At 69.5% G+C, this 113,547-nt stretch carries 104 protein-coding genes and 5 pseudogenes (1 of these 109 only partly in view); 53 read left to right on the forward strand and 56 right to left on the reverse strand.

From position 1 onward, the window contains the following. The 8 genes and pseudogenes from QE388_RS05270 to iolC all read right to left on the reverse strand — a co-directional run. Window positions 1-267, reverse strand: the start of a protein-coding gene (locus QE388_RS05270; protein WP_307383615.1) for a TIM barrel protein. It extends 558 nt beyond the left edge of the window; the window shows 267 of its 825 coding nt (coding positions 1-267); it begins with the start codon at window positions 265-267; its stop codon lies off the left edge, out of view. Then, entirely contained in the window at window positions 267-1,277 is a 1,011-nt protein-coding gene (gene iolG, locus QE388_RS05275) for an inositol 2-dehydrogenase (RefSeq protein WP_307383617.1), read from the reverse strand. Before iolG ends, QE388_RS05270 begins: the two co-directional genes overlap by 1 nt. Before the next feature lie 43 nt (window positions 1,278-1,320). Continuing rightward, complete coding sequence (locus QE388_RS05280) at window positions 1,321-2,238, reverse strand: sugar phosphate isomerase/epimerase (protein WP_307383618.1); 918 nt, start codon at window positions 2,236-2,238, stop codon at window positions 1,321-1,323. Continuing rightward, a complete protein-coding gene (gene iolD, locus QE388_RS05285) occupies window positions 2,235-4,151 on the reverse strand; it encodes a 3D-(3,5/4)-trihydroxycyclohexane-1,2-dione acylhydrolase (decyclizing) (protein ID WP_307383620.1) in 1,917 nt (638 codons plus the stop codon). The genes QE388_RS05280 and iolD overlap by 4 nt, the downstream gene beginning before the upstream one ends. A gap of 17 nt (window positions 4,152-4,168) precedes the next feature. Continuing rightward, window positions 4,169-5,071 carry a 5-deoxy-glucuronate isomerase gene (gene iolB, locus QE388_RS05290; RefSeq protein ID WP_307383622.1) on the reverse strand — a complete coding sequence of 301 codons (903 nt, stop codon included), beginning with the start codon at window positions 5,069-5,071 and terminating at the stop codon, window positions 4,169-4,171. Between the two features lie 75 nt (window positions 5,072-5,146). Next, complete coding sequence (locus QE388_RS05295; protein ID WP_275800937.1) at window positions 5,147-6,706, reverse strand: CoA-acylating methylmalonate-semialdehyde dehydrogenase; 1,560 nt, start codon at window positions 6,704-6,706, stop codon at window positions 5,147-5,149. An 18-nt stretch (window positions 6,707-6,724) separates the two neighbouring features. Beyond that, window positions 6,725-7,621 carry a class I fructose-bisphosphate aldolase gene (locus QE388_RS05300; protein WP_307383624.1) on the reverse strand — a complete coding sequence of 299 codons (897 nt, stop codon included), beginning with the start codon at window positions 7,619-7,621 and terminating at the stop codon, window positions 6,725-6,727. After that, a pseudogene (iolC, locus tag QE388_RS05305) lies at window positions 7,618-8,578 on the reverse strand (5-dehydro-2-deoxygluconokinase). Before iolC ends, QE388_RS05300 begins: the two are co-directional and overlap by 4 nt. A 131-nt stretch (window positions 8,579-8,709) precedes the next feature. On the opposite strand from iolC, the gene QE388_RS05310 reads away from it, so the two are divergent. After that, a complete protein-coding gene (locus tag QE388_RS05310; protein WP_307383627.1) occupies window positions 8,710-9,468 on the forward strand; it encodes a GntR family transcriptional regulator in 759 nt (252 codons plus the stop codon). A 52-nt stretch (window positions 9,469-9,520) separates the two neighbouring features. Here QE388_RS05310 and QE388_RS05315 read toward each other — a convergent pair whose 3' ends face one another. The 3 genes from QE388_RS05315 to QE388_RS05325 all read right to left on the reverse strand — a co-directional run bounded on the left by QE388_RS05315 (window position 9,521) and on the right by QE388_RS05325 (window position 14,785). Continuing rightward, on the reverse strand, window positions 9,521-12,595 hold the full coding sequence (locus QE388_RS05315) for a glycoside hydrolase family 38 C-terminal domain-containing protein (protein WP_307383630.1): 3,075 nt from the start codon (window positions 12,593-12,595) through the stop codon (window positions 9,521-9,523). 106 nt (window positions 12,596-12,701) lie between these two features. Next, window positions 12,702-14,042: a 6-phospho-beta-glucosidase gene (locus QE388_RS05320; RefSeq protein WP_307383632.1), complete on the reverse strand. Its 1,341-nt coding sequence runs from the start codon at window positions 14,040-14,042 to the stop codon at window positions 12,702-12,704. Continuing rightward, entirely contained in the window at window positions 14,039-14,785 is a 747-nt protein-coding gene (locus QE388_RS05325; RefSeq protein ID WP_275801102.1) for a DeoR/GlpR family DNA-binding transcription regulator, read from the reverse strand. The genes QE388_RS05320 and QE388_RS05325 overlap by 4 nt, the downstream gene beginning before the upstream one ends. Window positions 14,786-14,915: 130 nt before the next feature. Between QE388_RS05325 and QE388_RS05330 the strand changes: the two genes are divergently transcribed. From QE388_RS05330 to QE388_RS05360, 7 genes and pseudogenes are all read left to right on the forward strand, one after another. Then, complete coding sequence (locus QE388_RS05330) at window positions 14,916-15,923, forward strand: carbohydrate kinase family protein (protein WP_307383636.1); 1,008 nt, start codon at window positions 14,916-14,918, stop codon at window positions 15,921-15,923. Window positions 15,924-15,965: 42 nt separating this feature from the next. Further along, window positions 15,966-17,240, forward strand: a complete 1,275-nt coding sequence (locus QE388_RS05335) for an ABC transporter substrate-binding protein (RefSeq protein ID WP_307383638.1) — start codon at window positions 15,966-15,968, stop codon at window positions 17,238-17,240. Next, window positions 17,237-18,205 (forward strand): carbohydrate ABC transporter permease, encoded by a 969-nt coding sequence (locus tag QE388_RS05340; RefSeq protein ID WP_307383641.1) that lies wholly within the window; start codon window positions 17,237-17,239, stop codon window positions 18,203-18,205. Before QE388_RS05335 ends, QE388_RS05340 begins: the two co-directional genes overlap by 4 nt. After that, the gene (locus QE388_RS05345; protein ID WP_275801110.1) at window positions 18,202-19,098 is read left to right on the forward strand and encodes a carbohydrate ABC transporter permease; all 897 of its coding nucleotides are present in this window, start codon (window positions 18,202-18,204) and stop codon (window positions 19,096-19,098) included. The genes QE388_RS05340 and QE388_RS05345 overlap by 4 nt, the downstream gene beginning before the upstream one ends. Beyond that, complete coding sequence (locus QE388_RS05350) at window positions 19,095-19,925, forward strand: glucosamine-6-phosphate deaminase (protein WP_275801112.1); 831 nt, start codon at window positions 19,095-19,097, stop codon at window positions 19,923-19,925. The genes QE388_RS05345 and QE388_RS05350 overlap by 4 nt, the downstream gene beginning before the upstream one ends. Continuing rightward, a pseudogene (locus QE388_RS05355) lies at window positions 19,922-21,907 on the forward strand (glycoside hydrolase family 2 TIM barrel-domain containing protein); the annotation flags it as partial. The gene QE388_RS05350 and the pseudogene QE388_RS05355, both read left to right, overlap by 4 nt. A gap of 400 nt (window positions 21,908-22,307) precedes the next feature. Then, complete coding sequence (locus QE388_RS05360; protein ID WP_307387062.1) at window positions 22,308-22,874, forward strand: hypothetical protein; 567 nt, start codon at window positions 22,308-22,310, stop codon at window positions 22,872-22,874. Between the two features lie 301 nt (window positions 22,875-23,175). On the opposite strand, the gene QE388_RS05365 is transcribed toward QE388_RS05360, so the two are convergent. Then, entirely contained in the window at window positions 23,176-24,264 is a 1,089-nt protein-coding gene (locus QE388_RS05365) for a citrate/2-methylcitrate synthase (RefSeq protein ID WP_307383644.1), read from the reverse strand. 52 nt (window positions 24,265-24,316) lie between these two features. On the opposite strand from QE388_RS05365, the gene QE388_RS05370 reads away from it, so the two are divergent. The 3 genes from QE388_RS05370 (at window position 24,317) to QE388_RS05380 (ending at window position 26,232) form a co-directional block, all read left to right on the forward strand. Further along, entirely contained in the window at window positions 24,317-25,495 is a 1,179-nt protein-coding gene (locus QE388_RS05370) for a citrate synthase (protein WP_307383646.1), read from the forward strand. A 93-nt stretch (window positions 25,496-25,588) separates the two neighbouring features. Then, window positions 25,589-25,840, forward strand: coding sequence for a type II toxin-antitoxin system Phd/YefM family antitoxin (locus QE388_RS05375; RefSeq protein ID WP_307383649.1), 252 nt, complete (start codon window positions 25,589-25,591; stop codon window positions 25,838-25,840). After that, window positions 25,837-26,232 (forward strand): type II toxin-antitoxin system VapC family toxin, encoded by a 396-nt coding sequence (locus QE388_RS05380; protein ID WP_307383652.1) that lies wholly within the window; start codon window positions 25,837-25,839, stop codon window positions 26,230-26,232. Before QE388_RS05375 ends, QE388_RS05380 begins: the two co-directional genes overlap by 4 nt. A 4-nt stretch (window positions 26,233-26,236) precedes the next feature. Here the strand turns inward: QE388_RS05380 and QE388_RS05385 are convergent, their stop codons facing one another. The 3 genes from QE388_RS05385 to QE388_RS05395 form a co-directional block, all read right to left on the reverse strand. Beyond that, a complete protein-coding gene (locus QE388_RS05385; protein WP_307383654.1) occupies window positions 26,237-27,064 on the reverse strand; it encodes a DUF6457 domain-containing protein in 828 nt (275 codons plus the stop codon). 206 nt (window positions 27,065-27,270) lie between these two features. Next, complete coding sequence (gene glp / locus QE388_RS05390) at window positions 27,271-28,458, reverse strand: gephyrin-like molybdotransferase Glp (RefSeq protein WP_307383657.1); 1,188 nt, start codon at window positions 28,456-28,458, stop codon at window positions 27,271-27,273. Window positions 28,459-28,507: 49 nt separating this feature from the next. Next, window positions 28,508-28,966, reverse strand: a complete 459-nt coding sequence (locus QE388_RS05395) for a GNAT family N-acetyltransferase (RefSeq protein ID WP_307383659.1) — start codon at window positions 28,964-28,966, stop codon at window positions 28,508-28,510. 484 nt (window positions 28,967-29,450) lie between these two features. Between QE388_RS05395 and QE388_RS05400 the strand changes: the two genes are divergently transcribed. From QE388_RS05400 to QE388_RS05415, 4 genes are all read left to right on the forward strand, one after another. Next, window positions 29,451-29,945, forward strand: coding sequence for a DUF1990 family protein (locus QE388_RS05400; RefSeq protein ID WP_307383661.1), 495 nt, complete (start codon window positions 29,451-29,453; stop codon window positions 29,943-29,945). A gap of 260 nt (window positions 29,946-30,205) precedes the next feature. After that, window positions 30,206-31,159: a carbohydrate ABC transporter permease gene (locus QE388_RS05405; RefSeq protein ID WP_275797981.1), complete on the forward strand. Its 954-nt coding sequence runs from the start codon at window positions 30,206-30,208 to the stop codon at window positions 31,157-31,159. Further along, window positions 31,159-32,094 (forward strand): carbohydrate ABC transporter permease, encoded by a 936-nt coding sequence (locus QE388_RS05410; RefSeq protein ID WP_307383664.1) that lies wholly within the window; start codon window positions 31,159-31,161, stop codon window positions 32,092-32,094. Before QE388_RS05405 ends, QE388_RS05410 begins: the two co-directional genes overlap by 1 nt. A 30-nt stretch (window positions 32,095-32,124) precedes the next feature. Then, the gene (locus QE388_RS05415) at window positions 32,125-33,486 is read left to right on the forward strand and encodes an ABC transporter substrate-binding protein (RefSeq protein WP_307383665.1); all 1,362 of its coding nucleotides are present in this window, start codon (window positions 32,125-32,127) and stop codon (window positions 33,484-33,486) included. Window positions 33,487-33,652: 166 nt separating this feature from the next. Here QE388_RS05415 and QE388_RS05420 read toward each other — a convergent pair whose 3' ends face one another. Genes QE388_RS05420 through QE388_RS05445 form a run of 6 tightly spaced genes read right to left on the reverse strand, consistent with a single transcriptional unit; the run spans window position 33,653 to window position 36,791 of the window. Further along, complete coding sequence (locus QE388_RS05420) at window positions 33,653-34,552, reverse strand: Asp23/Gls24 family envelope stress response protein (protein ID WP_307383667.1); 900 nt, start codon at window positions 34,550-34,552, stop codon at window positions 33,653-33,655. A 17-nt stretch (window positions 34,553-34,569) separates the two neighbouring features. Next, window positions 34,570-35,157 carry a hypothetical protein gene (locus QE388_RS05425; protein ID WP_275797989.1) on the reverse strand — a complete coding sequence of 196 codons (588 nt, stop codon included), beginning with the start codon at window positions 35,155-35,157 and terminating at the stop codon, window positions 34,570-34,572. Then, entirely contained in the window at window positions 35,157-35,735 is a 579-nt protein-coding gene (locus QE388_RS05430) for a DUF6286 domain-containing protein (RefSeq protein WP_307383669.1), read from the reverse strand. The genes QE388_RS05425 and QE388_RS05430 overlap by 1 nt, the downstream gene beginning before the upstream one ends. Then, on the reverse strand, window positions 35,735-36,127 hold the full coding sequence (locus QE388_RS05435) for a hypothetical protein (RefSeq protein WP_307383672.1): 393 nt from the start codon (window positions 36,125-36,127) through the stop codon (window positions 35,735-35,737). The genes QE388_RS05430 and QE388_RS05435 overlap by 1 nt, the downstream gene beginning before the upstream one ends. Beyond that, window positions 36,124-36,312: a DUF2273 domain-containing protein gene (locus QE388_RS05440; RefSeq protein ID WP_307383675.1), complete on the reverse strand. Its 189-nt coding sequence runs from the start codon at window positions 36,310-36,312 to the stop codon at window positions 36,124-36,126. Before QE388_RS05440 ends, QE388_RS05435 begins: the two co-directional genes overlap by 4 nt. Further along, window positions 36,309-36,791 (reverse strand): Asp23/Gls24 family envelope stress response protein, encoded by a 483-nt coding sequence (locus tag QE388_RS05445; protein ID WP_307383677.1) that lies wholly within the window; start codon window positions 36,789-36,791, stop codon window positions 36,309-36,311. Before QE388_RS05445 ends, QE388_RS05440 begins: the two co-directional genes overlap by 4 nt. 471 nt (window positions 36,792-37,262) lie before the next feature. On the opposite strand from QE388_RS05445, the gene fdhD reads away from it, so the two are divergent. The 5 genes from fdhD to QE388_RS05470 all read left to right on the forward strand — a co-directional run bounded on the left by fdhD (window position 37,263) and on the right by QE388_RS05470 (window position 42,565). After that, window positions 37,263-38,153: a formate dehydrogenase accessory sulfurtransferase FdhD gene (gene fdhD, locus QE388_RS05450; protein WP_275797999.1), complete on the forward strand. Its 891-nt coding sequence runs from the start codon at window positions 37,263-37,265 to the stop codon at window positions 38,151-38,153. 60 nt (window positions 38,154-38,213) lie between these two features. Further along, window positions 38,214-40,538, forward strand: a complete 2,325-nt coding sequence (locus QE388_RS05455) for an FdhF/YdeP family oxidoreductase (RefSeq protein ID WP_275798001.1) — start codon at window positions 38,214-38,216, stop codon at window positions 40,536-40,538. A gap of 199 nt (window positions 40,539-40,737) precedes the next feature. Continuing rightward, on the forward strand, window positions 40,738-41,196 hold the full coding sequence (locus tag QE388_RS05460; protein WP_275798003.1) for a hypothetical protein: 459 nt from the start codon (window positions 40,738-40,740) through the stop codon (window positions 41,194-41,196). Next, window positions 41,193-42,011, forward strand: coding sequence for an AAA family ATPase (locus tag QE388_RS05465; RefSeq protein ID WP_275798005.1), 819 nt, complete (start codon window positions 41,193-41,195; stop codon window positions 42,009-42,011). Before QE388_RS05460 ends, QE388_RS05465 begins: the two co-directional genes overlap by 4 nt. Window positions 42,012-42,187: 176 nt before the next feature. Continuing rightward, window positions 42,188-42,565, forward strand: a complete 378-nt coding sequence (locus QE388_RS05470; protein WP_307383681.1) for a hypothetical protein — start codon at window positions 42,188-42,190, stop codon at window positions 42,563-42,565. Window positions 42,566-42,630: 65 nt separating this feature from the next. Here the strand turns inward: QE388_RS05470 and QE388_RS05475 are convergent, their stop codons facing one another. The 4 genes from QE388_RS05475 to QE388_RS05490 all read right to left on the reverse strand — a co-directional run bounded on the left by QE388_RS05475 (window position 42,631) and on the right by QE388_RS05490 (window position 44,302). After that, window positions 42,631-42,885 (reverse strand): hypothetical protein, encoded by a 255-nt coding sequence (locus QE388_RS05475; RefSeq protein WP_275798009.1) that lies wholly within the window; start codon window positions 42,883-42,885, stop codon window positions 42,631-42,633. 282 nt (window positions 42,886-43,167) lie between these two features. After that, a complete protein-coding gene (locus QE388_RS05480) occupies window positions 43,168-43,266 on the reverse strand; it encodes an FAD-dependent monooxygenase (RefSeq protein WP_275798010.1) in 99 nt (32 codons plus the stop codon). Between the two features lie 157 nt (window positions 43,267-43,423). Continuing rightward, entirely contained in the window at window positions 43,424-43,804 is a 381-nt protein-coding gene (locus QE388_RS05485) for a hypothetical protein (RefSeq protein WP_307383684.1), read from the reverse strand. Between the two features lie 228 nt (window positions 43,805-44,032). Next, entirely contained in the window at window positions 44,033-44,302 is a 270-nt protein-coding gene (locus tag QE388_RS05490) for a hypothetical protein (protein WP_275798014.1), read from the reverse strand. Between the two features lie 460 nt (window positions 44,303-44,762). Between QE388_RS05490 and purL the strand changes: the two genes are divergently transcribed. The 4 genes from purL to QE388_RS05510 all read left to right on the forward strand — a co-directional run bounded on the left by purL (window position 44,763) and on the right by QE388_RS05510 (window position 49,487). Further along, window positions 44,763-47,141, forward strand: a complete 2,379-nt coding sequence (gene purL, locus QE388_RS05495; RefSeq protein WP_307383686.1) for a phosphoribosylformylglycinamidine synthase subunit PurL — start codon at window positions 44,763-44,765, stop codon at window positions 47,139-47,141. A 68-nt stretch (window positions 47,142-47,209) separates the two neighbouring features. Beyond that, on the forward strand, window positions 47,210-47,344 hold the full coding sequence (locus QE388_RS05500) for a hypothetical protein (protein WP_275044580.1): 135 nt from the start codon (window positions 47,210-47,212) through the stop codon (window positions 47,342-47,344). Window positions 47,345-47,797: 453 nt separating this feature from the next. Next, window positions 47,798-48,724 (forward strand): hypothetical protein, encoded by a 927-nt coding sequence (locus QE388_RS05505; RefSeq protein WP_307383691.1) that lies wholly within the window; start codon window positions 47,798-47,800, stop codon window positions 48,722-48,724. 34 nt (window positions 48,725-48,758) lie between these two features. Next, window positions 48,759-49,487, forward strand: coding sequence for a hypothetical protein (locus QE388_RS05510; protein ID WP_307383693.1), 729 nt, complete (start codon window positions 48,759-48,761; stop codon window positions 49,485-49,487). Between the two features lie 182 nt (window positions 49,488-49,669). Here QE388_RS05510 and QE388_RS05515 read toward each other — a convergent pair whose 3' ends face one another. Further along, window positions 49,670-49,897: a DUF3253 domain-containing protein gene (locus QE388_RS05515; RefSeq protein WP_307383695.1), complete on the reverse strand. Its 228-nt coding sequence runs from the start codon at window positions 49,895-49,897 to the stop codon at window positions 49,670-49,672. A gap of 80 nt (window positions 49,898-49,977) precedes the next feature. On the opposite strand from QE388_RS05515, the gene QE388_RS05520 reads away from it, so the two are divergent. Continuing rightward, window positions 49,978-50,709, forward strand: a complete 732-nt coding sequence (locus QE388_RS05520) for a YqjF family protein (RefSeq protein ID WP_307383698.1) — start codon at window positions 49,978-49,980, stop codon at window positions 50,707-50,709. Between the two features lie 82 nt (window positions 50,710-50,791). On the opposite strand, the gene QE388_RS05525 is transcribed toward QE388_RS05520, so the two are convergent. From QE388_RS05525 to QE388_RS05540, 4 genes and pseudogenes are all read right to left on the reverse strand, one after another. Beyond that, window positions 50,792-51,691, reverse strand: coding sequence for a glycine betaine ABC transporter substrate-binding protein (locus QE388_RS05525; protein WP_307383701.1), 900 nt, complete (start codon window positions 51,689-51,691; stop codon window positions 50,792-50,794). Between the two features lie 100 nt (window positions 51,692-51,791). Continuing rightward, window positions 51,792-52,761 (reverse strand): annotated as a pseudogene (locus QE388_RS05530) (ABC transporter permease). Beyond that, window positions 52,761-54,080: a glycine betaine/L-proline ABC transporter ATP-binding protein gene (locus QE388_RS05535; RefSeq protein ID WP_307383704.1), complete on the reverse strand. Its 1,320-nt coding sequence runs from the start codon at window positions 54,078-54,080 to the stop codon at window positions 52,761-52,763. The pseudogene QE388_RS05530 and the gene QE388_RS05535 overlap by 1 nt, the downstream one beginning before the upstream one ends. Before the next feature lie 410 nt (window positions 54,081-54,490). Further along, on the reverse strand, window positions 54,491-54,793 hold the full coding sequence (locus QE388_RS05540; RefSeq protein ID WP_058623337.1) for a chorismate mutase: 303 nt from the start codon (window positions 54,791-54,793) through the stop codon (window positions 54,491-54,493). A gap of 81 nt (window positions 54,794-54,874) precedes the next feature. On the opposite strand from QE388_RS05540, the gene QE388_RS05545 reads away from it, so the two are divergent. After that, a complete protein-coding gene (locus QE388_RS05545; protein WP_275798491.1) occupies window positions 54,875-55,999 on the forward strand; it encodes an AI-2E family transporter in 1,125 nt (374 codons plus the stop codon). Window positions 56,000-56,002: 3 nt separating this feature from the next. Here the strand turns inward: QE388_RS05545 and QE388_RS05550 are convergent, their stop codons facing one another. From QE388_RS05550 to QE388_RS05560, 3 genes are read right to left on the reverse strand one after another with little or no spacing between them, the layout of a single operon-like run. Then, window positions 56,003-56,872 (reverse strand): N-acetylglucosamine-6-phosphate deacetylase, encoded by an 870-nt coding sequence (locus tag QE388_RS05550; protein ID WP_307383705.1) that lies wholly within the window; start codon window positions 56,870-56,872, stop codon window positions 56,003-56,005. A 22-nt stretch (window positions 56,873-56,894) separates the two neighbouring features. Beyond that, complete coding sequence (locus QE388_RS05555; protein WP_307383707.1) at window positions 56,895-58,094, reverse strand: beta-propeller fold lactonase family protein; 1,200 nt, start codon at window positions 58,092-58,094, stop codon at window positions 56,895-56,897. Window position 58,095: 1 nt separating this feature from the next. Next, entirely contained in the window at window positions 58,096-59,382 is a 1,287-nt protein-coding gene (locus QE388_RS05560; protein ID WP_307383709.1) for an adenylosuccinate synthase, read from the reverse strand. A 119-nt stretch (window positions 59,383-59,501) separates the two neighbouring features. Here QE388_RS05560 and QE388_RS05565 point away from each other — a divergent pair, with 119 nt between their 5' ends. Both QE388_RS05565 and argG read left to right on the forward strand, forming a co-directional pair. Beyond that, complete coding sequence (locus QE388_RS05565) at window positions 59,502-60,164, forward strand: peptidylprolyl isomerase (RefSeq protein ID WP_307383712.1); 663 nt, start codon at window positions 59,502-59,504, stop codon at window positions 60,162-60,164. 84 nt (window positions 60,165-60,248) lie between these two features. Further along, complete coding sequence (argG, locus tag QE388_RS05570; protein WP_307383715.1) at window positions 60,249-61,691, forward strand: argininosuccinate synthase; 1,443 nt, start codon at window positions 60,249-60,251, stop codon at window positions 61,689-61,691. 146 nt (window positions 61,692-61,837) lie between these two features. Here argG and QE388_RS05575 read toward each other — a convergent pair whose 3' ends face one another. The 4 genes from QE388_RS05575 to QE388_RS05590 are packed head-to-tail and all read right to left on the reverse strand — an operon-like array spanning window position 61,838 to window position 66,312. Further along, the gene (locus QE388_RS05575) at window positions 61,838-63,187 is read right to left on the reverse strand and encodes an alpha-L-fucosidase (RefSeq protein WP_307383717.1); all 1,350 of its coding nucleotides are present in this window, start codon (window positions 63,185-63,187) and stop codon (window positions 61,838-61,840) included. A gap of 38 nt (window positions 63,188-63,225) precedes the next feature. Beyond that, window positions 63,226-64,131, reverse strand: coding sequence for a carbohydrate ABC transporter permease (locus tag QE388_RS05580; RefSeq protein WP_275801167.1), 906 nt, complete (start codon window positions 64,129-64,131; stop codon window positions 63,226-63,228). Continuing rightward, complete coding sequence (locus tag QE388_RS05585) at window positions 64,124-65,056, reverse strand: carbohydrate ABC transporter permease (RefSeq protein WP_307383721.1); 933 nt, start codon at window positions 65,054-65,056, stop codon at window positions 64,124-64,126. The genes QE388_RS05580 and QE388_RS05585 overlap by 8 nt, the downstream gene beginning before the upstream one ends. A gap of 35 nt (window positions 65,057-65,091) precedes the next feature. Then, the gene (locus tag QE388_RS05590; RefSeq protein WP_275798072.1) at window positions 65,092-66,312 is read right to left on the reverse strand and encodes a sugar ABC transporter substrate-binding protein; all 1,221 of its coding nucleotides are present in this window, start codon (window positions 66,310-66,312) and stop codon (window positions 65,092-65,094) included. 285 nt (window positions 66,313-66,597) lie between these two features. Between QE388_RS05590 and QE388_RS05595 the strand changes: the two are divergent. After that, window positions 66,598-66,777, forward strand: a pseudogene (locus QE388_RS05595) (fuconate dehydratase); the annotation flags it as partial. A 105-nt stretch (window positions 66,778-66,882) separates the two neighbouring features. On the opposite strand, the gene QE388_RS05600 reads toward QE388_RS05595, so the two are convergent. Next, on the reverse strand, window positions 66,883-67,554 hold the full coding sequence (locus tag QE388_RS05600; RefSeq protein WP_275798074.1) for a FadR/GntR family transcriptional regulator: 672 nt from the start codon (window positions 67,552-67,554) through the stop codon (window positions 66,883-66,885). Window positions 67,555-67,681: 127 nt separating this feature from the next. Here QE388_RS05600 and QE388_RS05605 point away from each other — a divergent pair, with 127 nt between their 5' ends. Genes QE388_RS05605 through QE388_RS05615 form a run of 3 tightly spaced genes read left to right on the forward strand, consistent with a single transcriptional unit; the run spans window position 67,682 to window position 70,847 of the window. Further along, window positions 67,682-68,287 (forward strand): TetR/AcrR family transcriptional regulator, encoded by a 606-nt coding sequence (locus tag QE388_RS05605; protein ID WP_307383723.1) that lies wholly within the window; start codon window positions 67,682-67,684, stop codon window positions 68,285-68,287. Continuing rightward, entirely contained in the window at window positions 68,284-68,913 is a 630-nt protein-coding gene (locus QE388_RS05610; protein ID WP_307383726.1) for a hypothetical protein, read from the forward strand. Before QE388_RS05605 ends, QE388_RS05610 begins: the two co-directional genes overlap by 4 nt. Continuing rightward, on the forward strand, window positions 68,910-70,847 hold the full coding sequence (locus QE388_RS05615) for a YhgE/Pip domain-containing protein (RefSeq protein ID WP_307383730.1): 1,938 nt from the start codon (window positions 68,910-68,912) through the stop codon (window positions 70,845-70,847). The genes QE388_RS05610 and QE388_RS05615 overlap by 4 nt, the downstream gene beginning before the upstream one ends. 2 nt (window positions 70,848-70,849) lie before the next feature. Here QE388_RS05615 and QE388_RS05620 read toward each other — a convergent pair whose 3' ends face one another. From QE388_RS05620 to QE388_RS05640, 5 genes are all read right to left on the reverse strand, one after another. Beyond that, window positions 70,850-71,329, reverse strand: a complete 480-nt coding sequence (locus tag QE388_RS05620) for a hypothetical protein (protein WP_307383732.1) — start codon at window positions 71,327-71,329, stop codon at window positions 70,850-70,852. Then, entirely contained in the window at window positions 71,316-72,830 is a 1,515-nt protein-coding gene (locus QE388_RS05625) for a GMC family oxidoreductase (RefSeq protein WP_307383735.1), read from the reverse strand. The genes QE388_RS05620 and QE388_RS05625 overlap by 14 nt, the downstream gene beginning before the upstream one ends. After that, the gene (locus QE388_RS05630; RefSeq protein ID WP_275798091.1) at window positions 72,823-73,590 is read right to left on the reverse strand and encodes an ABC transporter ATP-binding protein; all 768 of its coding nucleotides are present in this window, start codon (window positions 73,588-73,590) and stop codon (window positions 72,823-72,825) included. Before QE388_RS05630 ends, QE388_RS05625 begins: the two co-directional genes overlap by 8 nt. Beyond that, complete coding sequence (locus QE388_RS05635; protein WP_307383738.1) at window positions 73,590-74,357, reverse strand: ABC transporter permease; 768 nt, start codon at window positions 74,355-74,357, stop codon at window positions 73,590-73,592. Before QE388_RS05635 ends, QE388_RS05630 begins: the two co-directional genes overlap by 1 nt. 103 nt (window positions 74,358-74,460) lie before the next feature. Continuing rightward, entirely contained in the window at window positions 74,461-75,471 is a 1,011-nt protein-coding gene (locus tag QE388_RS05640; protein WP_275798087.1) for an ABC transporter substrate-binding protein, read from the reverse strand. Window positions 75,472-75,659: 188 nt separating this feature from the next. Here QE388_RS05640 and QE388_RS05645 point away from each other — a divergent pair, with 188 nt between their 5' ends. Then, window positions 75,660-77,309, forward strand: a complete 1,650-nt coding sequence (locus QE388_RS05645; RefSeq protein ID WP_307383742.1) for an amidohydrolase — start codon at window positions 75,660-75,662, stop codon at window positions 77,307-77,309. Here the strand turns inward: QE388_RS05645 and QE388_RS05650 are convergent. Then, window positions 77,279-78,220, reverse strand: coding sequence for a LysR family transcriptional regulator (locus QE388_RS05650; protein WP_275799660.1), 942 nt, complete (start codon window positions 78,218-78,220; stop codon window positions 77,279-77,281). The genes QE388_RS05645 and QE388_RS05650 overlap by 31 nt on opposite strands. 149 nt (window positions 78,221-78,369) lie before the next feature. On the opposite strand from QE388_RS05650, the gene QE388_RS05655 reads away from it, so the two are divergent. The 7 genes from QE388_RS05655 (at window position 78,370) to QE388_RS05685 (ending at window position 86,168) form a co-directional block, all read left to right on the forward strand. Next, complete coding sequence (locus tag QE388_RS05655; RefSeq protein WP_275799658.1) at window positions 78,370-79,695, forward strand: NAD(P)/FAD-dependent oxidoreductase; 1,326 nt, start codon at window positions 78,370-78,372, stop codon at window positions 79,693-79,695. After that, window positions 79,692-80,132: a RidA family protein gene (locus tag QE388_RS05660; protein WP_275799657.1), complete on the forward strand. Its 441-nt coding sequence runs from the start codon at window positions 79,692-79,694 to the stop codon at window positions 80,130-80,132. Before QE388_RS05655 ends, QE388_RS05660 begins: the two co-directional genes overlap by 4 nt. Further along, window positions 80,129-80,794 carry a DUF1028 domain-containing protein gene (locus tag QE388_RS05665; protein WP_275799655.1) on the forward strand — a complete coding sequence of 222 codons (666 nt, stop codon included), beginning with the start codon at window positions 80,129-80,131 and terminating at the stop codon, window positions 80,792-80,794. Before QE388_RS05660 ends, QE388_RS05665 begins: the two co-directional genes overlap by 4 nt. Then, window positions 80,787-81,965 carry an amidohydrolase gene (locus QE388_RS05670; protein ID WP_275799654.1) on the forward strand — a complete coding sequence of 393 codons (1,179 nt, stop codon included), beginning with the start codon at window positions 80,787-80,789 and terminating at the stop codon, window positions 81,963-81,965. Before QE388_RS05665 ends, QE388_RS05670 begins: the two co-directional genes overlap by 8 nt. Further along, the gene (locus tag QE388_RS05675) at window positions 81,949-83,433 is read left to right on the forward strand and encodes an aldehyde dehydrogenase family protein (RefSeq protein WP_307383751.1); all 1,485 of its coding nucleotides are present in this window, start codon (window positions 81,949-81,951) and stop codon (window positions 83,431-83,433) included. The genes QE388_RS05670 and QE388_RS05675 overlap by 17 nt, the downstream gene beginning before the upstream one ends. Before the next feature lie 25 nt (window positions 83,434-83,458). Continuing rightward, window positions 83,459-85,411, forward strand: a complete 1,953-nt coding sequence (locus tag QE388_RS05680) for a primary-amine oxidase (protein WP_275799650.1) — start codon at window positions 83,459-83,461, stop codon at window positions 85,409-85,411. A 214-nt stretch (window positions 85,412-85,625) separates the two neighbouring features. Continuing rightward, window positions 85,626-86,168 carry an SRPBCC family protein gene (locus QE388_RS05685; RefSeq protein WP_307383753.1) on the forward strand — a complete coding sequence of 181 codons (543 nt, stop codon included), beginning with the start codon at window positions 85,626-85,628 and terminating at the stop codon, window positions 86,166-86,168. 126 nt (window positions 86,169-86,294) lie between these two features. On the opposite strand, the gene mnhG is transcribed toward QE388_RS05685, so the two are convergent. The 7 genes from mnhG to QE388_RS05720 form a co-directional block, all read right to left on the reverse strand. Next, window positions 86,295-86,675, reverse strand: a complete 381-nt coding sequence (mnhG, locus tag QE388_RS05690) for a monovalent cation/H(+) antiporter subunit G (protein WP_275799646.1) — start codon at window positions 86,673-86,675, stop codon at window positions 86,295-86,297. Continuing rightward, complete coding sequence (locus tag QE388_RS05695) at window positions 86,672-86,941, reverse strand: monovalent cation/H+ antiporter complex subunit F (RefSeq protein ID WP_275799644.1); 270 nt, start codon at window positions 86,939-86,941, stop codon at window positions 86,672-86,674. The genes mnhG and QE388_RS05695 overlap by 4 nt, the downstream gene beginning before the upstream one ends. Next, entirely contained in the window at window positions 86,938-87,552 is a 615-nt protein-coding gene (locus tag QE388_RS05700; protein ID WP_275799642.1) for a Na+/H+ antiporter subunit E, read from the reverse strand. Before QE388_RS05700 ends, QE388_RS05695 begins: the two co-directional genes overlap by 4 nt. Continuing rightward, complete coding sequence (locus QE388_RS05705; protein WP_307383758.1) at window positions 87,549-89,105, reverse strand: Na+/H+ antiporter subunit D; 1,557 nt, start codon at window positions 89,103-89,105, stop codon at window positions 87,549-87,551. Before QE388_RS05705 ends, QE388_RS05700 begins: the two co-directional genes overlap by 4 nt. After that, window positions 89,102-89,671, reverse strand: coding sequence for a Na(+)/H(+) antiporter subunit C (locus QE388_RS05710; protein WP_307383760.1), 570 nt, complete (start codon window positions 89,669-89,671; stop codon window positions 89,102-89,104). Before QE388_RS05710 ends, QE388_RS05705 begins: the two co-directional genes overlap by 4 nt. Next, window positions 89,668-92,595: a Na+/H+ antiporter subunit A gene (locus QE388_RS05715; protein ID WP_307383761.1), complete on the reverse strand. Its 2,928-nt coding sequence runs from the start codon at window positions 92,593-92,595 to the stop codon at window positions 89,668-89,670. Before QE388_RS05715 ends, QE388_RS05710 begins: the two co-directional genes overlap by 4 nt. Window positions 92,596-92,690: 95 nt before the next feature. Next, window positions 92,691-93,740, reverse strand: a complete 1,050-nt coding sequence (locus QE388_RS05720) for a LacI family DNA-binding transcriptional regulator (RefSeq protein ID WP_307383764.1) — start codon at window positions 93,738-93,740, stop codon at window positions 92,691-92,693. A gap of 78 nt (window positions 93,741-93,818) precedes the next feature. On the opposite strand from QE388_RS05720, the gene QE388_RS05725 reads away from it, so the two are divergent. Continuing rightward, entirely contained in the window at window positions 93,819-95,057 is a 1,239-nt protein-coding gene (locus tag QE388_RS05725; RefSeq protein ID WP_307383766.1) for a sugar MFS transporter, read from the forward strand. Here the strand turns inward: QE388_RS05725 and QE388_RS05730 are convergent. Then, window positions 95,054-96,517, reverse strand: coding sequence for a hypothetical protein (locus tag QE388_RS05730; RefSeq protein ID WP_307383768.1), 1,464 nt, complete (start codon window positions 96,515-96,517; stop codon window positions 95,054-95,056). The genes QE388_RS05725 and QE388_RS05730 overlap by 4 nt on opposite strands. 148 nt (window positions 96,518-96,665) lie before the next feature. Here QE388_RS05730 and nucS point away from each other — a divergent pair, with 148 nt between their 5' ends. The 5 genes from nucS to QE388_RS05755 all read left to right on the forward strand — a co-directional run bounded on the left by nucS (window position 96,666) and on the right by QE388_RS05755 (window position 101,844). Further along, the gene (gene nucS / locus QE388_RS05735) at window positions 96,666-97,361 is read left to right on the forward strand and encodes an endonuclease NucS (RefSeq protein WP_058595572.1); all 696 of its coding nucleotides are present in this window, start codon (window positions 96,666-96,668) and stop codon (window positions 97,359-97,361) included. An 11-nt stretch (window positions 97,362-97,372) separates the two neighbouring features. After that, window positions 97,373-97,747 carry a hypothetical protein gene (locus QE388_RS05740; RefSeq protein WP_275799629.1) on the forward strand — a complete coding sequence of 125 codons (375 nt, stop codon included), beginning with the start codon at window positions 97,373-97,375 and terminating at the stop codon, window positions 97,745-97,747. An 87-nt stretch (window positions 97,748-97,834) separates the two neighbouring features. Next, window positions 97,835-98,554: an HAD hydrolase-like protein gene (locus tag QE388_RS05745; protein ID WP_275799628.1), complete on the forward strand. Its 720-nt coding sequence runs from the start codon at window positions 97,835-97,837 to the stop codon at window positions 98,552-98,554. Further along, window positions 98,547-99,746: a hypothetical protein gene (locus QE388_RS05750; protein WP_275799626.1), complete on the forward strand. Its 1,200-nt coding sequence runs from the start codon at window positions 98,547-98,549 to the stop codon at window positions 99,744-99,746. Before QE388_RS05745 ends, QE388_RS05750 begins: the two co-directional genes overlap by 8 nt. Window positions 99,747-99,780: 34 nt before the next feature. Continuing rightward, window positions 99,781-101,844: a bifunctional lysylphosphatidylglycerol flippase/synthetase MprF gene (locus QE388_RS05755; protein WP_307383771.1), complete on the forward strand. Its 2,064-nt coding sequence runs from the start codon at window positions 99,781-99,783 to the stop codon at window positions 101,842-101,844. A gap of 83 nt (window positions 101,845-101,927) precedes the next feature. On the opposite strand, the gene QE388_RS05760 is transcribed toward QE388_RS05755, so the two are convergent. Beyond that, complete coding sequence (locus QE388_RS05760; protein ID WP_058595582.1) at window positions 101,928-102,134, reverse strand: cold-shock protein; 207 nt, start codon at window positions 102,132-102,134, stop codon at window positions 101,928-101,930. A gap of 308 nt (window positions 102,135-102,442) precedes the next feature. Here QE388_RS05760 and QE388_RS05765 point away from each other — a divergent pair, with 308 nt between their 5' ends. From QE388_RS05765 to QE388_RS05775, 3 genes are read left to right on the forward strand one after another with little or no spacing between them, the layout of a single operon-like run. Next, the gene (locus tag QE388_RS05765; RefSeq protein ID WP_307383773.1) at window positions 102,443-103,051 is read left to right on the forward strand and encodes a GntR family transcriptional regulator; all 609 of its coding nucleotides are present in this window, start codon (window positions 102,443-102,445) and stop codon (window positions 103,049-103,051) included. 49 nt (window positions 103,052-103,100) lie between these two features. Next, on the forward strand, window positions 103,101-103,529 hold the full coding sequence (locus tag QE388_RS05770; protein ID WP_307383775.1) for a GNAT family N-acetyltransferase: 429 nt from the start codon (window positions 103,101-103,103) through the stop codon (window positions 103,527-103,529). 7 nt (window positions 103,530-103,536) lie between these two features. Further along, on the forward strand, window positions 103,537-103,875 hold the full coding sequence (locus tag QE388_RS05775) for a hypothetical protein (RefSeq protein ID WP_275799619.1): 339 nt from the start codon (window positions 103,537-103,539) through the stop codon (window positions 103,873-103,875). Here QE388_RS05775 and QE388_RS05780 read toward each other — a convergent pair. Then, a complete protein-coding gene (locus tag QE388_RS05780; RefSeq protein ID WP_193751243.1) occupies window positions 103,872-104,009 on the reverse strand; it encodes a hypothetical protein in 138 nt (45 codons plus the stop codon). The two genes, QE388_RS05775 and QE388_RS05780, sit on opposite strands and share 4 nt — an antisense overlap. A 38-nt stretch (window positions 104,010-104,047) precedes the next feature. After that, window positions 104,048-105,046, reverse strand: a complete 999-nt coding sequence (locus QE388_RS05785; protein WP_307383779.1) for an endonuclease/exonuclease/phosphatase family protein — start codon at window positions 105,044-105,046, stop codon at window positions 104,048-104,050. 92 nt (window positions 105,047-105,138) lie between these two features. On the opposite strand from QE388_RS05785, the gene QE388_RS05790 reads away from it, so the two are divergent. The 4 genes and pseudogenes from QE388_RS05790 (at window position 105,139) to QE388_RS05805 (ending at window position 112,012) form a co-directional block, all read left to right on the forward strand. Further along, window positions 105,139-106,056 carry a DUF368 domain-containing protein gene (locus QE388_RS05790; protein ID WP_307383783.1) on the forward strand — a complete coding sequence of 306 codons (918 nt, stop codon included), beginning with the start codon at window positions 105,139-105,141 and terminating at the stop codon, window positions 106,054-106,056. Window positions 106,057-107,095: 1,039 nt separating this feature from the next. After that, window positions 107,096-107,542 (forward strand): annotated as a pseudogene (locus QE388_RS05795) (Gfo/Idh/MocA family oxidoreductase); the annotation flags it as partial. Between the two features lie 139 nt (window positions 107,543-107,681). Next, on the forward strand, window positions 107,682-111,488 hold the full coding sequence (locus QE388_RS05800) for a P-loop NTPase fold protein (protein ID WP_307383786.1): 3,807 nt from the start codon (window positions 107,682-107,684) through the stop codon (window positions 111,486-111,488). Between the two features lie 149 nt (window positions 111,489-111,637). Next, window positions 111,638-112,012 (forward strand): hypothetical protein, encoded by a 375-nt coding sequence (locus tag QE388_RS05805; RefSeq protein WP_307383788.1) that lies wholly within the window; start codon window positions 111,638-111,640, stop codon window positions 112,010-112,012. Here the strand turns inward: QE388_RS05805 and QE388_RS05810 are convergent. Continuing rightward, window positions 112,009-113,256 carry a hypothetical protein gene (locus QE388_RS05810; protein ID WP_307383790.1) on the reverse strand — a complete coding sequence of 416 codons (1,248 nt, stop codon included), beginning with the start codon at window positions 113,254-113,256 and terminating at the stop codon, window positions 112,009-112,011. The two genes, QE388_RS05805 and QE388_RS05810, sit on opposite strands and share 4 nt — an antisense overlap. Window positions 113,257-113,547 lie beyond the last annotated feature (291 nt).

The raw sequence follows: 113,547 nt of genomic DNA on the forward strand, positions 1-113,547 counted from the left end.
CAGCAGCTCGGCGATGCCGTCGTCGGTGACGAGGTCGCCGCGCAGGTACCCGGTCATCGACGAGAACACGGCGCCCGTCGCCGCGAGGGCGGGGAGGTGCTTCGTGCTCCAGTCCCAGATCTCGACCTCGAACCCGCGTTCGTGCAGACGCGCCACGCGCTCCACGAACGGCAGGTCGACGAAGAGCATCTCCGCGGATGCCGCGAGGCGGTACCCCGCCGGCGATGCCGGAACCCCGACGGTGGCCGTCGGGCGCGGCCCGCCCATCAGCTCAGATCGACCGCGACGACGACGCGCTCTTCGGCGGAGCGCTGCGCGGCGTCGGCGAGCAGCAGTGCCGCACGGCCGTCATCGAAGGTGGGGCTGGTCGACGCCCCGCCGCGGGCGAGCGCGATGAACTCGCGCAGCTCGGCGCGGTACGAGGGCGTGTAGCGCGTGACCATCGCCGACTCGAAGGGGCGGTGCGTGTCGACGCCCGCGGTGTTCGAGACCCGCACGAGGCTCGTGCCCTGGTTGCCGACGTCGAGCGTGCCCGTGCTGCCGAAGACCTCGATGCGCTGGTCGTAGCCGACCGTGCTGTGCCGGGAATTGATGATCGTGGCGACCGCGCCGCCCGCCGCCCGCAGGACCGTCACGGCCGTGTCGAAGTCGCCGTGCTCGCGGGCACCGGGGTCGAAAGTGGTGGAGCCGGTGGCCTGCACCTCGACGATGTCGCCGAGGAAGAAGCGGGCCATGTCGAAGTCGTGGATCGTCATGTCGCGGAAGATCCCGCCCGACACCGCGATGTACGACGCGGGGGGCGCAGCCGGGTCGCGGCTGATGATGGTCAGCTGCTCGAGCTCGCCGATCTCGCCCGCGGCGAGCCGCGCCCGCGCCTCGGCGAACGCCGGGTCGAAGCGCCGGTTGAAGCCCAGGGCCACGGGGACGCCCGACGCCGCGACGGTCGAGCGCAGCGCCTCGACGCGCGCGATGTCGAGGTCGATCGGCTTCTCGCACAGCACGGGCAGCCCCGCCTCGACGGAGCGCGCGATGAGGTCGACGTGCGTGGGGGTGGGCGAGGCGACGAGGATCGCGTCGACACGTCCGGGCACGAACAGGTCGTCGGCGGTGTCGGTGGCCTCACCGCCGAACTGCGCGGCGATGCTGCGCGCGCCCTCGACGAAGGGGTCGGCCACCCACGCGAGGGTCGCATCGGGGTCGGCGGCGATGCTGGCGGCGTGCACCTGGCCGATGCGGCCGGTACCGATGAGTCCGAAGCGGAGGGGCGAAGAGGTCACGGAAGAGGTCCTGTCTGTGGAGAGGGGAAGCGGGGCGGACCGGTCACGCCCAGGGGCGCAGGGCCTCGCGGTTGAGGGTCTGGTCGCGGGTGCGATCGGCGCGGAAGGCGTCGATCGAGACGTCGGGGGCGTTGAGCACATCCTGCTCCACGACGATCCACCCGTCGAAGCCGCGGCGGTCGACGGCATCCATCACCGCCGCCAGGTCGATGTCGCCCCGGCCGAACGCGACGAACGAGCCCGACGACCACACCTCGGCCATGCCCCCGCCCGCGGCGAGCACGCGACGGAGCTCGGCGAGGTCGACGTCCTTGAGGTGGAGGTGGTTGATGCGCCCGCCCCAGCGATCGACGGCGGCGACGGGGTCTCCCCCGGCGATGAAGAGGTGGCCGGTGTCGAGGGTGAGATCGACGTCGGTGCCGGCGAGGAACGCGTCGATCTCGACGGGCGACTCCACGAAGGTGCCCGCGTGATGGTGGAACGTCGGCTCGAACCCGGCGGCGCGCACGATGGTCGCCGCGCGTCCCACGTTCTCGTGCAGTCGGTGCGCGCGATCGGCATCGACGGGGTCGACCTCCGCCCCGCGGCCCGGGTTGCCCGCTCGCTCGGGAGATCCCGCGTCGGCGAGCGTGGGCAGCGGCAGGCGGTCGGGGCCGAGCTCGGCGGCATCCGCGAAGAGTCGGAGAGCCTCGTGCAGATCGGGAAGGGATGCCGTGAACGCCTCGTCGTCGGAGAAGGGCAGCTGCACCCATCCCCCGGCGAGCTGCAGGTCGAAGCGGGCCAGGCGCGCGCGCAGCTCGGCGCCCCGGCCGAGGAACCCCACCGGACCGAGATCGATGCCGCGGTATCCCGCGGCCTGCAACGCCTCGCCCATCTCGTCGGCGCTCACCGTGGCCGCGCCCTCGGGCGTCAGCTCGAACACTCCGAAGCTCACGGGAGCCCCCGCGACGGTCGCCTTCATTCGTCGTCTCCGATCCGGTCGCCCAGCAGCGGTCGCTGCGCCGTGACCTGTCTGTCGTAGGTGTCGCGCGCGGCGCGCGTGCTGTCGATGCTCGACACGGCCGCGACCGGCACGTCCCACCACCCGTCGTTGTCGGGGGCGTAGATGTGCGGGTCGCTGTTGATGTGGATGAAGGTCGACCGCTCCGACGCCTTCGCCGTGGCGATCGCCTCCGAGAGCGCGGTGATCGCGTCGGCGCCCGGGTCGATCTCGATGACGTCCATGCCGTAGCTGCGGGCGTTCAGGGCGAGGTCGACGGGCAGCACCGTCTCGCCCTGGAAGTTGCGCTCGGCGTCGTCGTACACGCGGTACTTCGTGCCGAAGCGCTCGGAGCCGACCGTCTCGGAGAGGTGCCCGATCGAGGCGTAGCCGTGGTTCTGGATGAGGATGACGATGATCTTCAGCCCCTCGGCGACCGCGGTGAGCAGCTCGGTGTGGAGCATGAGATAGGAACCGTCGCCGACCATGACGATCACGTCGCGGTCGTCGCCGTCGGCGAGCAGCCCGCGCTTGACGCCCAGGCCCCCGGCGATCTCGTACCCCATGCACGAGAACGCGTACTCGACGTGGTACCCGAGCGCGTCGCGCACGCGCCACAGCTTGTGCAGGTCGCCCGGGAGCGAACCCGCGGCCTGCACGATCACGTCGCGCGGCGCGCTGGCGGCCTGCACCGCGCCGATGATCTCGGGCTGGCCGGGGAGAGTCAGCCCCGACGGGGCGAAGGCCTCGTCGACGACGGCATCCCATTCGCCCTTCTCGCGCGCGATGGTCCGGGCGTACGCCTCGTCGACCCGGTGTCCGGCGAGGGCGTCGGCCAGGGCGACCAGGGCCTCGCGGGCGTCGGCGATCACGGGCAGCTGAGAGCCGTGCTTGTACGCGTCGAAGGCTGCGACGTTGACGTTGACGAACGACACGTCGGGATTCTGGAACGCCGTGCGCGAGGCGGTGGTGAAGTCGCTGTAGCGCGTACCGATGCCGATGACGAGGTCGGCCTCGGCCGCACGGCGGTTGGCGGCGAGGCTCCCGGTGGCCCCGACGCCGCCGAGGTACTGGGGGTGGTCCCAGGGCAGCGAGCCGCCGCCGGCCTGCGTGGTGCCGACGGGGATGCCGGTGGCCTCGACGAACGCGCGCAGGGCGTCTTCGGCGGTGGAGTAGATCACGCCGCCGCCGGCGACGATGAGTGGCTTCTTCGCGCGGCGGATCGCGGCGACGGCGCGCTCGAGCGGACCGCGCTCGGGCAGGGGCCGACGCACGTGCCACTCGCGGTCCTGCAGGAACTCCACGGGCACGTCGAGCGCCTCGGCCTGCACGTCCTCGGGGAGGGCGATCGTGACGGCCCCGGTCTCGGCGGGGTCGGTGAGCACCCGCATCGCCGCGAGGGCGATCGAGTACAGCTGCTCGGGCCGCTGCACGCGGTCGAAGAAGCGCGACAGCGGACGGAACGCGTCGTTGACCGTGAGCCCGATGTCCCACGGCTGCTCCAACTGCTGCAGCACGGGGTCGGCCACGCGCGTGGCGAAGGTGTCGCTGGGCAGCAGCAGGGCGGGCAGGCGGTTGGCCGTCGCCAGGGCCGCGCCCGTGAGCATGTTCGCCGCCCCCGGACCCACGGATGCCGCGGAGGCGTAGGTGCCGCGACGGCGGTGCACGCGCGCGTACCCGACCGCCTGGTGCACCATGGCCTGCTCGTTGCGCGCCTGGTAGTAGGGCATGAGGTCGGGCTCGTCGACGTTGAGCTGCTTGAGCGCCTGGCCCACGCCCGCGACGTTGCCGTGCCCGAAGATGCCGAAGACACCGGGGATCGTGCGTTCGCGGATGTCGCCGTCCACGGTCCACTGGTGGGCGAGGAACTCCACGAGCGCCTGGCTGACCGTCATCCGTCTCGTTGCACCCATCAGGAGGAGCCCTTCTCGTCGTCGGTGTACGGGAGCCGGTCGTCGAACGACTGCCCCGTCCAGGTGTCGCGCACCCAGGCGTGCGCGGGATCGTCGCTGATGAGCCACGCCCGTTCGGGGTCGGGACCCGCCATGACGTTCAGGTAGTAGAGGTCGTAGCCGGGGGCGGCGACGGCCGGACCGTGGTAGCCGTAGGGCACGAGGGCGATGTCGCCGGTGCGCACCATCGCGTTGATGTCGATCTCGCCCGCGGGCGAGGAGTAGGTGCTGAACATGCCGAACGCGCCGTCGGCGGCGGCATCCGCTCCGCGCACGGGGGCGGTCTCGAAGTAGTAGATCTCCTCGAGACGCGACTCGTGGCCGGGGTGCTGCTCGTCGTGCTTGTGCGGAGGGTACGACGACCAGTTCTCGGCGGGCGTGATGACCTCGCACACGATGAGCCGGGCGGCGTCGAGGGCGTCGGGGGTGCCGAAGTTGTGCACCTGACGGCTGGAGCGTCCGGCTCCGCGCAGCTCCACGGGGATGCTCGCTGCGGGGATGTGCACGGTGGGCTTGTCGACGTCGGTCGGCGACGATGCGATCGCCACGCGACCGACGCCCGAGAGGCGCGCGGTCTCGGCGACCGAGACGTAGAGCACGTCGGTCGGACCGGCGAACACCGACGCGCGTCCGGCGAGGCGCGTCTCGGTCGTGTGTCCGTCGCGCGTGTGCGCGACCGTGAACGACCCCGCGAGCGGGACGACGATGCTCTCGACCCCCGCGGGCAGATCGAGGGCGTCCGTCGCGGTCAGCTCCGCGATCCGGATGCCGGTGTGCGCCCACCCGGGCGTCTGCGCGTCGACGACGCTCTGCCACCCGGGCCGGGCGAGGTCGCCGCGGCGGTGGAACCACCGTTGGTTCATCGTGCTCGTGTCCTTATCAGGAAGGGGGCGGGAGGGATGCCACGTCATCCGGCGCGTGGCATCCCTGCCGGGGTGTCAGTCGTTCTGCGGGAAGCCGAGGTTGATGCCGCCGTGGGTGGCGGGGTCGAGCCAGCGGCTGGTGACGGCCTTCTCGCGGGTGAAGAAGTCGAAGCCGTGGACACCGTAGGCCTTGGCGTCGCCGAAGAGGCTCTTCTTCCAACCGCCGAAGGAGTGGTACGCCACGGGCACCGGGATCGGCACGTTGATGCCGATCATGCCCACCTGGACCTCGTTCTGGAACCGGCGCGCGGCTCCCCCGTCGTTGGTGAAGATGGCGGTGCCGTTGCCGAACTCGCCGCTGTTGATGAGGGCGAGGCCCTCGTCGTAGGTCTTCACGCGGACGACGGAGAGGACGGGGCCGAAGATCTCCTCGGTGTAGGCGCGGGAGGTCGTGGGCACCTCGTCGAGGAGGGTGGGGCCGAAGAAGAAGCCGTCCTCGTGTCCGTCGACGGTGTAGCCGCGGCCGTCGACGACGATGGTCGCGCCATCGGCCTCGGCGATGTCGACGTAGGACGACACCTTGTCGCGGTGCTGCGCGGAGATGAGCGGGCCCATGTCGGGCTCGGTGCCGCCGGTGATCGCGGCCGCACCGTTGCCGATGCGCAGCTTCGCGATGCGGTCGGTGATCTTGCCGATCAGAGCGTCGGCGACGGGTTCGACGGCGAGGACGACGCTGATGGCCATGCACCGTTCGCCGGCGGCGCCGTAGCCGGCGTTGACGGCGGAGTCGGCGACGAGGTCGAGGTCGGCGTCGGGGAGGACGAGCATGTGGTTCTTCGCCCCGCCCAGGGCCTGCACGCGCTTGCCGTTCTTCGACGCGGTCTCGTAGATGTACTGGGCGATGGGGGTCGAGCCGACGAAGCTGATCGACTGCACCGCGGGAGCGTTGAGCAGTCCGTCGACGGCGAGCTTGTCGCCCTGCAGCACCGTGAACGCGCCGTCGGGAAGGCCCGCTTCCTTCCAGAGGCGCGCCATCCACAGGGAGGCGGAGGGGTCCTTCTCGCTGGGCTTGACGATGACGGCGTTACCGGCGGCCAGGGCGATGGGGAAGAACCACATCGGCACCATCGCGGGGAAGTTGAACGGGGAGATGATCCCCACCACTCCGAGGGGCTGCTTCAGGGAGTACACGTCCACCCCGGTGGAGGCGTTCTCGGAGTACGCGCCCTTGATCAGGTGCGGGAATCCGGTGGCGAGTTCCACGACCTCCTGGCCGCGGAGGATCTCGCCCATCGCGTCGGAGACGACCTTGCCGTGCTCGGCGGTGATGATCTCGGCCAGCTCGCGCTTGCGGGAGTTCAACAGCTCACGGAAGGCGAACAGCACCGTCTGGCGCTTCGCGATCGAGAACCCGCTCCACACCTGGAACCCGCGCTCGGCGGAGGCGATCGCGGCCTCCACGTCGGCGTCATCGGCGAGGGCGACGTGCGCGCGCACGGCACCGGTGGCGGGGTTGTACACGGGGGCGGTGCGCCCGCTCGCCGAGGGCGCCTCGGCCCCGTCGAACCAGTGCGCGATCGTCGGCGTCGAAGCGTCGTCCCGCGCGGATGCGTCGCTGATCTGTGTCGTGCTCATGGGAATCCTTCGTGGGTGTCAGAGGTCGCGGTGAACGAGGGCGGCCGCGGTGTCGACGGCAGACTCCACGTCACCGTCGGGCGGATAGAGCAGAGTGCGTCCGACGGTCAGGCCGCGCACGCCCGGCAGAGCCAGGGCGCTCTCCCAGGCGGTGAACGTCTCGTCGGGATCGGCGCCGGAGTCGCCGCCGAGCAGCAGGGTCGGCATGGTGGTCGCCGCCATCACCCGCTCCATGTCGTCGACGACCGGCAGCTTCATCCAGGTGTAGGCGCTACTCGCACCGAGTCCCGAGGCGATCGCGACCGAGAGGATCACGGCATCCGTCGACAGGTCGTTGACGACACGGCCGTCGACCTGGCGGCTCATGAAGGGCTCGAGCATGAGGGGGAGGCCCGCCTGGGCCGCCTGCGTCACGGCGTGCGCCATCGCGACCAGCGTCGACACCGTCGCGGGGTCGTCGAGATCGATCCGCACGAGCGTCTTGGCGAAGTCGACGCCGTGCGCGGCCATGGTCGGCACGTCGTAGGCGGTCATGCGGTCGTCCATCTCGAACGATGCACCCCGCAGGCCCCCGCGGTTCATCGACCCGACGATGATCTTGTCGTCGAGCAGGCCGAGGACGGCGAGGTCGTCGATGATGTCGGGGGTCGCCAGCACGCCGTCGACGCCGGGGCGGCTGAGGGCGAGGGCGAGCCGGTCGAGCAGCTCGTAGCGGTCGGCCATGGCGGTGGCGTTCTCGCCCACCGAGAGCGCGCCGCGCGCGGGGTGGTCGGCCGCGACGATGAACAGGCGACCGTCGGGACCGAGGATGTCGCGGCGCGAGCGGTCGCGCAGGATCGCGCCGATGGAAGCGGGCGCGGTGGCGCGGATGTCGCGCAGGCGGGCGAACTGCTCGTCGGCGATCGCCTGGTTCATCGCCGGGCTCCCGCCGCGAGGATCTGCTCGACCTCGGCGGAGGTGGGCATGGCGGTCGAGCACTCCAGACGCGAGGCGACGATGGCTCCCGCGATGTTGGCGAAGCGCAGGATGCGCTCGAGGTCCCACCCTTGCAGGAGTCCGTGGCAGAGGGAGCCGCCGAACGCGTCGCCGGCGCCGAGACCGTTGACGACGTCGACGGGGTACGGCGGCACGACCACCGACTCCTCGCGCGTCTTGGCCAGCACGCCCTCGGGTCCCTGCTTCACGATGGCGAGCTCGACGCCGCGTTCCAACAGCGCGTCGGCCGCGCGCTGCGGGTCGGTCTCGCCGACGGCGACGTCGCACTCCTCGCGGTTGCCGACGGCGACGGTGGCGTGGGCGAGGGCGCGTTCCATCTGCGCGTGAGCCTCGTCGCGGTCGCTCCAGAACATGGGGCGGTAGTCGAGATCGAAGACGGTGCGACCCGAGGTGCGCGCGGCGAGCGCGGCGTGGTGGGTGGAGCGGCTGGGCTCGACCGAGAGTCCGGTCGCCGTGAACCAGAGGATCTCGGCCTGCCGGACGGCGTCGAGGTCGAGCTCGGCCTCGGCGATGTTGAGGTCGGGTGCCTTTGGGGTCGCGGTAGAAGTACAGCGGGAAGTCGTCGGGCGGGAAGACCTCGCAGAACGTCACGGGTGTCTTCAGCGACTCATCGACGCGGACGTCACGGTTGTCGACGCCGAGACGGGCGAGCTCGTCGAGCAGGTAGCGGCCGAACGGGTCGTCGCCGACGCGAGAAACGAGGCGCACGTCGTGGCCGAGGCGGGCTGCGGCGACGGCGACGTTGGCGGCACTGCCTCCGAGGAATTTGCCGAAGGTCTCGACGGATGCCAGGCCGACACCGGTCTGCAGCGGATAGATGTCCACGCCGAGTCGGCCCATGGCCAGCACCTCGGGGGCGGAAGCGTTGCTCGTCATCGTTGCCGTTCACTTCTCGAAGCGGATACCATTTGTCCTGACAATAGCACAACCGAACTTCCAGACGGAAGAGTCACCCGGTGGCTACGATGATCGTCAGGTTGTCGCGACAAATCCGAGGGGGTGGCCACATGGCCGAGGACGTGGTGCTCGTCGGCGACCTGCTGAGCGGTCTCGACCGCACCGGCCCGATCCCCCTCTACTTCCAGGTCTCGCGCGAGCTCGAGGCAGCGATCCGCTCGGGGCGCATCGCCCCCGGAGCGCGTCTGCAGAACGAGATCGCGATCGCCGAGAGCCTGGGACTCTCGCGTCCCACCATCCGCCGCGCCATGGAGTCGCTGGTGGACAAGGGGCTGCTCGTGCGCCGCCGCGGCATCGGCACCCAGGTCGTGCAAGGACAGGTGACCCGACAGGTCGAGCTGACGAGCCTCTACGAAGACCTGAAGAGCTCGCACCACGAGCCGGGGACACGAGTGCTCGAGCACGGCCTGCGGCCCGCCGACGCGAGTGTGGCCGAGGCGCTGAGCGTCGTCGAAGGATCCGAGGTGGTCTTCCTCCGCCGCCAGCGCTCGACCGACGGTGTGCCCGTCGCGATCCTGACCAACTACCTCCCGCTCGAGCTCTTCGACATCACGACGGAGCAGCTGCAGGAGCGGGGTCTGTACGAGATCCTGCGCGGTCGCGGCGTCACGATCCGCGTCGCCAACCAGAAGATCGGCGCGCGCAGAGCACACGGCGATGAGAGCGGCCTGCTCGACATCGATCGCGGCGGCCCCGTATTGACGATGGAGCGCGTGGCGTACGACGCCTCGGGCCGCCCCGTCGAGTTCGGACACCACTGCTACCGCCCCGACATGTACAGCTTCGAGACGACGCTCGTCGCGAAGTAGCCCGCCCGTCCGGCGGGCGCGGCCTCCTCGTCGAGGCCGCGCCGCCGGGCGCTCATGCGCGGGTGAGCCGCAGCGTCACGACCTGGAACGGCCGCAGCTCGAGCGCGATGCCGTCGCCCTCGTGGGCGAGGTGGCGCGCACGGGCCATGTCATCGCCGAGCGGACGCTCGAGCAGGTCGACCTCGTCGACGGATGCCACGGCGAACCCCGGGACGAGGATCGTCGTCGCGCGCCGCCCGAGGGCTTCGTACACGCGCACGATCACATCTCCCGAGCGGTCGTCGGCGAGCTTGACCGCCTCGATGCGCACGCCCTCGTCCGTCGAGCGGAGCACGCTCCACGGCTCCACGGTTCCGTCGATGGCGGGACGGCGCAGCGGAAGATTCTGCTCGTAGCCCGATGCCACGACCGCGGCGATGTCCGCACCGGGGTGCACCGCGTACGCGAACGTGTGGTGCCCGGCATCCTGGATCGGGTCGGGCGAGTTCGCGGCGCGCACGAGGCTCAGGCGCACCTCGGTCTCGACCTCGCCCGAGGCGCCCACCGTGCGGGTGATGTCGTGGCCGTAGGTCGCGTCGTTGGTGACACCGATGCCGTAACCGGGCTCCTCGACGTGCACCCAACGGTGGGCCATGACCTCGAACTTCGCGTCTTCCCATGACGTGTTCTGGTGGGTGGCGCGGCGCACGTGGCCGTACTGGATCTCGGCGCTGTGGTGGTGGGCGTGCACGACGAAAGGCAGCGAGGCCTTCAGCAGCTTCTCGCGCTCGTTCCAGTCGAGGTCGACGCCGAAGTGCACGCGCACGTCGTCGGCGTGCACCGCGATGGTCTGCGTCAGGTGCGACGTGCCGAACGAGCGCGTCACGACGACCCGGGCCCGCAGGTCACCGTCGACGATCAGCTCGACCGCGTCCGCGGCATCCAGGTCGTCGTAGGTGTGACGGTAGTGGGCGTCGATGTCCCAGGCGTCCCACGCGTTCGGCAGATCCTGATGCAGCCGGAGCATGTTGGCCACACGGCCTTCCGGCACGAGCTCGCGGTTCTCGGCGAGGTCGACGATCGATGTGACGAGGCCGCAGGTGTCGACCGTGACGCGCACCAGCCCGTTCTCGAGCACGATGTCGTCGCCCTCGCGCCGCGCGGTCACCGGGTGAGTCGGAGCGACGGGAACGAGGGATGCCACGCCCAGCGCCGGCGTCTCGACCAGCGCGAGCGGGGTGCCGTCGGCATCCATCGCCAAGGACCGACGCGCGTGGTCGGCGGAGTTCACGACCGCGGCCGACAGGCCCGCGGCCTCCAGAGCCTCGGCGATCGAGTGGTCGAGCTCGGCGAGAGCTGCGGCGTAGTCCTCTTCGTTCTGCTCGTGCACCCACTGGATCGACGAGCCGGGCAGGATGTCGTGGAACTGCTGCAGCAGCACCCCCTGCCAGAGCCGGTCGAGCGCGTCGTAGGGGTACTCGGCGCCCTTCAGCGCGGCGGCGGTCCACCACAGCTCGGCCTCGCGCAGGCGGTGCTCGGCCTCGCGGTTGCCGCGCTTCTCGCGAGCGTGCGAGGTGAAGGTGCCGCGGTGCAGCTCCAGGTACAGCTCGCCCACCCACACGGGGGCGTCGGGGTACTCGGCCTGCGCCTGCGCGAAGAAGTCGTCGGGGTGCTCGATCTCCACGCGGGGCGAGCCCTCGAGCGACTCGACGCGGCGCTGGCGCTCCATCATCTCGCGGATGGGTCCGCCGCCGCCGTCGCCGTAGCCGAAGGGCACGAGCGAGGTGGTCGCACGGCCCTTGTCGCGGAACTGGCGCACGGCGTGGTGCAGCTCCTCGCCCTCGAGGGTGGAGTTGTACGTGTCGATCGGGGGGAAGTGCGTGAAGATGCGCGAGCCGTCGATGCCCTCCCACCAGAAGGTGTGGTGGGGGAACTTGTTGGTCTGGCTCCACGAGATCTTCTGCGTGAGGAACCAGTCGAGCCCCGCGAGCTTCGCGATCTGCGGGAACGCGGCGGTGTAGCCGAACGAGTCGGGCAGCCAGATGCCGTGCGTCTCGACGTCGAGCTCGTCGCGGAAGAACCGCATGCCCTGCGTGATCTGGCGGACCATCGCCTCACCGCCGGGCAGGTTGCCGTCGGGCTCGACCCACTGCGAGCCGACGACGATCCACTGACCCTTGGCGATCGCGGCCTTGATGCCCTCCCACACGTGCGGGTAGCGCTCCTTGACCCACGCGTACTGCTGGGCCGACGAGGCGGCGAAGCGGAAGTCGGGGTACTGCTCGGCGAGCGCGAGCACGTTCGAGAAGGTGCGCGCGGTCTTGCGCTTGGTCTCGCGGATGGGCCAGAGCCACGCGGTGTCGATGTGGGCGTGACCGATGCCAGACAGGCGGTGGGCGGATGCCGACGCGGGGCGCGAGAGGACGTCGACGAGCTCGGCGCGGGCGGCCGCTGCGGTGCCGACGATGTCGTCGAGGCGCAACACGTTCAGCGCCCGCTCGAGCGCGCGGAGTACCTCGTGCCGGCGCGGCTCGGTCTCGGGCAGCTCCTTGAGCAGCTGGTACAGCACCTCGACGTCGAACTGCAACGCCCACACCTCGGGTTCGAACACGGCGAGCTCGGCGGTGCGGAAGGTGTAGATCGGCGTCTCGGGAGCGGTCTTCTTGGAGCCGTAGACGGTCGGCACGAAGTCGTTCTTCAGGATGTCGGGGTTCGCGGCCGCCTCGACGAAGAAGTGGACGGGCTCCCCACCGGCGGCCTCGTCGGCCAGGCGCACGTAGTGGTTGCGCGGGTGGATGCCCTTGACCTGCACACCGTCGGGGGTGTGCACGAGCGCCTCGGCCTGGTTGCCGGGCCAGTCGCCCTGGAAGCCGGGGTCGAGCAGCAGCTCGACCGTGCGGCCGGCCCAGTCGGTGGGGATCTGACCGGTGACCTCGAACCACCACGTCGACCAGGCGCGACCCCAGCTGTCGCCGACGGCGAACGGCGTGTAGTCGGCGGCGAGGGCCTCGGATGCCGGGACGGGCTCGTCCGGGACCATCCAGGCGGCGAGGGTCACGGGCACGCGGGCCGAGTAGACGGCGGGAACGATGCGCTCGGTGAGAACGCGGTGGATGCGCTCTTCGACGAGCGTGAGGTTCTGGTGCACGGTGTCTCCGGTTTCGGGCTACGCGGGGTGAGGGTCGCGGGGTGGGAACCGCGCGAGGAGTGGTGCGGAGGTGCGGCACGATTCGGGCGGTGCCGCACCCCCGGGTTCAGCGGAGGTACGAGAGGTCGGCGAAGCTGGAGCTGGCATCTTCCAGCAACGCCCGCGCGACGCGCACCGAGTCGATCAGGGGGTGGTGCGCCAGTGCGCGCAGCGCCGCGGCGCGCGAGCCGCTCAGGGCCGCCTCGATCGTCTGGCGCTCGACGTACTTCACCGTCGTGATCAGGCCCTGCCCAAAGGCGGGGACCGTCGCGCTCTCGACCGGGCGCGGCCCCTCCGCGCCGACGATGCAGGGCACCTCGACGACGGCCTCGCCGTCGAGGCCCGCGAGCACTCCGCCGCCGGGGACATTGAGGATGAGCCGGGCCGACTGGTCGTACGCGATCGCGCGCATGAGCGCGATCGCGACGTTCTCGTAGCCGCCCGAGACGAGGTCTTCCTCGTCTCGGTCGCCCATGCCCGCGGAGTCGCGGTTGGTCGCCATGTAGGTGACCTCGCGCTCGTGGCGGCAGGCCTCCCACGCGGCGTGCGGACGCGGGGCGGTCGCCGCCTCGTCCCAGAACCCTGCCTGCTGGTCGAGCAGGTAGCGCCCGCGCGTGGTCGCGGCGTACTGATCGGCCTGCAGCACGTCACGGCGGTAGGAGTAGTAGTGCAGGTACTCGTTGGGCAGGGCCCCGAGCGTGCGGATCCAGTCGGCGCCGAACAACGCCCCCTCTTCGAACGACTCGATGCGCTCGGGGGAGGCGAGGAGCTCCGGCAGCAGGTCGACGCCATCGCGACGGAGCGCGGTGAGCCAGCCGAGGTGGTTGAGACCGGCGTACTCGATCTCGACATCGGCGGAGTCTCGGATGCCGAGGGCCCCGAGCGCGCGGCGGGCGAGGCCGATCGGCGAGTCGCAGATACCGATGACGCGCTTCCCCAGCACACGGCCCATCGCTTCGGTGACGACACCCGCGGGGTTGGTGAAGTTGATGACCCAGGCGTCGGGTGCGACCCGCTGGATGAGCTCGGCGAGCTGCATCGCGACCGGGAGTGTGCGAAGCGCATAGGAGATCCCGCCGAAGCCGACGGTCTCCTGCCCGATGACCCCGTGCGACAGACCGATACGCTCGTCGGTCGCTCGACCGGCCATGCCGCCGACGCGGATTGCGGAGAACACGAAGTCGGCCCCGCGCAGACCCTCCTCGGCATCCGTGTGCACGCTCACGCGCGGCGCGTCGGGAAACTCCCGCGCCTGGTCCTCGAGGATGCGGGCCATCGTGCGCAGGCGCACTCCGTCGGTGTCGATGAGAGCGACCTCGTCGACACGACCCGGGTCGCGGTCGAGCAGGAGGGCGCGGTACACGAGGGGGGTGCGGAAGCCTCCGCCACCGATCATCGCAAGCTTCATGCAGTCACAATCTCGACATTCCGTCGGCCCAGGGACTCGACGATCGGGCCCTCGAGCGGCGCATCGGTGATGAGCCGCCGCAGGGCGAGGGGGAGGGCGATACGCCCGGCACCGCTGCCGGGGAACTTGCTGTGGTCGGCGAGCACCGTCGCCGCGTCGCACGCGGCGAGCATGGCCTGCTTGATCGGCACCTGAGCGAGGGTGGTGTCGCGCAGGTCTCCCTCGGGCGACATGCCACTGACGCCGAGGAAGGCGTGGTCAGCGCGGATGAGGCGCAGCGACTCCGTCGTCAGGTGGCCGGCGACGCTGCGGTACACCGGGTCGTAGTCGCCGGGCAGCAGCACGAGGTGCGTCTCTCGCTCGTCGCGCAGCACATCGTAGATCGCAAGGTTGTTCGTGATCACCGTGACCGCGCGGCCTCGGAGGAGGCGCGCGAGCTGGAGTGTGGTCGTACCGACGTCGAGGATCACCGCCTGCCCGTCGCGCACCGTGTCGGCTGCGGCACGCGCGATGCGCTCCTTGCCGTCGCGGTTGACCGGCTCCACCGTGGCGAAAGGCGCATCGCCCTCCCCCATCACGGCGCCGCCGTGCGTGCGGCGTAGGAGCCCCGCGTCGTCGAGGCGCTGCAGATCGCGGCGGATCGTGGCGATGCTCGAACCGGTGGCCTCGGCGAGCTCCGCCACCGTCGCCGCGCGGGCGGAACGGAGGTGCTGGAGGATCTCGCGGTCTCTGACGTCTTTCATGATGCGATCACCTTATCGCTCAAAATCGCTCAGTAACAAAATATTTACACGCAAAAGTTTGCGCGTTCCTGAGCGACGAATGCTATAAACGGTGAAACGCCCCGGTCGTCGCCGAAGAGAGGAGGGGCCGATGAGCTCACATCTCGGTTCCCCTGCGCCCCGCCTGTTGGCCGCCGGTCAGCTGTTCCTCGACGTCGTCTTCGCCGAGCTCGACCGCGCTCCGCGCCTGGGCGAAGAGCACTGGACACCCGCTTTCGGCTGGGGTCCCGGCGGCATCGCGAACTACGCGATCGCCGCCGCGCGCCTGGGCGTGTCCACCGCGATCTCGGCCGACGTCGGCACCGACGCCTTCTCCCGCCTCGTGCGCGACCGCCTCGCCGACGAGGGCATCGTCGCCGCCCTGCGCGAGCGCGACGACTGGAACCTCCCCGTCACGGCGGCCCTCGGGTACCGCGGTGACCGCGCCCTCGTCACCGGCGGACACCCGGCGGCACCCCTGGCATCCCTCTTGCGTACCGCCCCCGTCACGCCCGTCGCCGCCGTGCACATCGATGCGTCGGTCGCCGAATGGGTACGGGGTCGCGCGAACGAGGGTACGAAGGTCTTCGCCGACATCGGCTGGGACGCCGACGAGAACTGGGACGCCTCGGTGCTCTCGGTGCTCGACGGATGCCACGCCTTCCTCCCCAACGAGGGAGAGGCCCGTGCTTACACGCGTCACGACGACGCCCGCGCAGCGGCTCGCGCTCTCGCCGAGCGCGTCCCGCTCTGCGTGGTCACTCGCGGCGGTCACGGCGCGATCGCCGTGGACTCCGCCGCCGGCGAAGAAGTCGAGGTCGGCGCCGTCGTCATCGATTTCGTCGATGCGACCGGCGCCGGTGACGTCTTCGGTGGTGCCATCGCCGCGGCCGAGCTGACCGGCTGGTCGCTGCGCGAACGCGTCGACTTCGCGACCCTGGTCGCCGCGGTGACCGTGTCGCGCCCCGGCGGCGCTGCGGCCGCCCCGCGACTCGACGAACTGGTCCCCTGGCTCGACAGGAACCCCGGAGCCGCCGACCCTGCGCGCTTCGCCTACCTCCGCGAAGCGCTGCACAACGGCGCCTCCCCCTTCGACGCCGTCTCGGCGTCCCGCCCCTGAACCTGCACCTCCACCGCACCCGAATCAAGGAGTGAACCACCCATGATGACCCTCACCCCGCGCCACCGACGCGCGCTCGGCACCGTCGCCGTCGCCGTCACCGCCGCCGTCTCCCTCTCCGCCTGCTCCGGCGGCACCAGCGGATCGTCCGACGGCCCGATGACACTCTGGACCTGGCCCGGCGGTCTCGGCGAGAGCGTCGTCGACGCCGCCAAGACGCAGTTCCCCGACGCGAAGCTCGAGGTCACCACGATCGGCGACGACGTCAAGCAGAAGCTCGTCACCGTCTTCACCGGCCGGAGCGGCATCCCCTCGATCACGGGGATCAAGGGCGAGGACATGCCCTACTTCCTGCAGCAGGCCGACCTCTTCACTGACCTGAAGACCCTCGGCATCGACGACAAGCTCGCCGACTTCCCCGCTTGGAAGCTCGCCGAGGCGACCACCGCCGACGGCAAGCTGATCGGCCTCCCCACCGACATCGGTCCGACCGCGCTCTATTACCGCACCGACGTGCTCGCCGCGGCGGGCCTGCCGACCGACCCGGCCGAGGTCGCCGCCGCGACGAAGACGTGGGACGACTACTTCGCCTTCGGCGAGAAGCTCAAGGCCGCGACCGGCGCCTACCTCGAGGTGTCGATGGAGGATGTCTTCACCAAGGTCATGGGTCAGGGTGAGACGCACTTCGTCTCGCAGGACGGCGAGTTCCTCGGCGAGAGCGCCCAGGTCAAGAAGGCGTGGGACACCGCGGTCGAAGCGAACCAGCGGGGCCTCGTCGCCGGCATCCAGGACGGCAGCCCCGACTGGGCTGCCGCGGTCAACAACGGCTCGCTGCCGACCCTGCTCGGTGCGGCCTGGTACCAGGGCGATCTGAAGAGCAACGCCCCCGACACCTCGGGGAAGTGGAACGTCACCGCGATGCCCGGCGGTCCCGCCAACATCGGCGGCTCGTTCCTGACCATCCCTGCCTCCACCGGCAACAAGGAGGAGGCGCTGAAGATCGTCGACTTCCTCCTGAGCCCTGAGAACCAGGCCACCACCTACACCGAGGTGGGCAACTTCCCGTCCTCCACGGCCGCCCTCTCACAGCCCGCCCTGCAGGAGCCGGATGCGTTCTTCGGCGGTCAGGTCACCACCGACGTCTTCAGGTCGGCCTCGGAGAACATGCCGATCAGCTACACCAGCCCCATCGACAACGAGGTGGCGGCTCCCTTCATCACGGAGCTGACCAACGTGCAGTCGCAGGGCAAGGACCCGAAGCAGGCCTGGACCGACGCCCTCGCCGCTGCCAAGCAGGTGTGGGAGCGCTCTAAGTGACATCCGCCACGCGCGTCATGACGGCCTCGGGGGTGCGCCCCAGCGCGCGCCCCCGGGGCCGGGGCCTCATCCGGCACTGGCCGATGTACGTGGCCATCGCGCCCTTCTTCCTGCTGTTCCTCGGCTTCGGCCTCTTCCCGACCGCGTACTCGCTCGTGCTGTCGTTCCAGGACTGGAACGGCCTGGGGGCGGCCAAGTGGACGGGCATCGACAACTACACGCGCCTGTTCACCGACCCCACATTCTGGCTCTCGGTGCGCAACACGTTCGTCATCTTCGTTCTGTCGACCTTCCCGATGCTCGCCATCGCGATCGCCGTCGCCGCCATGCTGAACAACGCCGTGCGTTTCAGCACGGCCTTCCGCATCGCCTACTTCGTGCCGAACATCACCTCGGTCGTGGCGATGGCCGTGTTGTTCGGCTCGATCTTCGGCGAGAACTTCGGCCTCGCCAACTCCTTCCTGCACGCCTTGGGGCTCCCCGGGGTGCAATGGTTGTCGACGCCCTTCGGCATCCAACTCACGATCTCGATCCTGATCACGTACCAGTGGACCGGGTACAACGCGATCATCTTCCTCGCCGGCATGCAGTCGATCGGCGGCGAGGTGTACGAGGCCGCCAAGCTCGACGGCGCCGGCCCCATCCGCAGCTTCTTCTCGATCACGCTGCCGCTGTTGCGACCCACGATCATCTTCGTGCTCGTCGTCTCGACCGTCACGGGCATGCAGAGCTTCACCGAGGCGCAGGTGCTCACCGCGAGCTCCAGCACGACGAACCCGAACAGCGGCGGAGCGGGCCAGGGCGGTCTGACCATGGTCCTGTACTTCTACCAGCAGGCCTTCAGCTACAACCGCTTCGGCTACGGCGCCGCGATCGCGTGGGGCGTGTTCCTCATCGTCGTGATCTTCACCATCATCAGCTGGCGCTTCACCGCCGGTAAGAAGGAAGACCAGGCCCGCGCATGACCGTCACCACGCCTCCGCCCGCCACGATCACCGAACACATCACCACCTCCGGTGTGCCGCTGCGTCGTCGCCGCAAGGTGACCCCCGGCCGGGTGCTGCTGTACGGCGTGCTCAGCGCGGGCGCCTTCATCTCGCTCTTCCCGCTGTACTGGCTGGTCGTCATGGCCAGCAACTCCACGAGCGACATCTACACGACCCCGCCGACCTTCGTCCCGGGGCCCCGGCTGTTCGACAACATCGGCGCGGTGTTCTCGCGCATCGACTTCGCGGGGTCACTGCTCAACACGGTGATCGTCGCGTGCAGCGTGACCTTCCTCGTGCTGGTGTTCGACTCGCTCGCCGCCTTCGCGTTCGCGAAGTTCGAGTTCCCGCTGCGCCGCACGCTCTTCACGATCACGCTCGTGACGTTCATGCTCCCGATGCAGCTCGCGGTCATCCCGCAGTTCATCACCATGACCAACCTCGGCTGGGTCGGCCAGCTGCAGGCGTTGGTCGTCCCCGCCGCGGCCAACGCGTTCGGTATCTTCTGGCTGCGCCAATACATGGTGTCGTCGATCCCGGATGAGCTGATGGATGCCAGCGTGCTCGACGGCGCGGGCTTCTTCCGCCAGTGGTTCACGGTGTGCCTGCCCCTCATCCGTCCCGGTCTCGGCTTCCTGGGGATCTTCACCTTCATCGCCGCGTGGAACGACTACCTGTGGCCGCTCGTCGTGCTCACGAACCCCAACCAGGTCACGCTGCAGGTCGCGATGGCCCAGCTGAACACCGCCTTCGGCCAGGACTACGGCATGGTCATGGCCGGCGCCCTGCTCGCGGTGCTGCCGCTGCTGATCGTCTTCCTCATCGGTGCGCGTCAGTTCATCGGCGACATCGCGAAGGGCGCCATCAAGTGAGCGCACAGACACTGGCCCTCGCGCCGGTCTCGCCGACCACGCGCGTCATCTCCTGCGCGACCGACGAGATCGGCGAGGTCGCCGCCGACCTCGTCGCGACCGTCGCGCCCGACGGCGTGCTGGGGGTGGCCACCGGCTCCTCCCCGCTCGCGCTGTACGCCGCGCTCATCCGTCGCCGAGAGAGGTCCCTGAGCCTGTCGAACGCCCCAGACCTCGGTCCGCACGAGAGGTCCCTGAGCCTGTCGAAGGGACCGGCCGCCACCGAGGGCTTCGCCACCGAACACCTCCGCCTGTTCGCCCTCGACGAGTACGTCGGCCTCGACGCCGCCGACCCCCGCTCGTACGCGGCCTACGTGCGCTCGGTCATCGCCGAACCCCTCGGCATCCCATCCCAGAACGTCCGGGTGCCCAGCGGCGCCACCGCCGCCGACGCCGACGCGTACGAACGCGCCATCGCCGAGGCGGGCGGCGTCGACCTGCAGATCGTCGGCATCGGCCGCAACGGTCACATCGGCTTCAACGAGCCCGGTTCGGATGCCGAGACCCGCACGCGCGTGGTCGCGCTCGACGAGAGCACGCGACGCGCCAATGCCGAGCACTTCGGCGGCGATCTCTCCCTCGTGCCGACGCACGCGATGACCCAGGGTGTGGCGACGATCCTGTCGGCCCGCCGTATCGTGCTGGTGGCCTCCGGCCGCGCGAAGGCCCGCGCCCTCCGCGCGGCCCTCACCGGCCCCGTCAGCGCCGACAACCCCGCCTCCTTCCTGCAACGGCATCCCGACGTCACCGTCGTGGCCGACCCCGACGCTCTCTCAGAGGATCGATGACCCACCTCGGCGACCCCTCCCCCGGTTCCGCTTCCCGCCTGGCCCCTCGCGCATGGCTGCGCACCGACGCCCCCGCACAGAGCCTCGACGGTGACTGGGCGTTCCGCCTGCACCCCGAAGACCCCGCTGACGACATCGACGGTCCACCGCCGTTCGCCGCGGTCGACGCCGACGTGTCGTCGTGGGCGAGCATTCCCGTTCCCTCGCACTGGGGTCTGCACGGCCATGGCCACCCCACCTACACGAACATCCGGTACCCGTTCCCGCTCGACCCGCCGCACGTGCCCGACGCCAACCCCACCGGAGATCACCGGCGCGTGTTCGAGTGGCATCCGTCGTTCTGCCCGGGCGGGCGCACGCTGCTGCGGTTCGAGGGCGTCGAGTCGCTCGCGACCGTGTGGCTGAACGGCACCGAGATCGGGTGGTTCACCGGCAGCCGCCTGATGACCGAGTTCGACATCACCGACCATCTCGTCGACGGCGAGAACGTGCTCGCCGTGCGCGTGCACCAGTGGTCGGCTGCGAGCTATCTCGAAGATCAGGATCAGTGGTGGCTCCCGGGCATCTTCCGCAGCGTGTCGCTGCAGGGGCGTCCCGCGAACGGACTCGACGACGTGTTCGTGCGGGGCGACCGCGACCCCGCGACGGGAGCCGGCGTTCTCGACGTGCAGCCCCGCGGCGGCTTCCCCGTGACCGTGCGCGTGCCCGAGCTCGGCATCGACGAGACGTGGGCCTCGGCGGGCGAAGTGGTCCCCCTCGCAATCGACGCGGTCGACGCCTGGACGGCCGAGACACCCCGCCTCTACGACGTGGAGGTGTCGACGGATGCCGAGACCGTTCGGCTGCGCGTCGGCTTCCGCCGCGTCGAGGTCGTCGGCGATCGCTTGCTCGCTGACGGTCGTCCCCTCGTCTTCCGCGGGGTGAACCGGCACGAGACCGACCCCGACCGCGGCCGTGTCTTCGATGAGGACTACGTACGGGGCGAGCTCGCGCTCATGCGCCGGCACAACATCACCGCCATCCGCACCGCCCACCAGCCCCCGCACCCGCGCGTGCTCGAGCTGGCCGACGAGATGGGCTTCTGGGTCGTCCTGGAGTGCGACCTCGAGACGCACGGCTTCTGGGACGTCGAGTGGAGGGGCAACCCCGCAGAGGATCCCGCCTGGCGCGCGGCGTGCCTCGACCGCGCCCGCCGCACGATCGAGCGCGACAAGAACCACGCGAGCGTGGTGATGTGGTCGCTCGGCAATGAGTCGGGCACCGGTCGCAACCTCGCCGAGATGGCCGGGTGGATCCGCGAGCGCGACGACTCCCGCCCGATCCACTACGAGGGCGACACCGGCGGGGCGTACACCGACGTGTACTCGCGCATGTATCCGACGATGGAGGAGATCGCCTCGATCTGCGGCGAGCAGACCATGCCCGTGCACGAGGTCGGCGCCGCCGAGGGTGCCCGCCAGCGCGCGAAGCCTTTCGTGCTGTGCGAGTTCGGGCACGCGATGGGCAACGGCCCGGGCTCCCTCGCCGACTACGACGCGCTCGTGGAGAAGTACCCGCGGCTGCACGGCGGCTTCGTGTGGGAGTGGCGGGATCACGGCATCCGCGCCCGCACGGACGACGGCACCGAGTTCTTCGCCTACGGCGGCGACTTCGGCGAGCCCGTGCACGACGGGGTCTACCTGATGGACGGCCTCGTGCTCTCGGACGGCACCCCCTCGCCGGGCCTCGGCGAGCTGGCCGCGGTCTGGGCGCCCGTCGTGCTGGAGCACCTCGACGGCGACACCTGGCGGGTGCGCAACCGCCAGCACACGCTCGGCACCGACCACCTCGAGCTGCGCTGGCGCGTCGAAGACGACGGCATCCGCGTCGCCTCGGGCGCGCTCGACCTGCCGACCCTCGCCCCGGGTGCCGAGGGCATCGTCGAACTGCCCGAGATCCCGGATGCCACGACCGAGCGCTGGGTGACCCTCGAGGTCGCGCTGCGCGAGGGGTCGCCGTGGGCGCCGGCGGGTCACGTCGTCTCGCGAGCCCAGGCTCAGCTGCATATCGCCACCCCTCGACCGGCCCGCCCCGCCGGAGGCGGCTGGAGCGGCGATGCTCTGGGCGACGCGGTGTTCGACCGACGCGGGGGGCTCGTCCGCTGGCGCGACCTCGAGGTCTCGGGTCCGCTGCCCGAGCTGTGGCGCGCGCCGACCGAGAACGATCAACTCGACGGTCAGGGCTCGTACGAGACGGCCGACCCGGCCCTGACCCACGGACGCGGCGACGAAGACACGCCGGCATCATCGGTCCGCTGGCTCGAGCGCGGGCCTCGACCGTCTGCAGCACCGGGTGTTGTCGGTGGAGCGCACGGAGGCCGGGCTCGTGCAGCGCGTGCGGTCGATGGCCGCGCACAGCGCGCAGGGCATCGAGACCACGTTCTCGTGGCGACTCGACGGCGAGGGTCTGCGGCTGCACACCGACATCCGCCCCTTCGGTCCGTGGGACTGCACGTGGCCGCGCGTCGGTGCGCGCTTCGGATTGCCGGGCGCCCTCGCCGACGAGCGGGTGGAATGGTTCGGCACCGGGCCCGCGGAGTCGTACGCCGACAGCGCCGAGGCCGCGTACGTCGGCCGCTTCTCCTCTGCCGTAGACGACCTCGGCGTCTCGTACGGCCGGCCGCAGGAGACCGGCCATCGTCCAGGCCTGCGCGCCCTCGACCTCGGCCCGCTGCACCTGCGCGCGGTCGCGTCGGGCTCGACCGGCCTGCCCGGCTTCCAGCTCGATCGCCACACGGCGCAGGAGCGCACCGGCGTCGCCCACCCGCACGAGCTGCCGCCCTCGAGCGGCCTCTGGCTGTATCTCGATGCGGCGCAGCACGGCCTCGGCTCGCGCGCGTGCGGTCCCGACGTGCTCCCCCGCTACGCGCTCTGGCCACGGGCGGTGTCGTGGACGGTGGTGTTCGAGTAGGGGTTCGTGCGCCTCGGTTCCCCGTGCCTGCTGAGCCGAAACCCCGCCCGACCCGAGACCCCGGCCCCCGCCCGAGGTCCCTGTCCCGCTGGAGGCCCCTGTCCCGCCCGAGGTCCCTGTCCCGCCCGAGGTCCCCGTCCCGCCCGAGGTCCCTGAGCTCGTCGAAGGGACCGGGACCAGCCGCGAGGCCCCGTACCGTCCCGCGGACTCCGTCGCCGACACGCCGCCCCGGGCCCGTGCCCACCGGCGTGTCGCCCACCGACTCCGCCTGACGGCACACCCGCCGGCACCGCCGCCCGGATCACACCGCCCGCACCGCGGGCCCCACGTACCGCGCCGACGGCCGGATGATCTTCCTGTCGCGCGCCTGCTCCAGCACGTGCGCCGTCCAGCCGATCGTGCGCGCGAGCGCGAAAGTGGGCGTGAACAGGTCGCGCGGGATCCCGCACTGCTCCATCACGACCGCCGCGTAGAACTCGACGTTCGCGTGCAGGGGGCGGTCAGGGCGATGCGCCGCCAGCTGCCGTTCGGCCTCTTCCTGAAAGGCCAGGGCCTGCGCGACGCGGTCGCCACCCAATCCGCGCGCGACCTCGCGCAGGAGCTCCGAGCGCGGATCGGCCGTGCGATAGACCGCGTGCCCGAACCCCATGAGCCGACGCCCCGCGGCGAGTTCCCCCGCGATCCAGCTCGCCGGATCGCCGCCCGCGCGGTCGAGGCTGTCGAGTGCCCGGGCGGGCGCGCCCCCGTGCAGCGGCCCCGACAGCGCGCCGACGGCACCGGTGAGGCAGGATGCCATGTCTGCCCCGGTCGACGCGATGACCCGGGCCGTGAACGTCGAGGCGTTGAAGCCGTGGTCCATCGCCGTGATGAGGTACGCCGACAGCGCGCGCTCGTGCGCGGCGTCGGGCGCGACGCCCGTGACCCGTTCGAGGTAGTCGGCGACCACGCCTCCCCCGCCCCCGGATCCCTCGCCGACGAGAGCGACCGGTGCCATCGCCGCGAAGGCGATCGCCTCGCCGAGCCGGTCCTCCTCCCCGAGGTCGTACAGGGCAGCCGAACGACGGACGGATGCCGCGAGCGTCCAGGCCGCGCGCAGGCGCGCGAGCGGCTGGTCGGTCTGGTCCGCGACCGCGGCAAGGAGTTCCGGCATCCGAGGATCCGTGAGGGTGTCCGCGATGCGTTCGGCGAAGGCGGCAGCTGCCGCGGCGTCGGGGAGGTCACCCACGACGAGCAGATGCCAGACGTCTTCGAAGGATCGCTCGCGGGCGAGCTCGACGGCCGAGTGACCGCGGTACTGGTAGTACCCGGCTTCGCCGTTGACGTCACTGATGGCGGTCTCGGCGGCGACGACGCCGTTGAGTCCGCGGGGCACATCGATCAGGTCGCTCATGCGCTCAGTGTGCGAACATGACGCGGACAGCGTCAACGTTGATCGGATCAATATGGCATCCTCGCTCCCCCGTCTCACCGCCGCTCAGGTGGCCGCCCGCCTCGGCGTCAAGTCGCAGACCGTGTACGCGTACGTGTCGCGGGGTCTGCTCCGCCGCGAGCGCGACGCGCACGGCTCCACCTTCGACGCGCTCGAGGTCGAGGCCTTCGCCGGAGCGCGACGTCGCTCGGCACCGGCGGTCGTTCACCCGACCACCGGGATGCCGCTCGCCGTCGTGCACACCGACATCGCCGACATCGAAGACGGTGAGCTGCTCTACCGCGGCCGCCGCGCCCGAGATCTCACCGACCGTCCGTTCGCCGAGATCGTGGAGTGGCTGTGGGACGCCGAGCGGGTGGACGCCCCCGATCCCGCGATCGGCAGCGCGCGCGAGATGGTCGCGGCCCTTCCCCCTCACGCCGGCGCAATGGACCGTCTTCGCGCGGCCCTCACCGGCTTCGCCGCCGACGACCCCCTGCGCCACGATGCCTCGTCGGCCACGCTGCACCGTATCGGCTGGACGCTTCTGACAGGCCTGCCGGTCGCCCTCGGCGGCGACCCGCACGGCGATATCGCGCGGTCGCTCGTGAGCGCGTGGCGTCCGGGGGCCGACGAGGCGACCGTCGCCGCCGTGAATGCGGCGCTGATCCTCCTGATCGACCACGACCTCGCCGTGTCCACCTTCGCCGCGCGCGTCGCCGCGTCGGCGCGCGCCGACGGGTACGCCGCGGTGAGCGCCGCGCTCGGCGCCGCGGATTCCCCGCTGCACATCTCCGCGGCGGCGCGGACCGCGCGCCTCTTCGCGCGCGTGCGGCGGGGCCTCGAACCCGAGCGGGCACTGACCGAAGCGCTGCAGGACGGCAACGGCATCCCGGGCTTCGGCCACCCCCTCTATCCCGGGATCGACGATCGGGCCGACGCCCTGTTCTCGTTCGTCGAGCGCCTTCCCGACGGAGAGGCGACGATGGATGCCGTGCGCCGCCTCAGCGACGTCGTCGCCGACCGCACCCGCCTGCGCCCGAACGTCGATCTGGCGCTGGCGGCGTTGGCATCCGGAGCCCGCCTTCCCGACGACGCGGCGAGCACGTTCTTCGTCGTGGGGCGCCTCGCGGGCTGGATCGCGCACATCCGGGCCGAGTACGCCGAGCAGGCGATGCGGTTGCGCCCGCGGGGCGAGTACGTGGGGCGTTGAGTCGCGCCGGTTCGGACGAATTCACTCGAGCGGAGAGGTGAAAGTCGCCCCTCGCCGCCTCGACCTCGCCATCTGCCTGGCTAGGTTGCCAGCATGATGTACAACGTCCTCGAAGCGCGGAACAGTCTGTCGAAGCTGATCGCCGACGTCGAATCAGGGATCGAGGTGACGATCGCTCGCCGCGGGGTTCCGGTCGCGCGACTCGTTCCGGTCGATGCCGCGCCGCAGCGTCCGCGAAACGCCTTCGCGACGTGGCTCCAGGAGCACCCGCTCACGCCCGAGCGGGCTCGTCCCGCCGACGAGATCGAGGCGATCATCGCCGAGAACCGGGCCGCGGGGGCGTGATCTACGTCGACAGCTGTCTGGTCATCTACGCCGTGGAGCGCGACGACCACATCGGTGATCGGGCGCGCAGCGCGCTCGCCACCGCGGAGGCGAGCGTCGCGACGAGTCCTCTCGCGGTGCTCGAATCTCTGGTCAAGCCGATGAGAGACGGCGATGCCGACGCGCAACTGCGCATGTGGAGCGCGTTCGATGCCTTCGAGTTGTTGCTCGCGGAGCCGGACGCCTACCTCGATGCGGCGTTGCTTCGCGCCCGTTACCCCGGTCTCTCGACGGCGGATGCGCTTCATCTCGGGATCGCTCGGCAGTCGGGCTGCACGGCGTTCTGGACGAACGACGCGCGGCTGCAAGCGGCATCCGGTGGCCTGGCAGTCGACGTGATCGGGCGAGGCTAGTGGCTCACCGGTTCTCCCAGCCGCGCGCCATCTCGACCACCGCGGCCACGGCAGCCTCGGTATCGGCGGGCGACCCACCGGCGCGACCGGCGACGAGCCCCGCGACGAACGCACTCAGCGGAGCAGCCGGGCGAGCCACACCGTTCGCGACGTCGCGCGCGAGGTCGAGGACCAGCGAGATGGGGATGTCGCCCTCGCTCAGGCCGAAGCGTTCCGCGAGAGCGGCACTCCAGTCGTTCAGCGCCTCGGGCGGCAGGGTACGGGATTCGGTCATGGCTCCTCCTCGGGCTGCTCGAAGATCGTCCCACGTGTCGACGTCGCGCGTCAGGGCCGGGTCGACGGCGATCGGCTCGACGCGGAGTCCGCCGAGCAGCGCCCGCATGGAGGCATCCCGTCCTCGATCGAGGAGACCGGATGCCGCCGCCCGCAGCGCGGCGGTCCGGTAGCGGCCGATGAGCCACTGGCGTCGACCGTCATCGAGGCACGCCCCGTCGACGCCCGTCGGGAGCGGGTCGGGCAGCGCGGCGACGGCCGGGATCGCGGTCGGCAGGTCGCAGGCGAGCACGAACACGTCGGCGGCGTCGACGAGCGGGAGAGCAGCCACGATCGCGGCGACCGGTCCACCGAAGGGCGGGTCTTCGCGCGTCCACGTGACGGCGAGGTCATCGTCGAGTCGTGGGCCGGCGACCACGACGTTGCTCGCGCCGCCCGCGCGGACCGCGTCGTATCCCGCGCGCAGCAGCGTCCGGCCGTCGACCTCGAAGAGCGGCTTGGCGGCGCCGTCCACGCGCGATGCGCGGCCCCCGGCCAGCAGGATCGCGTCGACGCTCACCACCGGGTCCGCCCGCGCAGGGCCCGTCTCCGCAGGGTCCGTCTCCGCAGGGCCCGTCACCACCAAGTCCGTCACGGCAGGGCCCGCCACCCCAGGGGCCGTTACCTCAGGGGCCGTTACCTCAGGGGCCGTCACCGCAGGGCCCGCCCCCGCAAGGCCCGTCGCCCCAGGGCCCGTCACCGCAGGGCCCGTCACCCCAGGGCCCATCACCACCGGGTCACCGTCACGAGGTCGCCGGCCACGAGGTCGCGGTCGCTCGGCGGGATGATCGCAAGGCCCTCGGCCTCGCCGAGGCCGCGGGTTCCGTGCGCCGTCGGCAGAGCCGTCCACCGGGCGGGGTCGGAGCGGTCGAGGCGCACCGGCACGTACTGAACGCGCTCCGGTCGGGCGCGACGATCCGCGGCGAGCGCGACGCACAGCGTCTCGCGGCCGAGGTCGGCATCACCCTCGAGGGCGCGCAGCGCCGGTCGCACGAACAGCTCGAACGACACCGCGGCGCTCACGGGGTTCCCGGGCAGACCGAACAACAGGGTGCCCGAGGGCGTGCTCCCGAAGCCCTGCGGTTTCCCCGGCTGCATCCGCACGCGGTCGAAGCGCATCAGATCGCCGAGCGTGTTCTTCACGACCTCGTAGGCGCCCGCGCTGACCCCGCCGGAGAAGACGACGACCTCGGCGCCCGCAGCTTCGGCGGCGGCGATGGCCTCGCGCGGCCCGTCGCCCTCGTCGCCGACACTCGTGCGCAGCACGATCTCGGCCCCGGCCTCTTCCGCGAGACCGGCGAGGAGCACGCTGTTCGACTCGGGGATCTGCCCGCGGCGCAGCGGTTCACCGGCCGGCCGCAGCTCGGAGCCGGTCGAGACCACGGCCACGCGCGGCGCGCGCGACACCGAGACCGTCCCGACACCCGCTGCGGCGATCGCACCGAGCCGAGCGGCGGTCAGTCGCACGCCCTCCGCGACGACGAGGTCGCCCTCTCGGACATCCGAGCCGCGGCGGCGAATATGCGCTCCGGGGCCGCGCGGAGCGGCGAGGACCGTGACGTCCCCGAGTCCACCGGCGAGCCCGCGTTCGGTGTCTTCGAACGGGACGACCGCGGTGGCGTCGGTCGGCACGGGCGCGCCCGTCATGATGCGCGCGGCTTCGCCGGCATCCATCCTCGGATCGTCCTGCGTGCCCGCGGGGAGGTCGGCGATCACCCGCAGCGTGGCCGGGCCGGTGATCTCGCGCACCGCGAAGCCGTCCATCGCGGAGCTGTCGAATCCGGGGACGTCGACCTCGGCGAGAACAGGATGCCGCAGCACCCGGCCGCGCGCCTCCGCCACACCACGCGGCTCGGGCTCGAGGGGTCGCACGGCCGAGAGGATCGCCGCGAGGTGTTCGGTGACGTCGATCACGCGATCGATCCGAGGCGAGCGAGGGGCATGGACTCAGCGTAGGCGCGGGTCAGAGGTCGAAGCGATGCGGGATCGCGCCGTCGCCGTCGCGATAGGGCGCGAACCCCATCGCCGTGTAGTAGGCGAGCCCGGGAGCATTGTCAGCCCGGATCGTGGCATCGATGTGGCGCAAGCCCGCGGCTTCGGCGGCGGCCAGCGATCGCGCGAACAGGCTGCGTCCGATGCCGCTGCGGCCGACCTCGGGATGGATGTGCGTTCCGATGATGCCCCAGCCCGTCTCGACCCCGTAGGGGTTGCCCGGCCACGCCCGCTTGAGCGATTGAAAGCCCACCACGACGCCGTCGCGGTCGGCGACGGTGCACGAGATCGTGTGCTCGGCGTCGAAGTAGCGCTCCTCGACGAGGGCGGCGTCGACCGGCGACGGCCGGAGGCCCGCGCGATGGATCGCATTCTGCACCTCGACCATCGCGTCGATGTCGGCGGGTCGCGCTTCGCGAAACTCGATCATGCCGCCATCCTCGCAGCCCGCTCCGACATCGGCGGCGCCCGCGGGGGCCTCTGGTGCGTGCAGAATCTGGGCCGCGCCGCGAACCGTGGCTCCCACCGCCTGTCCCCACCACGATGCCGAGCGGAGGGAATCTGGCGAGCGGAGGACCCGGGACCGATCCCACGTCCTCCCTCCCCCAGATCTCTTCCCCTCACCACCGCCGGCGGCACGGCGCCCACCCACCGCCGACCCCAGCCCGGGTGCTCAGCGGAGGAAATGGGGCGAGCGGAGGACCCGGGACCGATCCCACGTCCTCCCTCGCCCAGTTCTCCTCCCCCCGCCACCGCCGCACCCGCGACGCGCCCCCGCCCCGCGCCGACCCCAGCCACCGCCGCAGCGGCGCGGCGCCCCGGCCACAACCCCAGCCACCGCCGCACCCGCAACCCGCTCCGGACCCGCCGCAATCCCCCGCACCCCACGCCGGCGTCCCGGATACCGTGGCCCCATGGACGACCTGACCTATGCCGAGGTCGGCGCGACCGCCGGAGAGATGCCGCCCGGATACCACCACGTCCGCGCCCGCCGCGTCATCGGTCGCGGCCCCGAGGTGTTGGCTCGAGCCGCCGACGCCCTTCTCGCGGGTGAGGCGCAGCGCCGGGCCGGGGCGCGGGTCGAGATGCCGCACACGCCGCTGCGCGAGGGCGACCGTGTGACGATGCGCCTGGGGCTCGGCATCCTGAGCTTTCGGATCCCGTGCCTCATCGTGTGGGCCGAGCGCACCGAGACGCTTGCGGGCTTCGCGTACGGCACGCTGCCCGGGCACCCCGAACGCGGCGAGGAACGCTTCGCGCTCACGCTGCTGCCCTCGGGCGACGTGGCGTTCGAGATTGCCGCGTTCTCGAAGCCGGGTCGCTGGTTCACCCGGGTCGCCGCTCCGCTCGGTCGCGCCGTGCAGGCCTGGATGACACGGCGGTACCTTCGCGCGCTCGACGAGCGCTGACGCGGGCGAAACTCCTGAGAATCGGGCCCGCCCGGCCGCGATTCCCGCACCGGAGGGCGCGGCATCCGACCTCCCCGAAGAATCTCAGGAGTTTCGCCCGCGCGCAGAAGCGCTTATCCCACTCCGCGATCGCTTTGGCAACGCCCTGGACCTCTTCTCGGCGCTTCTCGACCCTGGCGAGGCGCTTCTCGACGCCGAGGGCGCGTGCGAGAGGAGACACCCATGAACGACGACACCACGGCCCCCGACCGGGCGCACCGGTGACCCTCTCGACCGCCCCGACCACCGACGACTCGAAGAAGCCCCGCCGCCACAAGGTCAAGTACAACCGCCGCGAAGCGATCGCGGGGTACCTCTTCATCTCGCCGTGGATCCTCGGGTTCCTGATCTTCACGGCCGGGGCGATGATCTACAGCCTCGTCATCTCGTTCTCGAGCTACAACCTCGCCACCGGCGCCGCCCGACCGGTCGGGGCGACCAACTACGCGCAGTTGTTCGAGGACCCGCGGGTCGCCGTCTCCCTCGGCAACACGCTCTTCTATGCCGTCATGGCCGTCCCGCTCGAGATCGCCTTCGCGCTGTTCCTCGCTCTGCTGCTGAGCCGAGTCGGGCGGGGCGCCGGGATCTTCCGCACGCTCTACTACCTGCCCAAGATGACTCCGGCCGTGGCCACCGCCGCGGTGTTCTTCCTCCTCCTCAACGGCAACTCCGGTGCGATCAACCAGGCGCTCGGGGCCGTCGGCATCCAGGGTCCGCAGTGGCTGGTCGACCCGGCGTGGGTGAAGCCGAGCATCGTGATCATGGCGCTCTGGACGGTCAGCGGCACGATGGTGATCTTCCTCGCGGCGATCAAGAACGTGCCCGTCGATCTGTACGAGGTCGCGCAGATCGACGGCGCGGGTCCCATCCGCCGATTCTTCTCGATCACGCTGCCGATGATCTCCGGGGCGATGTTCTTCAACGTCATCGTGCTGACGATCGCGGCGTTCCAGGTGTTCGACCAGGCCTACCTGCTGTTCTGGCGCGACCAGAGCAACGCCTCCCCCGAGGCATCCCTCTTCTACGCGATCTACCTCTTCCAGCAGGCGTTCCGGCAATTCAACTTCGGCTTCGCGGCGGCGATGGCGTGGCTGCTGTTCGTCATCATCCTGCTGATCACGCTCGTGCAGGTGCGGCTCGGCAACCGGTTCGTCTACTACGAGGGGGACCGCTGATGGCCACCACCCTGGAGACCCCCGGCGTCGCACAGGCGCGCCCCGAACTCGTCGTCCCTCCGCGCAGGCGCTGGCGCCGCGCGCTCAGCCAACCGAAGACCCTTGGCGGCCGGGTGGTCCTCGCGGCGGTGCTGGTGCTGTTCGCGCTGCTGTTCCTCTACCCCTTCGCGTGGCTGCTCGCGGCCAGCCTCAAGCCGCGCGGGGAGGTGTTCGACAACGCCCTCATCCCGAAGACTTTCCTGCCGGGCAATTACGCCGAGGTCTGGAACCAGCTGCCGCTGCTCAACTGGATGTTCAACAGCGTCGCGATCGCGCTCCTCGCCGCGACCACTGTCGCGATCATGAGCTCGATCGTCGCCTTCGGGTTCGCGTACTTCCGCTTCCCCGGCCGCGGGTTCCTGTTCGGCCTCGTGCTCGCGACGATGATGCTGCCGGGCGCGGTCACGATGATCCCGATCTACCTCATCTGGAAAGAGACCGGACTGCTCGGCACGTGGGTACCGCTGTGGGGCATGAACCTGTTCGGCAGCGCCTTCTACATCTTCCTGCAGCGGCAATTCTTCCTCGGCGTTCCCCGCGAGCTGTTCGAGGCCGCGCGCCTCGACGGCTGCAGTGCCTGGGGACTGTTCTGGCGGATCGCGATGCCCCTGTCGATCCCCTCGTTCGTGATCGTGTTCCTCTTCGAGTTCCAGGCCAGCTGGAACAACCTGCAGGCGGCACTCATCTACCTCAACGCCGGCAGCGTCGAGGACTTCACCGCCCCGCTCGGCATCGCCTACGCGATGACGAAGTACAGCCCGAGCGCCGGCGGTCAGGGCGACTACCAGTACGTGATGGTCGCCTCGCTCCTCGTGACCCTCCCGATGCTCATCCTCTTCGCCTTCGGCCAGCGGTACTTCATCGAGGGCGTCGCCACCCAGGGCCGCAAAGGCTGACCATCCCCCCTGTCCGGAAAGGACCCCCTCATGCGAAAGCGTTCCCTCGCCGGTGTCGCCGCGTTCGCGGCATCCGCTCTTCTGCTCGCCTCGTGCAGCACCACGGTCAACGACCCGCCGGCCGATGTCGACTTCTCCTCCACACCGTCAGGCACCCTCGCCGCGTGGGGCTTCGAGAATGCCGACGACGTCGGTCAGTCGCGTCTCGATTACGCGGCCGAGAAGCTCGGTGATGTCGAGGTGACCCTGGATGCCACGGCCTTCGACGCCCAGAAGTTCACGACGCGCATCGCCGGCGGCAACGTCCCCGACGTCGTACAGATGGACCGCCGGTACGTCACGACGTATGCCGCTCAAGGACTCCTCATGCCGCTCGACGCATGCTTCGAGGCGAAGGGCGTCGTCCCCACCGACCGCTGGTACCAGAACGTGGTCGACGACGTCACGTATCAGGATGCCGTCTACGCGGTGTCGCAGTTCTACCAGCCGCCCGCGATCCTGCTGAACATGAACGTGCTGAACGAAGCGGGCGTGACGCCCGAGGAGTTCGACACCTCGAACATGGACGGCCTGCTCGCCGCCGTCGAGAAGATGTACCAGGGCTCGGGGAACACACCGACACGACTCGGCTTCGACCCGGTCGCGACCGGCCAGGGCGGCCTCTGGGTGCTGGGCATGGGCGGACAGCTCACGGATGCCGAGGGCAAGCCGACGCTGGACGATCCGGCGAACGCGGCCGGCATCGACGCCCTCAAGCGCATCACCGACGCTCAGGGCGGCTACGCCGCGGTGAAGAGCTTCACCGACGCGTTCGACACCTTCGGCGACGCGAACCAGTTCGTGACGAACAAGGTCGGCGCGCAGGTCGCGAACCAGTGGTATCCGAACGTCCTCAGCGCCTACCGCGACCAGATCTCGTTGCAGGCCGTTCCGTTCCGGGATGCCGACGGCCAACCGTTCTCGGTCGCGTCCGGCACCGCGTTCGTCATTCCCGCCGGGGCGAAGAACCCCGCCGCTGCCTGCCAGTGGATGACCGACCTCACCTCGACCGACGCCTGGATGGCGGCCGGGGCGGCCCGCGCGGAGACCATCGAAAGCAAGGGCGGACTCAACACGGGCCTGTTCACCGGCTCCCCCGGGGCCGACGAGATGATCCGCTCGCAGTACGTCACGCCGACCGGCGATGCCGGCTTCGACGAGGTCATCTCGACGTACTACGACGTGGTCGCCTCTGGCCGCTCGTTCGGATCCTCGCCCGCCGGGCAGGACATCCAGAACGAGCTGAACAACGCGATCACCGCCGCACTGCTGGGCGACAAGACGACCGAGCAGGCCCTGGCCGACGCGCAGCAGGCCGCGCAGCGCGCGTACGACAACGCGACGGCGGGCTGACGCCGAGAGCACCCGTGCGAAACTCCTGACTTCCGCTCGGCGAGCGGCGGGACGAACCGGAAGTCTGCTCCCGAGAGGGATCGGGGCTCGCGATTCTCAGGAGTTTCGCACGGGTGCCCGCGAGCCTGCATCGAGGCGGTGGATGGCCGCGACCCGCCTCAGAACCTCAGGGTCGCGGCTTCTCGTCCTCCACGAGCGACTGGACCTCGTCCGTCGCTGACGTCTTGTCGTCGCCCCGAACCTCGTCGGCGGCGATCGCGATGTCGATCGCGGCGTCTTCCAGGGCCTCAGCGACGACGTCGCTCACGTCGGCGCGGTCGGCGGCGGGCGCGTTCGCGGACTCGGCAGAGGCGGTGGACGAAGCGGTTGCGCGGGCGTCCACGACGGCGTGATCGAGCTCGACACCCTCTGCCCGCGCGTCGTCCACCGCCACCCGCTCCCGGGCGGCCTTCACCGTCTCGTTCACGGCGGCAGCGGCACCGGCCGCGACGTCCTTGGTCTTGGCCACCGCGGCGTCGACGGTCTCGGCGGCGCTGGCAGCGATGTCCTTCGACGCGGCCACCGCGCTGTCGGTCGCCGCCGAGGCGCGGGCTCTCGCGTCGTCGACCACCTCGGAGACCCGGGTCACGGCGGCATCCGTCCGCTCCCGCACGGTGGCGGCCGTCTCCCGCGCGCGGGCGGCGACGGCATCCGCCTTCTCCTCCGCCTCGGCGACGACGTCACGGTCGAACGGGCCGAAGACACCGGTCACGATGACATCGACGTCGACCCGACCCCGCCCGAGCGGCTCGAGAGCCGTCCGCACGGCCGAGCGCACCGCGCCCGAGACCTCGCGCAGCTTGTGGGGGTAGTCCACGACGAGCGAGATGGTCGCCGTGACCGAGTCAGCGCGGTCGGTGTCGATCTTGACTCCGGGAACCGTGCTCGCGAGGCCGACGCGTTCACGCACGGCATCCGAGGCCCGTCCGAGCAGGCTGCCGAGGGCGTGCACGCCGTCGACCGTCGCGGCGGCGGTGGCCGCGCGTTCGGCCGCCGCGTCGAGGGTGGGGGTGTCGATGGTGGTCATGACGTCTCCTCGTGGGATCAGTGCACGCGGGTGCTGTCGCGCGCGAGCTTGGCGCGCAGACCCGAGTGGATGGAGATGTAGGCGCGCAGGTTCTGCCCGGTGAGGGCGGCCAGGTTGGTCACGAGCGTGTCGATGTGCTCGGCCACCTGACGCGGCGACGTGTTCTGTCGCGGAGTGACCGCGACGTGCAGCACCGACTCGCGCTGGATCTCGCCGGCGCTGATGCGCGACGAGAGGATCTCGTCACGCTCGGCGAGCGCGTTCTTGAGTGCCTCGGCAGCGAATCCGTCGGTGACGGTGATGCGTCCCTCGGCGCTGTCGCTGCCGGTCGACTGCAGGGGGGCCTGGCGACGACCCCGGACGGCGGCGGAGGCGATCACGATGAGCACGAGAGCCAGCACCACGAAGGCGGCGACGGCGCCCCACCCGGCGGACTCACGACCGAGCGACTCGAGCCAGCCCTGGAAGCCGCCCATGACGGTGGTCCAGGTGTCGGCTCCGCCGGGGAGCAGCGCCACGGCGAGCGCGAGGGCGCCTGCCGCCAACAGGACGACGCCGACGAGGAAGAGGACGAAGCGGTTGAGACCGCGGCGCGTGGCGTTCATCAGGACTCCTTGGTGTCGGGGCGCTGCACGCGCACGTGGGTGCGCACGGCGGGCGAAAGCTTGTAGGTCGCGATCTCGTCTTCGACGATCCGGCGCATCTGCGCCTCATCGACAGGGATGCCGACGGGCGGGCGCACGGTGACGTCGACGGTGCGATGGGCGACACCCACGACGATGTCGTCACGAGCGATACCGGATTCGTTGCTGAGGTGCTGCGCGAGAGCGGAGGCCACGACGCCGTTGTCGACGACGACGGCCCGCTCTCCCCATGCCATCTCGTGACGCGACAGGCGTCCGGGCTTGAGGGCGAGCACGAGCACGATGAGCCCGACGAGGGCGAGCACGATGCCGCCGACGATGAAGGCGACCGGCAGGAGGGCGGTCGGTGCCGCGACGACCGCGTTCAGAGCGGCGCCGGGACTGACGAGCAGCGGCGGCTGCCCGAGGAGGGCGAGGACGATCTCGACCGCGGCGTACGCCAGCGCGAGCAGCGCGAGGACGACCACGACGAGCATCGCCACGGTGCGCGGGGAGTGCGTCTCGCGACGCACGACGGTGCGGAGCACGGTATCGGTCATCACAGCACTCGCTTTCGCTGGGGGACGCTGGCGCCCGAGATGGTCAGGTCGACCCGCGAGACGTCGCGTCCGAAGAGGTGTGTCAGACGAGACCGCAGGGCGGTCTGCGCGGTGCGCGCCGCCTCGAGGACGGGCGTGGCCGCGCCGACCGCGGCGGTGTCGTCGAGGCGCGGCACGGGGAACGGCGTGGTGACGCGCACCACGGCGGTGTCGCGGGCCGAGACGATCTCGACGCGGACGTTCTTGGCATCCACCCCGATGATCTCGGCTGCGGCGCGCTCCGCCGTCTTCTGCAGGACACGGTCGGCGACGTTCACGCGGCCCGCGGGGAGGCCGGGGCCGGCAACCGTGGTGCGGCTGCCGACCCCGGGGGAAGCGGTGACGGTGGTCACGATGTGCTCCGACCCTTGAAGGCGTTGACGATGTTGCCGAAATCGATCTCGCCGGCGGTGATGCGCGCGACGACGATTCCGATGGCCATGAACAGGGCGACGAGGATGAATCCCCAGAAGCCGAAGATCAGGGCGCTGAGAGCGAGGACGAGCCCGACGAGCGCGCCCTTCGTGGTGGGGCTCACTGGACGCGCTTTTCGTTGCTGTCGTCGTCGTTGTTGTCGTCGCCCGGGATGTGGACGTCGTTCACGTCGACGTTGACCTCGACGACCTCGAGACCGACGAGACGGTTGATGGCGCCGGCCACGCGACCACGGACCTGGTCGGCGACCTCCTGGATCGGGGCGCCGTACTCGACGACGATCGTGATGTCGGCGGCGGCCTGCGTCTCGCCGACCTCGACCTTGACGCCCTGCGTCAGGTCGGTGGCGTTGATCGCGTCGCGGATGGCGCCGAGGGCACGTGCTCCGCCGCCACCCAGGGCGTACACGCCGGCGACCTCACGCGCGGCGATGCCGGCGACCTTGGCGACGACGCCGTCGGCGATCGTCGTCTTGCCCTCGGTGGGGGTCTCCGAGCCGCGGGCGTTGAGGGGGCGGTTGACGCGCGACGCCGCCTGGGGGACGTTCTGCGCGGCGGGGGTGGTGGGGGCCTCGGTAGCCATGTCGGTGCCTTTCACGTGTGGTGCCCGGCGGGGCCGGGGTAAGCGATTTGGCCTACGTGGATAAGACGTACCGGGTGCGGGAAACGTCACGCGGGGATTGAAAAAAGTTCGGGATTCTGTATTCGCATGAATGCGAAAGCCTGAAATCCGCGTCATCTCGTCGGTGTGCGCGCTCCCACGCACCGTGCTTCAGCCCGGTTGCATGACCCGTATGCGACGCCCTCTCTCGCCTGCCCGAGCCGTTCACACGCGCCCCGCCGATCATGCAGATGGACCGCATCGCCACTCCCGCACCGCGCTTCAGCCCGGTTGCATGACCCGTATGCGACGCCCTCTCTCGCCTGCCCGAGCCGTTCACACGCGCCCCGCCGATCATGCAGATGGACCGCATCGACGCTCCGGCGACCCGTGCGATGAGACCCCGGGCGTACGCTCGACGCATGTCCCCCTCTCCCGCGCGGCAGCCCTGACGTGGGTCGCCTGACCGCCTCGCGTCGCGTGACGCGCATCACCCTCGACGGGGTGAATCGACAGAGACCGGATGCCATCGCCGTCGAGGAACCACTCGAGATCCGCGTCGCGGGCTCACCGCTCGCCGTGACCATGCGCACCCCCGGACACGACATCGAACTGGCGGCCGGCTTCCTGGTGTCGGAGGGGGTGATCAGCCGCGGCGACCAGTTCGCCCGCGCGATCCACTGCGGCGGACCCGGCACGGGCGGCGCGGACGGCAACACCTACAACGTGCTCGACCTCACCCTCGCCCCCGGGGTCGCGCTCCCCTCGCCCGATATCGCCCGCTCGTTCTATACGACGAGCTCGTGCGGTGTGTGCGGAACGGCGTCGATCGAGGCGGTGGAGAAGGTGTCGACGTACGACGTCTCGACCGACGAGGTGCGCGTGGAGGCACGGGATGTCGCGGCCTTCCCCGACCGCCTCCGCGCGGGGCAGAAGGTGTTCGACAAGACCGGCGGGCTGCACGGCGCTGCTCTTTTCGACATCGAGACGGGCGAGATGCTCGTCGTCCGCGAAGACGTCGGTCGGCACAACGCGGTCGACAAGGTCGTCGGGTGGGCGCTGCTCAACGACCGACTCCCCCTGCGGGGCACCGTGCTGCAGGTGTCGGGGCGCGTGAGCTTCGAGCTCGTACAGAAGGCCGTGATGGCCGGCATCCCGATGCTGTCGGCGGTGTCGGCGCCGTCGTCGCTCGCGATCGAGCTGGCCGAGCGCGCGGGGCTCACCCTCGCCGCCTTCGTGCGCGGGGGCAGCATGAACCTGTACTCCCGCGCCGACCGGATCGCGGTTCCCTCCACCGACGCGCCCACAACCCCCTCTGCCGCAGAGCCGTCGAGCGTACGCTGACGAAGAGCGCGGGACGGGTGGATGCCACCGGCCCGGCACCGAAATCCACGGAGGGTGAGCATGGGTGAATCGTTCGGCCTGATGACCGAGAAGCCCCGCCAGGGCGGCCTCGGACCGGCCGTGACGGGCGACTGGTCGAGCACCGGCGAGTACGAGCACCCCGCCGCCGGGTGGGGCGCCGCGCTCACCGTCGGCAAGGTGCTGCTCGAACAACGCCAGCCGATCGCGGGCACCAGGGCGATGTTCACGATGAACCACCCGAAGAGCGGTTTCGACTGCCCCGGGTGCGCGTGGCCCGACGACAAGGGTGTCGCGCTCGACATCTGCGAGAACGGCATCAAGCACGTCACCTGGGAGATGACGCACAAGCGCGTCGGCAAGGAGTTCTTCGCCGAGCACTCGGTGACAGAGCTGTCGCAGTGGACCGATTTCGCTCTCGAAGACGCCGGTCGCCTCGTCGGTCCGATGGTCTACGACGCCGCCAGCGACCACTACGTGCCGATCTCGTGGAACGACGCCTTCCGCCTCATCGCCGAGCAGATCACCGCTCTCGACTCCCCCGACCAGGCGGCGTTCTACACCTCGGGGCGACTCAGCAACGAAGCGTCGTTCCTCTACCAGCTGTTCGCGCGCGAGCTCGGCACGAACAACCTCCCCGACTGCTCGAACATGTGCCACGAGGGCTCGGGGCGCGGGCTCACGGCATCCCTCGCCACCCCCAAGGGCACCGCCGACCTCGAAGACTGGGAGACCTGCGACGCCCTCTTCGTGCTCGGTGTGAACGCGGCTTCCAACGCTCCGCGCATGCTCACGAGCCTTGCCGAGGCGATCGACCGCGGCGCACAGGTGGTGCACGTCAACACGCTGCGCGAGGTCGCCGGCACGCGCACGATCGTGCCGCACGAGATCGTCGACATGGCGACGTTCCACAGCACGCCGACCAGCACGATGAACCTGCAGGTTCGCCCGGGCGGCGACCTCGCTCTCGTGCGCGGCATGGCGAAGGTCGTGTTCGAGGCGTCCGAGACCGACCCGAGCGCCCTCGACCAGGCCTTCCTCGATCAGTACACGACCGGGCTCGATGAGTACCGCGCTCTGGTCGAAGCGACCCCGTGGGACCAGCTCGTCGAACAGGCGGGGCTCACCGAAGCCGAGATCCGCGGGGCGGCCGACGTCTATCTCAGCGCCGACCGGACGGTCATCAGCTGGTGTCTGGGTGTGAGCCAGCACCAGCACGGCGTCGACACCGTGCGCGAGATCGTCAACCTGCTCCTGCTGCGCGGCAACGTGGGACGAAAGGGCACCGGACCCTCGCCGGTGCGCGGCCACAGCAACGTGCAGGGCAACCGCACGTGCGGCATCAACCACAAGCCCACCGAGCAGTGGCTCGCGAAGCTCGACGAGGTGTGCGGCATCACCTCGCCGCGAGAGCCCGGCCTCGACACCGTGCACACGGTGGCTGCGCTGCACCGGGGCGATCTGAAGGTGTTCGTCGGCATGGGCGGCAACTTCGTCCGGGCTGCTCCCGACACGAAGCTCACCGCCGAGGGCATGGGCCGCTGCGAGCTGACCGTCCACGTGAGCACCAAGCTCAACCGCAGCCACCTCACCCACGGCAAGCAGGCCCTCATCCTCCCGTGCCTCGGCCGCACCGAGCGTGACGTGCAAGAGGCAGGCCCCCAGTCGATCTCGACCGAGGATGCCATGAGCTCCGTCATGCTCTCGCTCGGCTCCCGCAAGCCCGCGTCTCCGCACCTGCTGAGCGAGCCCGAGATCATCGCGCGCATCGCTCGCGCCACCATGCCCCACTCGGCGACGCCGTGGGAGTGGTACGTGGGCGACTACGACCGTATCCGCGACACCATGGCGAAGGTGCTGCCCGGGTTCGAGGGCTTCAACGAGCTCGTGCGCCAGCAGTACGGCTTCCGCATCCCGCAGCCGGCCCGCGAGCGCGACTTCCGGACGCCGTCGGGCAAGGCGGAGTTCTCGGATGCCGAGCTGCCGAACGTCATCCCCGAAGAGGCCGACGTGCTGGTGCTGCAGACCATGCGCTCCCACGACCAGTGGAACACCACGATCTACTCGGCCGACGACCGGTACCGGGGCGTCCGCAACATCCGCGAGCTGGTGTTCATGCACCGCCGAGACATGAAGGACCGCGGCATCGCCGAGGGCGACCTCGTCGACATCGTCGCGACCTCGCGCGACGGCTCGGTGCGCAGCGTCACGGGCTTCCGCGCGCTCGAGTACGACACCCCGCGCGGCAGCGCCGCCGGGTACTTCCCCGAGCTCAACGTGCTGCTCGGCCCCGACGACTACAGCCGCCAGAGCGACCAGCCGCTGATGAAAGACATCCGGGTCCGCATCGCGAAGACCGCGAGTTGAGGGTCTGAGCTCATCCGGCCGTCATCCCCGCTGTCGACAACAGCAAGGGGCGGACGGAGACATCGTCGATGCGGGCCGCGTCAACACCCCGCAGTCTCACCCCGCAGTTCAAGGCGAGAGGGTGAAGGTCGTGGCATCACAGGGTGGACCACAGCCAGCAACGACTACACGAACGTTCTCCATCGCCAGAATGGCGACCATGATCGAACCGACGGGCACCCCATCCGGCCTGCTGACAACCCCGATCGGCATCGCGCGAGACATTCTCCGGCACTGGCTCGACGGCAAGGAACGCAAACTCCGCATCCGCAAGCTGGAACTCGAGATCGAGCGCCTCACTGCTTCACATGGGTCGCCGGATCCGAACGCGGTGATCGACGCGGTCACCCGATTGGTGGAAGGCATAGCGGGTCTGAGGATCTCCCCGTCCCTTCAAGGCCCCATCATCATCCGAGACGGCACGCCGATTGAAATTCCCGACATGCCTCCGATCGCACCGCCTCCCGGACCCGCCCTGTCCGCGACCGGGTCGCCCGCGAACGGTGGCCACGACGAAGTGACGTGGATGGCACGCGCCATTTCTTCATCACCTTCGAAGAACTCTCTCGAGTTGCTGGCGGAACGCGTACGGAAGCGCCGAGAGGCGGATGCGCGATGACGTCCCCGGTGCCACACCGCCTGCGTGAGCGGATCGAGCTGCATCTTTTCCGCAACCTCGCCGCCGCCGCGCTGCGACACATCCCACTCATCCTCTGCATCGAGGGCGAGCCGGGAAGCGGCAAGACCTTCGCGGTCGACGCGGTCGCCGGCGACTCTGGGGTGAAAGTCTTCTCGATCGCGGGGGACCAACTTGAGAGCCCGAATGCCGGGTACCCCGCTCAACTCATTCGGGACACGTACCGAGAGGCGGGCGAAGCGCTCAGGGGCGGAGCACTCGGTGCCGCCCTGGTCATCCACGACATCGACACCGCGCTCGGGAGCTGGGGCGCCAACGTCCAGTACACGATGAACCGACAGATGGTCAACAACGCCCTCATGAACCTGTCGGACTCTCCGACCATCGTGGAGGGTTTTGACACCCGCCGGGTCCCCATCATCCTCACCGGCAACGACTTCTCGCTTCTCCACGCGCCCGTCATGCGCACGGGTCGCTCCGACCTCTTCCGCTGGGAACCGACTGTCGCGGAGAGAACGTTCGTCGTGGCGGACATCCTCCCGGCAGGGCTCGAAGGCCTCGCCGAGGTGCTCGTCACGAACCACCCCACGCAGCCCGTTTCCTTCTTCGCGGATGCCGTCGCCTTCGCGCAGAACACGTCGTTGTCGGATGCGATAGCAAAGCGCTCCCTCACGGAACTCCTCGCGCTCATCCGAGATGGACACGATCCGATCGTTCCACCGCCGACGGTCGAATCGATTCTTCGCAGCGCCGAGGTGCTCGCTTCGAGTCGACGAGACAGCAAGGAGGCCCTGTGATGACCGGCTCCCACTCGCGATCCTCCTCGAACTCGTCATCCCACGCTCGACTGTCGCTCTTGGTGCACCAGGTTCGAGTCGCTTTGCGCCGAGCGATATCAGCGAGCCCACGATCACTCGACCACGCGACGAAACTGGTCACGCGTCGCTGGGTCTCGCACTTCCTCCTTCGCGGGATGGATGCGGAGTCCAAGTGCTGGATCCAAGTGACGCTGCGTATCGATTGGGCAGCTCACGCGTTGGCGATCGAACGCGGAGCCACGACTGTGACCATAGGTTCGTCGTGGATCGATTCCACGGCACCGGAGGTCACCGAAGCCATCGATCTCTTCTGCTCTGAGGTCTCCGAGCACGGGTTGACCCCGCTTCTCGCCTGGCAATGGAGCGACAATGTCGATGTGAAAGCTGCTCGTGCGGAATTGGGTTCGTCCCCCACTCCGCCGATCGAGTGGGCGGGCGAGGTGATCTCTCTCACCCAAACCGTGCGCGAGATCCCCGAGTTCCAGGTCCGCATCGAACAGGTCGCCAGTTCGGATGACGAGGAAGACGACTGAAGCTCCTCGTTCGCCCACCCAGTGAGCGGCACAGTCAATCCTTCGGCGATCGCGCTGCTCGGGTATCAGAACGACGACAACGCGCGGGTCATGAACGATGCCCAGATGACGATGAACACGACATTTGCCGCTGTTCCGAGCGCCCCGATGATCATGGCCCACCGCGCGAACCCGACGCCCGCTTCGACGTTGTCCGGCCGCGCGAGCTGATTCCGCGCGACGATGCCGATCACGAGACCGGCGATCGGCACGATGAACGCCGCGATGAAGCCGATCACCGCGAGAGTGCTCGTCCGCACCGGCGCCACGGGAGAGGTCATGGCGCGATGGTAGCGGCACCCGCCCAGGCCGTGCGCGCCGGATCCGGATCACGAACGCAGATCCGGATCGAACTCACGATTCCGTCCGGATCTGGCGTGTGTCTCCGGATCCAGCGCATCTCGGGAACCGGCACCGCGCGCGTTCCGCCCGGATCGCCCCCGCGGGCCCCTCGGCCCCAGACGCCCGCCATCCCCCACGTGGCCCCGCTCAGTCGCTCTCGGGCCGCGCCCAGCTCGGCGCCCGTTCCGGCCGCGGGCCGACCCCGATGACGAACGCCGGAATCACGCTTGAACCGTGACCCGGATGCCACTCCGCGCGAGCAGAAGTCCGAGCACCAGCCCCGCGGGTCCGCCGCCGACGATGGCGCACGTCGACGTCATGTCGCCCTCCTTCTCATGCGATGCTTCTGCGCGGTGGCGTCGGGCATGACGCCCCGGACCGTCACGCGGAGATCATCGCCGACACGCCGTGCCGCGGCATCCTGAACCGGCGCGTCGCGCCCGGACTCCGCCTGACGGAACGTCGCGGCCGCCCGCCTCAGATCTTGCTGCTGACCAGGATGCCGCGGCCCTCGAGGTCGGCGGCGACCTTGCCGACCGCCTCTTTATAGGCGTCGTAGAGCCTCACCTGGACGAGACCGTCGTCGTTGCCGCCGCCCGGCTGGAAGATCGGGCGGTGCAGGTCGACCTGGACCGTGCCGCCGAGGTCGGTGAACTTCACATCGAGCACCTCGCGGAGCGAGTCCTCACTCGTGATGAATCCCTGGAACATCGTCCGGGCGATGCTGCCGTGCGCGGCCTTCCAGTGGTCCCCCTTGTCGGTCACGGTGAAGTCCGCTGCCTCGAGGGCCGACCGCGTGGCGTCCTGCGCCGCGGCGAGGTCGCCCGAGACGACGAGCTGGAAATTGAGGATGGCCATGGCACGCCTTTCGGTCCGGTGCCGCTCAGCCTGTCGCCTTCCCCTTCCGGGCACAACCCGGGGCCGAGGCCCCCGACGTGCCGTCGCGCGGAGTTCTCCCCAGACACGCCGCCCCGCGGCATCCCGAACCGGCGCGTCGCTGCCGAACTCCGCACGACGGTGCAGGCGGAAGAGGCCGGATGCCGGGAACCGGCCACCGCAACACGCGACGACCGGTTCCCGGCGCCGTCACGACGTCGACACGGCCTTTCGACGCCCGCGGAGCCACTTCACGCAGCCGTACAGGCTGATCAGAAGCCAGAAGCCCTCGATGATGGCCGAGGAGAGGTTCCAGTGGGCAGCGAGCGAGATCAGCACGAGGATCGAGGCAATCGCGTTGACGAGCGAGTACCTCAGTTGTTCGACGCGAAGCTTGCCGATCTGCAGCAGAAAGTAGCTGACGACGACGAGCGTGACGCCGGCGAGGCCGACGACGTTGGCGAAATCGGATGAAGACATGGCAGTAGTCCTGTTCGGTCATCCCACCCGACCGTCCGAAGGTCGGTGGGAACGCTGAAGAGGCGAGCGCCGGTCGGCGGTCGCGCGGGGGCCGAGGCCCGATCAGCGTCCGAAGTCGTCGTACATGCGACGCACGCTACCGCCGGTATGTCTCGAGCACGTTTCGGCGACGCCGTCACCCGCCGCGCGGTCCGGCGGCGCCCGCGGATCGCGACGGAACGGCAGCTGCCCCCTGTTCCGTCACGCGGAGTTGTCTCCAGACACGCCGCCCCACGGCATCCGGAACCGGTGTGTCGCCATCGAACTCCGCACGACGGCGCGGGCACCGACGGCGGCCCGCGCCGGCAGCCGCACCCGGGCCCACAGAACGGATGCCACACCCCACTGCTCCTCCCCAGCGGGGCCGAGGCCGCGACCTGTCCACGTCGGCGGCTCAGGATCGGCGGCCCCAACTAGACTGATGCCCGTCCGGCCCCTGCGATTCTTGGAGCTCAGCCGCGTGACCACCCCGAACCCCGCCGCCCGCACAGCTCTTGCTGACACCGTCGAGAACGCCATCGCGACGCCCGAGAAGGATCAGCCGTACGGCGCCCTGGGCCTCAAGAGCGACGAATACGCGAAGATCCGCGAAATCCTGGGCCGCCGCCCCACCAGCGGCGAGCTGGCGATGTACTCGGTCATGTGGAGCGAGCACTGCTCCTACAAGTCGAGCAAGATCTACCTCCGTCAGTTCGGCCAGAAGGTCAGCGACGAGATGAAGACCCGGCTCATGGTCGGCATGGGGCAGAACGCCGGCGTCGTCGACGTGGGCGACGGCTGGGCGGTCACCTTCAAGGTCGAGTCGCACAACCACCCGAGCTACATCGAGCCCTTCCAGGGCGCGGCCACCGGCGTCGGCGGCATCGTGCGCGACATCATCTCGATGGGCGCGCGCCCGGTCGCGGTCATGGACCAGCTGCGCTTCGGCGCGATCGACCACCCCGACACCCCGCGCGTGGTCCACGGCGTCACCAGCGGCATCTCGTTCTACGGCAACTGCCTGGGCCTGCCGAACATCGGCGGCGAGACGGTGTTCGACGCCGTCTACCAGGGCAACCCGCTCGTCAACGCCCTCGCTGTGGGCGTCATGCGCCACGAAGACATCAAGCTCGCCAACGCCACCGGTGTGGGAAACAAAGTCGTGCTGTTCGGTGCCCGCACGGGCGGCGACGGCATCGGTGGCGCGAGCATCCTGGCATCCGACACCTTCGCCGACGGCGGCCCCACCAAGCGTCCCGCGGTGCAGGTGGGCGACCCGTTCGCCGAGAAGGTGCTCATCGAGTGCTGCCTCGAGCTCTACAAGGGCGACCTCGTCGAGGCCATCCAAGACCTCGGGGCCGCGGGCATCTCGTGCGCCACGAGCGAGCTCGCCGCCAACGGCAACAGCGGCATGAGGGTCGAACTCTCGAAGGTGCTGCTGCGCGACCCGTCGCTCACGCCCGAAGAGATCCTCATGTCGGAGTCGCAGGAGCGGATGATGGCGATCGTGGCTCCCGAGAAGCTCGACGCCTTCCTCGCGGTCGTCGGCAAGTGGGACGTCGAGACGAGCGTGCTCGGCGAGGTCACGGGCGACGGCCGCCTCGTCATCGACTGGTACGGCGAGCGCATCGTCGACGTCGACCCCTCGACGGTCGCCGTCGACGGCCCCGTCTATGAGCGTCCCGTCGCCTACCCGACGTGGATCGACGCGCTGAACGACGACACCGCCGCGACACTTCCCCGGGCGTCGGATGCCGAGACCCTCCGCGAGCAGTTCACGACGCTGGTGGCGAGCCCCAACCTCGCCGACACCTCGTGGATCACGAACCAGTACGACTACTACGTGCTCGGCAACACCGCGCTGAGCTTCCCCGACGACGCCGGCATGATCCGCGTCGACGAGGAGACGGGTCTCGGCTTCGCGATCGCGACCGACTGCAACGGCCGCTACAACCAGCTCGACCCCTACAACGGCGCGAAGCTGGCGCTGGCCGAGGCGTACCGCAACGTCGCCGTCACAGGTGCCGTGCCTACCGCGGTGACCGACTGCCTGAACTTCGGCAGCCCCGAGAACCCCGAGGTCATGTGGCAGTTCAGCCAGGCCGTCGAGGGTCTGAGCGATGGATGCCTCGAGCTCGGCATCCCCGTCACGGGCGGCAACGTCTCGTTCTACAACCAGACCGGCGACCAGCCGATCCACCCGACCCCGGTGGTCGGTGTGCTCGGCATCATCGACGACGTCGCAGCCCGCATCCCGAGCGGATGGCAGGATGCCGGCGAGAACCTCTACCTGCTCGGCGTCACCGCCGACGAGCTCGACGGCTCGCAGTGGGCGGGCACCATCCACGACCACCTCGGCGGTCGCCCGCCGAAGGTCGACCTCGCGCAGGAGCGCAAGCTCGCCGAGCTGCTCCAGGCCGCGGGGTCGCAGTCACTCGTCTCGAGCGCTCACGACCTGTCGTCGGGTGGTCTCGCCCAGGCCCTCGCCGAGGGCGTCATGCGCTTCGGCGTCGGCGCGCGCGTGTGGCTCACCGAACTCATGGAGCGTGACGGAGTGGATGCCACGGCCGCACTGTTCAGCGAGTCCACCGGGCGCGTGCTGGTGAGCGTTCCCCGCGAGGAAGACGTGAAGTTCCGCGGCCTCTGCGATGGCCGCGGATACCCGGTGCTCCGCATCGGCGTGACCGACGTCGAGCCCGGCACCGAGGCATCCCTGGAGATCCAGGATGTCTTCACGGTGCCCGTCGCGGAGCTGCGTCGCCTGTCGACCGAGACGCTCCCCGCGGTCTTCGGTCCGACGGTCGCCGAGCCGGTGGCCTGAGGCTCGGCCCGCCGGACCCGAACCACTCGCCCGCCCCAAACCGCCCGCCCACACCGAGAGGAGACGCGGTGACGAACGACGACGACATGTCCGTGTTCGACGAGAAACGACAGCGCCGCGTGAAGGTGACCGCGTGGGTGGTGATCGCAGCCCTCGTTCTCACGGGCGGCGGCGCGACTGTGCTGACGCTGATCTTCGGCTGACGCGAGGCGGGACGCCCGGCGCGCGCGGCTCCGGTGCGCGCTGCTCCGGTGCGCGCTGCTCCGGTGCGCGCTGCTTCCGCGCGCGTGACTCCCGCGCTGCCCGCGCGCGCACGACCGCCCGCGCAGAATCGGACCGAGGCAGCAGATCCGGACGAAAACTCCGATCTCATCCGAATCCGCTGCACTGATCCGAATCTGCGACCACGGATCGATGGGGTCCGCGTCTCCTGGCCCCGGCCCCGGCCCCGGCCCCGGCCCCGGTCCTGCCCCAGCCCCAGCCCCAGCCCCAGCCCCAGCCCCAGCCCCGGCCCCCACCCCGGCCACGGTCCCAGCCCCTGCCCCCGCCCCGGTCCTGCCCCCGCCCCGGCCCCTGCCCCTGCCCCAGCCCCAGCCCCTGCGCGAATCCGGCCCGACGGCAAGCGACGCGTCGCATGCCCGACGTAGCATGGGAGCGTGGAGCCGCTGATGGTCTTGTTGGCCGAGTGGTGGTGGATCGGGCCCGCGGCGGCCGGTGCCGGCACACTCGGCTGGATCGGCGTGCGCCGCTCGCGCCAGCAGCGCGCCCTCCCCGCCGGCACTACCACGACGGGGGACCGCGCGGCTCGCGCCTGGGCGTCCCGCCCGATGAGCAAGAACGCGGCCCGTCGACTCGAACTCGACGCGGCGCAGCTCGACCTCCTCACCGCACGGCAGGCCATCACCCGCGGGCGAGCCGAGGTCAAGATCGCCGATGCCGAGGTGGTTCGCGCACAGGCGGAGCGGGCGGCATCCCGAGGCTCTTCCGAAGCCGTGTCGGCGGCGCGAGCGCGCCTCGTCGCGGCCCAGCACTCTCTGCGCGCCGCGACGGCCGATCTGCGGGCGCGACGAGCCGCAGTCAAGGCCGCGCAGGCGATGCTCCCGGCCATCCGTGGCGGGAGCGCGCCCCTGCCGGTCGACCGTCTGCTCGCTGAACACGACGCCGTTCTGGCGCGCTGGATGGCCTACGAGACCGATCCGGCGCTCGCGATCGACTTCCCGGGGATGTCGGATTCTCGGTCGCCTCTGCTCGCCGAGTTCCTCCGGGCACACGAGAAGGCGCAGTGGCTTCGCCCCGCATCGGCACAGACGCGCCTCGAACCCGCGGACTTCCTCGCGTACCGCGACGCGGTCCGCCGCACGGTGAACGCGTTCGACCACGCGGAGCGCATCGCCCGACACGGTGACAAGAATCCGCCCCCGGCGTTCGACGGTTCCGACGCCTGGGGACGCATGGCATCCGATCTCGCCGAGTCCGCCCAGCGCGCCCTCGCCCGGTCGATGGAGTCCATGGGGCGGGCCGCCGCGCGCAGCTGGAACGAACGGAACACGAAGCGCGGCCGGAAGAGCGCCGACCCCGAGTGATCCCGGCGAGGTCGTCATCGCGGACCGGCGTAGCATGACGGGGGTGCACGACTTCTGGACATTCGCGGGCAGCTACTGGTGGCTCGTGTTTCCGCTCTTCGGGATGACGATGGGGGCGGTGAACGGCGTGATCAAGCGCCGCGAAGTGCAGGCCCGCCGTCGGCACCGGGAGCAGATCGAGTTGATCCGCGCGCAGGGCGGAGCCCCCGCGGCTCCCCTCGCGGCAGCCCCCGTCGGCATCGACGACCAGCAGCGCATCATCGCCGCGCAGGACGCCGTGACGCACCGCTGGCTGGAGTACGAGCTCGACGCCGACAAGCTCATCACCTACCCGGCGATGAGCGACGGCCGCCAGCCGCTGACCGCCGCGTTCTTGCGCGCGAAGAAGGTCGCGGACAACCTCCGGCCCCGCGACGGTGAGACGCTCTCCCCCGAGCGGCTCAAGGAGTACCGCGACGCCGTCACCGACTACGAGGTCGCGTTCGAGGTGGCTGAACGCGATGCCCGCCGAGTGAAGGACGCTGCCTTCTCGCCCGATGAGCGCAAGCGTCTCGACACCGCGAAGCAGTTGCTCACGGTCGCGACCGACCAAGCCGCGACGCCGAACGAGCGCCAGCTCGCGTACAAGCGCGTGCGCGAGGAGCTCGACGGCCTGATCTGGCTCTCGGACGACGCGGTCGAGGAGCTCGAGAAGAAGGTCGCGCTCGAGCTGCCGCGCGGCGCTGAGCCCGCACCGCGGACGCCGCCCGAGCCCGCGGTCTGACCCCGCTCCGAGCCGCGCGGCCGCGCCTCACCGCGCCGGAGTCGGGGCACCGCACCAGAATCGGACGCGCGGCCCGGCGGCATCCGATTCCGGTTCACCTATCCGATTCCGCTCCATCCGCGCCCGCGGTCTGACCCCGCGGCAGTCCCGCCTGCGCTGCCGCACGGGAACCGCCGCGTAGCTCAGCGCTTCCGGCGGATCCGCACCGGACCCCGTGCCGTCATCACGTCGACGACCTCGCCCTTCTGCGTCACCTCGACCTCGCCGAGACCGACCAGCTCGTGCGCCGCGTCCCGCGCGGGCTGCATGAGGTCGCGCCAGTCGTCGCCGCCCACCGCGCGGGCGGCCTCCGACGGACAGATCGTCTTATCGGCATCCCGAGCCGCGAGCAGTTCGCGAATGGATGCCACGAGCCGAGGGTCCGCACCTGATGAGGGGGCCATCTGTCCAGTCTCCCTCCGCGCGGCGACGCCGTGGCCAGAATGAGCCGGTGGACACCGAACGACACGCCCCCGACCTGCCCGGCCGCGCGGTCATCGCGCAGCGGTGGAATCGCGCGGTGTTCGTGCACTGGCGGGTCGACCCGGCCGAGGTCGCGCCGCTCCTGCCGGCCGGAACCCGCCCCGACGTTCACGACGGTTCCGCGTGGGTGGGTCTCGTGCCGTTCGCGCTGAGCGAGTTCCGCTTCCTGCCGCTTCCGCCGGTGCCCCTCCTCGGCACCTTCACCGAGATCAACGTCCGCACCTACGCCGTCGACGACGAGGGACGCCGCGGGGTCGTGTTCCGCACCCTCGAGGCCGAGCATCTCGCGCCGGTCCTCGCCGCCCGCGCGCTGTTCGGCCTGCCGTATCGGTGGGCGCGAGCGGGGGTACGCACCGACGGCGCGCGAATCGAGTTCCGGTCGCGGCGCCACGGGGGTCGGCATCCCGGAACCCGCGTGCGCGCGACACGGGGCACCGACACCGTCGACACTCCGCTGTCGCGCTTCCTGACCGCCCGATGGGGCTTCCACGAGCGCCACCTGGGCCGCACGATCTGGGCCGCGAACGCCCACGAGCCGTGGCCGCTCGTCGAGGCCCGGCTCGACGCGCTCGACGATGACCTCGTCGCGGATGCCGGGTTCCCTCAGCTCGCCGGTCGCGCGCCCGACTCGATGCTGGCGATGCCGGCCGGGCACCCGGGTTTCGTCACCAGGTTCACGGCCGCGCGCGCGATCCGCTGACCTCCGGCGGCGCGGAGGGCGGCGCGCAACGAGTGGCGCGCGGCGGCGACCCCCTCACAGGGGGCCGCCGCGGCGCGTCACGTCAGCGCTGCGTCGAGAACGCGCCGGGGTTCTGCTCGAGCCAGGCCTGCACGGCCTCGGGCTCCTTGCCCTCGCCGTACTCGTTGACCACGAGGTCTTCGAGGGATCCGTACTGCTCGTCGTCGAGCTGGATGCCGGCGATGAGCTCGGCGGCATCCGGGTACTTCTCTTTGAAGCCCGAGGTGGCGAGGAAGTGCAGGGCCTCGGGCTTGCCCATCAGGCCCTGGGGGTCCTCGAGGTCCTTCACGTCGTACGCGTCGTTCGCCCAGAAGGGACGCCACAGGGTGACGGCGATGTCCTTCTGCGCCGCGATGGCGTTGTCGAGCTCGGTGAGCATCGCCGCGGTCGACGAGGTCACGAGCTCGAGGCCGTCGAGACCGTAACCGGGCATCGCGACCTCCTGCGTCTGCTTGGTCAGACCCGCTCCCGGCTCGATGCCGTAGATCTTGCCGTCGAAGCGCGCCGCGTTGTCTTTGAGCTGGTCGATCGAGTCGATGTCGACGTAGCTGGGCACCGCGATCGTGAGCTTGGCGTTGTCGTAGTAGGCGCCGAGGTCTTCGATGCTGTCGCCGTACTTCTTCATGTACTCGGCGTGCGTGAGCTCGGGCCATGCCGACGGGTAGATGTCGACGTCACCCTGCGCGAGGCCGGCGTACAGCGGACCCGCCTCCGTGAGGGTCTGCATCTCGACGGTGTAGCCGAGCTTGCCGAGCTGGTCCTCGAGCAGGTAGGCGGTGCTGAGGCCGTCGGTCCACGAGGGCAGGAAGCCGAGCGTGATGGTGCCCTTGCTGTCGTCGCCGCCCGAGCCGCCTTCGGCCTGGTTGCCGCTGGCGCAGCCGGCGAGAGCGAGGGCGCTGACGGCACCGAGGGCGAGGGCACTGGTGAGGTGTCGCTTGTTCATTGCTGTGTTCTCTTCCTTTTCGTCCGTGATTCCGTTGGTTCTTCCGCGTGAGGGGCCGGTGCACCCGACCCCTCACGAGGGAGAGAGGGATGCCGCTGACTCAGGCGCCGGTCGAGACCGGGGTGCGCGATTCCGACGCCTCGGCAGCCGGCTCCGGTGCCGGAGCGGCGGGGCGAGCCGTGGCATCCGTCGATCCGGCGGCCCGACGACGGCCCAGGATCGCCAGCAGCGACGAGCGGTTGTCGGCGCGGTTGCCGAGGGCGGCGGTGAGGCGGTCGAGGTAGACGGCGAGGATGACGACGCTCAGACCGGCCTCGACGCCCTTGGGCAGGTTGACGGTCGAGATCGACTGCACGACCTCTTTGCCCAGGCCGTCGGCACCGACGATGCCGGCGACGACCGCCATCGACAGAGCGAGCATGATGACCTGGTTGACGCCGGCCATGATCGTGGGCATCGCGAGCGGGAGCTGGATGCCGCGGAGGATCTGTCCCGGCGTCGCGCCGAACGCCTGCCCCGCCTCGACGGTCTCGGAGTCGACTACCGCGGATGCCGAGCTCGGTCAGACGCACCCCCGGGGGCAGCGCGAAGATGACGGTCGAGACGACACCCGGCACGACGCCGATGCTGAAGAACGTGATCGCGGGGATCAGGTAGACGAAGGCGGGCATCGTCTGCATGAAGTCGAGGATCGGCTTGAGCACCGCGCGAACGGTCGCGTTCCGGGCCGACCAGATCCCCAGGGGAACCGAGATCGCCACCGCGACGACGGTCGCGACGAGCACGAGGGCGAGCGTCTGCATCGCGGTGACCCACTGCCCCATCGCGAGGATGAGCGCGAAGCCGATCACCGTGCCGAGGGCGAGCTTCCACGAGCGCAGGAGCCACGCGAGCAGGGCCGCGACGACGATCACGACGACGATCGGCGCGGCGAGCAGCACGTCGCTCAGCCCGCCGACCAGGAAGCGAACGGTCACGGCGATGACGTCGAAGAATCCGGAGAGGTTGTCGCGGAGCCAGTCCACGCCGGCGTCGACCCACGAGCCGACCGGGATACGGAAGCCGTCCATCAGCGCACCCCCTCGGTCTCGGAGGCCGCGACCGGGGCCTCGAGCACCGCGTCGATCTCGGCGGAGGGCAGGGGCTGCGGGAGCACGGTGATCTCCTCCGTGGAGCTGGGGCCGGGGCCGAGGGCGGCGAGCAGCGTGACACGCGGGATGACGCCGGCCAGGCGTCCCTCCGCGTCGAGCACGGCGAGTGGCAGGGGCGATTCGACCGAGGGGACGAACAGGTTCATCAGCACGTCGTCCTCGCGGACGCTCTGCGGCAGCGGACGCAGCTTCGACGCGAGCGAGCTCTCGCCCGCGCGGACCAGCTTCATGGCATCCCGATCCGTGATGATGCCGAGCGGCTTGCGGTCGCGGTCGGTGACGTACACGGCCGACATGTAGGCGTCGCGCATCTGCCGCAGCGCGGTGCGCGGACCGGCCGAGGCGTCGACGCGCGGACGCGGACGCTCCATGACGTTGCCGGCGGTGAGCACCCGGGCACGGTCGACGTCCTGCACGAACTGCTCGACGTAGTCGTTGGCGGGGTCGGTGAGGATGTCTTCGGGCGTGCCGATCTGCACGATGCGTCCGTCGCGCATGACGGCGATGCGGTCGCCGAGGAACATCGCCTCGTTGAGGTCGTGGGTGATGAAGACGATGGTCTTCTTCAGCGTGCGCTGCAGCTCGATGAGCTGTTCCTGCATCTCGCGGCGGATGAGCGGATCGAGGGCGCTGAACGCCTCATCCATCAGCAAAATGTCGGTGTCGGCGGCGAGCGCGCGGGCGATGCCGACGCGCTGCTGCATGCCGCCCGACAGGGCCGAGGGGAGCTTGTCGCCCCATCCTTCGAGTCCCACAAGGGAGAGGATCTCGTCGGCCTTCGCGAGGCGCTCGGTCTTGCCGACGCCGCGGAGCTCGAGCGGGTAGGCGACGTTCGCGGCCACCGTGCGGTGCGGGAGGAGCGCGAAGTGCTGGAACACCATGGCGAGGCGCTCGCGGCGCAGAGACCGCAGACGCGAGGGGCCGACGCCGGTGAGGGCGTCGCCCTTCACCTCGACGGTGCCGGCGGTCGCCTCGTGCAGGCCGTTCAGCATGCGGATGATCGTGGACTTGCCGGAGCCGGAGAGCCCCATGATGACGAAGATCTCGCCGGGTTGGACCTCGAAGCTCGCGTCGATGACGGCGGCGGTCCCGTGGTCGGCGATCTCCTCGCGACGCGCGCCGGAGCGGAGCTTCTCGACGGCGGCCTGGGGAGAGCGGCCGAAGATCTTGAACAGGTTCTTCGCGGCTAGAGCCGGCGTCGCGGGAGTCTGCGGCGCGAGGGCAGGCGGATGTGTCACTGGTGCACCTCGGCGGCCTCGGGTGGCCGCATCGGTCACGCCCGGGTGGCAGTCGCCGGCGCTCAGGGGGGGTGGAGCGCGTTGGCGCGGGATGTCGGATCCCGCGGCCCCGACTGCCGACCGTACGCTCGCGGTGTCGACTCCCCCGAGTCGTCACCACGACCGCGGACTGGTCGAGTGGGCGGCCCAAAACCGGGCCGTCACTACGTTTTCATGCTGATGGATCGACTGGCAAGTTCGCGTACCGTCTTGCGATTCCGGATGCCGCGTGGCAGACGCGCGCGCGTGCGTCACCCTCTCAGCGGGTGCCGACACCGCCGACACCGCGGTTGTCCCGGGCGTGTCGCATCGCCCTGCGCGCGTCGCCCGAGCGTCCCGACGACGCGTCCCGTCGACGCGCGGACGGGTCGTCAGTCCGCGGGGTGCGCGGCGGCCGAGCGGTGGTGACGGATGACCTCCGCCACGACGAAGTTGAACCACTTCTCGGCGAAGGCCGGGTCGAGATCGGCGTCCTCGGCGAGTCGCATGAGGCGCGCGATCTGCTGCTCCTCGCGAGCGGGGTCGGATGCCGGCATCCCGTGCTTCGCCTTGAGCACGCCGACCTGCTTGGTGCACCGGAAGCGTTCGGCAAGCAGGAAGATGAGCGCGGCGTCGATGTTGTCGATGCTGCCCCGCAGGTTCTGCAGGATCGTCGTGGGGTCGGCGTCCGTCATGTGTCCTCCCGAGTCGATCCGAGACTATCGCGCGGGCGCGCGCACGGTCGTCAGCTCTCAGCCGACCCCTACAGTGTGACCATGAGCCGATCGACGCGTCCCGACCCGACTGCCGAAGGCGCCGACGCCGGCGAATCCACCTCGCGCGACCGTCCCGTCTGGTCCGCGATCTCACGGCCCTACGCGGCGGGCTTCTTCCTGACCCTCGGCGGCCTCACCGCGATCCTTCTCGGGCTCGCGCTCTCGAGTCTGTCGACCGTGCTCATCTACATCGCGATCGCGCTTTTCGTGGCTCTCGCGCTCGATCCCCTGGTGCGCATGCTCGTGCGCCGCGGGATCTCCCGCGCGTGGTCGATCGTCATCGTGTTCGGCGGCCTCGCCGTCATCCTGGCCGCGGCGCTGTGGTTGCTGATCCCACCGGTCGTCCGGCAGGTCGAGCAGTTCGTCGGCGACATCCCGACCTTCGTCAACGATCTCATCAGCAGCGACGCCGTCCGCTGGGTCGAGGCGAATTTCGGCGACAGCCTGGGCGACGTGCTCAAAGAGGTGCAGAGTTTCGTCACCAACCCGACGAACATCGCGGCCATCGGCGGCGGCCTTCTGCAGGTCGGCATCACGATCGGCACCTTCGTCTCGGGAGCGATCATCGTGCTCGTGCTGAGCCTGTACTTCTTGGCAGCCCTGCCGAAGATGAAGAACAGCCTCGTTCGGCTGACTCCCGCCCGCAGCCGCGCGACGGTCTCCGACATGACCGGACAGATCACCGACTCGGTCGGTGGCTACCTGGCCGGCATGGTGGTCCTCGCCCTGTGCAACGCCGTGTTCGCGTTCATCGTGCTGACGATCCTGCAGCAGCCCTTCGCGGCCCTGCTCGCCGCGCTCGCGTTCGGCATCACGCTCATCCCGCTCGTCGGCTCGGTGCTGTTCTGGGCGGTCGCGACGGTCTTCACGTTGATCGTGAGCCCGACCTCCGGACTCATCTTCGCGATCGTCTACCTCGTCTACATGCAGGTCGAGGCATATCTCCTCACGCCCCGCGTGATGAACCGGACGATCTCGGTGCCCGGCTCGCTCGTGGTGATCGGCGCGCTCGTCGGCGGAACGCTCCTCGGCCTGCTCGGTGCCCTGGTCGCGATCCCCGTGACGGCCTCGGTCCTGCTGATCATCAAGCAGATCGTCATCCCGCGACAGGATGCTAAGAAGTAGCGCTCACGACAGCACTCCAGCCGGGACCGTCGAGGCCGCCGCTCGCGCCACGGCCTCCGGCACTCCCGCGGAGACGGCCGCGGCGACGGCCCGGTCCATCGTCAGGGTCGAGCCGGCAAGGGTGTCCGTTCCCGCGATCACGGGTTGCGCGGCGCGGACCTCGACGTCCAGTCCGCCCAGCCGGTAGAAGCCGTCCCCCAACCCCGTCGCCGACATCGCGTCGGTGACGAGCGCGACGCGGTCGGGAGCCGCGTCGAAGAGCGTCCGCATGACGACGGGGTGCACGTGGACACCGTCGGCGATCACCTCGAGCACGACGTGATCGCGCGCGAGAGCGGCTCCCACCGGCCCGGGCGCTCGGTGACCGAGGCCCGGCATGGCGTTGAACGCGTGCGTGAGGAGGCTCGCGCCGCGATCGAACGCGGCGGCCGCAGTGTCGTAGTCGGCCTCGGTGTGGCCGACCGCGACGACGACCCCGGCGGCGACGAACCGCTCGATCGCCTCGCCCGCGCCGGGAAGTTCGGGAGCGATCGTCACCGAGCGCACGATGCCGTCCCCCGCCTCGATCAGACGCTCAGCGGCCTCCGACGAGGGAACGGTCAGAGCCGCCGGGTCGTGCGCGCCGCGACGGCCGGGGGCGAGGAAAGGTCCCTCGAGATGCACGCCCGCGACTCCGGGAAGCAGGGGGAGCATCTCGGCCAACTCGCTGAGACGGCGCGCGACGCGGTCGACGCGGGCGCTGACGAGGCTCAGGAGCAGGGCCTGTGTCCCGTGCGCGCGATGGTGGTCCACCGCGGCGCGCACGCCGTCGAGGTCGGCGTCGTCGAAGCCGTGGCCGAGTGCTCCGTGGCAGTGCAGGTCGACGAACGGCATCCAGGTCTCCTCGCGTGCCACCTCAGCGCATCGGCAGCAGCCGCGTCGGCGAGGGCGACGCGGTGCGGTGACGAACGCGACCGGGCACGCCGGTGCGGGCATCGAGGGGGAGCGAGACGATCTCGTCGGCGAGCTGCCCGGCGACCAGGAGTGTGTCGTTCACGACCACGTGGTGCCGCGGCCAGTGGGTTCCCGCGTCGGCGAGAGCGGTGAACTGCAGCGCCTCGCCGGCCCCGCGCACGGCCAGCACGCCGATCGTGTCGCTGCCGCGCACCCCCGCGTACAGCGTGCTGCCGTCGCGGCTCGCGCACAGCTCGGCCGCGGTGTCGGTGTCGAGGCTGCCGAGGAGCGGCTGCCCCGAAACGACGCGCCAGCGGGTCTCGGCATCCGGAGCCAGGACGAACACCTCGCGACTGAGCTCGGTCACGACGTAGAGGTGACCGGACGGATGCCACAGCCCGTGCCGCGGGCCGCTGCCCTTCGGCAGCGCGACCTGCTGAACGAATCTCAGGCCGTCGCTGCTCGAGCGCCAGAACCGGACGAGGTCGAGGCCCATGTCGGTCGTCACGACGAGACCGCCGGGGAGGAAGATCGCCTGGTGCGTGCGCGACACGCGGGGGCCGATCGCGGCCTCCTCGGACTCGGCGTCGGTCTCGGGCACGGCGTCGTAGGCCGGCACGAGGTCGCCGTACTCGTCGCCGGCTGCCTCGCGCAGGGCGCGCGCGGCGGCGGCGAGGTCGGGGACCACGGCACCGGAGACGCGCGCGCCGGTCGAGACGCCGGTCTCCGGGGAGTCGGAGCCCCAGGGATCGATGGCCTCGGCGGCGATCCGGGGCCGCGACGGGCGGCCCGTGGCATCCAGGTCGATCCGGACGACCCGTCCGTCGCTCCAGCAGCTCGCGACGAGGAAACTCGCGTCGGGCGATACCGCGACGTGGCAGACCGACTCCCCCGCCTCGATCGCGGGGCCGACCGGGGTCAGGCGCGTCTCGCTCGTGCGACGGTAGGCCTGCACCGTGCCGTCGGATTCGAGCGCGGCATAGAGCAGGTCGTGCGTCGGGTGGGCGGCGAGCCACGACGCCGAGCCGGGCGCGGGCACGGCGGTGCCGACCATGCCGAGAGGACCCGATGCCCAGACCGAATCGGCGTCTCCGGCTTGCAGGATGCCGATGCCCTCGGCCGATCCCGCATCGCCCGCGTACGCCCCCACCCAGAAGCGCATGTCAGTCGATCAGGTTGTGTCGCACGATCACCTGGTCGCGCGCCGGACCGACGCCGATAACCGAGATGCGCGTGCCGCTCATCTTCTCGAGCGCGAGGACGTAGTCCTGCGCGTTCTGCGGCAGGTCGTCGAAGGTGCGCGCGGTGGAGATGTCTTCACTCCAGCCCGGGTAGTACTCGAGGATCGGCTTCGCGTGGTGGAAGTCCGTCTGGTTCACCGGCAGGTCGTCGAAGCGCACGCCGTCGACGTCGTAGGCGACGCAGACGGGAATCTGCTCGAGACCACCGAGGATGTCGAGCTTCGTCAGCACGAGGTCGGTGATGCCGTTGATGCGCGTCGCGTAGCGCGTGATCGGGGCGTCGTACCAGCCGACGCGGCGAGGACGACCCGTGGTCGTGCCGAACTCGAAGCCGCGCGAGCGCAGCCAGTCGCCGCTCTCGTCGAACAGCTCGGTCGGGAAGGGGCCTGATCCGACGCGCGTCGTGTACGCCTTCACGATGCCGACGATCCGGTCGAGGCGGTTCGGTCCGACGCCCGAGCCGGTCGAGGCGCCGCCCGCCGTCGCGGACGACGACGTGACGAAGGGGTAGGTGCCGTGGTCGACGTCGAGCATGGTGGCCTGGCCACCCTCGAAGACGACGACGTCGCCGGCATCCAGAGCCTCGTTCAGCAGCAGCGACGTGTCGGCGACCATCGGGCGCACGCGCTCGGCGTAGGAGAGCAGGTCTTCGACGACCTCGTCGACCGTGATGGAACGACGGTTGAAGACCTTGACCAGCAGGTGGTTCTTCTGGTCGAGGGCGCCCTCGACCTTCTGACGCAGGATGTTCTCGTCGAAGAGGTCTTGCACGCGGATGCCGACGCGGTTGATCTTGTCGGCGTAGGCCGGACCGATGCCGCGGCCGGTGGTGCCGATCATGCGCTTGCCGAGGAAGCGCTCGGTGACCTTGTCGAGCGTGCGGTGGTACTGCGTGATGATGTGCGCGTTGGCGCTGATCTTCAGGCGCGTGGTGTCGAGACCGCGCGCGTTCAGCGCCTCGAGCTCGTTGAACAGCACCTCGAGATCGACGACGACGCCGTTGCCGATGACGGGGGTGACCCCGGGAGACAGGATGCCGCTGGGCAGCAGGTGCAGCGCGTACTTCTCGTCGCCGATGACGACGGTGTGGCCGGCGTTGTTGCCGCCGTTGAACTTCACCACCCAGTCGGTGCGCTCACCGAGCAGATCGGTGGCCTTGCCCTTGCCCTCGTCGCCCCACTGGACGCCGACGATCACGATTCCGGGCATGAGTGCTCCTCGCATGTTGTCCGGCGGTACACCCCATCCTATCGAGAGGGTCCGACACCGCCCCCGCAGGCCTGCACAGCGAGTGGATGCCACGCCCCGGGCGCTCTACCCTGGAGCGCGTGCGCACGCGACTGATCTCGGCTGTTCTCTCCGCCTCCGCCCTGCTCCTGCTCGCCGGGTGCGCGGGTTCCACTCCTTCCGCACCGCCCGCGAGCGAACCGAGCGCGGCCGGCGCGTGCGCGTACCCCACGTCGGGGAAGCCGTCGGTCGACGTCACCCCTCCGGCCGAGGGGACCGAGCGGCCCGCCGGGGACGTCGCGGTGACGCTCGAGACCTCGGCGGGGCAGATCCCGATGACCCTCACGGGCGCGCGCACGCCGTGCACGGTCGAGAGCTTCGTGTCGCTCGCGCAGCAGCAGTACTTCACCAACACGCAGTGCCACCGCCTCACGACGCAGGGCATCTTCGTTCTTCAGTGCGGCGACCCCACGGGGTCGGGTCGCGGCGGCCCCGGGTACACCTTCGCGGACGAGCTCGACGGCGGCGAGACGTATCCGGCCGGAACGGTCGCCATGGCCAACGCGGGCCCCGGGACGAACGGCTCGCAGTTCTTCCTCGTCTACGAGGACACGGAGCTGCCCCCGAAGTACACGGTCTTCGGGAAGATGTCGCCCGAGGGCCTCGCCGTGGTCGAGAAGATCGGCCAAGCCGGGGTCTCGGGCGGAGGAGCCGACGGCGCGCCCGCGACTCCCGTGGAGATCACCGCCGTCACGGTCGGCTGACACTCCTCCTCCCTAGCCCGGGAACGGGGCGTGAGCCCTCCACACGGGTCGGGTCGCGGCATCCTCCCCCGATAGAATCGGCGTATGTCCAAGGTCCTGCAGTCCCTTCCCGTCGGCGAGCGCGTCGGCATCGCCTTCTCGGGTGGTCTCGACACCTCGGTGGCCGTCGCCTGGATGCGCGACAAGGGCGCCATCCCCTGCACGTACACCGGTGACCTCGGGCAGTACGACGAAGACGACATCGAGTCGATCCCGGGCCGCGCCACGCAGTACGGCGCCGAGGTCTCGCGCCTGGTCGACTGCAAGACCGCGCTCGTCGAAGAGGGCTTCGTCGCCCTGGCGTGCGGCGCCTTCCACATCCGCTCGGGCGGTCGCACGTACTTCAACACGACGCCGCTGGGCCGCGCCGTCACCGGCACGCTGCTCGTGCGCGCGATGAAAGAAGACGGCGTCGACATCTGGGGCGACGGCTCCACCTACAAGGGCAACGACATCGAGCGGTTCTACCGCTACGGCCTGCTCGCGAACCCCGCCCTGCGCATCTACAAGCCGTGGCTCGACGCCGACTTCGTCACCGAGCTCGGCGGCCGCAAAGAGATGAGCGAGTGGCTCGTCGCCCACGACTTCCCCTACCGCGACAGCGCCGAGAAGGCGTACTCGACGGATGCCAACATCTGGGGCGCCACGCACGAGGCGAAGACGCTCGAGCACCTCGACGTGTCGCTCGAGATCGTGGAGCCCATCATGGGCGTGCGCTTCTGGGACCCCGCGGTCGAGATCGAGACCGAAGACGTGACCGTCGAGTTCGAGGCCGGCCGCCCGGTCGCGATCAACGGCACGCGCTACGACGACCCGGTGGCGCTGGTCCGCGAGGCCAACACGATCGGCGGGCGTCACGGCCTGGGCATGAGCGACCAGATCGAGAACCGCATCATCGAGGCCAAGTCGCGCGGCATCTACGAGGCACCGGGCATGGCGCTGCTGTTCCTCACGTACGAGCGCCTGGTCAACAGCATCCTGAACGAAGACACCCTCGCCACGTACCACGAACAGGGTCGTCGCCTCGGCCGCCTCATGTACGAGGGCCGCTGGCTCGAACCGCAGTCGCTCATGCTGCGCGAGTCGATCCAGAAGTGGGTCGGCTCGACCATCACCGGCTCGGTCACCGTGCGCCTGCGCCGCGGCGAGGACTACACGATCCTCGACACCGTGGCATCCGGGATGTCGTACTCGCCCGAGAAGCTGTCGATGGAGCGCGTCGGCGACGCCGCGTTCGGCCCCGTCGACCGCATCGGCCAGCTCACGATGCGTAACCTCGACATCGCCGACTCGCGCGCGCGCCTCGAGCAGTACGCGGCCCAGGGCCTCATCGGCGGTCCGACCGGCGAACTCGTCGGCGACGTCGCGGTCGGTGGGGCTCAGGAGATCATCGAGCCCGCCGCTCCCCTGAGCGCCGACGGCGAGCGCCTCGCCGAGGCGACGGATGCCGCGGGCGAGTCCGCCGCGTTCGACGCCGGCACCGACTGACGAAACGACTCGACGAGAGCCCGCAGCGCTTCGGCGTCGCGGGCTCTCGTGCGTTCGCACCCCTGGTCACGCCCGCGCTTCGTCCGCCCTCGTCCCTCGACCGCTCATGATCCGTGAGAGCTCTCCCGCCATGACGGGGATACCGGTCAGCCGGCATCCAGGGGAACGTCGATGCGGATGGGGCCGGGCACAGCATCGACCGCGGCGGTGACGACGATCACACCGTCTTCTACGGCGAGCCGCTCCACACCGGGACCCGCCGCCGCGTCACGAAGGAGCAGTTCCCTCGACGGGGCCGCGATGCGAGCGGTGCGCCCGGCGGGAACCTCCACGAACAGGTGCGCCGTGTCGTCCGACTGCGTCCAGCGGGTCCACGGCTCGTCGGTGGGTGCGACGTCGGCCCGCAGCGGACGCGACCCGAAGATCGCGTCGCCGTGCACGGCGTTCCAGGCTCCCAGTGCATCCAAGGTGCGCGCCTGCAGCTCGGGGATCTCGCCCTCGGCGGTGAGACCGATGTTCAACAGCAGGTTGCCGCCGCGCGAGACCGTGTCGACGAACAGGCGGATGGCATCCGTCCCACTCAGCGAATGAGACGCGTCTTCGAGTCGGTTGTGTCCGAACGAGAAGCCGATGCCGCGGGTGTGCTCCCAGGCGCCCTCGTGGGCGGCGCTGCCCGCCTCGTACTCGGTGGTGCGGAAGTCCCAGTGCGTCATTCCCCACCGGTCGTTCACCACGCCGTCGGGCACCTCGGCGTAGTAGAGGTCGAGCATCTGGACCAGGCTGCGCTCGCCCTCGGGCTTGCCCGCATCGGGCCACTCGATGTCGCCCCACAGCACAGCGGGGTGGTACCGACGAATGAGGTCGGCCACGTGCTCGTAGGCGTAGTCGGCGTACGCCTTGTCGTTAGGACGATGCTCGTCACCGAGGTCGCCGCAGATCGGCGGGTTACCGCCGAAATGCCAGTCGAGCCCGCCCGAATAGTAGACGCCGAACCGCACGTCGTGCGCCACGGCGGCATCGTGGATCTCGCCGATCAGGTCACGGTGCGGTCCGCGGCGGACGGTGTTGCGCTCACCGGTGCCGGGGGCGTCCCACAGCGTCACGCCGTCGTGATGCTTCGAGGTCGGCACCACGTACCGCGCGCCGGTGCGGGCGATGGCATCCATCACCTTCGACGCGTCGAAGCGCTCGGCGGTCCACGTGTCGAGGAAATCGTCGTACGGGGCTCCGCCGTAGACCTCCTGCTGGTGGGCGTGGGCCGGGCTGCCCTCGATGCGCATGGTGTTGTAGTACCACTCGGCGTAGGGATTGTGCGTGTCCCAGTACACCTTGTCGAAGGTGCCGTGAGCACCGATCGGCTCCGCCCACGCGGGCACGGAGTAGGGGCCCCAATGGATGAAGATGCCGAGCTTGGCGTCTTGGAACCACTCCGGCGTCTCGTGCTCGAACCGCTGATACGGCTCGGGGCGGACGGGATTGTCAGCGAACATCGCCATGACTCAGGACCTTTCGAGAAGACAGGGGAAGGAGCGGGTCAGCGTCCGCCGAGGCCGGACGTGACGATGCCGCGGATCAGGTAACGCTGGAGCACGATCAGCAGCACGGTGGTCGGCAGCATCGAGATGACGGATGCCGCCATGATCAAGTGCCATTGCGTGCCCTGCTGGCCGACGAACAACTGCAGACCGAGCGGGATCGTGCCGAGCTGGGTGACGTCGTTCACGACGATGAGCGGCCACAGGAACGAGTTCCAGTAGGTGATGAAGGTGAACACCGCGAGCACCGCGAGGGTCGGACGCGCCAGCGGCAGCATGATGCGAAGGAACGTGGTGACCGTGCCGGCACCGTCGATACGCGCGGCGTCCTCGAGCTCCTGCGGCACCGTCATGAAGAACTGCCGCAGCAGGAAGGCGCCGAGAGCCGTGAAGGCCCACGGCACGATGAGGGCCTGGTACGAGTTAACCCAGCCGAGTTCGCGCATCAACACGAAGGCGGGGACGATGATGACCTCCTGCGGCAGCATCATCGTGGCCAGGAACACGGCGAAGGTGGCTCCACGCCCGCGGAAGCGCAGCCTCGCGAAGGCATATCCGGACAATGCCGAGACGACCAGCGTGAGAAGTGTTCCACCGATCGCCACGATCATGCCGTTGACGAGGTACCGGCCGAACGGGGCGTAGTCGAACACGTCGGCGTAGTTCGACCACTGAATGACCGAGCCGACGAGCGTCGGCGGCGAGGTGAACACCTCTGCCGGCGGCTTGAGCGAGGTGGCCACCATGAAGATGAGCGGCGAGAGGAACAGCAGCGCGACCAGGATCAGCAGCGCGTAGCCGATCGACGAGCGCACGCGAGACACGCTGCGGGATGCGACACGCGGCGCGTCTGTCGAGGCGGAGCGGCGCTGGGAGCCGCGCGTGCGGAGAGCGAGCTCAGTCATAGTGCACCCACTTCTTCTGGCCGAGGAACTGCACCGCGGTGACCCCCAGGATGACGACGAACAGGATGAAGGCGGCCGCGGCGGCGAGACCGAGCTTCTGGAAAGTGAAGCCCTGGTTGTAGATGAACTGCACCAGCGTGATGGTCGACTCGCCGGGGCCGCCCTTGGTCATGATGTAGGGCTGGATGAACACCTGGAACGAGGTGATCAGCGTCATGACGGTGGCGAAGAACAGCGACGGAGAGATCAACGGCAGCTTGATGCGCCAGAACGTCGTCCACGGGCTCGCGCCGTCGAGCGCCGCCGCCTCGAGCTGGTTCTCGGGCACGGCATCCAGCGCCGATGAGAAGACGATCATGTTGTAGCCGAAGCCCTGCCAGACGCTCATGACGACGATGGCGATCATGGCCCAGTGCGGGTCGGCGAGGAAGTCGGGGGCCCGCAGCCCGAACAGGGTCTGCGAGGTCGCGTCGATGGCACCGCCGGGCTGATACAGCATGCGCCAGACCACCGCGTTCGCAACGATCGGCGTCACGGTGGGCAGGAAGAAAAGCACGCGGAAGATCTGACGGTGCTTGATCTTGGGAGTCAGCCACGCCGCCATTCCGAGCGAAACGATCACGTTCAGGGGCAGGTACAGCACGACGAACAGCAGGGTGTTCAGCATCGCGGTGCGGAACGTTCTGCTGCCCAGCAGGTCGGTGAAGTTGTCGAGCCCGACGAACGTCGGCGATCCGATCATCGGCCAGTCATTGAGGCTCATCACGAGGGCGATGCCGATCGGGACGAGCGTGAACAGCGCCAGGCCGATCGCGTGGGGCGCGACGAAGATCGCGCCCCACGCGCCCCCGGTCCGCGACCGACGAGGACGGGCCCCGCCGGTAGGCGGTTTCGTCGTCGGCTGCGGCGCGAGGAGAGTAGTCATCGAGAAGTCACTCCTGTGTTCAGAGGGGGGCTATGTCAGTTGCCGAGCTGGGACGTGATCTCGTCGAGCACGTCCTGTGCGGGCTCCGTGCCGTTCACGGCCTGCGGACCGTACTGCGCGAGCAGTTGGTTGAACTGGTCGCTCTTGGTGCTACCGGGGAGGGCGACCGCGCTCTTGAGGGCGCTGGCGAAGGTGTCCTCGATGCCCTCGACTCCGGTGTTGTCGAACCACACCTTCTGAGCCGCTGTACGCGCCGGGAAAGCACGACCGTCAGCGGCGAGGGTGGACAGCGTCTCCTCCGAGGTCATCGCGGTGATGGCCTTGAAGGCGGCGTCGGGGTTGTTGCAGTTCTTCGAGATGCCGAAGCCGCTGCCGGCTGAGTACGTCTTCTGCTCGCCGGCGGCCGAAGGCACCGTCGTCACGCCGAGGGTGAAGGGCGCGCGGCTCTTCAGGTCGAGGACGAGCCACGGGCCGCCGACCATCGAGGCGACGGTGCCGCCCAGGAACGCGTTGTCTTCGGCGGTCGGGTCAGGGCCGTTGGCGGGGGCCGCGGTGCCGTCCTCGACCATGCCCGCAAGCCACTCCACGCCCTTCACGAACGAGGGATTGCTGACGTCGATCGTGCCGTCGGTGGAAACCGCCTCGCCGCCGTTGTAGGCCAGGATGCTGCTCTCCAGGTAGAGGTCTTCGACGGTGGTGCCGAAGGCGACCGTGCCCGCCGACTTCAGCTTGGCCGCGGCCGCCTCGAAGTCGTCGACCGTCCAGCCGGCTTCGGGCTTCACTCCCGCCTTGTCGAACAGGTCGCGGTTGTAGAACAGCACCATGGGACCGGTGTCGTACGGCAGGGCGTACTGCTGGTCGCCGACCGCCAGGGCCTTGAGGGCACCGGCGTCGAAGCCCGAGACGTCGGTGTCGGTCGACGAGATCAGGTCGTTCAGGGGCAGCAGCGAGTCGGCGTACTGGCTGACGCGCAGGCTCTGCATCGACACGATGCAGGGTGCGCTCGACGTACCCAGCTGCGTGCTGAGGCGGGTCCAGTAATCGGCGAACGGTGCGCCCTGCAGGGTGACCGTCGCGCCCGCCGCCTCGCCGCCGGCGTTACCGACGGCCTGCCACGCCTCCTGGTCTGCGGACGAGCCGACCCACATCGACCACACCAGGTCCTTGCTGTCGGAACCGCTCTGGCCGGAGCAACCGGACAGGGCGAGCAGTCCTACCGTGGTGACGGCGATTGCCGACGCCGTACGTGCTCTCATGACATCTCCTTTGATATTGAGGCCTTGCGGCTTCCACGCGCCTTCGGGGAGCGCTGAACTGATTGAACCATCCGATGTTTAGGGTGTCAAACTGCAAATATCGCGCTTTCAGGGGAAGAAGTCGGCGAATTTGTAGGATGACTTGACCGACTCGATACGCGCCCCCTGCGCGCGCGCTCTCCGCGCAGGGTCGGGTTCGCGGTCGACGACGGCAGATGGCTCGATTTCGACCTCAGGGGATCCGGGCAAAGTGGCGCGGAACAGAAGAACGCCGACTGTTCGACAAACGGGTCGGATGCGATGAACCCCGACCCCGACTCCTCCGCGGCTTACGTGGCGCTCGGCATCGACGCCGCCGACAGGCTCGAGGGCCACGCGTTCGCGTTCCCCATCGGCCGAGGTAACGACGTACAGGTCGCCGCCATCGAGTTGTTGCGCGGGCACATCGTGGGGCGCGACGTCGAACCGCCTCGACATGCCCGCACCCGTACCGGTGAGACCGACGGACGCGGTCTCATCGATTCGGTGCAACCGCGTCCGAGCCGAACGCGCGGGGCCGGCCGACTCGCGTCACGACGCAGCGCGCAGCCAGTGCTCGACACCCGAGACATGCGCGAGCATGAGGGCCTCGGCGAGTTCGGCATCCCGAGCTCGGAGGGCGTCGAGGATGCGGCGGTGCTCGTCGATCGTGCGGTCGACCGAACCACCCTCGGTGATGCCGCGCCAGATGCGCGCGCGCACGGTCTGCCCCGAGAGCGTCTCGAGCAGACTCGCAAGGTAGGTGTTACCGGTGGACTCGGCGATGCGGCCGTGGAACTCGACGTCGTGGGCGACGAGCTGATCGATCAGCGTGTCGCCCCGCACACCCTCGATCATGTCGGTCAGTTCGGCGATCTGCGCGTCGGTGATCGCGCGGGCCGCCAGCGCCACCGCGCGAGGCTCGAGGAGACGGCGCACCGCGAGGACCTCCAGAATCGAGTCGTTCTGGTGGAGGTCGACGACGAAAGACATGGCCTCCAAGAGAAGGTCGGGCTGCAAGCTCGTCACATATGTGCCGTCGCCGCGGCGCACATCGAGCACCTTGATGACCTCGAGAGCTTTGACGGCTTCGCGCAGCGAGTTTCGGGACAGACCCAATCTCTCGCTCAGATCCTTCTCCGGAGGGAGGCGGCCACCCGGCCCCACCTCGCCCGACACGATCATGTCCTTGATCTTGAGGATCGCCTCGTCCGTGACAGCCATCGGTGCCCCCTCTGCTTTCGCCCCTGAATGCGTCAGGATACATCGGATGTCTATCGAGCCCGAGCCGCCGAAACGCATGCCTTGAAGTTGCACACACTCGTGCACTTTCGATGTACAGTGGACGCTCGTGAGCACACCCACCCGCCGCGACGCCGTCGAGAACCGCGCCGGCATCCTCGACGCGGCGACCGCCGCGATCGGCCACGACCCCCGCGTCTCGATCGACGCGATCGCGCGCCGCGCCGGCCTCTCGCGCCGCGCCCTGTACGGCCACTTCGACGACCGCAACGCCATCATCCGCGAGGTCATCGCCGCAGGAGCCGTCCGCTTCAACGCGATTGCCGACCGCGTTGACGACACCGACTCCCGCGTGGCGCTCGCGCGCCTGGCATCCGAGCTCTGGGCCGAAGCCGCCTACGTGCAGGCCGCCGCCGCCCTCGCCCTCGACGACGCGCACCTCCCCGAAACCTCCGCGGCCCTCGCGCCGCTGCGCCGCCGGATCGACCAGATCGTCCGCCGCGGGCAGGAAGCCGGGGAGCTCCGCACCGACCTGCCCGCACCGACCCTGTCACGCCTGCTCGAAGAGACGGGCCGCACGGTCGTCAGCCGCGTGGACGCCGGCGCATCCACGGCACGCTCGATCGCCGTGCGCGCCGTGCTGGGCATCGCCGGGCTTTCCTGGACCGAGGCGCAGGCGATCCTCGCCGAGCACCCCGAACTGGAGAAGCAGTGAGAATCGTCCTGTCCGAGGTTGCGAAGGGCCGGGCCGAACGCGTCCTCCCCCCGACCTCCACCTCGTTCGAGACCGGCCGGGCGACCCTGGCCCTCGCCGAGACCGAGCAGCGCCCCACGGTGCTGGGCCTCGTGGCATCCGGTCGCATGAAGATCGACAGCGGCGAGGTCATGATCGACGGACGGACGGATGCGAAGGCCATCCGCCGCCGCGTCGCCTTGGTCGACGCCCCCGTCGTGTCCGAGCCCGAACCGAACGTCACCGTCACGGGCGTCGTCGCCGAGGAGCTGATGTTCGCCGGACACGCGCCCACGCCCTTCGCTGCGGCGCGGTGGCTCGAGGGGATCGGCCTCGACACGCTCGCCGGTCTGCCGATCGGCAACGTCGAGCCGACCGATCGCATCCGCCTCCTGCTCGAACTCGCCGCGCTGCGCAAAGACGTCGACGGCCTCGTGCTCGTGGCGCCCGACAGGCACGGCGGCGAGCCGGCCGCGTGGTGGCGCATCGCTCGCGAGTTCGCCGAGCGCGGGTACGCCGTGCTCGTCATCGCGGGCCAGGCATCGCAGTCGGCGCTCGAAGCCGCCGACGCACTCGACACCACCCCCGCCGAGGAGGAGGCGCGATGAAGATCCCGCAGATGATCACCGCCGAGCTGCGTCGCCTCACTTCGACGCGCATGTCGGTGATCGCGCTCATCGCCCTGCTGTGCGTCCCCATCCTCTACGGCGGGCTGTACCTCTGGGCGAACCAGGACCCGTACGGCAACCTCTCGAGCGTCCCCGTCGCCCTCGTCGTCGACGATCAGGGCGCCCAGGTCAACGGCCAGCAGCGCAATCTCGGCGACGAAGCAGCCGAGCAGCTTCTCGACAGCGACACCTTCGAGTGGCATCGGGTGTCCTCCGACGCGGCCGACGCCGGCCTCTCGGCGGGCGACTTCGACTTCATCGTGACGCTCCCGGCGGACTTCACCGAGGCGGTGGCATCCCTCTCGAGCGATTCTCCGCGTCAGGCCGATATCGAGCTGCGTACGAACGACGCGAACAACTACCTCGCATCCACGATCGGTACGCAGGCCGTGGCGCGCATCCAGGCGTCGGTGGCGAAGAAGGTCGTCGACGAGGCGGGGCTGTCGCTTCTCGACGCCCTGCACACGATCCGGGTCAGCCTGGTGGATGCCACGAACGGGGCGACGCAGCTCGTCGACGGTCTCGGCACCGCGAAGAACGGGTCGTCCCAGCTCGCGAGCGGTTCGGCGACCCTCGCCGACGGCTCGGCGCAGCTGGCGGACGGTACGGCGCAGCTGTCGAGCGGCGCGAATCAGCTGCGCGACGGCAGCGCCCAGCTGCGCGACGGCTCCGCCCGCGTGGCCGACGGCGCCCAGCAGGTCGCCGGCGGAGTGGACCGTATCGACTCCGCGGCCCGGGAGGTCGGGTCGATCGCCCAGGATGCGGCAGCGCGCCTGCCCGAGGCCCGCGCCGACATCGTCTCGGCTCTCGAGGCTGCACATGTGAGTCCGGAGCGTCAAGCCGAGATCCTCGCGCGCCTCGACACCGTCGGAGACCGCCTCACCGCAGCGAACGAGAAGGTCCAGAGCACGGTCGGCCAGATCAACCAGCTCGACGACGGCGCACGCCAGGTCGCCGACGGCAGCGCCTCGGTGGCCAGCGGTGCGGACACCCTGGCAAACGGAGCCTCGACTCTGGCCGACGGCGCCGCGACGGCGGCATCCGGAGCCGCGCAAGTGCGAGACGGCTCGGCGCAGCTCCGCGACGGGGCGAGCCAGCTCGACAGCGGCATCGGCCAGCTCCAGACCGGCGCGACGCAGCTGCGCGACGGCCTCGCGTCGGGCGTGCAGCAGATCCCCGACTCCGACGACGCGACACGCAAGGCGCAGGCCGCGGCCATCAGCGATCCCGTCGCGGTCGGGACGAGCGCTGTCACCAAGGCGCAGAACTACGGCGCCGGCCTGGCCCCCTTCTTCGCCGCCCTCGCCGGCTGGATCGGGATCTACGCGCTGTTCCTCATCGTGAAGCCCGTGTCCAAGCGCGCGATCACGGCGCTGCGCTCGCCCGTCCGGGTGACGCTGGCGGGCTGGCTGACCCCCGCGGGACTCGGAGCCCTCCAGATGGTGGGGCTGTTCACGGTGCTCGCCATCGCGCTGCAGTTCTCGTTCGCGAATCCGTGGGCGGCCCTCGGCATCCTGTTGTTCGCCTCGGCGACGTACGCGGCGATCGTGTTGGCCCTGAACGTCTGGCTCGGCTCGGTGGGACAGTTCCTCGGACTCGTCCTGATGGTGCTGCAGCTCGTGACGGCCGGCGGAACCTTCCCGTGGCAGACGCTGCCCGCACCTCTCGCGGCCCTGCACCACGTGCTGCCGATGGGATACGTGGTGGATGCCATGCGCCAGGTCATGTACGGCGGAGACGTCTCACGCGTCGGGCCCGACCTGCTGGTGCTGGGCGCGTGGATGCTCGGCGGGGTGGCGCTGGCCGCCCTGGGGGTGACGCGGATGACGCACCACCGCACCCTGCGCGACCTGCAGCCGAGCCTGATCGGCTGACGTCACCCTCGCGCCGGAGCGGTGGCGACGACGATCATGAGGACGACCATGACGGTCGCCGCCGCCACCGAACGTCGGGCTCCCTCGATCTTCGCGGTGGAACGCCAGCACGCGAGGCGCAGAGCGACCCACCCGACGACGGCGACGGCCGTCATGACGTCCGGACCAGGCCCGTGAGACCCGGCACCATGCCCGGGGACGGCACCTGCGTCGTGGGCGGTGAGCGATGCGAGGGTCAGGACCACCATGACGCACGTATCGAAGAGCAGACCCAGCCGCGTCGGGTGACGACGCGCGGACCGCGCGTGCCATCCGCTCAGTCCGAGGAGAACGAGAAGTGCAACAAGGTGCAGGCCCCGGGAAGGGGCCGGCAGGAGGCACGGGACCATCGCCCCGCCCATCACGCCGTGATGCACAGCGACTCCGAGGATCGCCGCGCGATGACGCCCGACCGGACGAAGACGACCCTCAGAACCTGTCATCGCGCGACGTCGCACGCAGCACATCGACAGCATGCTCCGCGATCGCCATGACCGTTCCCACGGGGTTGAGCGCGGTGACCGTGGGGAGGACCGAAGCGTCGACGACGCGCAATCCGTCTACGCCTCGAACGCGAAGCTGACTGTCGACCACGGCGAAGGGATCGTCGCGAGCTCCCATCCGGCATGTGCACGACACGTGGTACACCGTCTGGTGAGTCGCCCGCAGAATCGCTCCGAGGTCGTCCTCGCTCGTCACCTGCGGGCCGGGGAACACTTCTCGGAGCACATGCGACGCGAAGGGCTCCTGCTGGGCGACAGCGCGCGCACGCCGGACACCTTCGATCAGCATCCGTTCATCTCTCCCCTCCGCATCGGTGAAGGCCCGGTAGTCGATCATCGGAGCGGCCTCCGGGTCGGGGGAGGTGATCCACACCCTCCCGCGACTTCGGGGCTTGGCGACGTTGGGCGCGAAGGAGACGTTGTTCGGGGGAATGACCGCGCCGTGATCCTCGGCGTGGACGGTCCACGACTCGACCGGGATGTGGGTCGAGATGTCAGGGACGGTGCTGTCTGCGTCAACGCGGCACACGTAGCCGGCGTCCCACCCCGTCGCACAGACCCCGCTTCGCGGACGTTTCGTCTCCCAGACGATGAGCCCCTCGGCGTGGTCCTGCAGATTCTCCCCCACACCGGGAAGGTCCACTCTCACCGCGATACCGGCCTCTTCGAGGACCGCGGCCGGACCGATCCCCGAGCGCATGAGAAGCGCAGGGGTGTCGATCGCGCCGCAACTGAGGATGATGTCGCGACGAGCGCCGACACGGCGTACTCCGACGACGACGCCCACCGCGCGACCGCCGTCGAAGAGCACTCGATCGGCCGCGCCGTTCAGCATCAGCGTCAGGTTCGGCCGCTCCACCCCGTGGAGGTAGCTCCTCGAGGTGGATGAGCGCAGATTCGTCTCGGGGTCGTAGCCGATCTCGAAGAATCCTGCGCCCTCCGTGAACTCGCTGTCGTTCCACGTCTCGCGCCGCGTCAGCCCGAGTGCGGATGCCGCCGCCTCCACGGCGTCTGCGACGTCGGCGTTTCGATCGGCAGCCGCCACGGGAGTGATGGGACCGACGATGCGGTCGTAGGCGGACGAGAGCGTGTCGTAATCCCATCCCTCGACGCCCATCGCGGCCCACTCCTCGACGTCACCGCGCAAGGGTCGCCACGTGATCATCGTGTTTCCCGTCGAGCATCCACCGAGAATGCGCAGCCGCGCCTGCCGGATCGCCGAATTGCCGCGCTCTTGGGGCACGCTGCGATAGTCGCGGTCGTACTCCCCCTCCAGCATTTCGGCCCATCTCCGGATCGCGCCCGCGCGCGGCTCGTGCTCATCGCTCGGCCCGGCTTCGATCAGACACACCGAGACGGACAAGTCCTCGCTGAGGCGGGCGGCGAGAATGCACCCGGCGGTGCCGCCTCCGACGACCACGTAGTCGTAAACGTCATCCATGGTGGATGAGACCGAGGATGTCCGTGTAGTAGCGATGGAACTCGGGGCTGCCGATCACGTCGGGGGTGCGCGGGCGCGGGAGCTCGATGTCGAACTCCGCACGCACACGACCGGGGCGTGGAGTCATCGCTACGACACGATCGGACAGGAAGACCGCCTCCTCGATGTCGTGGGTGATGAGCATCACGGTCATGCGGTTGCGCTCCCACACCGTGGTCAGCAGTTCCTGCATGGTGCGACGCGTGAGGGCATCGAGCGCTCCGAACGGCTCGTCCATGAGGAGGACCTCCGGGCCGTAGGCGAGCGAGCGAGCCAGGGCGACGCGCTGCTGCATCCCTCCGGAGAGCTGGGCGGGATACGCGTCCTCGAAACCCGAAAGGCCCACCTGCGAGAGGACATCGCGCGCGCGGTCGAAGCGCTCCCGGCGGCCCATACCCCGCTCGCCCCGGAGGGCGAACACGACATTGTCGATGGCCGTGAGCCAGGGCAGAAGGGTCGCCGATTGGAAGACGACTCCACGATCACGGCCCGGTCCGGAGATCGGGACGTCCTGAATGGACGCCTCGCCGCTGGTCGCCGCCTCGAGACCGGCGATGATCGACAGGAGAGTGCTCTTGCCGCATCCGGACGCCCCGACGACCGAGACGAACTCCCGATCTCCCAGTGTCAACGACACGTCGCTGAGGGCGTGGACGTCACCGAAACTCTTGTCGACGTGCTCGAGACGGACTTTCGGAGAGAGAACGGCGGAGACGGACATCACGAACGACCCTTCAGATAACGGAAGAAACGACGGCCGAGTGTGCGCATGATCTGGTCGAAGACGAGACCGAGCAGGCCGAGGATGATGACGTAACCGATGATGAGGTCGGTCTCGAGGAACCGCTGCGCCTGCGTGATGCGATAGCCCATCCCCGAGGTCGCGGCCACGAGCTCCGCGACCACGAGCCAGGTCCACGCCCACCCCAGGCTGATTCGCAGGGCGTCCCAGATCCGTGGAAGGGCGGAGGGCAACACGATTCGGACGAGGATCTGCGCACGCGTCAATCCGAGCGTCGCCCCGAGGTTTCGATACGACACCGGGACCCGACGGACCGCATCGGAGAAGAGCAGCACCTGCTGGAAGAACGTGCCGAGGAAGATGATGAGGAACTTCTGCGAGTCATCGGTTCCCACCCAGAGGATCGTCAGCGGCACGAAGGCCACCACCGGCATGTAGCGGATGAAGTCGATGATGGGTTCGACCGCCGCTTCCACACGCACGAACGACCCGCAGAGCAGACCGATCGGCACGGCCAAGACCGTGCTGGCGAGGAAGCCCAGCATGACCCGGTAGGTGCTCACGCCGATGTCGGACCACAGTTCGCCGTTGGCGGACTGCTCGATGAGTCGATCGACCACAGCGACCGGCGAGGGCAGGAAGAGAGCGCTCACGATCCCGGACATGGACACAGCGGTCCACAGCGCGAGCAGGGTGGCGAAGCCGATGACGGCGGTGATGAGGTACTGACGGCGTGAGAGTGGCACGCCTCCGACGGACCGGGCGGACTTCGTCGCAGGCGGACGACGCGCGACGGAGGTCGCGGAGGAGAGGGTCGTCATGGGAGTCGACTCCACGCGGATTCCCGCGTCACGGCGCATTCTCGACGAAGGTGGAGTCGATGAGCTCCGCGAGATCGGTGTCACCCTTCAACAGGCCGATCTGCATCGCGATGTCCTGCACGGTGGGCAGAACCGACGTCGCGTAGTCGCCCACCAGTCGCGTCTTGTTGTCGTCGAGGGGGAAGAACTCGACGCCGTCGAACGCACTCGTGAGGGCCTCGACGTCGCTGCCCACGTTCGTCGCGATGATGGAGCGGGCGTCGGCGGCATTGCTCTCGTAGTAGCTCACCGCCGGACCCCAGGCATTCACGACCTTCTGGACAGCGTCGGGATGGTCTTTGAGGTAGCCGTTGTCCACGACGAGGACATCGCTGATGAGGCCCGGCTTCTCGCCGGCTGTGAAGATCTTCTCGAGGGCCCCGCTGGCCTGCTGCGCTTCGGAGATGTAGGGCTCGTAGGTGACGGCGACCGGAACACTGCCGCCCACGAGGGCGGTGGCCGCTTCCGACGGATCCATCGGGACGGGCGTGATGTCGGAGAGACTCAGGCCCGACTGATCGAGCGCGTAGCCGAGAAGGAGGTTGCTCACCGAGCCCTCCTCGAATGCAACGCGCTGGCCTGCGAGATCGGCGACCTTGGTGATTCCCCCGTCGGAGAGGATCGCATCGGCGGTCAGAGAGGCATCCAGCAGCAGCACGATGGAGATGTCGAGACCCTGCTCCTTCAGCTTCAGGGCACTGTGGCTCGCGACATTGGCGACCTGCACCCGATGGGATGCGAAGGCGGCGCTCATGTCGGCGTCGTTCGAGAAGTTCGTGATCTTGACGTCGACGCCCTGATCCCGGAAGTAGCCCTTCTCTTGGGCGATGTACCAGGGTCCGTAGCCGAGCCACGGCTGAATGGCCATTCCGACGGTCTCGTCGGACGTGCCGTCGGATGAGGCAGAAGTGGGGCCGGAGCAGGCGGCGAGTGCGACCGCGGCGGCCGCGGCGAACCCGACGGCGGCGAGTGCGCGCGGGAAACGAGTGGAGCGGAACATGGGTGTCCTTCCAAAGACGGTGTCGGGCGTTTCGACCAGCATCGGGAGCGGAAACCGGTCTTCGCAAATAGCAGAACGTGTCCTCGTTCATCAAAAAAAGAGATGCAATTCGAAGGAAATATCTCCGTTACAAATGTGAAATGTGCACCCCAAACAGTGAGGGGTCCCGATACGACCGGAGTGTCACCATGACCACCACGCTGTACACGAATGGCTTGCTCTATCTCGGAGGAGGAGTCGCCCGAGCGGGACACCTCCTCGTCGACGGCGAGCGCATCCGCCGCGTTCTCGCGGCCGAAGCGCCTGCACCCTCCGCCGACGAAGTGGTGGACCTCGAGGGAGGCACCCTCCTGCCGGGGTTCCAGGATGCCCACGTGCACCCGGTCCTGGCCGGGCTGCAGCTTCTCGGGATCGACCTGACGCCGGCCCACTCCCGTCAGGAATACCTCCACCTGGTGGAGCAGTTCGCCCGCGCCCATCCCGACACCGCGGTCCTGCGCGGTGGCGGGTGGTTCGGAGATGTCTTCCCCGGCGGCTTCCCCTCCGTGGCCGACCTCGACGCCGTCGTCGCCGATCGCCCCGTGGTCCTCTACAGTCACGACGCGCACGGCGTGTGGGTCAACAGCGCCGCCCTCGCTGCCGCCGGTATCGACGCCCGAACGCCTGACCCCGACGGCGGACGGATCTTCCGTGACTCGGGCGGAGCACCCACCGGCATGCTGGTGGAGGCGGCCGTGGGACTGGTGACCCCCCTCCTGCCCGAACCGGATGCCGAGACCCTCGTCGCCGCCCTGCTCGCCGCTCAGCGGCGTCTGCACTCCGTCGGCGTCACCACCTGGCAAGATGCGGCCGTCGGCGCTTCGGACATCGGGCCCGACGCGCTGCCCGCATACGAGGAGGCCGCTTCACGCGGCCTCCTGACCGCCCGGGTCATCGCCGCCCTCTGGTGGGATCGCGAACGGGGCCTCGAGCAGATCGAGGACCTGTGTGCGACGCGCGACCGCCTCGCACGTGGCGGTCGCATCGACGGTGGAACCGTGAAGGTGATGGTCGACGGCATGGTCGAGAATCGGACGGCCGCCATGCTGGACCCGTTCGAGGGACACTCCCACGATCGCGGAGTGCAGTTCATCCCTCAGGAGGATCTCGACGAACTGAGCGTGGCTCTGGACGCGGCCGGCTTCCAGATCCACTTCCACGCGGTCGGCGACGGTGCCGTCCGCAGTTGCCTGGACGCCCTCGCGATCGTCCGGCAGCGCCGTGGCGCGTCCCCGCACCGGCATCACATCGCTCACCTCGACATCGTGGACGACGCCGACATCCCCCGGTTCGCCGAACTCGACGCGAGCGCGAACGTGACGGCCATCTGGGCCCGCAGGGATGAGGAGATCGTGACCCGCAAGCTGGCCCTCCTCGGCAGGCATCGCGAGCATCGGCACTTCCCCTTCGCCGCGATCGCGGGCGCCGGTGGCCGTATCGTCGGCGGGAGCGACTGGCCGGTCACCGATCCCAATCCCTTGTGGTCGGTACGCACCGCCGTCACCCGCACCGGCGTACCGGAGGATCCGCATGCGATCGGCGATGACGTGTTCACGACACCTCTTCTCGCCGAGCAGGCTCTCTCGCTCGGCACGGCACTGGACGCCTATCTGTCCGCGGCGGCATGGATCAATCGGTGCGAGCACGTGACGGGTGCCCTCCGCGAGGGGCTCCTCGCCGACCTGGTGTGGATCGACCGCGACGTGCGGGACGTAGCCGGTCTCGGTGCCGCGCGCGTGCGCCGTACGGTCGTGTCCGGACACGTCGTCTATGAAGCCGGCTCCGTGACGCGGCCGTGAAGGACGGAGTCCACGGCGCGGCGCGCCTCCGCGGCGAACAGACTCGCCTTGCGCGTGAGAGGGACCGAAGAACGTCGGGCCAGCACGATGTCGAGGGGCCTCGTCGGCTCCACGATGGCGAGCCGATGCAGCTCGCCGCCGGAGTAGGTGTAGCTCAACTTGGGCTGCTGATTGAGCAGCGTGAAGCCGTGACCGCTCGCCACCATCGCACGGACACCCTCGAAGTTCGCGAAGCGATAGCGCACGGACGGTCGCAGACCCTGGTCGGTGAACGCCTTCAAGAAGTAGTCCCGGCTCACCGGCAGGTCCAGCAGCACCATGGGTTCGTCCACGAGTTCGGCCAAACGTACGTGAGAGCGCGAGGCCAGCGGATGCTGCGCGCCCACCGCGACGTACAAGGGCACCGAGGACAACACCGTCCGGTCCACGTCGGCGGCCAGCCCCAGATCGTACGTGAGCGCGATCTCGATGGACTGCTCCCGGAGCGCGTCGTTCACCCCGTCGGCCAGCAGCTCGATGACGTCGAGCTGAAGTTCGGGATGGCTGGCTTCGAGGGCACTGACGATATCGGGCAGATAGAACGGTGCCATTGTGCGGAAGCACCCGACGCTCACCCGCCCCGACGTGTTCTCGGGGCGCAACGCCTGGACGGCGTCGTCGACGGCCGCCAGGATGCCACGGCTGCGCTGGAGCAGTTCGATCCCCGCGGGCGTCAGCTGAAGACCTTTCGCCCGGCGACGGATCAGTAGCTGGGCACCGAGCGTCTTCTCGAGGTTGGCGATCGCGGTCGAGATCGCGGATTGTGCGATGAAGAGCTCGTCGGCGGCCCACGTCATACTCCCCTGCTCCGCGGCGACCACGAAGTAGCGAAGTTGGGCCAGTGAGATATCGGGCTTGGCGGGAGGACGCATGTTTCACATTTCCGATGTGTTTCACAGAAGTTTCTCTGCGGCTTGCATCTCAATTTTAGATGATGACCACCGTCGTCCACTATTTGCATGGACATCGCGTGTCTTCACAGACTCGGGGGGACTTCTCTCCCGAACGAAAGCGCCGCGCCATGTCATCCATCCCGCAGACGAGCACCGTTCCCGACGACCGTGACGTGGAGGTGATCGTCGTCGGAGCCGGTCAAGCGGGTGTCGCGATGAGCGAGCACCTCACGCGCGCCGGTCTGCGTCATCTCGTGCTCGAGCGAGGTCGCATCGCCGAACGCTGGCGGTCGGAACGCTGGGACTCCCTCGTCGCGAACGGACCGGCCTGGCACGACCGATTCCCGGGTATGGAGTTCTCCGACGTCGCGCCGGACGAGTTCGCCACCAAGGATCAGGTCGCCGAGTACATGCGCGCGTACGCCGAGAAGTTCGCCGCGCCCGTGCGGTGCGGCGTCGAGGTGCACTCCGTTCGACGTATCGCCGGCGAGCCCGGTTTTCTTCTCGACACGTCGGACGGGGTGTACCGAGCGCGATACGTCGTGGCGGCGACCGGAGCGTTCCAGACCCCGGTCATCCCGCCCGTGCTTCCCGCGGACGCCGACGTCGTGCAGGTGCATTCCTCGGGATACCGCCGGCCGGACCTCCTCCCCGCTGGCGCGACGCTCGTGGTGGGCGCGGGCAGCTCGGGCGTGCAGATCGCCGCCGAACTGCAGAGATCGGGCCGGCAGGTGTACCTCTCAGTCGGCCCCCACGACCGGCCCCCCCGTCGCTACCGGGGGCGTGATTTCGTCTGGTGGCTGGGCGTGCTGGACAAATGGGATGCCGCTACCCCTCCGCGCGGAGCGGACCACGTCACCATCGCCGTCAGCGGCGCCGACGGCGGGCACACCGTGGACTTCCGCTCGCTGGCCGCGGCAGGAGTGACCCTCGTCGGCCGGACGAACGCGTATCAGGACGGAATCGTGCAGTTCGGTGACGATCTGGCGCGCAACATCGCAGCGGGCGACGCGAACTACCTCGATCTGCTCGACGAAGCCGACGCCTACGCCGAGCGGATCGGACTCGATCTGCCAGAGGAGCCCGACGCACGCCAGTTCGGTCCCGACCCGGACGAGATGCGTCACCCCCTGCGCACCCTCGACCTGCGAGAAGCGGGCGTCACCTCGGTCGTGTGGGCGACGGGCTTCGCCTCGGACTACCGATGGCTGCCCGACGGAGCGGTCGACGACGACGGTCGGCCCGCGCACCGGCGCGGTGTCTCCGCCGAGCCGGGCATCTACTACCTCGGCCTGCCGTGGCAGTCTCGGCGCGGTTCGAGCTTCATCTGGGGCGTCTGGCACGACGCCAAGCACGTGAGCGACCACATCGCCGTTCAACGGATGTACGCCGACTACCGACCCACCGACGAGACCGCCTTCACCCCTTCCTTCGACTCGGAGATCGCCCGATGACCGCGCACACTCGCATCCGGCCGTTCAACACACGGCTGACCTACCCCGAGCAGCACCTCGACAACGACCTCTGCCAAGCTGTCGTCGCCGGGGGTGTCGTGTACCTTCGAGGCCAGATCGGACAAGACCTCGACTCGCGCGAAAGCATCGGCATCGGCGACGTCGAGGCCCAGACGGAGCAGGCGATGGCGAACATCGACATGCTGCTGCGCGAGGCCGGCTCTCGTCTCGACGACATCGTGAAGGTCGTCGTCTACCTCACCGACATCCGCTATCGCGAACCGGTCTACCGGGTCATGGGGCGTTGGATGAAGGGCGTCTACCCCGTATCGACCGGGCTCGTCGTCGATGCCCTGGCCCGCCCGGAGTGGCTCGTAGAAATCGACGCCACCGCCGTCATCAGCGATCCCGCCGACGATCACGAGGTGACGCTGTGACGTTGTCGTTGGCGGCGCATCTCGACGGTGCGTTCGGTCTGGTCATCTCCTCGTCGAGCCCCGCCGTGGCCTCCCGATGCTCCCACCTGCGCGCCGGAGTCGGTGCGGTCGCGTCGCAGAACGTGACGAATCCTGCGCTCGGGAGTGCGGTCCTCGACCTTCTCGCGAAAGAGCGAACCCCGGATGCCGCAGTCGCTGATGCCCTGTCCGCCGACCCGTTCGCGGCCTATCGGCAAGTCACCGCGGTCGACCGCCACGGCCGCGTCGCCGTTCATTCCGGTCCGCTCGCGCTCGGCATCCACGGAGCGCAGACGGGTGACGGGTGCGTCGCCGCGGGAAACCTCCTCGCGAGCGACGCGGTGCTGAACGAGATGGTCATCGCTTTCACCACGGCCGCGGGCACGCTGGAGGAACGTCTCATGACGGCGCTCGAAGCCGCCGCCGCGGCGGGGGGCGAAGCGGGTCCACTCCGATCCGCCGGTCTTGCCGTCGTCGAAGGCGCATCCTGGCGCGTGAGCGACCTCCGTGTCGACGACCACGACGATCCCGTCCGCGAACTGCGTCGTCTTCTCTCCCTGTGGATGCCGCAGAAGAACGATTACCTGACACGGGCCGTCGCCCCCGCTTCGGCTCCCTCGTATGGGGTTCCCGGCGATGAGTGAGGAACTCGCGCAGCTCGCGGCGCAGACCGTGCTGCGTCACCGCGATCTCATCCTCGAGGTCAGTCACGCGCTGCATGCGGACCCCGAGACAGCGTGGCACGAGCACCGCTCCGTCGCTCTGCTCATCGAACGCCTGTATGGCCTCGCCATGAGCGTCGAACGCGGGGCAGGTGGCCTCGACACCGCCTTCGTCGCGCGCGCGGGGCGTGGCTCGCGGACCGTCGCCCTGATCGCCGAGTACGACGCGCTGCCCGGACTGGGGCACGCATGCGGGCACAACATCATCGCCGCCGCCGCCGTCGGAGCCGCCGCAGCCCTCATCCCGCTCGCGGACGAGCTCGACGCAACGATCATGGTGATCGGAACGCCCGCCGAGGAGGGCGGCGGCGGCAAGATCCACCTCCTCGATGCCGGCATCTTCGACGGGGTCGACCTCGCCGTGATGATCCACCCCGGACCCGCCGATGCCCTGTGGGCTCGCCCCCTCGCCGTCGCGCACTTCGACGTCGTCTTCACCGGCCGGGAATCGCATGCGTCGGCGTACCCCACGCTCGGGATCAACGCGGCCGACGCCTTCACGGTGGCGCAGGTCGCCATCGGGCTGCTGCGCCAGCAACTTCCCACCTCGGTCCGTGTGCACGGCATCGTGCGCACGGCAGGAACCGCACCGAACGCCATCCCGGGGTCGGCACGCGGCAACTGGTACGTCCGCGCTGAAACGCTCGAGGAACTCGACGCGGCCTTTCGTCGCGTGACTGCGTGCTTCGAAGCGGGCGCGCTCGCCACCGGATGCACGCTCGACATCGACGAGACGAGCCCGCGGTACTCGGAGTTCCGCAACGACACCGAGCTCGCGCGGCTCTTCGCGGCCCGCGCTGCGCAACGAGGGCGGGACATGGATGCCGAAGAGCTGCGTCCCGCGGGGATGAACATGGCGTCCACCGACATGGGCAACGTCTCCCTGCGCGTCCGCTCGATCCACCCTTACCTGAGCATCGGATCCGCCCCGGCGGTCAACCACCAGGCGGCGTTCGCCGCCGCGACGATCAGCCCCGCCGGAGATCGCGCGGCGATCGACGGCGCGACACTGCTGGCGCAGACCGTCGTCGACGCCCTTGTCTCCCACCCCACGCCGCACACACCCGAGGAGCCTGATGCGCACGCACGATGACTGGATCCGTCTGGCCTCGACGATCGAGCCGCGCACGCGAGCATGGATCGACGGCGAGTTCGTCGACGCCGCCGACGGCGCCACCTTCGAAACCGTCAATCCCGCCACGGGCGCGGTGCTGGCGCACGTCGCCCGTTGCGGTCCACGAGAGGTCGATCGAGCCGTCCTCGCCGCCCGACGCGCCTTCGACGCCGGGAGCTGGTCGCGCGCAGCACCGCGGGAACGCAAGCGGATCCTGTTCGCCGTCGCCGACGCGATCGAGGGCGCCACCGACGAACTCGCCCTGCTCGACTCGCTCGACGGCGGGAAGCGCATCGCCGATACGTCGACCATCGACGCACCCGGCAGCGCCGCCATCCTCCGGTGGTACGCCGAGGCCATCGACAAGGTCTACGGCGAGGTCGCGCCGACTGCGGGGACGGATCTCGCGATCGTCACGCGCGAGCCGGTCGGGGTCGTGGGGGCCGTCGTCCCCTGGAACTATCCGCTCGAAACCGCGATCTGGAAGATCGCTCCGGCCTTGGCAGCGGGAAACAGCGTGGTGCTCAAGCCCGCCGAGGACACACCGCTGTCGGCGCTGCGTCTCGCGGAGCTCGCCGCCGCCGCCGGCCTCCCCTCGGGAGTGCTCAACGTCGTTCCGGGCTTCGGCCACGAGGCGGGCCAGGCCCTGGGAATGCACGACGACGTCGACGTGATCGCCTTCACCGGTTCGACCGAGGTCGGCAAGAAGTTCCTGGAATACGCGGGCCGTTCCAACGGCAAGGCCGTGTGGTTGGAGTGCGGCGGCAAGAGCGCGAACATCGTCTTCGCCGACGCAACCGATCTCGACGCCGTGGCCGACTTCGCCGCCGCCGGAATCTTCACATGCAGCGGCCAAGTCTGCTCGGCCACCTCACGCCTCCTCGTCGAGCGGCCGGTGGTTGCAGAGCTCTCCGACCGCATCGCCGCTCGTGCGCGAGCGTTGACCGTCGGGGACCCTCTCGATCCGCGCACCGGAATGGGGCCTCTCGTAAGCGGGCGTCATCTCGACCGCGTCCGCGGATTCGTCGACCGCGCCCGAGCGACGGCGCACCTGATCGCAGGAGGCGACGTCGTCGCGGGGGCAGCCGGTGCCTTCCTGGAACCCACGGTGTTCGCCGACGTGCCCACCGACTCCGAGCTCTGGCGCGAGGAGGTGTTCGGGCCTGTCCTGGCGATCGTGCCGTTCGACGACGAGGCCCAGGCCGTGCGCCTGGCCAATGACAGTCCCTACGGGCTGGCGGCATCCGTGTTCACCGACAGCGTCCATCGTGCCCTGCGCGTCGCACGAGCGCTCCAGGTCGGCACGGTCTCGGTCAACACCGTCGACGCACTCGATGTGACGACGCCTTTCGGCGGGCGTAAACGGTCCGGCTTCGGTCGAGACCTCTCGCTCCACGCCTTCGACAACTACACCACCCTGAAGACGACCTGGTTCGCCGGGCGCTGACTTCCCGAGTGACAGGAACCTGACCATGACGCACCCCCTCGACCGTCTGAGCGCGGCAGAGATCGAGATCAATCGCTCCGTCCTGCTGGACACGGGATTCGACCATGAAGCGACAGCGTTCATGCTCGTGAACCTCATCGAGCCCGACAAGGCGGCCGTTCTCGACGGCACTGTCTGCGAACGTCTCGTGGGCAGTGTGCTGATGGATCGCCGCGACGGTACCGTCACCGAGGTGGTCGTGGATGTCACGGCCGGGCGGATCGTCTCGCGACGGACAGTCGACGTCGTCACGGAGGGACAACCACCCATCGTGCTCGAAGAGTTCGATCGCATCGAGGAGCTGTTGCGTCGTCACGACGGGTGGGTGGCCGCGATGGCGCGGCGCGAGATCGATGACGTCTCGCTCGTGCGCATCTCGGCACTGTCCGCGGGACGTTTCGGTTTCGCCGATGAGGACGGACGCCGTATCGTCCGCTGCCTGTCTTTTCTTCAGCTCGAACAGGACGACAACGCCTGGGCGCACCCCATCGACGGCGTGGTGGCCTACGTCGATCTCGTGACCGGCGAGGTGCTGAAGCTCATCGACGATCGCGTGTTCGAGGTGCCGAGAACTCCGTACAACTTCCATCGCGCCGACGGCCTCCCCGCACCGCGGACGACGCAGAAGCCGATCGTCATCACACAGCCCGAGGGCCCGAGCTTTCACGTCGACGGCGACGTCGTGGAGTGGGAGAAGTGGCGCTTTCGCATCGGCTTCAACCAGGTCGAGGGCCTCACGCTGCACGAGATCGGGTTCACCGACGGCGAGCGCCATCGATCGATCATGTACCGCGCGTCGATCGCGGAGATGGTGGTTCCGTACGGCGATCCGAGTCCGGTGCGCTTCTGGCAGAACTACTTCGACGCGGGCGAGTATTCACTCGGCAAGTCGGCGAACTCGCTGGCGCTGGGATGCGACTGCCTCGGTGAGATCCACTACTTCGACGCGACGATCGCGGCGACAGACGGGCGAGCGCAGACCATCCGCAACGCCATCTGCCTGCACGAGGAGGATGCGTCGATCCTCTGGAAGCACACCGACGAGTACTACCACTCGACCGACACCCGCCGCAATCGCCGGCTGGTCGTTTCCTTCTTCATCACCGTCGGCAACTACGACTACGGCTTCTCCTGGTACCTGTACCTCGACGGGCGCATAGAACTGGAATGCAAGGCCACCGGCGTCGTCTTCGCTTCCGCGTACCCGGGCGCGCAGCCCGACGGAAGCGACTACCCCTGGGCATCGCAGATCGCCCCGGGTATCGGCGCTCCCTACCACCAGCACCTCTTCTCGGCGCGTCTCGACGTGACTCTCGACGGCACGCGCAACGCGGTCGACGAGCTCGAGGCGCAGCGGGTGCCCGTGTCGGCGGAGAACCCGCACGGTAACGGCTTCACGCTCTCCACCCGCAGGCTGCGGAGCGAGAAGGAGGGGGTGAGGGATGCCGACGGCAAGCGCGGTCGCGTCTGGCACGTCGTGAATCCCGACGTGACGAACATCGTCGGTAAGCCGGTCGGGTACACGCTGCGCCCCGAGGGCCAGCCGAGTCTGCTCGCCGATGCGGGGTCGTCCATCGCCCGGCGCGCCGCGTTCACGACACACGATCTCTGGGTGACCCGGTACTCCCCTCGCGAGCGATTCCCCTCCGGGGAACTGGTCAACCAGAACGACGGGTACGGCGCAATCGACCGGTGGATCGAACGGGATGCCGATATCGATGGGCACGACATCGTGCTCTGGCACACTTTCGGGTTGACCCACTTTCCGCGCACGGAGGACTGGCCCATCATGCCGGTGGACAGCACAGGCTTCTCCCTCGTGCCTCACGGATTCTTCGACCAGAACCCCACTCTCGACGTTCCCGCACCTGCCGCGGCATCCGCGTGCTCGACCTCCGCACCAGCCTGCGGCTGCGGTCACACGAAGGAGTGCTGCTGAGAGAACCGCGCCCACGCGGCTGACGCCTCAGGTGATCTCACCGGCGGTGACGAGCTGAGGGTCGGGGACGAGCGGAGGGCCGACACGCGGCATCCCTCCTCCGCTCGTCCCTCGCCCTCCCTCCGTCGCGCCGCTCCGCGCCCCGCGCGTCAAGGCCCGAGACCCCCTCCCCACCCGCCCTCTAGAGTCGAGACACGCCGACCGGAGGGATGCCATGGCCGCCCGCAACACCCGCCTCATGCGCTGTACGCCCGACGACCTCTTCGCGGTGCTGTCGGACGGCTGGCTCTATCCCGTGTGGGTCGTCGGCGCGGCACGGATGCGCGGCGTCGACGAGGAGTGGCCGAAGGAGGGCTCGCGCATCCACCACTCGCTCGGCGTGTGGCCCGTCATGATCCACGACCAGACCGAGCTCGTGGAGTGGGATCCTCCCCGACGCCTGCGTCTTCGTCCGGAGGCCGGCATCCTGGGCCGCGGAGTGATCCGTATCGACGTGCGCCCGCACGCAGACGGCATCGCGGTCACGATCGCCGAGGAGCCCGTGACCGGTGCCGCGTCGATTCTGCCGTCGGTGTTGTGGAAGCCGCTGCTCGTGGCACGCAATCACGAGTGCCTCAATCGCCTGGCCTTCCTCGCCGAGGGTCGCCGCGAGGAGCGCGAGGCGCGCGAGCTCGACCACCGCACCGAGACCCCCGATCCGGAGGAGGGCACGCCTTCTCCCCAGGCTCAGGAGGACGTGCGCCGGTCCGGCGTCTGAGCGCCCCCACTGATAAACGCTGATCCTGCCGAGAAACACCGTGCCGCCGCGTGTCTGGGCAGAGATAGCGTTTCTCACGCCATCGCCGTGGGGCGGTCCTGAGCTGTCGTCGCCGCGGGGCGGCTCTCAGCTCTCGGGCCGCGACTCGGTGTGCGTCGTCTGCGGTGACTCCGTGCTGTGGTTCAGCTCGTCGACGTAAAGGTTCTCTTCGTCGGTCGTCCGGTTGCGGTACGCGGCCCGGCCGACCATGTGCGCCGCGAGCGGCGCCGTCGCGAACTGGATGAGCACGATCGGGATGCCGAAGGCCAGGGCCTCCCACGACCGCAGAGCGAGCTCGACGGCGACGACGATGAGCAGCACGCCGAGCACCTGGGGCTTGGTCGCCGCGTGCAGACGGGTGGGGACGTCTTTCCAGCGCAGCAGTCCGATCGTCGCGGTGAGGCACAGGATCGCGCCGATCAGCACGAGGATCAGGGCGATCGTGTCGAGGACGCTCTCGAGGGTCATCGCGGATTCTCCTTCCGCGCGACGAAACGAGCGACCGCGATCGATCCGAACACGCCGACCGCGGCGATGATGAGCATGGCCGGAAGCGACCGCGTGTGGTGGTTGATCACCATGTCGGCACCGAGGATGCAGACCACCTCGGTCAACAGCACGTCGGCGGCGACCGCACGGTCGAGGATCGAGGGACCGATCACGAGGCGGATGAGCGCCAGCACGGCCGCGGCGGCGAAAACGACCAGGATGACGACGACGAGGGCGGTGGTCACAGCGGGGTCCTCCCCTCTCTCGGCGACTCCGTGCTGCGGTGGGCATCGGCCTCGGACTCGGCGATCTTCGCGCGCAGCTCCTGCAGTTCTTCGCGGGAGCCGACGGCACGCGTGATGCGGGCCTCCCACCCGAGCACGACGCGGCGCTGGTGCTCGGCATCCTCGTCACTGCGGACGCCGATGGTGTGCAGGTACAGCGTCCGGTTCTCGCGGTCGACATCGACGATGAGTGAGCCCGGGATGAGGGATGCCGTGACGGCGGTGTGGGCCATGATCACGTCGTCATCGACGCGCAGGGGCACCGCGATGATCGCGGCGCCCGGCTGCCGCCGGACGTCGAGCACCTGCCACGCGACGATGAGCGAACCCCGGATCACGGCGCCGAGGAAGGTGACGACGAAGATCAGGCCGTACCAGAGGTTGATGCGGCCCGACAGCTCGACAGGCGGGAGGCGGAAGACGCGTGTGACGACGATGGCGGCGACGAGGCCGGTGACGAAGGCGAGCCAGGTGAACTGCCCCCACAGCATCATCCACAGGGCGACGAGCCAGACCAGGAAGGGCAGCTGGTGCAGGAACAACGACACCTGGGAACGACGCGAAGGGCTCATCCCTGGCCCCCCTGCTCCTGCAGCTGCACGAGGCTCACACCGTCGGTGATCGTCACACCCGCGCGCAGGCACATGTCGAGCAGCGGACCGGCGAAGACGGTGAGCGCAACCGTGACGACGACCATCCCCACTGTCGCGAGGGTCATGATCTTCGGGATCGTGCGGCGCTCGGTCGAGATCGCCGCGGCGGGCGCGTTGCCGAGGTACGCGATGCGCTCCATGGTCTCGGTCGAGTCGTCGTCCTCACGCCAGAACGACAGGTTCCACGCGCGCATGAGGGCGTAGAGGGTGAGGATCGAGGTGACGATGCCGCCGACGATCAGCACCATCATCACGGGCGTGCCCACCTGCGCGGCGGCATCGAAGAGGGCGTACTTGCCGATGAAGCCCGAGAACGGCGGGAGGCCGCCGAGATTGATCGCCGGGATGAAGTACAGCACCGCGAGCACCGGGGCCGCCCGCATGAGTCCCTTCACCTTGAGGATCGACGTACTGCCCGCGCGGCGCTCGATGAGGCCGACGGCGAGGAACAGAGTCGTCTGCACGATGATGTGGTGGACGATGTAGTAGATCGTCGCGCCCACCGCGAGAGGCGTGTTGATCGCCAGCCCGAAGATCATGTAGCCGATGTGGCTGACGAGCGTGAACGACAGGATGCGCTTGAGCTCGGCCTGCGCGACCGCGCCCAGGATGCCGACGATCATCGTCGACAGCGCCACCATCATCAGAAGGAAGTTCAGGTCGTTGTCGACGAACAGCTGCGTCTCGGTACGGATGATCGCGTAGACACCGACCTTGGTGAGCAGGCCGGCGAACACGGCCGTGACGGGCGCGGGAGCCGTCGGGTACGAGTCGGGGAGCCAGAACGACAGCGGGAACACCGCCGCCTTGATCGCGAAGGCGAGAAGCAGCATCAGGTGCAGGATCGTCTGCGTGTCCTGCGGCAGGAGTGCCATGCGCTCGCTGATCTGCACCATGTTCACGGTGCCCAGCGCGCCGTAGACCATGCCGATCGCGGCGAGGAAGAGGATCGACGACACCAGCGAGACGACAATGTAGACGACGCCCGTGCGGATGCGCGACTCGGTGCCGCCGAGCGTGATGAGCACGTACGAGGCGACGAGGAGGATCTCGAAACCGACGTAGAGGTTGAACAGGTCGCCCGCGATGAAGGCGTTGAAGATGCCCGCGCCGAGGATCAGGTACGCGGGATAGAAGATCGAGACCGGCGTGTCCTCGTCGTTGTCGGCCGCGCCCTGGCCGATCGAGAAGAGCAGGACCGCGAGGAGCACGATGCTCGTGACGACCACGAGGAGGGCTGCGAGCACATCGACGTAGAGCACGATGCCGAACGGGATGTCCCACCCCGCAATCGCGACGGCGAGAGGACCGTGCGCGTCGACCTCGACCAGCATGATCGCCCCGAGCACGAGCACGGCCGAGAGCGAGGCGACCGACACCGCGATCTGCGTCTTCTTGCGACGGCCGAAGACGAGGTTGATCGCAGCGCCGATGAGCGGGATGGCGACGAGCAGGGGAACGAGGGCGCTCACGGGCGATCACCATCCTGGGTATCGCGGGTGTCGTCGTCGGTGCGGCGCACGGCCACCCGATCGACCGGGGCGTCGTCGACGAGCTGCGACAGATCGCCCTGGTGCAGGACGCGGATCGGCGAGGCGACGTCGCCGACGAAGTCGGTGGTGACGTCCTCGTCGTCGGAGCGGGATTCTTCGTCCATCGCGTCGTCGGGCTCGTCGGCGGCGCGCGTGCGGAGTGCGACGTCGTCGGCATCGTCGATCACGGTGTCGGCCTGGCCCAGCTGCCACGAACGGTAGATGAGCGCGAGCAGGAACGCGGAGATCGCGAACGTGATCACGATGGCGGTGAGCGTCAGAGCCTGCGGGAGGGCGTCGGACATCTCCGCGGAATCGGTCTTTCCGCTGTCGTAGAACGGTGCCTTCCCCGGAACACCCATCACGATCAGCAGCAGCAGGTTGGCGGCGTTGCCGAGCAGGAGGAATCCGATGAGGACGCGCGTGAGACTGCGCTCCAGCATCGCGTACACGCCGCACGCGAAGAGCACGGCCATGATGATGACCAGAACCAGCGAGATGCTCACGGGGTGACCACCTCCGCGTCCTCGGGGTGCTGCGACTGACGGTCCACTTCGGCGCCGAGGCTCCGCAGGACATCGAGGACGAGGCCGATCACGACGAGGTAGACGCCGACGTCGAAGATCGTGCTGGTGACGAACTCCCAGTGCCCGATGAGCGGCAGCTCTCCTTCGAACGTGAAGCTCTGCAGCGGCGCATAGCCGAAGAAGAGGGGCACGACGGCGCACAGCACCGCGATCGCCATCCCCGCGCCGAGGAGTCGGCCGGCGTCGGTGGGAGCCGCCGCACCAAGTTCCCAGCGCCCGCCCGCGATGTAGCGCATGACCAGACCCATCCCCGCCACGAGGCCACCCGCGAAGCCGCCCCCGGGCAGGTTGTGTCCGGCGAACAGCAGATAGAGCGACACGATCATGATCGAGTGGAAGAGCACCCGGACGATGATCTCGAGCAGGATCGACCGGTTCTCGGGCTGCACCTTCGCGCCCGAGACCAGCCACGCCCGCGGAGCGCCGGTCTCACCGACGCGCTGCGCGCGGACGCCCTCTCCGGTCTCGACGAGCGGGCGGCGGCGACCGAGGCCGACGCGGGCGCGCGCGGTGCCCGAGCGGCGGGCGAGGTTGTCGCTGCGGTCGGTGATGAAGACGAGGGATGCCACGCCCGTGGCCGCGAGGACCAGCACCGACAGCTCGCCCATCGTGTCCCAGCCGCGCAGGTCGACGAGGGCGACGTTGACGACATTGCGTCCGTGACCGATCTCGTACGCCAGCGGGGGCCATTCGAGCGAGATGGGGAGGTCTTGCCGCGCTCCGGTCGCGACGATCGCGACGAGGGCCATGGTCAGACCCACGCCGACGCCGAGGATGGCACGGGCGATCGGGGCGACCGAGGCGTTCTGTTCGCCCATCCGCGCCGGCAGGCGGCGGAGGACGAGAGCGAACACGACGAGCGTCACGGTCTCGATGAGCACCTGGGTGAGGGCGAGGTCGGGCGCGCCGCTCGTCGCGAAGAGCACGACCATGCCGAGCCCCGTCACCGAGACCAGCGCCACACCCGTGTACCGCTTCCGTGCCCGCACGGCGAGGATGCCGGCGGCGATCATGAGCGGAGCGGAGATGAGCTGCGCGGGCGACTGCCACGCGTCGAGCTGGGCGCGCCACTCCTTCGACGCGAGCAGCGCCGTTCCCTCGGCGACGACGAGGACGACGAAGATCGTCCCGACGTAGAAGGGCAGCGAGCCGCGCTGGAACCGTGCGGTCACCCACTCGGACGAGCGGTCGATCGCACGCAGCACGACGTTGTACGCGTCATTGGCGGTGAACGGCAGCACGCGGCGACGCTTGTGGAGCTGGGTCTTGCGCACGGCCCAGAACACCGCCGCACCCAGGACGAGCGTGCCGAGCGAGATGAACAGGGCGGGCTCGAGTCCGTGCCAGAGCGCGAGATGGTAGGGATAGTCGGGGGCGGCGACGCCCGGTGTCGCCTCGGGAAGCCCGTCGGCGTACGGCGCGAGCCAGTGGTCGACGATCGGTGCGAGGAACCCCAGCGTCAGCGACGCCGCGGCCAGCAGGACGGGTGCGGCGAGGAAGCCCATCGGGGGGTCGGGCCAGTCCGTCTTCTCGACATCGCGCTTGGTCCAGTACGCGCCCCAGAGGAACCGGATGCCATAGGCCGCGGTCAGGGCCGATCCCACGACGATGCCGGCCAGGGCGACGATGCCCCACCCCGCTCCGGCCTCTGCCTCGTGCAGCAGCGCGCTGAGCGCGGTCTCTTTCGCGACGAAGCCGAGGGTCGGGGCGACGCCCGCCATCGACGCGATCGCGATGAACGAGGCGGTCGCCATGACCGGCGCCTGTCGTCCGAGGCCGGACAGTTCGCCGATGTCACGGGTGGAGAGCTGGCGGTCGATGACGCCGACGACGAGGAAGAGGCACGACTTGAACAGCGCGTGGCTGAGCAGGAGCGCGACGCCGGCGAGAGCGGCATCCCTCGTTCCGTACCCGAGCATGACGGTCAGGAAGCCGAGCTGGCTCACCGTACCGAAGGCGAGGATGCGCTTGAGATCCCGTTCGCGCAGCGCCTGGAAGCCGCCGAGCAGCATCGTGAAGACGCCGAGCGTGATGAGGGTGGGACGCCAGAACGGCGTCTCGGCGAAGGCCGGCGACAGGCGCGCGATCAGGTAGATGCCGGCTTTGACCATGGCGGCGGCGTGGAGGTACGCACTCACGGGCGTGGGTGCCGCCATCGCGCCGGGGAGCCAGAAGTGGAAGGGGAAGATCGCGGACTTGCTCAGCGCCCCGACGAGCAGCAGCAGCACGGCGATGTCGACGACGGTGCCGGTGGGCGGGTCGGCGAGGATCGTCGACAGGCTCGAGGTGCCCGACTGCACCACGACCAGGACGACGCCGATCAGCATGACCAGGCCGCCGAGCGTCGTCACGAGCAAGGCTTGCAGTGCGGCACGGCGGCTTGCCGCGCGTCCGTGGTAGTAGCCGATCAGCAGGTACGACAGGACACTCGTGACCTCCCACAGCATGATCAGCACGACGATGTCGTCGGTGAGCACGAGACCGTACATCGCGCCGGCGAAGGCGAGGAGGACCGCCGAGAACTGCCCGACGCCGGTGGTTTTGCCGCGGAAGTACCAGCGGCAGTAGAGCATCACCAGGGCTCCGACACCCGTCACCACGAGGGTGAGAAGCCAGCTCAGGACGTCCATCCGCATCGAGAGCGAGACGTCGATGGCGGGAATCCAGCGGTATTCCTCGAAGGGAATGTTGGCGGAGAAGGCGGCAGGAGCGGCGAAGACCGCCTGCACGAAAGCGACGGCGGGAAGCAGTGCCGCGACATAGAACGCCCGTGCTCCGATGCGGCCGACGAGCCACGGGAGAATCAGGGGGACGAGAGCGAACGCGCTGAGGAGTACCAACAAGGTGGGCCTCCTCGGGGTCGACGGGCTCTGGGCCTCGGCTCTCGGGGTGTCGCTTCTATTCTATGCGAAGCATGAGAGTCCCGGCACCGGCGGGATCATGTGGTACGCGGCGGAGCAGTCGTCGTGCCCGCGCGGAAGGTGCACGCGAGATCGAGTCCCGACGGGGGTTCGTCCTGCAGCATCGCCGCGACGGCCTCACCCGCGGCCCGTCCTTTCGCGGTGGCGGGCTGGACGAGCGTCGTCAGCACGTGCGGAGCGAGACCGTCGACCACGACGCCGTCAAACCCGGTGACGCTGATGTCGTGTGGCACGCGGAGTCCCGCCTCTTCGGCCGCGCGGATGATCCCTGCGGCGAGCAGGTCGCTCTGCGCGATCACCGCGGTCGGGCGGGAACCGGGGTCGGCGAAGATCGTCCGACCCGCGATCATGCCCTCGTCGATCGAGCTCCCCGCCGCGGCGAGCGCCCGCGCCCCGGGGAAGATCTCCCGCGCCCCGGCGAGCCGATCCGCCGTCACGTCGACGCGGACCTCCGCGTCGTCGGCGATCCATCGACGCTGACGCGCGGCATCCGTCGGCAGGGTCACGATGACGACGTCGCGGTGTCCCAGGTCGGCGAGGTGGCGAGCGGCCTCACGCTGGGCCTCGACGTTGTCGAGCAGTACGCGCGGAATGCCCTCGCCCGCGTCGCCCTCGATGACGACGACCGGGATGCCGCGAGCCCGGACGATCTCGAGAGAGTCGCGCATGCGAGGGCTGCACCCGATCAGCACCGCGGCGTCGATCGGCGCCGTGTGGAGCGAGGGCTCGCTCACCGTCTCGCCGTCGTCGCGAAGGAGGAGAAGGGCCGCACCGAGCCGGGAGACACCGTCGGCGAGCCCGTCCATCATGTGCGTGGTGACCGGATCGAGGAACGCCGTACCGAGGTGCTCGTCGAACACGACCCCGACGATGCCCGATCGACCGCGACGCAGCGACGCGGCGCGAGGGTCGGGGCCGGTGTAGCCGAGCTCCGCGGCCGCGGCGAGAACGCGAGCGCGCGTCGCCTCCGACGTCGGCGTCTTGCCGCTGAAGACGACCGAGGCGGTCGACGCCGAGACGCCCGCCGCGCGGGCGACGTCGCTGATGGTCGCCCGTCGCGTGCTCACGGGCCGATCGTACCCGCGACACGCCCTCTGGCCGAATCGATTCGATTCACGTCGAATCGATTCGGTACAGTGAGGCGCATGGACACCGCCCTCACCCGTTCTCAGCTCGTGCGCTGGCACATCGCGATTTGCGCGATCTTCCTGGCGAGCGGATTGAGCATCTCGACGTGGGCGTCTCGCGTCCCCGCGATCCGCGCGTCCCTCGACATCGAGAACTCGGGCGTGGGCCTGCTCCTGCTGGGCATGGGCGTGGCATCCATCATCGGCCTCTCGGTCGCCCCGGCCGTCCTTGCGCGTCTCGGCGCCCGCACCGGCATGCTCACCGCTCTCGTCCTCGTCGGAGTGGGGCTCGCGATCATCGGGTTCGGCGCCGACGCCCTGCAGGTGTTCGGGGTCGCCCTGGTGGGACTGGCGCTGTTCGGGTTCGGCAACGGAGCGGTCGACGTGATGATGAACGTCGAAGGCGCCGCGCTCGAGAAGGCCACCGGCCGCACGATCATGCCGCTGCTGCATGCCTTCTTCAGCTTCGGCACCGTCATCGGCGCCGGGCTCGGATTCGTCGCGGTGAGCATGGGCATCTCGGTCTTGGCGCACTGCGTGGCGATGGCGGTGGTGATCCTCGTGGTCGCGTTCGTCTCGATCGCCAACGTCCCGCGCCGCGAGGTGGCGATGGACGCCCCTGCCGCCGAGGAGCGCGCGCATTGGCGCGAGCGCCTCAGCACCTCTCTCCAGGCGTGGAAGGAGCCGCGGACCTACACGCTCGGCGTCATCATGCTCGGTATGGCCTTCGCCGAAGGCAGCGCGAACGACTGGCTTCCGTCGGCCGTCGTGTTCGGTCACGGCGCGCCCGAAGAGGCCGGACCCGCCGTCCTCGCCGTCTTCTCGGTCGCCATGACGATCGGCCGTATCGCGGGCGGCCCCGTCGTCGACCGTCTCGGCCGCGTGATCGTGCTGCGCGTCCTCGCCGCGACCGCTGCGGCGGGACTCCTGCTGTTCATCGTCGCGCCGTTCGGGCCGCTGGTCTTCATCGGCGCCGCCCTGTGGGGCCTCGGTGCGTCGCTCGGTTTCCCGATCGGCATGTCCGCCGCCGCCGACGACCCCGCGAAGGCGGCCTCCCGCGTCGCCGCCGCGGCCACGATCGGCTACGTCGCCTTCCTCTGCGGTCCCCCGATCCTCGGCTGGATCGGCGACCACATCGGGCTGCTCCCGACGCTGTTCATCGTGGTCGGCCTGATCGTGGCATCCGGGCTCTTCTCGGGGGCGGCCAAGCCGCTCACCGTCGAGAGCGCCGAGACCGAGAAGGTCCGGCGCGGCTAACGCGCGACCGCGGTCGTGGCTTTCGACGTCACGCTCTTCGAGGTGTAACCGGCCTTCGTGCCGGTCACCGTGACGGTGAGCTTCGCGCCGCGCTGCGCGCTGGTCGGCGTGAACGATGCGGACGTCGCCCCGCGGATCTTCCCCCCGCTCGCGAACCACTGGTAGGTGAGCGTCGTCCCGCTCGTCCACGAACCCGGGACGGCCGTGAGGGTCGACCCGACACGGGCGATGCCGCGGATCGTCGGGGTGGGAGCGGTCAGGATGCCGGCCGCCACCGCCGCCGTCGGCTTCGAGGTCTTCGACACCGACGTGTAGCCCGCGAGCGTCCCGGTGACCGTCACGGTGATGGACTTGCCCTTCTGCGCGGCACCCGGGGTGAACGACGTGGCGGTGGCCCCCCGCACCGCCACGCCGTCGGCGGACCACTGATACTTCAGCGTCGCGCCTCTCGCCCATGCCCCCGTGGTGACCGTCAACGCGCGTCCGACGCGGGCGGTGCCCGAGACGGTCGGCGTCGACGAGGCGAGCTTCGGGGCCGCGGCCGCGGCCCAGTCCATGGTCAGACGGGTGAACGACCACACGCCGATCGAGACGGCGACCGCGCGAGCGGGATCGCTCGTTCCCTTGGCGGTCCCGTCGTAGTAGACGACCCGACCGTCGGTGTACTGCGCTCGCACGGTCACCTTCGTGCCGGTCGGGAGGATGGTCTCGTTGTAGACCCCGCCGAGTCCGCCGCCGATGAGGTCGAGCTCCGTTTCGGCCTTGGTGGAGACGTCGGTCGCCACGACGCGCAGCTGCCGCATGACGACCGACTCGTCGAACATGAGCAGCTCGGTCGCGAGACCACCGCGCGCGACGCCGTAATCGATCGTGACGTCCGAGACGCTCTTGGTCGTCGCGTCGACCACGGTCTCGTACGGCGAGGACGCGAACCACCCGTCCGGCATCTCCATCCGGCTGAAGACGGTGTACGTGCCGCGCGGCACGTCCGAGATGCGGAAGGTTCCCGCCTTCGGGTCGTATTTCACTTTGGCGCTCGGCACCGGAACCCCGCCGACCGGGGCGGCCGAGACGGTGACCGCCGCCCGCTGCGCCGTCGTCGTGCGCTTGTCGAAGATCACCCGGCCCGAGATCGTGACGGTCTTCACGGCCGCCAGCTCGCCCACCGGGACGGGCGAGGAGGACGCTGCGGGAGAAGGTTCGGGAGCGGTAGACGACGACGGGGCGGGCATCGGTGCGACGAGCCCGATCGCCGTGGGAGCCGGGCTCGCCGTCGGGGTGACAGGCGACGGCATGACGGCCTGACCGGTCGCCGTCGGGGCCGGACTCGCCGACGCGGAGGCGGGCGCCGGAACAGCGGCGGTCGCGGGTCCGGCGGCGAGGAATCCCGCCACCACGACGGCGGAGACGCCGAAACCGATCGCCGCGCTCGCGCGCGTGAGTCCCGAGAAGAGCGACATGGGCATCCTTCTGATCCGGAGCCGCTGCATTCCGGCCCTTCTCCTCGTCACGCTAGACATCTCGCGAGCGCGGAATCGCGCCGAACGGCATTTCCGAACGACTCCGAACAGCCCGACGACGTGCGTGCGGGGCGATTAGGCTCGTCGAGTGCGTCTCGTCATCGCCCGTTGCTCCGTCGATTACACCGGCCGTCTCAACGCGCATCTCCCCCTCGCCACCCGCCTGCTCGTGCACAAGGGTGACGGGTCGCTGCTCGTGCACTCCGACGGCGGCTCCTACAAGCCGCTCAACTGGATGAGCCCGCCGTGCAGCCTCGTCGTCGAGCAGCCCGACGACGTCGACGTCGAAGACGGCGTCGTCGAGCGCTGGCGTGTGACCCACGCGAAGAGCGGCGACGCTCTGCTCGTGCGGATCCACGAGGTCATCCACGACACCGCCCACGACCTCGGGGTCGACCCCGGTCTCATCAAGGACGGCGTGGAGGCCGACCTGCAGCGCCTGCTCGCCGAGCAGGTCTCGGTCGTCGGCGAGGGGCTCACCCTGGTGCGACGCGAGTACCCCACCGCGATCGGCCCGGTCGATCTCCTGCTGCGAGACGACAACGGCGGCACGGTCGCGATCGAGGTCAAGCGCCGCGGCGACATCGATGGCGTCGAGCAGCTCACCCGTTACCTCGAGCTCCTGAACCGCGACCCCCTCCTCGCTCCGGTGACCGGCGTCTACGCCGCTCAGGAGATCAAGCCCCAGGCCCGCGTGCTCGCGACAGACCGTGGCATCCGGTGCCTCACCCTCGACTACGACGAGATGAAGGGCATCGACTCGGGCGCTCCGCGCCTGTTCTGACGGAGACGACCGTGAGCGCGTACCTCGCCGAGTTCCGACGCAACGAACTGCGCAGGGAGGGGGAAGCGAACGGCGTCGTCGAGTACGGCTGCGACCTCTTCCGCGGCGAGGATCGCGAGCTGGGAGTCTGGGTGAGCGGCCCGGATCGGTCCTCGATCGACGCCGAGGTCGTGCCGCTCGCCGAGAAGGCGCTGGCCGATCTCGACCGTCTCGTCAGCCTGGTCCCCCGTCCCCCCTCTCGGCTCGCGACGATCGCGGTCTCGCCGGGGCGCGTGCTCCTGACCTTCTGGGAGGACGGGGTGAACAACGAGTTCACCGCGTCGTTCTCCCTCGCGGCGGTCGCGAGCGCGCCGGGGTGGTCGTTCGACGGCTTCGGCGCGACCTGACCGTGGCCCCACGACGCGTCCTCTCGCCGCGAGGGGTGACCGCCGCGCCCTGACGCTCGCGTCCGATCGCGCCGGTAGCGTGGACACATGCCTGTGCGTTCCCCTTTCTCGTGTGTCCTGTGGGACGTCGACGGCACGCTCGTCGACGCGTCCGAGGGGATCCTCCGCCGACTGACCATCACGCTCGAGCACTTCGGACGCACGCCCCCGACCCGCGACGAGCTGTCGCGCTGGATCGGTCCGCCGATGTTCGAGTCGTTCCAGGTGAACGTCGGAATGACGCCGGAGCAGTCGACCGAGGCCGTCGCCTTCTACCGCGGCCTCAACAAGAGCGAGGGATACACCGTCAGCGCGCGCCTCTACCCCGGCGTCGCCGACCTCGTGCACGATCTCCACGCCGCGGGCGTCCCGCAGTCGACCGCGAGCTCGAAGCCCGAGGTCCAGGTCGTCGCGCTGATGGACCACTTCGGCCTCGCCCCCGACCTCGAGGCGATCGTCGGCGCCTCGCTCGACGAGCGCAGTCTGAGCGCGAAGTCCGACATCGTGCGCGAAGCACTCCGCCGTCTCGAGGCGAACGGCGTCGACACCTCGCGTCCGGTCCTGATCGGCGACCGGCATCACGACGTCGAGGGCGGGGCGGATGCCGGCGTGCCGGTGATCTTCGTCCGCTGGGGCTTCAGCTGGCCCTATGAGGCCGACGGCGCCCAGGCCGCGGTCGACGACATCGACCAGCTGCGTGCGCTGCTCCTCGTCCACGACGACGAGCTCGATGCCGAGAGCGACAGCGGGACCGTCACCCGTGTCTGATGTCGCCTGGGCGGTTCCGACCGCGCTGGCCATCGTCGGGGCCCTCCTCGTGACCTCCGTCGTCGTGATGGTCGTCCGCACCCGACGCCGCTCCCCTCGTATGCGAGCCGCCGCCGACGCGGCGCGCCTCGCCGCGGCCGACGCCCTCCTCCGTCTGGACGACGCGGCCACCGAACTCGACGTCGCCTTCGAGGCCGCCGACGCCGTGGTCGACGGCGACTCGACGAGCTCTCTGCGACGCGGTCGCGCGGCCGCCCTCCGCGCGCGCGACCGCGGTTTCGTCGAGGTCGCCGCCCTCGAGACTTCGTCGGCGATCCCCGCTCAGCGCCGGATCGAGGCCGAGGCCCTGCGCGTTCAGCTCGAGGCGCAGTTCGAGAAGGTCGCCCGCACGCGCGCCGAGCTCGTCGAGTGGGCACACACGCACGGAGCCCCGTCCGACCGTGTGAGGGCCGCGCGAGCGCGACGCGATGACGTCGTCCGCACCGCCGGCGATCCCGCGCCGCTGATCGCGAGCTTGCGCGAGCGATTCGACGAGAGCGACTGGCACGACGCGGCCGAGGCCGCCGATGCCGCCGCCGCCGCTCTGGCCCACGCGGACGAGACGCTCGCCGCCGCCGACGCGGCCACGGACGGCGGCGAGATCGATCGCCTGGTCCACGAGGCGACGGATGCCACGCGCCGGACCGCTCGACACCTGAAAGCCGTCGAAGACGCCCACCGCATCGCCCTCCAGGCCGCCGACAACGCCGACGCCGAGCTCGCCGCCGCGCGCGAGGAGCTCGCGGCCGCCATCGACATTGCCGGAACCCGTCCCGACGAGTGCGCGCCCGACGCCGCCGCGCGACTGCGCGAAGCGACGAACGACCTCGATGCCGCGGCGGTCGATGCCCGGAAGCGGCCGCGCGCCGCGATCGAGACCGTCGCCCGCGTCCGCGAGCTCCGAGACGAGCTGCTCGGCGAGGCTCCCGGCCCGCGACGGCGACTCGAGGCCGCGCGCGCCGCGCTCCCGGGGACGCTCGCGTGCGCGCGAGCGGCTCTCGCGGCCGCAGAGGCGCGGGACGACCGCACGATCGATGCGCGCCTGCGACGCGACCGCGCCCGACGCGAGCTCGCGGCCGCCCGCGCCGCGACCGACGCGGGTGTTGCCCTCGCCAACGCCCGAAAGGCCTGGCAGGCGGCCGCCGCGCGCTGACAGGGCGCACCTCCGGTGCCCTATCGTGAGCGACATGGGGGAGAACACCACGGCACGCCGCACGCTCCAGCTCATGCGTCGGGTTCCCGCGACGCTCGTGCTCGCCGGGATTCTGCTCGTCGTCGGCGTCGTGGGAGCGGGGCTGGGGCATCCGTTCTCCACCTCCGACCTGTTCCCGTCCGTGGCGTACGGTCTCCCCGCCCTTCAAGAAGGCAGGTGGTGGACTCCGGTCACCGGCACGTTCTTCCTCGACGCGCCGTGGGTGGTCGCCCCGATCCTCCTGGGCCTCGTGGGCATGGGGTACGTCGAGTACCGCCGCGGCTCGCGGGTCGCCGCGGGGTACTTCGCCGCGGGCCAGCTCGTCTCGGTCCTGGCATCCGCGCTCTTCCTCTGGGCGGCGGCACTCCTCCCCTGGCCGTGGGCTCAGCAGCAGGCGGCCGTGCTCGATGTGGGCCCCTCGGGCGGCGTCGTCGCGACCATCGCCGCCGCGGTCTCGCTCCTGCCCTCCCCCTGGCGCCTGCGCGCATGGACCGTGCTGGTGGCCGGGCTCTCCGTGACGCTGATCTACTGGGGCACGCTCCCCGATCTCGAGCATGCCTTCGCGGTGGTCTTCGTGCTGATCGTCGACCGTTCGCTGCGCCCGCAGCGGGTGTCGGTGCGCGAGCAACGGCTCATCGCCTTCGTGGTCGTCTGCGCCCTCGGTGCGATCGAGATCCTGACGTTCTTCAGCCCCACCACCGGCCCCTTCGGGACGTCCGAGCCCGTCTCGGGATCGTGGGTCGACGTCGCGGGGAACACGCTGCTGGTGCTCGTCGTCGCGACCGGCATCCGGCGCGGCCGTCGGTGGGCGTGGATCGTGCTCATCGCCTATGCGACCCTCAACGCAGCGCTGGTTGTTCTGCTGGCCGCGCTGGTGCTCTTCACCGGTGCCGCCGGCGTCGAGGCCGTCTTCGGCGTCGACCTCACGATCACCCTCGCCTCGTCGCTGCTGTGGACCATCGTCCTCGTCTATCTCGTGCTCATCCGCGCCGCTTTCCGCGCGCGCCCGAAGGCGGCTCTGGGCGAGACGCCCGCCCCCACCGTCGCCGACGTCAAAGACGAGCTACGCCGATCCGGTGGCGGCACCCTGTCGTGGATGACCACGTGGGAGGGCATGTCGTACGCGCGCTTCGGCCGCGGCATCGTGGCCTTCCAGCGCCGAACCGGTGTCGCCCTCGCGCTCGGCGACGCCCTCGGCCCCGCGGGCGATCGTCCGCGGGCCGTGCGCGCGTTCATCGACCGAGCCGAGAGCGCCGGCCTCGCCCCCTGCTTCTTCAGCGCCGGAGAAGAGACACGCGCGGCGGTGCCCGAAGGCTGGCGCAGCATCGTCGTCGCCGACGACACGATCGTCGACCTTCCGGGCCTGAAGTTCACCGGCAAGGCCTGGGGAGCCGTCCGCACTTCGCTGAATCGCGGCGAGCGCGAGGGCATGACCTTCCGGCTTTCCCGCCTCGCCGACGAGACCTGGGGCATCCGACAGCAACTGCGGGCGATCTCCGACAGCTGGGTCGGCGAGAAGGGCCTCCCCGAGATGGGATTCACCCTCGGCACGCTCCACGAGGCGAGCGATCCCGAGGTGCGGGTGGCGCTCGCGATCTCGCCCGCCGGTGACGTCGACGGCTTCCTGTCGTGGCTGCCGGTGTACGGCGAGGGCCGCGTGCGCGGATGGACGCTCGATCTCATGCGCCGACGCGACGGAGGCTTCGGCCCCGTCATGGAGTACCTGATCGGTTCGTCGGCGCTGCAGTTCTCCAGCGAGGGCGCGGATGTGATGTCGCTGTCGGGCGCGCCCCTCGCGCACGAATATCCCGCCGATGCCGGCCCCATCGCCGACCTGCAGCAGCGCATGGCCACGATGCTCGAGCCCGTCTACGGCTTCGCGTCCCTGCACCGGTTCAAGGAGAAGTTCCAACCGCGCTACGAGACCATGTACCTGCTCTACCGCGACGAGGCCGACCTCACGCGAATCGGCACCGCCCTCACGCGGGCGTTCCTGCCGCACGCGACGATCAGGCAGTTCGCCGCGGCCGGCCTCGACCTCATGCGCCACGAACGCTGATCGGTCGGACAGGCTGATCGGCCGGACACGGGGATGCCGCCGCGCCCGACCGAATCGACCCCGGGGTCGCCGGGGTCGAGGGATCAGAGGGGGCGGATGTCTTCCGCCTGCAGGCCCTTGGGGCCCTGCGCGATCTCGAACTCGACGCGCTGGTTCTCTTCGAGAGAGCGGTAACCGCCCGACTGGATCGCGCTGTAGTGCGCGAAGACGTCCTGCCCGCCGTCATCGGGCGCGATGAAGCCGAAGCCCTTCTCCGCGTTGAACCATTTGACCGTGCCCTGCGTGCTCATCGACATGCCGTTTTCCGCTTGAGCCGGCACCGAGCGCGCCGGACTTGCCCCAAAAGTAGCGTCCGCGTCGAAACGGTGCACGAACCCGTGACACAAACGTTGCATGCCGAAACGGGGCCGAAGCCCATACGACGCCCGGGCTGAGCAGAGCTCGAAGCCCGGGCGTCGACGGATCCCCCCGGATATGTCACGCGAGGCGTGACGGTGATGACATTACAGCCGCAGAAGGCCTCCGCGCGACATGAAAGCTGTGAATACGTAACGCAAAGTCCGAGACTGTGATAATCGCGCGACGTAGACTCCGCGTGATGAGCGCTCCACGGTCTCGGTTGGCCCTCGTCGATGAGGCCTACGCGGCCCTCGGCGAGGCCATCGTCGACGGCCGCCTCCGCCCCGGAGACCGTCTCCGTGACGTGGAGCTGGCCGCGTACATGGGCATCTCACGAACGCCCGTCCGCGAAGCGCTGCAGAAGCTCCAACGCATCGGTCTCGTCGAGGTCGCCGCGAACCGTTATACGCGCGTCGCCGCGCTCACCGACCGCGCCCGCACCGACATGCGCGAGTACGCCGCGCACAACATCGCGTCGGCGATGCGCGTCGCGCTGCCGCGCTGCACCCCCGAGGAGATCGAGACCGCCCTCACCCTCATCGACGCGATGCGCGACGCCGACTCCTCGAAGACGTACGTGGCCGCTGTCCTGGACCTGTATGCCCTCATGGTCGCGGCTTCGCACAACATCCCCTTCCAGAGGACGCTGGAGCAGACCGACCTCGTCCTGCGGCGAAACCTCGAGGGGTGGGAGAGCATCACGGGCGACACCAGAGCCACGCTGTTCGCGCATCTGCGCACGCAGCTTGCCGCGCGCGACGCGAACGGCGCGACGTGGACCTTCCTCGCTCTGCACGGCTTCGCCTGAGCGCGCAAGCGTCGAGCGCCCCGCACGGTGCCCCCGGTAGCGTGGCGCCATGGCCCACATCGACCTGCGCGAGCTGACCGACGACGATCGGGATGCCGCCTTCGCCGCCGTCCGCGACAGTGCCTCCTCGTGGCCGCGCGCCACGATCGAGAACCGCGAGGCCTTCGACGCCTGGGTCGCCGAGGATCGCGTGGCCGCCCGCGCGGTGGTCGTCGACGGCGCCATCGTCGGCCTCGCCGCCACGCTCGATGTCGACGACGACCGCGAGATCCTCCTCGCTGTGACTCCCGATGCCGTCGAGGGTGTGGCCACCGAAGCCCTCCGCCTGCTCACGGTCCTCGAACCCGAACGCCCCCTCTACGCCTGCCTCGCCGCCGACGACGACCCCTCGCACGCCGTGCTCGCCGGGCTGGGCTTCGTGGAGGACTCGCGCGACGGGGACGACATCGTCTACGTCCTTCCCCCGACTCTGGAGTGACCTCGACATGAACGACGTGACGTGGGGCGGGATCGTTCCGAGTGTGGTGCTGATCATCGCCGGCGGGGCGCTGTGGTGGTGGTCGATCGCTCTGACCGTCCGCGCCTACCGCGGCGAGCGCGTCCCGGTGTGGCGGAACCCGCCGAAGGCCCCGGGCAGGGCCATCGCTGCGCGCGCGTTCGGAGCGGCCACCTTGACCCTCGGCGTCGGGCTCGCACCCTGGGGGCGGCTCGACGGGCCGTCCTGGCTCGTGCCGTTCCTGGCGGGTTCGGTGGCCGTGGTGTTCCTGCTCGTCCCGTACTTCGTCGCCCTGGCGGTTCACAACCGCCGCGTCGAGTCGGCTTAGTTCGGTTCTTCGCTCTCTTCGAGCGTCTCGTCGGCGTCGACCGACGTGTCGTCCGTGGCGCTGTCCTCCTCGGCTGCGGCGGCCTGCTGGGCGGCGAGGGCGTAGGCCTCTTCTTCTCTGCGCTTCTCCGACATGCGCCCAACCTAGGCGCGCGCGAGCGGCCGCGTAAAGGTCAGCGCCGCGAGAGGGTCGCGACGATCGGTCGGTGGTCACTGCCCGCGTCGTCGAAGTCGGTTCTGACCTCGAAGCCGCGCACCTCCCACGCCGACCCGACGAGCACGTGGTCGATGGGTGCCGCAAGTCCCGTGAGCAGGCGCACCGGCCACGTGCCCACCGCGGCCGCTCCCGCCTCCGCGGCGGCATCCCGGCACTCCCCCACCGTGCCGCCGTTCCGTCCGAGACCCGCGAGGTGATCGAGCGTCGAGTTGAGATCGCCCGCGAGGATCACGTCGGGGCTCGAGCACTGCGCCGCCACCCAGTCCATCCCCTCGGTCCAGTCGGTCATGATCAGCGGCAACGGGGGCAGCGGGTGCGCGGCGACGAGTGTCGGTCCGTCCCCCTCAGCCGGGCGGAAGACCCCGCTGGGAACCCCGGGCGTCGAGCCGGCCGACAGATCCAGGACGTACGGTCCCATCGACTCCGCGACGAGGAGCGTCGTGGGGACGGGATCGTCCCCGGGAGCGGCCTGCAACGTCGAGGGAGTCATGCGGATGCCCTCGCGGGACAGGATGCCGACGACCTCCGCTGCCGCGTCCGCGTCGGTCTCGGGAAGGCTCACGACGTCCGCCCCGGTCTCGCGGACGAGTCGGGCGATGCTCTCGGGCGACGCCCCGCCCCCGTACGTGTTCCAGGCCACGACGACCAGCTCGCCGTCGGCAGCCGCCCCGCCCCCACCGCGCGCGACGAGCACGCCCGCGTTGCCGAGAGACGCCGCGGCGAGCACGATCGCCAGCCCCGCCGCCACGCCCCACCGCCGCCGGAGCACCGCGACCAGCCCCGCGACGACGGCGAGCGCGGCGAATCCGAGAGCCAGGATGCCGCGGAACGGGATCAGCAGCGCCACCCCCTGAAGCCGCTGCGCACCGACGAGCTGCGGCCACACCACCAGGACGGCGAGAGCGCCGCCGAACACGAGCGTCACGATCAGGCCGGTGCGTCGGGTCTTCGGCATCCGCCCAGTAAACCGCGAAACCTCGTGCGGGCCGGCGCGCGTGGGACGGGAGCGGTTTGGCGACCGGGTGACCCTCGCCTAGCGTGGACCGAATGGCCGACACCCTTGCCGACCGACGTTCACCTCTCCGCCCCGCTCTCGATGTGGTCCGCGGCGCCCTGATCGGGGCGGTGGAAGTCATCCCGGGGGTCAGCGGCGGAACCGTCGCGCTGATCGTGGGGGTGTACGCGACGCTGATCGACGCCGCGAGCCATATCGTGCGAGGCACGGTCGCGGTGACCGACGTCCTGCGCGGACGTGGATTGGCGCGCAGCGCCCGCCATTTCCGGGCCGTCCGTTGGCGTGTGGTGGCCCCCGTGCTCGTCGGCATGGTGCTCGCGGTCGTGCTGGGTGCGCGCATCCTCGCTCCGCTGGTGCAGGAGTACCCGACCGAGACGCGCGCGGTCTTCGGCGGCATGATCGCGGCGTCCCTGCTCATCCCGATCCGCCTGCTGGGCCGCGAGTGGAAGTGGCGGCTGGGCCTCCTCGCGCTCGTCGCCGCCGCGGCGGCTTTCTTCCTCACCGGCCTGCCCTCAGGTTCCGTCGAAGACCCGCCGCTCGTCGTCGTCGCGCTGGCGGCTTCGGTCGCCGTCTGCGCCCTCGTGCTGCCGGGGCTCTCGGGAGCGTTCCTGCTCCTCGTCTTCGGCCTCTACGAGACGACGCTGGTCGCCCTGAACGAGCGCGACATGCCCTACATCCTGGCCTTCGCCGTCGGCGCGGTCGTCGGGCTCAGCCTCTTCGTCAACGTTCTGCGCCTTCTCCTGGCGCGGTTCCACGCGGGCATGCTCGCCCTGATGACGGGGCTGATGCTGGGCTCCCTCCGCGCGCTCTGGCCCTGGCAGGACGACGCCGGGCAGGCCCTCGCACCCTCGGACGAGATCGCTCTCCCGGTGCTCCTCGCAGCGGCCGGTGCCGCGGTGGTACTCCTGGTGGTGTGGATGCAGGCGCGGCTGACCGCGAAACCTTCCTGACCCGAGCGGCGCCCCCGGCAGATTCGGACGAGCGCAACGGAATCGGATGCCAGAGGGCGTGTCATCCGATTCTGTTCGCCGTGTCCGATTCGGGTGCTGCCCCGGCCGCGGCCGCCCCTCGCGCACAGATGGGGGACTTTCCCCACCGCCCCTCCACACGCCGCTGCGCGGCGCGCGGAGCTTCCGGCGGCGTGGGCCCAACCCGAACGTGCCCAACCCCGCCCCTGCCCAGACAACGACGAAAGGCCCCGGGAAAACCCGGGACCCTTCTTCGTTGTGTGAGTCTGTACCGAAATCCCAGAGCCCTTCAAAGGGTTGCGCCGCCGGTGGCTTGCAACAGCGACACGGTGAGCGTAGGCCTGGACGTTTGACCGTCAACCGGGCCCCTCAGCTGCCAGTCTTCACATTGACCGTCCCGTCGGTGCGCTCAAAGAGCGAGGGCCGGTTACAGCTCAGCCAAACCGAGCATGCCTCGCAGAGCGGGTGTCACATCCGGAGGGGCGTTGACCGGTGCCTTGGCGTGCACGGTTCTCGGCGACTGGGAGGGGGCGCCACCGCGGGGGAACTCACGTCGGTGGTCGCATCCGAGGGAGAGCTCCTTCACGTCCCAGCTTGATGACGGCTTCGCTCGGGCCCTGTTCTGTCAGCGCAAGCGCCAAGGCAGTCGGATCGTCGCTGGCCACGGTGATGCGTGCCTCGTCTGCGCCAGCGAAAACGACATCCGCGAGAGCGAGGAGCTCTCGTTAGACCGGGTTCGGGTTGCGCTCGCCCCAGACTTTGGAGCGGTGGTTCACGTCGAACGAGATGCGGATTCCTACGCGTCTGGCGGTTCGTGCGACCTCTAGAGCGCATTCGGCCGCGGACTCCCGCGGACCCGGGAGTATTCCTGTCAGGTGGACGAGATCGGCGTGCTCGATGAGCTCTGCCGGCATATCGACGGGGCGCAGAACTGAGGCGGCGCTTCCTGCCCTCCAGAACGAGACGGTCGATGTGTGGGTGGTGCGTCGGTGCTTGTGCATGAACCCGGTGGGCCGGACGGGACATCGTCGAGGTCTCTGCTGTCGGATCCGCCTTGTTCGACGACGGCGCTCGCGAACACGGCGACTACGACACCGCGGTCACCACCTTGCGGAGCGGAAGCGGCGCCGTGGTCACCATCATTAACTCCCGCCACAGTGCTTCCGGGTACGACCAGCGACTGGAGGCGTTCGGCGCCGAAGGGCAAGTCAGCGTCGACAACGCGCACCTGAGCTTGGTGAGCCGCTCATCCTCTACCGCCACGTCGATGCGGTCCCCGCACCAGAGCTTCTTCCTCGACCGTTACGCCTCCGCCTACCGCGCTGAGCTCGCAGACTTCGTGGGCCTCATCCGAGGGGAGGCCTCGCACGCCTCCACCTTCGAGGACGGGCGTGCAGCGCTCATCCTCGCCGACGCAGCCCTCGCCTCGGCGGCCGGCGCGGGAACGGTTGCCGTCAACCTCAGCTGAAATATGGCCGCGGGTTCCGGTCAACAGACCGGGCCCGCGCTGCTGCTTCGGGGCGCCCAAACGGCCGATGTCGCCACCCCTCAGTAGGTTTGCGAGAAGCGCGTTTCCGCGCGCGCACATCTGGGGGATGGGGTTTCACGTGGCAGCCACGGCAAGGGAAGGCGGTTGGTTCGTCGTCGACGCACCAATCAAGACCGCCGATCAGGATGCGTTCGGTCACGAAGATGTCGCAGACAATCTGCACCGAATGGTGACCGAGCCCACACCGCATCGCCGCATGGTCGGCCTGTTCGGGCAATTTGGTGTCGGTAAGAGCACCGTGATCGAGTTGCTGCGCGCCAAGCTCAACGGGAACAAAGATCTGACGCTCATTCGCATGTCGGCCGAACGCCACGAGCCGGTCGGGTTCCACCGGGCGGCGGTTTACGCCTTCGCTGAGGCCCTTGTTGAGGCCAAGGAGATCTCGAACAGCACCGCCCAGGAGGTGCTTGAGCCTCTCAGAAGTGCCCAATCCACGTCTTTCTCCGACATGACACTGTCCACCGTCGGACGCGCGGTCACCCAGATGCAGAAGGCGTTGAACGTCAACTGGGTGAAGTTCTGGGGGATCTTGGTGGGCGCGGTCCTGCTCGCGGCCCTCGTGCTCGGCCTCGGCGCCGTTCTTATCCCTCCTGCGGTCTGGACCGGGCTCGGTGGCTTCCTCACCCCGCTGCTGACGGCTGGTGCCTTCTTCGCCCCGTTTATCTGGCTGGCCAGCGTGATCGACCTGGGCCCCATCGACCTCCGCGGGATCTTCACTCCCGGTACGCGCAGCTTCCAGCGCGCGAAAGTCGAAGCAGCGGACGAGCAAGAACGCGCCTTCGCCGAATTGGTGGCGAAGTCCAAGCACCGCCTGATTGTCGCCGTTGACGACATCGACCGCCTCTCACGGGATCAGATCCTGGCGGCCCTGAACGCGATCCGCAGCTTCCAGCTCACCTGCGGCCGGGCAAAGCAACCCATCTTCATCGTCGCTATCGACGAGCAGATCGTTCGCTCCGCCATCGAAGAGGACAAGGAAAAGACCACCCCCGACGCCCAGGAGTTCCTCAACAGGCTGTTCACGCTTCGGCAGGAGGTACCCGTCCACGAGACCTTCGACCTGCGTGACTACGCCCGTGACCTCCTCACCGAACGGGCTTCCCTGCTCGCCGCCAAACTCGGCGAGGCGGTCGAAGACGTCCTCCTGATGCTCATCCATGACGACGTCAGGGACCCCCGCCACGTTGTTCGCCTCATCAACGCCTTCAGCAGCGACTACAGGCTCGCCGAGGCGCGCGAGGCACGTCCGGGCTCGCGCTCGATAAGAGCCGGCGTGGTCACAGGCCACCTCGACGTTCTCGCGCGGATGGTGGTCTTGAAGACCGATTACCCGCAGTTCTTTCGTGCGACTCTGGACGACCAAGGGCTGATCACGGCCGCCTCCCGGGCGTCCTCGCTCGACCTGGGCGACGAGGAACACCAGTTCCTCGTCGCCCAGGGCTTCGGTCCCGGGTTGCCGAGACACGCATCCCTCTTTCGCTACCTGTCCCGCACCGCAGGGTGGGTCGAGGAGGGCATCGACCTGACGCCCTTCCTTTATCTCGGCCAGGACCGTTTCAGCCTCACGCTCGGCAATACTCAGGCGCGGGAGATCCGTTCCGCTCTGGCCAACAATCAGCCCACAGCGTTGGCACGCCTGGGTAACGAAGCTCAGGCCGCTGGGGATGCCGCGACCAACACCTTCCAAGAGCTGACTGTCTCGGTACTCAGGGAACTCGAGACTGGAGAGCAGAGCAACGGTGTCGCGGCAACACTCGCCGCCGTCCGCACCTGCGAAGCGTTGAAAGGCGCGAAGATCACCCGCGCGGTCGCTCCGCTCGTCGACAAACACCCCTCCTGGTTGACGGATGTGGTCGGCGCGATCAAGCTGCTCGAGAACGCGGAGGCCGACGCGGCACGCAGCCTCGCCACCGCGGTGATGAGCGCCGACTCCGCGGCGAGTGACCCCGCGATCTGGGAGAACCGGTCAGAGCTGGAAAGCCTCACGGGCGAGGACAAGTTCGCCGCCTGGATCGAACGGCGGATCGCCGCCATGATGACGTGGGAGCAGTGGCGGGCGTGGCCCACCAGCGTGCTTGATGATCAGAGCGCCAACTTGATGCTCGCCCGTGCTGTGCTGCTGGCAGCGCGCGCGGAAGAGGACGACCCCGCAGACGAGAGCGACCTCAAACGGGCAAGAGAGGTCTCTGACCTCATACTCGTTGGCGCACCCGTCCAAGACGAGGAGGCAATGCAAAAGGCAGTCGCGCAGCCCGCGAACACGTATGAAAGTGCCATCGGTCTGCTCGCGGCGGAGAAGTTCGCGCTGACCGACAAGCAGCTCGCGGAGCTGTCGTTCACGCACGTGAGCAGAAGCATCAAGGGTGCCGGAGAGGACACCTCGCCACTGACCGCCGTCATGGATGGGGTCGCCTCTCTTGCACGCCGCACGGCGGAGGAGGCAGCCAGTTGGACGAGCCCTGACCGAAAGACCAAGGTCGCGGCGATCCCGGCGGACCACCTCGCCACCTGGATCGGTGACGCCGAGTATCCGCCCTCACGCGGCGTCCCGGTGCTCCAGGCGATGGCGTCACACGGGGTGGCGGGCCAGACCACGCTCGCGACGGCACTTTTCAGTGCGTGGGCCGCGGACCCAAACGGATCCGACAATGACGATGTGTCGTTCCGGGACTCAGCTGATCGCGTGATCGCTCTCATCCCTCAGCTGCAGAACCCGGCGCAGGAAGCAGTGGTGACGACGTGGATCAGCATGCTCGAGGACGACTCCACGCTGCCTGAAGCCATGTCGCTGAGTTCCACGATTCTCGCCGACACGAGCCCGCCTTTGTGGGCGGACCGGGCGCTCAATGCACTGATGATGTGGTTCAGCACGAGCTACGACTTCACCGGTGTCTACACCGACGCCGCGGCCGCGGTGATGGCAACCGGTCACGTCAGTCCGGAGGTCGAAGAGTCCCTGTGGTCCCGGTTGTACAGCGTCTCCTCCTCCGGGTCGGTGTATCGACAGCGCAGCTTCTCGACGATAGCCAAGCTGCCGTGGGGTGAAGCCATCCTCCCAACGGTGACGGAGAGCGTCGCGTTGTACATGTCGTACGTGGAGCCGACGAGCTTCTGGGCACTGTTCGACATGCAGCAGATGCACGGGCAGATGAACCAGCAGTTCGTCAACCGGGTCGACGAGATGATCGAAGACGAGGACGATCTCACCGCAGCGCGCGCTCGGGTTGATGCCCTGGCAGGCAAGTTGATCCTCGATCATGCGGTCACCCTTGTCCTTGGTGCGACCTCGGCGACTGCCATGGAGGCCGTCGCCGCGCGATGGGCGGACCCGTCGGGAGGGGCCACTGCGAAGGACGGGGCCAACTGGCTCATCCGCGCGGCCAGGGAGGGGAGCTCCGAGAGCAAGCGCATGCTCGCCGCGGCCATGGCTGGCGCCGACGCCTCCGCGTACGCCGAAGTCCTGGACGTCCTGCTCGATGAGACGGTGGATCTGGGCAATGGTGCACATGCCGACGTGTGGGCGTTCGTCACCGCGCCGATGACCGAGACAGCACGAATCGCGCTCGTGTCGAGGATCCGCCCGTTGTTGACCGAAGCCCAGCGCGAAGCCATCGCGGTGGCCCCGACCCTCAACGCCGCAGCAACGGACCCGGCGTTCGACGCCCTCGTAGCTGACGACGTGCGCGAAGTCATGGTCCACTGGATCGTCGACGTCCCGGACGCGTCCGTCGTTGTTGCCGTAGCCGAAGCGATTCGTGGCAGCAAGCGGAGCCACGCGGAGGCCCTCGCGGCTCGCAGGGGACGACCGAAAATCCCGCAACGCGCGGTCGCCTACGATGCCGCAATGCGAGTGCTCCGCAGGTAACCCCGCCGCGCCCTACCTTCCACGCGGGGTTCGGCGAGGAAGCGGACGGCGGGGCCTTCGGGCCTAGCGGCCGTCGTCGTACAGGCTGAGCAGGAAGGCGATGTGCGAGGTCAGGTCCCCGTCTCCAGGGCCCTGACGACCTCGTTGACGTGCTCATCGACCCCGCCACGAAGAAGGTGGTGGGCGGGAACCCGCTGACGCAGAAAACGTTGCAGTTCGGACCCGACACCAAGGAAGGACGGAAAGTCTTGAAGAACCTGCAGAACATCGAGGACAAGACCCCCGAATGGAAGGCCTTCTACGGCATGCGTAACCGCGTCGAGGAGAACAACAAGTCGTTCAAGGGGGACCAAGCCACCGACATCGGCAACCCAGAGAAGCGGCGTCCCCGCGGCTACGCCTACAACGCCCTGTGTGGCGGTGCGGCGGGGGCCATGTCTAACATGCGTCGCATCGTCGCCCACATCCATGCCGACGCCCTCGTCACGGTCGAGCACCGCGACAAAACCTCGCCCCTCAATTAGGTTCGCAGCGTGGAGTCCAGCTGCGCCCGGATGTGACGCACGTAGTCAGGGTCCAGCTCAAGGTCCCCCTCCATGGCAACCATTGTCGTGTCCCACTCACGAACACCGGGCCGGCCCGGTGAGAGCAGCACCCCGACGGAGAGCAACTCGCCCACGCCGGTGTCTTCCATGAAGTCGTGATGAGCGAGCTCCACCCTCGCGCGGAAGACCATTCTCGTCATCTCATCAAGACGAGACGCGACCATCAGCACGACCGGTGATTCGAACGGCCCGGGCTGGGTGGGGAGGTACACGCGGGTGGAGGTGATGAGAGACCGTCTCGACCACGTTCCCGCCTCTGCCATATAGGAGCGCAGACGCTCACCCAACTCCGTGCGGCCCGCTACGGGTATGCCGTCTAGACGGGACAGCACCTCAATCCGGTCCAGCTCCCTCGCTGAGGGGGCCGGAGTGAGGGCGATGTCCTCCTGGATGGATCGAAGCACAAGGTGGGCGTCGGTCGTCTCCGCACTCGCCACCTCCAGCGGCGCTGAGGGCATCGGCATGAGAACCGCGGTGTTCGTCGCCCAATGCGGTGTTTCCTGCTCGGGGACGGCCAGATCCGCGAGTGCTAGCTCGTGATAGCGGACAGGCTCCGTCCCCAACGTCTGCGGTCCACCGACGATCCTCGACAGGTAATGAGCAACCCAACGAGCGGACCTCAGGTGGTTGAACAGAAACTCCCAGTCGCGTCGCATCATCACAACCGCGTCCGATGGGAGTTCCGGCGGCACGTACCCCTCCGGTACCGAGTCATGGTCAACGAGCACCACCGACACCCAGCTGAGCGCGGCCCCGTCGATGGTCACTTCGCGGCCTCGTCGGTTGGTCATCTGCACCGGCCCCGAACGCAGCCGTCGGATGGAGCCCGCGCCCTGTCGCAGCCCCTTGGCGATGTTCTTGTCTAACCAGTTGCGTTCTTTGTCGGGAGTACTGCCGACGCCTGACCGCGCCTTCGACTGGATCATCACCGCGACCCCGCTCGTGATGAGAATGCCGTCGCCCACCTCCCGGACGCCGCTACCGCTGGCCTCATGAGTGGGCTCGAAGATGAAATCCGGCATGCCCCAGAGTGCCGCCGCAAATCGAATGGCTTCCTCGGCCGCGACTCCGCGTTCGACCCCCTCGGGGAGCGGGGCTGCAGCCGCAACCTCCCGGTGGAGGAGGCCATCGGGCGTGTCGATCAAAAGCGTGAGCTTGTCCACGGCTCCACGCTACGGGGATGCCTGACGAGCGGCTGCCTGCGAGGCCCTGATCGGCCCGATCAAGGCGCACGCGCGACGGCATTCGCGAGTACTGGTGGGCGGGGAAGCTCAGCCGGGCCTAGGGGGCCTCTTGTGTGAACCGCGGGGATCTCGCGCGCGGGACTGAGAGGCACTGCGCTGCTTGCTGTGGAGACAGAGCTGTCGCATTTAGCAAGAGATGTCGACGGAGGTCACTTAGGGCCTCGTGTACGGCACGCGCGCCGGAGAACAGAAATGGCCGATCAGATTTGA

The organism is Microbacterium sp. SORGH_AS_0969, from assembly GCF_030818255.1.
In the GTDB taxonomy this organism is placed as follows: domain Bacteria; phylum Actinomycetota; class Actinomycetes; order Actinomycetales; family Microbacteriaceae; genus Microbacterium.

Excerpts from the sequence above, each read along its gene's own strand:
- QE388_RS05280 (WP_307383618.1), bottom strand. The coding sequence starts at position 2,238 with ATGAAGGCGACCGTCGCGGGGGCTCCCGTGAGCTTCGGAGTGTTCGAG.
- iolD (WP_307383620.1), bottom strand. The coding sequence starts at position 4,151 with ATGACGGTCAGCCAGGCGCTCGTGGAGTTCCTCGCCCACCAGTGGACC.
- iolB (WP_307383622.1), bottom strand. The coding sequence starts at position 5,071 with ATGAACCAACGGTGGTTCCACCGCCGCGGCGACCTCGCCCGGCCCGGG.
- QE388_RS05295 (WP_275800937.1), bottom strand. The coding sequence starts at position 6,706 with ATGAGCACGACACAGATCAGCGACGCATCCGCGCGGGACGACGCTTCG.
- QE388_RS05300 (WP_307383624.1), bottom strand. The coding sequence starts at position 7,621 with ATGAACCAGGCGATCGCCGACGAGCAGTTCGCCCGCCTGCGCGACATC.
- QE388_RS05310 (WP_307383627.1), top strand. The coding sequence starts at position 8,710 with ATGGCCGAGGACGTGGTGCTCGTCGGCGACCTGCTGAGCGGTCTCGAC.
- QE388_RS05320 (WP_307383632.1), bottom strand. The coding sequence starts at position 14,042 with ATGAAGCTTGCGATGATCGGTGGCGGAGGCTTCCGCACCCCCCTCGTG.
- QE388_RS05325 (WP_275801102.1), bottom strand. The coding sequence starts at position 14,785 with ATGAAAGACGTCAGAGACCGCGAGATCCTCCAGCACCTCCGTTCCGCC.
- QE388_RS05330 (WP_307383636.1), top strand. The coding sequence starts at position 14,916 with ATGAGCTCACATCTCGGTTCCCCTGCGCCCCGCCTGTTGGCCGCCGGT.
- QE388_RS05335 (WP_307383638.1), top strand. The coding sequence starts at position 15,966 with ATGATGACCCTCACCCCGCGCCACCGACGCGCGCTCGGCACCGTCGCC.
- QE388_RS05345 (WP_275801110.1), top strand. The coding sequence starts at position 18,202 with ATGACCGTCACCACGCCTCCGCCCGCCACGATCACCGAACACATCACC.
- QE388_RS05360 (WP_307387062.1), top strand. The coding sequence starts at position 22,308 with ATGGCCGCGCACAGCGCGCAGGGCATCGAGACCACGTTCTCGTGGCGA.
- QE388_RS05365 (WP_307383644.1), bottom strand. The coding sequence starts at position 24,264 with ATGAGCGACCTGATCGATGTGCCCCGCGGACTCAACGGCGTCGTCGCC.
- QE388_RS05370 (WP_307383646.1), top strand. The coding sequence starts at position 24,317 with ATGGCATCCTCGCTCCCCCGTCTCACCGCCGCTCAGGTGGCCGCCCGC.
- QE388_RS05375 (WP_307383649.1), top strand. The coding sequence starts at position 25,589 with ATGATGTACAACGTCCTCGAAGCGCGGAACAGTCTGTCGAAGCTGATC.
- QE388_RS05395 (WP_307383659.1), bottom strand. The coding sequence starts at position 28,966 with ATGATCGAGTTTCGCGAAGCGCGACCCGCCGACATCGACGCGATGGTC.
- QE388_RS05400 (WP_307383661.1), top strand. The coding sequence starts at position 29,451 with ATGGACGACCTGACCTATGCCGAGGTCGGCGCGACCGCCGGAGAGATG.
- QE388_RS05410 (WP_307383664.1), top strand. The coding sequence starts at position 31,159 with ATGGCCACCACCCTGGAGACCCCCGGCGTCGCACAGGCGCGCCCCGAA.
- QE388_RS05415 (WP_307383665.1), top strand. The coding sequence starts at position 32,125 with ATGCGAAAGCGTTCCCTCGCCGGTGTCGCCGCGTTCGCGGCATCCGCT.
- QE388_RS05420 (WP_307383667.1), bottom strand. The coding sequence starts at position 34,552 with ATGACCACCATCGACACCCCCACCCTCGACGCGGCGGCCGAACGCGCG.
- QE388_RS05425 (WP_275797989.1), bottom strand. The coding sequence starts at position 35,157 with ATGAACGCCACGCGCCGCGGTCTCAACCGCTTCGTCCTCTTCCTCGTC.
- QE388_RS05430 (WP_307383669.1), bottom strand. The coding sequence starts at position 35,735 with ATGACCGATACCGTGCTCCGCACCGTCGTGCGTCGCGAGACGCACTCC.
- QE388_RS05445 (WP_307383677.1), bottom strand. The coding sequence starts at position 36,791 with ATGGCTACCGAGGCCCCCACCACCCCCGCCGCGCAGAACGTCCCCCAG.
- QE388_RS05455 (WP_275798001.1), top strand. The coding sequence starts at position 38,214 with ATGGGTGAATCGTTCGGCCTGATGACCGAGAAGCCCCGCCAGGGCGGC.
- QE388_RS05460 (WP_275798003.1), top strand. The coding sequence starts at position 40,738 with ATGATCGAACCGACGGGCACCCCATCCGGCCTGCTGACAACCCCGATC.
- QE388_RS05465 (WP_275798005.1), top strand. The coding sequence starts at position 41,193 with ATGACGTCCCCGGTGCCACACCGCCTGCGTGAGCGGATCGAGCTGCAT.
- QE388_RS05470 (WP_307383681.1), top strand. The coding sequence starts at position 42,188 with ATGGATGCGGAGTCCAAGTGCTGGATCCAAGTGACGCTGCGTATCGAT.
- QE388_RS05475 (WP_275798009.1), bottom strand. The coding sequence starts at position 42,885 with ATGACCTCTCCCGTGGCGCCGGTGCGGACGAGCACTCTCGCGGTGATC.
- QE388_RS05480 (WP_275798010.1), bottom strand. The coding sequence starts at position 43,266 with ATGACGTCGACGTGCGCCATCGTCGGCGGCGGACCCGCGGGGCTGGTG.
- QE388_RS05485 (WP_307383684.1), bottom strand. The coding sequence starts at position 43,804 with ATGGCCATCCTCAATTTCCAGCTCGTCGTCTCGGGCGACCTCGCCGCG.
- QE388_RS05490 (WP_275798014.1), bottom strand. The coding sequence starts at position 44,302 with ATGTCTTCATCCGATTTCGCCAACGTCGTCGGCCTCGCCGGCGTCACG.
- purL (WP_307383686.1), top strand. The coding sequence starts at position 44,763 with ATGCCCGTCCGGCCCCTGCGATTCTTGGAGCTCAGCCGCGTGACCACC.
- QE388_RS05510 (WP_307383693.1), top strand. The coding sequence starts at position 48,759 with ATGACGGGGGTGCACGACTTCTGGACATTCGCGGGCAGCTACTGGTGG.
- QE388_RS05525 (WP_307383701.1), bottom strand. The coding sequence starts at position 51,691 with ATGAACAAGCGACACCTCACCAGTGCCCTCGCCCTCGGTGCCGTCAGC.
- QE388_RS05540 (WP_058623337.1), bottom strand. The coding sequence starts at position 54,793 with ATGACGGACGCCGACCCCACGACGATCCTGCAGAACCTGCGGGGCAGC.
- QE388_RS05545 (WP_275798491.1), top strand. The coding sequence starts at position 54,875 with ATGAGCCGATCGACGCGTCCCGACCCGACTGCCGAAGGCGCCGACGCC.
- QE388_RS05550 (WP_307383705.1), bottom strand. The coding sequence starts at position 56,872 with ATGCCGTTCGTCGACCTGCACTGCCACGGAGCACTCGGCCACGGCTTC.
- QE388_RS05555 (WP_307383707.1), bottom strand. The coding sequence starts at position 58,094 with ATGCGCTTCTGGGTGGGGGCGTACGCGGGCGATGCGGGATCGGCCGAG.
- QE388_RS05560 (WP_307383709.1), bottom strand. The coding sequence starts at position 59,382 with ATGCCCGGAATCGTGATCGTCGGCGTCCAGTGGGGCGACGAGGGCAAG.
- argG (WP_307383715.1), top strand. The coding sequence starts at position 60,249 with ATGTCCAAGGTCCTGCAGTCCCTTCCCGTCGGCGAGCGCGTCGGCATC.
- QE388_RS05575 (WP_307383717.1), bottom strand. The coding sequence starts at position 63,187 with ATGGCGATGTTCGCTGACAATCCCGTCCGCCCCGAGCCGTATCAGCGG.
- QE388_RS05580 (WP_275801167.1), bottom strand. The coding sequence starts at position 64,131 with ATGACTGAGCTCGCTCTCCGCACGCGCGGCTCCCAGCGCCGCTCCGCC.
- QE388_RS05585 (WP_307383721.1), bottom strand. The coding sequence starts at position 65,056 with ATGACTACTCTCCTCGCGCCGCAGCCGACGACGAAACCGCCTACCGGC.
- QE388_RS05590 (WP_275798072.1), bottom strand. The coding sequence starts at position 66,312 with ATGAGAGCACGTACGGCGTCGGCAATCGCCGTCACCACGGTAGGACTG.
- QE388_RS05600 (WP_275798074.1), bottom strand. The coding sequence starts at position 67,554 with ATGGCTGTCACGGACGAGGCGATCCTCAAGATCAAGGACATGATCGTG.
- QE388_RS05615 (WP_307383730.1), top strand. The coding sequence starts at position 68,910 with ATGAAGATCCCGCAGATGATCACCGCCGAGCTGCGTCGCCTCACTTCG.
- QE388_RS05620 (WP_307383732.1), bottom strand. The coding sequence starts at position 71,329 with ATGACAGGTTCTGAGGGTCGTCTTCGTCCGGTCGGGCGTCATCGCGCG.
- QE388_RS05625 (WP_307383735.1), bottom strand. The coding sequence starts at position 72,830 with ATGGATGACGTTTACGACTACGTGGTCGTCGGAGGCGGCACCGCCGGG.
- QE388_RS05630 (WP_275798091.1), bottom strand. The coding sequence starts at position 73,590 with ATGTCCGTCTCCGCCGTTCTCTCTCCGAAAGTCCGTCTCGAGCACGTC.
- QE388_RS05640 (WP_275798087.1), bottom strand. The coding sequence starts at position 75,471 with ATGTTCCGCTCCACTCGTTTCCCGCGCGCACTCGCCGCCGTCGGGTTC.
- QE388_RS05645 (WP_307383742.1), top strand. The coding sequence starts at position 75,660 with ATGACCACCACGCTGTACACGAATGGCTTGCTCTATCTCGGAGGAGGA.
- QE388_RS05650 (WP_275799660.1), bottom strand. The coding sequence starts at position 78,220 with ATGCGTCCTCCCGCCAAGCCCGATATCTCACTGGCCCAACTTCGCTAC.
- QE388_RS05655 (WP_275799658.1), top strand. The coding sequence starts at position 78,370 with ATGTCATCCATCCCGCAGACGAGCACCGTTCCCGACGACCGTGACGTG.
- QE388_RS05660 (WP_275799657.1), top strand. The coding sequence starts at position 79,692 with ATGACCGCGCACACTCGCATCCGGCCGTTCAACACACGGCTGACCTAC.
- QE388_RS05670 (WP_275799654.1), top strand. The coding sequence starts at position 80,787 with ATGAGTGAGGAACTCGCGCAGCTCGCGGCGCAGACCGTGCTGCGTCAC.
- QE388_RS05675 (WP_307383751.1), top strand. The coding sequence starts at position 81,949 with ATGCGCACGCACGATGACTGGATCCGTCTGGCCTCGACGATCGAGCCG.
- QE388_RS05680 (WP_275799650.1), top strand. The coding sequence starts at position 83,459 with ATGACGCACCCCCTCGACCGTCTGAGCGCGGCAGAGATCGAGATCAAT.
- QE388_RS05685 (WP_307383753.1), top strand. The coding sequence starts at position 85,626 with ATGGCCGCCCGCAACACCCGCCTCATGCGCTGTACGCCCGACGACCTC.
- mnhG (WP_275799646.1), bottom strand. The coding sequence starts at position 86,675 with ATGACCCTCGAGAGCGTCCTCGACACGATCGCCCTGATCCTCGTGCTG.
- QE388_RS05700 (WP_275799642.1), bottom strand. The coding sequence starts at position 87,552 with ATGAGCCCTTCGCGTCGTTCCCAGGTGTCGTTGTTCCTGCACCAGCTG.
- QE388_RS05725 (WP_307383766.1), top strand. The coding sequence starts at position 93,819 with ATGGACACCGCCCTCACCCGTTCTCAGCTCGTGCGCTGGCACATCGCG.
- QE388_RS05730 (WP_307383768.1), bottom strand. The coding sequence starts at position 96,517 with ATGTCGCTCTTCTCGGGACTCACGCGCGCGAGCGCGGCGATCGGTTTC.
- QE388_RS05745 (WP_275799628.1), top strand. The coding sequence starts at position 97,835 with ATGCCTGTGCGTTCCCCTTTCTCGTGTGTCCTGTGGGACGTCGACGGC.
- QE388_RS05755 (WP_307383771.1), top strand. The coding sequence starts at position 99,781 with ATGGGGGAGAACACCACGGCACGCCGCACGCTCCAGCTCATGCGTCGG.
- QE388_RS05760 (WP_058595582.1), bottom strand. The coding sequence starts at position 102,134 with ATGAGCACGCAGGGCACGGTCAAATGGTTCAACGCGGAGAAGGGCTTC.
- QE388_RS05765 (WP_307383773.1), top strand. The coding sequence starts at position 102,443 with ATGAGCGCTCCACGGTCTCGGTTGGCCCTCGTCGATGAGGCCTACGCG.
- QE388_RS05770 (WP_307383775.1), top strand. The coding sequence starts at position 103,101 with ATGGCCCACATCGACCTGCGCGAGCTGACCGACGACGATCGGGATGCC.
- QE388_RS05775 (WP_275799619.1), top strand. The coding sequence starts at position 103,537 with ATGAACGACGTGACGTGGGGCGGGATCGTTCCGAGTGTGGTGCTGATC.
- QE388_RS05780 (WP_193751243.1), bottom strand. The coding sequence starts at position 104,009 with ATGTCGGAGAAGCGCAGAGAAGAAGAGGCCTACGCCCTCGCCGCCCAG.
- QE388_RS05785 (WP_307383779.1), bottom strand. The coding sequence starts at position 105,046 with ATGCCGAAGACCCGACGCACCGGCCTGATCGTGACGCTCGTGTTCGGC.
- QE388_RS05790 (WP_307383783.1), top strand. The coding sequence starts at position 105,139 with ATGGCCGACACCCTTGCCGACCGACGTTCACCTCTCCGCCCCGCTCTC.